Source organism: Kaistella sp. SH40-3, assembly GCF_030686865.1.
GTDB lineage: Bacteria > Bacteroidota > Bacteroidia > Flavobacteriales > Weeksellaceae > Kaistella.
In genome coordinates this window covers 1-115,343 of the sequence record NZ_JAQYUS010000004.1, presented here as the reverse complement: position 1 = coordinate 115,343, position 115,343 = coordinate 1, and the positions used below count along the sequence as shown (strand labels likewise).

Genomic DNA, 115,343 nt, shown 5'->3' with positions numbered 1-115,343 from the left:
CAGTTAAAAGCTATTTAAAAATCCTTTTGCTAAGTGAAACGCCTTTCCGCCTGTAATTTTATACAGCACTATTAATTAAACCTTTGCGTTAAAGAGAATTGCAATTAATAATCTTTTATATCTTAAACTAATTATGTTTGTCAGCGAAACTGAAGATGCTTCCTAATTTAATTTTAGAATAACCATTCGATTTTATTTTAGATGCATTGATCATTGCATGAGCAAGAACTTTTGTGGGCAAAGGTTTCTGGCTTTTTAGTAAACCTAGTTTGTTGATGAGCTTAATTATTTTTCCACCTGTGACTTCTCCGAAACGATCAGAACTTTTTCGCTCCAGCATTCCAGGTTGAAAAATGGTGACTTTATTAAAATGTAAATCTTTAATTTTTTGTTCCAATTCTCCTTTTAGTTGAGAATAAAAGATTTTCGATTTCGAATCTGCACCATAAGCAGAAACTAAAATAAAATCTTCAACTCCATTTTCTTTTGCAGATTTCGCGAATTCATATTGATAATCGACATCAATTTTACGCTGTGCTTCTTTGCTTCCAGCGGCTTTTAAAGTAGTGCCGAGACAGGAAAATGCAACATCACCTTTTACCAAATCTTTCCATTCTTCAGGTTTACTGAAATCGACGATATGAACATTTAGTTTCGAATCGTTGATGTCTAAAGGTTTTCTGACAAAAACATGAACTTCTTTAAAATCAGAATCCTGAAGTAATTGATAGACTAAATCTTTTCCTGTTGCGCCAGTTGCGCCGATGATTAATGCGATCATAATTTTTAGATAAGTAATAATTGTTGAGCAATATGTAATTCTTAAACGCTCACACAAATTTAGTAATTTTAAAGTGTCAAAAATAATCAGCGAGTAGTTATGTTACATATTACTAATTATCAAATAATGTTTACTTATCATAACAATGGATGTCAATGAAATTTTAGAGTATTGTCAACTTAAAAAAGGCGTAGAAGAAACTTTTCCTTTTAATCCAGAAACGTTGGTGTTGAAAGTGGGCGGGAAGATGTTTGCTTTAATTCCTTTAGAAAAGCAACCGATAACAATTTCAGTAAAAACAGATCCAGAATGGAGTGCTGAACTTCGAGAGCAATATCATCAAATTGAAGGAGCATATCACATGAATAAAACCCATTGGAATTCGGTGACGTGTGAAGGTTTGAAACCAGAGTTAATTTTTAAGTTGATCGATCATTCTTACGATTTAATCGTTCGATCTTTAACAAAGAAAAAAAGAGAGGAGTTGTTGAATTCCTAAAACTTGAATTCCGATGTCAATCTTTTATCTTCATCTAATCTCACCATTAATTCTTCGAGACCCTTAAATTTAATTTCTTCGTGTAGAAAATCTCTAAAATTAACGGAGATTTCTTGTCCATAAATATCTTTATTAAAATCTAAAATATAAACTTCTACCGAAATCGTTTTTCCATTAACGGTTGGATTGGTTCCAATACTGAGCATTCCTTTGTAATGTTGGTGCTTTACAAAAACATCAACGATATACGCTCCTTTTTTTGGCAGTAATTTTATGGAATCAACTTCAATATTTGCAGTAGGATAGCCAATGGTTCTCCCAATTTTTTTACCGTGAATTACCGTTCCAGAAATAGAATAGTTGTAGCCCAGCATTTCATTGGCAGAAAGAATATCGCCATTGGATAAAGCATTTCTTATTTGGGTTGAACTGATGTTAAGGTTTTTATAAGAAACCGCTTCAACTTGCTCAACTTCAAAACCGAGTTCTGGACCCATCTTCTTTAATAATGAAAAATCACCGCTTCGATTTTTTCCGAAAGTATGATCATAGCCAATAATCAAATGTTTGACTTGAAGTTTCTCTACCAAAATCTGTTTCACGAATTCTTCACCCGCTAGGTTTCTGAAATCTTCATCGAATTCTTTTAGAAATAATTGTTGTAATCCGTTTTTCCGGAGCAAATACGTTTTTTCTTCGATGGTATTCAACAACTTTAAATCATCTCTCGGGTTAAAAACCTTTCTTGGATGTGGCCAAAAAGTAAGAATTCCAGATTCTAAATTTTTTGATTCCGAAATTCTATTCAGTTTATTAATGATGCTTTGATGCCCAAGATGAACGCCATCAAACATACCAATCGAGAGTGCGAGAGGTTTTTGGGAATTTGATCCGTTGAAATTTTCTGTAATTTTCAAATGAAATTCTTAATAAAAATGGAAATAATTGCCTTGAAAATGGCGTCAAAATAACTTTGTGCAAATATGACAAAAATCTTCTTTTAAAGCAATTGCAAATATGACAATATTCATTATATTTGCACCAAGAAAAAAATTAGCAATGGCAAACCAACTTAAAGGAAAAATTTCTCAAATTATCGGACCGGTAATCGACGTACTTTTTACAGATGCGGCAGAACTCCCAAGCATTTATGATGCATTGGAAATCGTAAAATCCGACGGTAACAAAGTAATACTTGAAGTAGAACAACATATTGGTGAAGATTCTGTAAGATGTATCGCAATGGATGCTACAGACGGACTTCAAAGAGGTCAGGAAGTAGTTTCGCAAGGAAAACAAATTACAATGCCTGTTGGTGAAAAGGTATATGGTAGATTGTTTAATGTAGTTGGAGATGCAATCGATGGAATTGCACAAGTGTCTAAGGAAGACGGATTGCCAATTCACAGAGAAGCACCAAAATTTGATCAATTATCAACTTCAGCAGAAGTTCTTTTTACTGGTATTAAGGTAATTGACTTGGTAGAACCATACTCAAAAGGTGGAAAAATCGGTTTGTTCGGTGGAGCAGGTGTTGGTAAAACAGTACTAATCCAGGAATTAATTAACAATATTGCAAAAGGTCACGGTGGACTTTCTGTTTTTGCTGGTGTAGGTGAAAGAACGAGAGAAGGAAATGACCTTTTGAGAGAGATGCTTGAATCAGGTATTATTAAATATGGTGATGATTTTATGCACTCTATGGAAAATGGAGGTTGGGATTTATCTAAAATTGATTTGGAAGCGATGAAAGAGTCTAAGGCTACTTTCGTTTTCGGACAAATGAATGAGCCACCTGGGGCAAGAGCAAGAGTAGCTTTGTCTGGTTTAACAATCGCTGAAAGTTTTAGAGATGGAGACGGAACTGGTCAAGGTAGAGATATCTTGTTTTTCGTAGATAATATCTTCCGGTTTACACAAGCGGGTTCTGAAGTGTCTGCACTATTAGGAAGAATGCCATCTGCAGTAGGTTACCAACCAACTTTGGCTTCAGAAATGGGTGCGATGCAAGAAAGAATTACGTCAACCAAAAATGGTTCAATTACATCAGTACAGGCAATTTACGTTCCTGCGGATGATTTAACTGATCCAGCGCCGGCGACTACGTTTGCTCACTTAGATGCAACTACAGTATTAGATAGAAAAATTGCTTCATTAGGAATTTATCCAGCGGTAGATCCATTGGCTTCTACATCTAGAATCTTGACTCCTGAAATTTTAGGAAATGAGCATTATGACTGTGCACAGGCAGTGAAAGAAATTCTTCAAAAATACAAAGCATTACAAGATATCATCGCGATTCTAGGAATGGAAGAACTTTCAGAAGAAGATAAATTATCAGTTTACCGTGCAAGAAAAGTGCAGAGATTCTTATCTCAACCTTTCCACGTTGCAGAACAGTTTACCGGATTAAAAGGAGTATTGGTAGATATTAAAGATACGATCAAAGGATTTAACATGATCATTGATGGTGAGTTAGATCATTTACCTGAAGCCGCTTTTAACCTTAAAGGTACCATTGAAGAAGCAATCGAAGCAGGTGAAAAAATGTTAGCGGAAAACGCGTAATTAGGAATTAGGTAATTGGTTTTAGGTCATAGTTTTCTAATCCTACAACCTACAACCCAAAATCTAGAACCCAAAGAAAATGAATATTAAAATTTTAACTCCGGAATTTGTAGTTTTTGAAGGTGAAGTAAAATCAGTTTTACTTCCTGGAAAAAATGGTGAGTTTCATATCATGAAAAATCACGCCGCTATTGTTGCCTCATTGAATGGGGGGAAAATAAAAGTGTTCACCGATGAAATTAAGGAGCAGTACAGTGAGCATTTCACTAGAGAAAACGAAAAGGAAAGTGTATTTTCTTTTTCCATGAAAAGTGGAGTGATAGAATTCAGCAATAATAAAGGAATTATTCTAGCAGAATAAACTTCTTTTTATCAATATAAATCCCATCTTATTTTTAAGATGGGATTTTTTATTTTATGTCATTCGTGAACTAGCCATAATTCGTAAGATTACCAACAAAATAACAACATTTTCCAACAATTAAAATATCAATTACAAATACTTTATGAATGATAATTAAAATTTATGTTGGCAATATTATCGTTGAGTTATTTCCTTTTTATGAGCAATAATTATTAAAGTAATCATAATGAAGACCGAAACAAGTGAGGCATTTAAAGTTCCTAAATCCAAGCCTCCCTTCGCAATTGGTTTAGTTAGAAAATCGCCGAACGTAGCCCCAAATGGTCGGGTAAAAACAAAAGCAATCCAGAATAAAACAATGTGATTAATTTTGGTATAAGAATGAAGCAGAACAACGACGAGAATAACTGCCAGCGTGATCATTGCACCAACCAAATAACTCAATCCTAAACCATCATTTAGATAATCTCCAAATGCAGTTCCCAGACTATTAGAAAATAAAACGGCAACCCAGAAAAAGATTTCTTTCTGTCTTTGAAAAATAGGATAAACTTCCAGATTTTCGTATTTTTTATACCAAAGATAAAGTGTCAATATAAGAAAACTAACAAGAACTAAACTTCCCACTGCATACCCTAAATGTAAACTTCGGTCAATAAAATCGGAGATTTCAGTCCCTAAAGTTGTAGTACCAATAATGACCAACCAGAAGAAAGCAGGAGTGTATTTTTTAGAGTTGAGTTGTAAATAAAGGGTGAACAGAAAAAAGACCAGCGTAATGCCGATTCCAACAAGATATCCCAAATCGAGTGTTTGTGCAATAAAATCACCTAAGGTTTCGCCGAGCGTTGTGGCGACAATTTTCATTAGCCAAAAGAGAATGGTAATTTTTGCGATTTTGTTCAGCGATAAATCTTCTGTTGGATTCATGTACGTTTATTTAAAATTACACGCATCAATTTTGTATCCAATATTTTACTTTTTAAGCCACTGAAAAATTTTGTACTTTAAAACTCACAAACTCAAAATAACCCCATTTTCTTTCAGTAGTTGAATTGGTTTTGAAAACCAGAACAATTCGAAATCTTCAAAAAGTTCTTCAAACTGAGTTTTAAGTTGTTGCAGTGTAATTTTTTTTGGATTATCAGTCGAGTTTTCTACAAAATTTTTCATCAGCCAATTTGCTTTTTCTCTTTCCAATTCTATTTTTACAATATTCGTTTTAAGATGAAAAGTTAAGCGCGTAAATTCTAAAGAACCGGCTTTCGTTTTTTTGTTAAAGTTTTCTAAATGAGGGTTTTTATCCAAGAAAATTAACTTTGAATTTCCTTTAAAAATAAAGTTTTCTTCTTCTAAAAGACAGTCGTGAATATAATCTGGGTGAATGGTTGTTCGCGGAATTTTAAAATCAAACCAATCCTTTAATGGCAGGTCAAAATTAATTCCATGCATGAAATTGAATAAAGATTTCTTCAGACCAAAACTAAATTTGCTATGGTCAATTCCTGTTTGATCCGTGAACTGAATATCATTATGCGCAAACAAGATTTCTTCATTAATCGGTTGCACACCAAATTCTTCGGGATTTTTTCCGATTGGTGAGTGTGCAGTCAGCGAAAACTGATGCCAGAAACCACTTTGCAAAATTCCCATTTCAAAGAGCTGCCTTACCATTTCCAGAGAATCAACGGTTTCCTGTTCGGTTTGGGTAGGAAAACCAAACATCAAGTAGGAGTGAACCATGATTCCGGCTTCGGTAAAATTACGGGTTACTTTTGCAACCTGATCTACAGACACTCCTTTGTCTATTAACTTTAACAATCGGTCACTTGCAACTTCGAGTCCGCCTGAAACTGCCACTAAACCAGATATCTTTAAAAGAAAACATAAATCTTTGCTGAAACTTTTTTCAAAACGAATATTGGTCCACCAAGTCACGACTAGATTTCTGCGTAGAATTTCTAAGGCAACTTCTCGCATCAATGCTGGTGGTGCAGCTTCATCTACAAAGTGAAATCCATTTTCGCCCGTTTGAGCAATCAATTCTTCCATTCGGTCTACCAAAATTTTAGCAGAAATAGGTTCGTAGAGTTTTACGTAATCCAAAGAAATATCGCAGAAAGTACATTTGCCCCAATAGCAACCGTGCGCCATGGTGAGTTTATTCCATCTTCCGTCGCTCCATAAACTGTGCATTGGATTGGCAATTTCAATCACCGAAATATATTGATCTAAAAGCAAATCGGTATAATCCGGAGTTCCAATAAATGCCTGTTTATAATCTAATCTCTTCGTATTATTTTTGTAAGTGACTTGCTGATTTTCTAAGATGAACGTCCGTTTGAATTCTCCTTCCGAAATATCTTTAATCGAAACAGCATTTTCAAAAACGAGTTCTATTGGCAATTCCCCATCATCTAAAGTGATATAATCGAAAAATTCAAATACGCGAGGATCTTTTAATTCTCTTAATTCCGTATTCGGAAAACCACCGCCCATTACTATTTTTAATTCAGGATAATTGGCTTTTATGAATTGAGCAGATCTGAAAGCAGAATACAAATTCCCTGGAAAAGGAACAGAAAAACAAACCATTTTTGGTTGAATGGAATCTAATTTTTCCTCTAATATTTTTAACGTAAAATCATCTGTAAAAGTTAGTTCAGAATTTAATTTTGAATACAGTTCATCAAATGAATTTGCACTTTGTCCAATTCGTTCAGCGTATCGACTGAAGCCAAAATCGGCATCAATGTTTTCAATGATATAATCAGATAAATCTTCTAAATATAAAGTTGCGAGATGTTTTGCTTTATCCTGTAAACCCATATTTCCAAACGCAAATTCCATATCATCCAAGTGATTAAACCGCGATGCTTCTGGTAAAAAATTCATGCTGCAAATTTGTCTCGCCAGCGTAGGATTTTTATTTTGTAGAAAAAGAACAACCTGATCAATAGTTTTAATGTATTCTTCCCTTAAAGCAAAAATTCGCTGTGAGTTTTCAGAACTATTTTCTTTAACTTTTTCTGCAAATATTTTTTGAATTCCATTTTTTGAAAAGATTTTTAAAATCACTTCAATTCCCAAATCCATTTGATAACTCGAAATGTTTTTCGTGTTCAAAAAGCCTTTAATATAAGCCGTTGCAGGATAAGGCGTATTGAGTTGGGTAAATGGCGGCGTGATGAGGAGAAGATCTTTCAAAAGTATTCTTTTTGCAAATTTATTTTAAATCGAGGAGATTTGAACCATGATTTTTTTAAAACCACAAAAGTCACAAAGTAATCTGTGACTTTTTGTTACAAGTCCACAACAGTGAAAAAATGATCCTCATTTTCAACTTTCGTTTTCTTGCTTAAAATTTCTTGCTCGGCTCTTTTATTTTAAAAAATTATTTATAAATCAAAATCACCGGCGGATTCTGGTTGATATAGTACTTCGTCAATAACAATTTTCGTCATGCCAGAAGGAATCAGCCAGTCAATTTCGTCACCAACTCGGTAACCGATTAAGGCAGATGCAACGGAAGAAAATATAGAAATTTTCTTTTCTTTAATGTTCGCATCAATCGGATAAACCAATTGAAATTCCATGCTTGTTTTATTATTCTGAAAGTGAATTTTCACGATCGAGTTCATGGTAACAACATCGCTATCTACTTCTGACTGGTCTACAATTTTTGCAGATTTTAATTCTGCGAGGAGTTTTTCGGCTTCTTCTTTTTTAATGCTATTCTTTGCTTTAGCATCGGTAATTGATCTGTGGATTTTATTAAAATCCTGTTTGGTAATTATTACTTGGCTCATATTTGTAGTTTTTTGTATAAATAAAAACCGCTTGAATTTTTCAAGCGGTATATATCGAAAATATATCCTGAAAAATTTTACGAGTTCTTAAATTGCAGATTTTTTTCTTCTATTAATTTCTGTTCCTGTTCTTTATAGAATCCGGAAACGAGTTTTTCGTGAATTGCTTCAAAAGCCGCGAGGGTTTCATTAATTTCAGAATCGGTGTGAGAAGCGGTTGGAATTAATCTCAATAAAATCATCCCTTTTGGAATTACCGGATAAATTACTACCGAAGTAAAGATTCCAAAATTCTCTCTTAAATCTCGGGAAAGTAGCGTGGCTTCAACAGTTGAACCTTCCATCATTACAGGAGTTACACAAGTGTTCGAACCTCCCAAGTTGAATCCTCTTTCCAGTAAACCGTTTTGTAATTTACGAACGTTTTCCCAAAGTTTCGCTTTGATTTCTGGTCTTGAACGAAGTAATTCTAATCTTTTTAAACCTCCAATTACCATTGGCATTGTTAAAGATTTTGCAAATACCTGTGAACGTAAATTATATTTTAAGATTCTAATGATATCTTTATCTGCAGCGATGAATGCTCCAAAACCTGCCATTGATTTTGCAAAAGTAGAGAAGTAAACATCAATTTGATCCTGACAACCTTGCTCTTCACCAGCACCTGCGCCAGTTTTTCCTAAAGTTCCAAATCCATGAGCATCATCAACCAATAATCGGAAATTGAATTTAGATTTTAAGTCACAGATTTCTTTAATCTTTCCTTGCATTCCGCGCATTCCGAAAACACCTTCAGTGATTACTAAAATACCGCCACCTTGTTCTTCGGCAACTTTAGTCGCTCTAACTAGATTTTTTTCTAAACTATCGATATCATTATGTTTATAAGTAAAACTTTTACCCATATGAAGACGAACTCCATCAACGATACAAGCATGTGAATCGGCATCATAAACGATAACATCATGTCTGCCAACAAGAGCATCAATGGTAGAAACCATTCCCTGATAACCGAAGTTTAAAAGGTAAGCTGATTCTTTATTTACGAATTCAGCCAATTCTCTTTCTAATTGTTGGTGTTGTTCAGTTTCACCCGACATTGCTCTGGCACCCATTGGATAAAACATTCCAAATTCTGCCGCCGCTTTTGCATCTGCTTCTAAAACTTCAGGATGGTTACAAAGTCCCAAATAATCGTTAGCACTCCAAAAAATCACCTCTTTACCTTGAAAAATCATTCTAGGTCCAATTGGTCCCTCTAATTTTGGGAAGACAAAATAACCTTCTGCATAATCTGCAAATTGTCCTAATGGTCCTGGATTTTCTCTAAGGCGGGCAAAAATATCTTTCATTATTATTTTATTGTTTTAATACTCAAAGTTAATTAATTAAACTAAAAAAACCTTTCGCTTACTACAAAAAGGTTTATTCTATTTTTTTTGGAATTTTGTTATTTTATCAGTTCGGTTTTATAAATTTCGTTATAATTATGAACGCCATTATTTATAAATCCTTGTTCTGCCATCCAAGTATCACTGTATACTTTTGTAATATATCTGGAACCATGGTCTGGGAAAATTGCAACAACTACATCGTCTTTTGAGAACGGGTGGGAGTTAGCATATTGCAAAAGTCCCTGTGTAACTGCACCTGTAGTGTAACCACCCATGATGGCTTCTTTCAATGCAATTTCGCGAGTTCTGTAGGCAGACATTTCATCATTAACACGAACGAATTCATCAATTTCATCAAATAACAAAGCACCGGGAATTAAATTTTTCCCCATTCCTTCGATTTGATAAGGGTGAATGTCCTCTTTGTGAATTTCACCTGTTTCATGAAAACTTTTAAGAATAGATCCAGAAGCATCAACGCCAATGACTTTGATATTAGGATTTTGCTCTTTTAAAAATTTGGCTGAGCCAGATAAAGTACCACCAGTGCCAGTACAGGCGATTAAATGCGTAATCTTACCTTCTGTCTGTTTCCAGATTTCCGGACCAGTTGTTTGGTAGTGTGCATCAATATTTAATTCATTGAAATATTGATTGATATATATTGAATTAGGTGTTTCGGCAGCAACTCTTTTCGCTACTTCATAGTAAGATTTGGGATCATCTGCTGCAACATTTGCGGGGCAAATATAAACGGTCGCACCTAAAGCTTTTAGATAGGCAATCTTTTCTTGTTTTGTTTTATCACTTACTGCAAGAATACATTTATAACCTTTGATGATGCAAACCATCGCGATTGAAAAACCGGTATTTCCAGAAGTGGTTTCTACCACAGTAGAACCAGGCTTCAAAAGACCTTTTCTTTCTGCTGCTTCTATAATATGGATTGCAATTCTATCCTTTGTAGAATGGCCGGGGTTGTAAGATTCTAATTTAGCATATACTGTGGCAGGAATTTCTTTGGTAACTTTATTAAGTTTAACCAAAGGCGTGTTGCCAATTAAGCCTAGAATGTTATCGTGAACATTAGTCATTATTTCGTCATTTTAGTCTATTAAAACCATGTGCAAAAATACTAAAAAATAAATAATTGAACAATAATTAACGAAGGTAGTATTAAAATTGATGAGATATGTCATCCTAATAATTTATTTTTCAGCGGAATGCTACTAGACAAAAACCAAGCCATTTGTTTAAATTTTGTTAAAAGCAACAGATAATAAGTTAAAAACCTTATTTTCGCATCATTGAAAATTTTATATGAAAAATTGGGCTTTTAAACAGTGGAATACCGTATTAGGATGGGTGGTATTCGTCATTGCATTTTTTACTTATTTATCAACGATTGAACCGAATTTTAGTTTTTGGGATTGTGGAGAATATATTTCTTCCGCTGTAAAATTAGAGGTTACTCACGCTCCTGGAGCGGCTCTTTTCCAATTAATTGGTGCAGTTGCAGCGATATTCGCTTTTGGAAATGGAGAGAATTATTCAGTGGTTATCAATGGAATGTCGGCTTTATTCAGCGCATTTACAATATTGTTCCTTTTCTGGACCATTACGCATCTTGTAAGAAGATTGCTTCACAAAGATTTCACTGACATTACGAAACATCAGGAAATTTCAATTCTGTTCGCTGGAGTAATTGGTGCTTTATGTTTTACATTTTCAGATACCTTTTGGTTTTCTGCGGTGGAAGGAGAAGTTTATTCAATGGCATCAATGTTCATCGCACTTTTGTTGTGGTTGATTACCAAATGGGAAAATGAATATCTTGAGAACGATAACGAGCGATGGATTATTTTATTATTCTTTGTTACCGGGTTATCAATCGGTGTTCACATGATGGGAATGCTTGCAATTCCTGCTGTTTGCTTTATTTATTATGCGCGTAATTATGAGTTCTCGTGGAAGAGTTTCCTTTGGGCAAATGTCATTACTTTAGGAATTCTGGCGATTGTATTTAAAGGAATCTTCCCTTTAATAATGACGCTTTTTGGAAAAATGGAAGTCTTTGCCGTAAACGGAATTGGTCTCCCTTTCCACTCGGGAACGATCATCGCATTTATCATATTAATTTCAATTTGTTATTTCGCACTTAAATATGCCCGAAAAAGCAAAAAAAGTCTTAACCAAACCATCGTACTTTCTGTAGTTTATATGATGATTGGTTTTTCTTGCTGGATGGTGATTCCGATTCGTGCCACCGCAAATCCACCAATGAACTTAAACAATCCAGATAACGCAATCGGGATGTTGGATTATTATAACCGTGAACAGTACGGTGACTGGCCAACTTCTTATGGTCAAAACTATACGGCAACTCTTGATGCTAAAGGAATTCAAAAAAACGAAGACGGAAGCTATAAAACAACAAAAACCGGTGATGTATATGAAAAAGATGAAAAAACCGGGACTTATTTAAAAGTGGGAGAACGTTTTAATTACGTTTACAGTAAAGAACATGTAAGTATTTTGCCACGAATGTTTAATGACGATAAAGCGGTCATGGAAAACTATATTTCAATGTATGGTGCTCCCGATTTTACCTTTAATTATGATAACGCAGATGTTGCTGAAAGTCAGGAAGCACATCAGATTTTTGATGATCTAAGAAAAAAATACGAAGAGGGAAGCATTAAAGCCGCAGATTATTTACAGGTAAAACCTTATGACCTAATCAATGTTCAAAGACCGTCTTTAGCACAAAATTTAGATTACTTCTTCACCTTCCAGAATGGATATTATTTTGTAAGATATCTCATGTGGAACTTTGTTGGAAGACAAAATGACCTGGAAGGAAATATGGAAAACAATCGAGGAAACTGGATTTCTGGGATTTCATTTATTGATAATGCAATGTATGGCGACCAAAGTAAAATGCCTGCAAAATTCAAAAATGAAAGTACTGTTGGCTTTTTCTTCTTGCCTTTAATTTTAGGTTTAATAGGTTTCTTTTTCCAACTTAATCGCGATTTTGGTAGATTCTACGCAATTTTATCCTTATTTATTATAACGAGTGTCGGGATTATTTTTTACACCGGAGTGAAACCATTTGAAGTTCGGGAAAGAGATTACGCAATGGTTGGTTCCTTCTATGCTTTTGCAATTTGGATTGGACTAGGCGCCGGCGCAATTCTTTGGTATTTGCAGGACAAGATAAAATCGAATGCTTTAAATATTGGAGCGGGAGTTGTGCTCCTAGGTATTCCTTTAATGATGGGCTTTCAGAATTATAATGTTCACGATAGAAGTGGACGTTATGCGGCTTATGATTACGCTTATTCAACTTTAAAATCTTTACCCCAAAATGATATCCTTTTTGTTTATGGTGATAATGATACGTACCCGATTTGGGGAATGCAGGAAACTTCTGGCCTTCGGGATGATGTAAAAGTAGTGAATTTTACTTTGCTTTCAACGCCTTGGAATATCGACCAGGTGAAGAGACGAACCTATAATTCGATGCCTGTTCCTTCAACTTTTGTTCATGAAGATTACCGAGATGGGACCAATGACCAAATCTTTATCATGAGTAAAAAAGACTGGGAAAATATCTTTGCGAATCTGAAAGATCAAGGTGCTCCAGAAACAACATTTTCTGAATTTAGAAAATATTTGACTCAAGATTCTATGACGATGAAAGAAGCCGTCAACTTTATTAAAATGAAATCTGAAAATAAAGATGAAATTTTAAAAATGATTTTCGGAGAAGCGAAATTTGAGAAATTTAATTTCTTACCTGTTTCTAAATTTATTTTACCAGTTAACAAACAGAATGCTTTAAAATCAGGAACCATAGAACAAAAAGATTTGGCGCAGACTGTTGATCATATTACCATTGACTATAAGAAAAACAGCATGTTCAAAAATAATTTATTATTGATGGATATTCTTGCAAACTTCGATTGGAAGAGACCGATTAATTTCTCTTCAGGTGGAGTTTATGATCCCGAGAATCTTTTCTTTTTAGGAGATTATCTTCAGTATGATGGATTCAGTTACCGATTGGTGCCGATTGAAACCAAAGAACGTGAAGATGGAGAAATGGGTAGAGTAGATGCCAACTCTCTTTACAATATTGTTAAAAATTATAAATGGGGGAATTTCAAAGATTTGAAAGTTCATTTTGATGAAACCTGTACCCAGAATATCGTGAGTTATAGAAGTTCAGCGAGTCGTGCTGCAGAGGCATTATCATTATCTGGACAAAAAGCAAAAGCAGTTGAAGTATTGGATTTAGCATCTCGTGAAATTCCAGTTTCAAAATACAATGATCCACGCTCATTAAGTTCTATGGTTTACGGATATATTGTGGCTGGACAAGAACAGAAAGGTTTGAAACTTGCCGAAGAATTGAAGAAAGGAATCTTTGAAGAATACGATTATTACAATAGTTTATCACCAAAAGAACAGCGTTTTGTGGGCAGACAAATGCGAACCAAACCAATGGAATATTCTCTAATTGTTGGTGCCGTTTCAGATGCTTATACGAAAGTTGGGCAAAAAGCCAAAGGGTATGATTATCTTGTAAAATCACTCGAGCCAATTGACAAAAAATTCAATGGTTTCATTAAAGATTTGCAAATAATGGGTAAAGAAAAAGCATTTAACGAAGCAGAAAAAGTTCAAAAAATCACGCCATTTTATACGTATTTGTTCGAAATCATGGAACCTTATGATTCTACGTATGCCAAGGAAAAAGAGGCGCAAATAACTTCTGCGATTATGAAAGCAACACAATAGTTTTCTACCACACCAACTAAAAATATTTTCAAAATGACAGTATCAGAATATATTAAAAAAGTTCCAAAAGCAGAATTACACCTTCACATCGAAGGAAGTTTCGAACCGGAATTAATGTTTGAAATCGCGCAAAGAAATAAGATAGAAATTCCTTACGCAAGTATTGAAGATGTAAAAAAAGCATATCAGTTCGGCAACTTACAGGATTTCCTGGACATCTATTATGCCGGAGCAAATGTGCTTATCCATGAACAGGATTTTTATGATTTAACAATGGCTTATTTTAATCAATGTGCCAAGGAAAATGTTGTTCATACAGAGATCATGTTCGATCCGCAAACGCATACCAAAAGAGGCGTAGAATTTTCTACCGTTATTAATGGAATCCAGCGTGCGAGGGAAGATGCTGAAAAGCAATTCGGAATTTCTTCTTTATTAATCATGAGTTATCTTCGTCATTTATCGGAAGAAGACGCGTTCGAAACTTTGTCACAATCACTTCCATACAAACATCTTATAAAAGCAGTTGGCTTAGATTCTTCCGAAAGAGGAAATCCACCTTCAAAATTTCAGAAAGTTTTTGAAGCATCCATAAAAGAAGGCTATATTCCCGTTGCACATGCAGGTGAAGAAGGTCCGGCTGAATATATTTATGAAGCCTTGGATTTATTAAAAATTGCCAGAATTGACCACGGAAATAATTGTTTAACTGATCCTAAATTAGTTGAAAGACTGGTTGAAGAAAAAATTGGTTTAACGGTTTGTCCGCTTTCGAATACGGCACTTCGAAATGTTGATCATATCGATCATCATCCGATTAAAAAGATGTTGGATTTAGGTTTAAAAGTAACGGTGAATTCTGATGACCCTGCCTATTTCGGTGGATATGTTACCCAAAATTATCTGGCTTGCATCGAGGCTTTAGATTTATCATTAGAAGATGTAAAACAATTGGTTCGCAATTCTTTTGAGTATTCTTTCTTGTCTGATGAAATGAAAGAAAAGTTTATCGCTCAAGTTTAAATTTTTACAATTGAAATATTGCGCTTTTCTTCGCGGAGTAAATGTCAACGGAACTTCCATGAAAATGGCAGAAGTTTCTAAAGTGTTTACAAATGCTGGAATGCAAGAAGTTTCCTCCGTTTTAGTCACAGGAAATATTCTATTTTCTTCTGATAAAAATCGTTCTGAATTAAAAGTAATTTTAGAAAATGCACTTTCAGAATATTTTAATTACGAAGCGTTTCTTTTCCTTAAAACTGAAAAAGAAGTTGTTGATATTTTTAATAAAAATCCGTTTACAAAATCGGAAGATTTGCACATTTACGTTTTTGTTGGAATAGAAAATATTGAGAATTTACTTTTAGATGAATTCAATAATTCTCTAAAATCCGAAAATGAAAAAGGAGCCATTATCAATCAAACTTTTTACTGGCAAGTTGCTAAAGGAAATACTTTAGATTCAAACTTCGGAAAAGTTTTAGGAAAAAAGTCTTTGAAAGAAAAAATGACTTCGCGAAATATAAATACGATTGAAAAAACAGTAAAGAAGTTTAATTCTTAACAATTTTATTAAAACGGGCTTTCAGTCCGTTTTTTTATGGATTTTTTTAAACGCTTTGAACATAATTGAACGATTTATTCCCCAAAAAAATCCGTATTTTTGTAATTAAATCAAACATTAAAAATGATTCAATACTTAGACAACATCCACCACAAAAATTCTAAAAACTTCTTCCTCATTGCAGGTCCATGTATTATCGAAGGCGAAGAAATGGCTTTAAATATTGCCGATAAAATTGTGGAAATGACCAATAAATACGAAATTCCATACATCTTCAAAGGAAGTTTTAAAAAAGCAAATCGCAGTAGAGTAGATTCTTTTACCACTATTGGCGAAGAAAAATCTCTGAAAATTCTTAGAAAAGTAGGAGAGACTTTCAACATTCCAACTACGACAGATATTCATGAAAATGAACATGCTGCTTTGGCTGCTCAATATGTTGATGTTTTACAAATCCCGGCATTTTTAGTTCGTCAAACAGATTTATTAATTGCTGCTGCAAAAACAGGAAAATGTGTGAGTTTAAAAAAAGGACAATTTCTTTCTCCCGAATCAATGCAGTTTGCAGTTCAGAAAGTGAATGATTCCGGAAATCCAAAAACGGCAATTATCGAAAGAGGAAATTCTTTTGGATATACGGATTTGGTCGTTGATTTCCGTGGAATTCCAACGATGAGAAATTACGCTCCGGTGATTTTAGATGTTACGCATTCTTTGCAACAACCGAATCAAAGTTCCGGCGTAACTGGTGGAAGACCAGAATTAATTGAAACCATTGCCAAAGCAGGAATCGCAGTTGGCGCAGACGGACTTTTCATCGAAACACATCCCGATCCAAGTGTTGCACTTTCTGATGGTGCCAATATGCTTCGCTTGGATAAACTGGAAGAATTACTTCAGAAATTAACACGCGTACGGGAAGCGATTCTGTAATATTTTATTATCTTTAAAATCTAAATTTTTTACCTTGAAGAAAATTCTATTTCTCCTTTCTGTGATGCCGTATTTTGCGTATTCGCAAATCAATCTGAAAGTTTTGGATGAAGATGGCAAACCAGTTTCAGAAGCCACTGTTTCTTATAATAATCAAAGTTTTACCACGGATGTTAACGGTTTTGTAAAGATTCCGATTGCAGATTCTGATCAGTCTTTATTCGTTCAGAAATCCAGTTTCACAGGTTTTAATAAAAATATCAAACCGAATCCGAAAGTTCAGAACGTAAATGTTTTGTTTGTAAAATCGGAACGGGAAACGGAAATTGAAGAAGTAGTATTTCAGAAAAAAGGAAAACCAAAAGTAACCGACTTAACTTCGATGGAGATTTCTGCCAAAGAAGCACAGCAAGTCGCTTCACTTTCTGGTGGTGTAGAAGGACTTTTGAAAACTTTACCCTCTGTAAATTCAAATGCAGAACTTTCTTCGCAATACATGGTAAGAGGTGGAAACTACGATGAAAACCTTATCTACATTAATGATATTGAAATTTACCGTCCGTTTTTAATTAGAAACTCTTTGCAGGAAGGTTTGAGTATTATTAATCCGGATATGGTGCAATCCATCAATTTTTCTGCCGGTGGTTTTGAAGCGAAGTATGGCGATAAAATGTCTTCTTCTTTAAATATTTATTACCGGCAACCGACGAAATTTGAACTTTCAGGTGAAGCGAGTTTAATTGGTGGAAGACTTTCTACCGGTTTTGCTTCAAAGGATAAAAAATTATCGGCAATGATTTCTGGTCGTTACCGAAATACCAATTTGGTTTTAAATACTTTGAATGAAGACACTGATTTCAATCCGCAATACATGGATTTCCAAACCTATATCAATTATAAATTGAATGAGAAATGGGCATTTTCATTTATCGGATATTGGAGTAAAAACGATTACGAAATGGTTCCGAAAGTGAAAGAAGTTGAGTTCGGAACTTTGCAATCACCTTTGAAATTAAGCGTTTTCTACAATGGTAAAGAAGACGACAAATATAAAAATATGATGGGCACGGCTTCCATTAATTTTAAGCCAAATAAAAAATGGGCTTTCACTTTAGATAATTTTGCTTACCAAAACCGTGAGCGGGAATACTACTCAATCGCTTCTGCTTATATGTTGCAGACTTTTGATCCTGTAACCGGAGCGCCAGTTGCGTCGTACGATGTTGGTGGTCAAATCGATCACGCCAGAAATGACTTATTGGTAAAAACATACGGTGCACAATTTAAAACAAGATTCTCACCAGACGTCAATACCGATTTTGAAGTTGGCGTAAAATTCGAAAAAGAAAATTTAAGAGACTTTACGAATGAATGGCAACTGGTTGATTCATTGGGTTACAGCACTCCCCGAAATTATGTCGATCTAGGAACTTTGGATCCCTCCCAACTTCGTTTGCGTTACAGTATTTCTGGCGCGAATCATATTGAACCAACAAGAATTTCTGCATATGCGCAATATTCGAAAAAATTCTATTGGGGGGACAACCGTGTTTTTATAAATGCGGGAATTCGCGCGGCACATTGGGATTTCAATGATGAAACGATTATTTCGCCACGTGCTCAAGTTGCAATTAAACCAAACTGGGATATGGATATGTTGTTCAAAGTTTCTGGTGGAGTTTATTACCAGGCGCCTTTCTATAAAGAGATTAAGGATGTTGATGGGAACTTTAATCCAGACATCAAATCACAGCGTTCAATGCAGATTATTTTGGCGAATGATTATGAATTTAAAATGGCCGAACGACCGTTTAAGTTGACGACAGAATTGTACTATAAGAAAATGGATTATTTGATTCCTTATTATTTAGATAATGTGAGAATTCGATATTCAGGTGAAAATAATTCCGAAGGTTACGCGTATGGAATTGATACCAGATTATTTGGAGAATTTGTACCAGGAGTTGATTCGTGGATTTCTGCAAGTTATGCCCGGGTTTATGAAAATATCGACAATCAAGGTTATATTCCAAGACCTACAGATCCGCGTTTTAGATTCTCTATGTTCTATCAAGATTACATGCCGAAGTTTCCGTCAATGAGAGTAAACTTAACTTTGGTTTACGCAAACGGACTTCCATCTGGAACACCGATTTCTTTAGATGAATTTGGCAAACCAGATTTCGAAGCACCTTACAAATACCAAAGAACTTTGCCTTCTTATAAAAGAGTTGACATTGGTTTATCTAAAGTTTTCATCGATCAAAAAGACAATAAAGTAAACGGAGGTTTCTGGGGAAATTTTAGAGAATTGACATTAGGTGTTCAGATTTTCAATGCATTTAATATCAGTAATACCGTTGCGAATCAATGGGTAAATGATGTGAACACAGGTTATAATTATCCGGTTCCTGTGCGATTGACGGGGAGATTTTTTAATGTGAAACTGGAGTTTAAATTGTAAAACTTTAGAGCCAAGTTGAAGAAATTTTTAATCACTAAATCTCATTCTTTTAAAATAATTGAATCCCGAAAATATGTTTTTTTTTCGGGATTTGAATTTAAATAAATACTACCGTTTCGAAAGGATTCGTGCGGGAGTGGTGAACAAAATAAGAAACGTATTTAAATGGATGATAATTATAATATTGAACTTGATAAATCCAGTAAAAAACCTATAATTATTGTCGGATTACTATTTGGCTTAATAGTGTTTTTTATTTTTTTTTATTTGAGTTATAACTCAAATGATTTAACTGAAGAGCAATTATTGAAAATTAATAAACACACAAAGGTTATTGATATTTATGTTAATAAAAATGAGCATAATTTCATTTATGTAAAATACTCAAATGGTATTACTGAAGGTTTGGATGATCCTTATCAAATTGGGGATTCCATCTCAAAGAATAGAGGAGACTCGATTGAGTATATTTTTAGAGGAAATCATATTATACAGAACAATTTATTTGAAGTGGCGAGAAAGGAAAGTATGATGAAATGACGGACTGAGGTTATAAATTAATTAAGAAAAACTTATATATTTGTTTAAATAGAAGTCTTTTGGATTTCAATATTATCAATACAATTGAAATTTATAGATTCTACTCGTAAAAAATTAATAAATTAAAAATATGATAACCACACGAAAGGATTCGTGCGGGAAGGGTTATTTTTAATATTGAATCTAATCGAAAGAATCTCACACCATATATAAGCGATACGTTGAGTTCCAAGAAATACTTATAATTAAAAATATGAATGCATTTCATTACGCCTTTAAAGTGAAAGATATTAAATCGACCAGAAGATTTTATGTCGATATTTTGGAATTTGAGGAAGGAACATCAACAGAAAGCTGGATTGATTTCAATTTTTTGGCAATCAATTATCTGCGCATATTAGTACTAGTTTGCACTTTGAACGAATTCTGATATCGAGGACTTGTAATCTGTGCTCTACCTTTTACAAATCAAACAAGAAACCCACCGCAATTGCAGTGGGTTTATTTATTAAATTCTAAAGAAACATTCTCCCAGAGTTACTAGAAAATTTGTAAATCGCAGCAGGAGAATTTAATTATAAATCGTAATCTCGGGAATTATTTTATAATTACTTTTTTAGAAATAACGCCTTGGTCAGTTTTAATTTTTAAAAGGTACATTCCTGTTTTCCATCCTTTGGTTGAAATAACTGCAGTGGTAGAGATATCATAATTCTTGTCTAATAATAATTTACCAGAAGCATCATAAACCCCAATGGTCGCTTTTTTCTCTGACGTTTTATTGCTGATGTTGATTGTGTTATCTAGGGAATTCGTGTAAATATTGATGCCTGTAGACAATCCTATGTTCTGCGTTCCCATGCCACTTGTAACGTTTATGGTAACATCATCTAAAGCAACATTATGACTGTGCCCAGCAGTTTTTGCACTATAAAACCGAATGGAATGTGATCCGGCTGCTAAGTTTCCTAAAGAAACAGTCTTTTCTTGATATGTTGTAAAAATGTTTGTACTACTTTCTAATGCGTAAACTTCTGTTCCATCGATTTCAACTTTGAAAATATCGGTGGCATCGCGAAATGGAATTACCCAGTAGAATTTCAATTCCGCAGTACCTGCTGTCGCTACGTTGAAAGTCTGTTTTAATGTTCCAATTTCTGCTGCACTCACCCCTCCAAACCACGAGTAGTAGGATCCCGTTCTTGGGACCATCGGCCCACCGCCAGTACCACAGTCCGCAATATTACACCATGTTGTTCCAAAATTACTGGAAGTAGAGATCCAATCCCCATTATTTGCCGCACCTGATGTTTCCATCGATGTATCTGTCAAAACTTGTACTTGACAAGTAACTGTGCCCATCAATAAACAGGCGACTAAAGAAAGTAATGATTTTTTCATATTAAATTGTTTTATTAAATATAAATTTATAAATAAATTATTGATTATCTTATGTTATTCTCTTTTATTTTATAGTGAAAGTTAGAACCTGAAGTTTGTGCACCATCATCAACGATGCTTTGACCCTGCATATTCGGTAGTCCAAATGTAGTTTGCCCATCTCCTCCATAATTAGTTCCTAAAAGGGAAAAAAGTGCAGAATTCTGTGAAATAGACAATAATTGACCATCACATGCAGCCCACCATTTGGAACAAAAGTATAAGGAACAAAAGCAATTTGTCCTAGAAATGGTGTTTAAGTTTGTGCATAAATTCGAATGCTAAAAATGGAAAAAGCCACAGTAGTAATGAGTAATATTTTTTTCATGGGATAAAGTTTTAGACAAAATTATAAATTAGATATAAATTATATTTATAAAAAACTTTTTAAATGTTACATAAATAATCACATAATTTACATTATGTGATTGAAATAAAAATACTTTTAAGCTTGATTATATATAGTTTTTAACATTAGAATTAAAATATTAATTTTATTATAATTGAAAAATTCACTATTTATGGATTTAAGAACAGTTTTTTAATAAAATGATTTAGTTCCTAATAATCTGAGTTGAATATTTAAAAAAATATTTTTTTTCTGTTGAAACTGTTTTTCGTTTTTCTAATTTTCCAACTTTTTTTTAAAGAAATTTAATGCTAATTTTACCAAAATTCCGCTGAAAAATGTACTTAATCTTCGATACTGAAACTACAGGTCTTCCTAAAAACTTTAACGCTCCGATAACTGATTCCGACAACTGGCCGAGAATGGTACAGATTGCTTGGCAATTGCACGACAAAGAAGGGAACTTGCTTGAAAATCAGGATTATATCATTAAACCAGAAGGGTATGATATTCCATTTTCCTCCCAAAGAATCCATGGAATTTCTACAAAAATGGCGACTGAGGAAGGTCGTGATTTGAATGAAGTTTTATTAGAATTTAAAGAGGTTTTAAAGAAGTCAGAAGTTATTGTTGGGCATAATATTATTTTCGATTATAATATTGTTGGTGCCGAGTTTTTCCGCAAAGAAATTGAAAATAATTTGCAGACAATTCCTTCTGCAGATACCATGAAACTAGGGACGGATTTTTGTCAGTTAGGCGGTGGAAAAAGCGGAAGATATAAGTCGCCGAAACTTACTGAACTTTACGAAAAGTTGTACAACGAAAAATTTGACGAAGCTCATAATGCTGCAGCCGATGTAAATGCAACGGCACAAGTATTTTTCGAAATGGTGAGGATTGGTATTGTTCCTGCCGAAACACTTAAGCTTACTCCTGCAGAATTACAACATTATATCAACCATCATCCGGGTTCAATTGCTCCTTTTCCGATTGTAATCAGAAGACAGGTTGCAGATTCTAAAAAGAAAAAGAAAAAATCTTTTACCAATACCGATGAAATTGGTAATTATTTTAATTTCCATAATCACAGTATTTACTCGTCTCTTCAGGCATCCTCACATATTCACGAACTGATTAAAAAAGCCTTGGACAACAATTTCCCAGCCGTAGGAATCGTGGATTTGGGAAATATGATGGGTGCTTTTAAATTCGTTTCAGAAGTGGAAAAGACCAATGGAAATATTAAAAAAACCTATCAGGAATATTTAGATAAAAAACAAAAAGCCGAAGACGAGGGACTTTCATTTGATGAAACTGAACCTCGCAAAGATCCTTTGATTCCAATTATCGGATGTGAATTTTATATTTCAGACCGACCAGATCAGAAGCAATTTACCAAAGATGATCCCGACCGTAGAACAAATGTGGTTCTATTGGCGAAAAATTATAATGGTTATAAAAACCTTGTAAAACTTTCCAGTTTGGGCTTTGTGAATGGTTTTTACTTTGGAGTTCCCCGGATTTCTAAAAAGATGATTGCCGAATACAAAGAAGATTTAATCGCCGTAACTGCTGGAACCAATGGTGATATTCCGAACGCGATTCTGGAATTTGGAGAGCAAAAAGGAGAAGATGTTTTTCAATGGTGGAAAACAACTTTTAATAATGATTTTTATGTTCAACTTCAAAATCACGAAATCGAAGAAGAACATTATTTGAATGATGTTTTATTAAGTTTCGCTGAAAAATATGAAGTTAAAATTTTAGCTCAAAACGAAACCTTCTACACTGAAAAATCGGAAGCGCATATTCAAGATATTTTATATTGTATTAAAGATGGTGAGAAATTGTCTTCGCCTGTAGGAAAGGGTTTTGGTAAAAGAAGAGGTTTGCCTTCTCACGAGTTTTACATTAAAAACACTGAAGAACTTAAGCAGAGTTTCCGGGAGTTTCCAGATGCTTTTGAAGCGTACGACGAGTTTGTAGCCAAGTTCGAACCTTACACTTTAAAGCACGATGTTTTGCTGCCAGAGTTTGGTATTCCTGATGAGTTTTTGAATGATGAAGATAAATTAGATGGTGGAAAACGGGGTGAAAACGCTTACTTAAGACATCTAACTTATAAAGGTGCTGAAAAAAGATATGGAGAAATCACTGATGAAATTAGAGAACGTCTTGATTTCGAATTAGAGGTTATTGCGAAAACCGGTTATCCAGGTTACTTTTTGATTGTGCAGGATTTCTGTAATGAAGCCAGAAAAATGGGCGTTTGGGTTGGTCCGGGTCGTGGTTCAGCCGCAGGTTCTGCCGTTGCTTATTGTACCGGAATTACAAATGTTGATCCTATTAAATATGATTTGCTATTTGAGCGTTTCCTAAATCCAGAAAGGGTTTCGATGCCCGACATCGATATTGATTTTGATGATGAAGGTCGTGATAAAATCATTAAATGGGTGGTCGAGAAATATGGTAAAGCCAATGTTGCTCAAATTATTACCTACTCCGTTTTAGGCGGAAAATCTGCCATAAAAGATGCAGGAAGAGTTTTGGATCTTCCGATTTTTGATACCAATAATATTGCGAAATTAATTCCGGCCGTTCCAGGAATGAATATTGCGAAAGCATTTGCAAAATTTGATAAATTATCTCCGGAAGATAAAGCCCTGGCGCAGGAAATGAAAGATATTTTGGCGAATCCAAAAGATGATCGTTATGAAGTTCTTTCTGCTGCTCAGAAAATGGAAGGTTGTATTCGAAACACTGGAATCCATGCGTGTGGAGTAATCATCACGCCAGAAGATATTTCGAACTTAGTTCCCATTACCATTGCTTCAAAAGATGCCGATATTTTGGTGTCGCAATTTGATAATTCCGTGGCGGAAAATGCAGGTTTGCTGAAGATGGATTTCTTGGGTTTGCGAACTTTAACCATCATTAAACACGCCATTAAACTCATTAAAGAAAAACACGGAGTTGACATTAATCCAGATGAAATTCCATTGGATGATGCCAAAACATATCAGTTATTTAAAGAGGGAAGAACGGTGGGGATTTTCCAGTATGAAAGTCCAGGAATGCAGAAATACATGCGCGAACTAAAACCGACAGAATTTGCGGATTTGATTGCAATGAACGCACTTTATAGACCAGGACCGATTAAATATATTCCTCTTTTTATCAATCGAAAGAATGGAGTCGAGGAAACTGTTTATGATTTAGAAGAAACCGAAGAGTTTTTAGGGGAAACTTATGGAATCACAGTCTACCAGGAGCAAGTAATGTTGCTTTCTCAAAAACTCGCCAACTTTACAAAAGGTGAAGCCGATACTTTGCGTAAAGCGATGGGTAAAAAGCAAAGAGATGTTCTGGATAAAATGTACCCCAAATTCTTAGAAGGTGGAAAATCAAACAACCTTGATGAAACCAAATTAAACAAAATCTGGAAAGACTGGGAAGCTTTTGCGGAATATGCATTCAACAAATCTCACTCGACTTGTTATGCTTTGATTGCGTATCAAACTGCTTATTTAAAAGCAAACTATCCGGCAGAATATATGGCGAGTGTAATGTCGAATAACATTAACAATACCAAGCAAATCACTTTGTTTATGGAGGATTGTAAAAGTATTGGTGTTGATGTTTTAGGTCCGGATGTGAATGAATCTCAATATGCTTTTTCGGTGAATGAAAAAGGGCAAGTTCGTTTTGGATTAGGCGCTATTAAAGGGATTGGTGAAGGGCCAAGTGAAGCGATTGTTGCCGCCAGAAAAGACGAACGCTATAAAAACATCTACGATTTCTTTGAGAAAGTTCCGTCTTCGCAAATGAACAAAAGAGTTGCGGAAAGTTTGGTAATTGCTGGTGCTTTTGATGAAGTAGACCGTTATCATCGTGCGCAATATTTTGATATTGATGCTTCTGGGAAAACCAATATAGAAAGGTTGTTGCGTTATGGCTACAGTTTTCAGGACAGTAAAAATGAAATCGAAAATTCATTATTTGCAGATTTTGCGGATGAAGTTCAGATCGAACAACCGAAAATTAATCCTGCTCCAGAATGGCAAAATATGCACAAACTCAACAAGGAAAAAGAAATTATCGGTTTCTATCTTTCTGCGCATCCTTTAGATGAGTATAAATATCAGTTTCAGTTTATACAAGGTGCTTTGAGTAAGAAAGAAATTCTGGAAGGTAAGAAAGATGAAACTTTGGAGTTAGAAAAAGTGATATTACCGATTGAAGTTTCAGAAGTTGAAGATTTAGACGAAGATTTGGTCGATCTTCCACAAGATATTTTAGAAGATGAAGAGGATGCTTTGGTTGAAGAACCAGCGAAAATTGTTGAGCCACGAGGAACTTTTAATTTCCTTAATTTAGATGAAATTGAAGACTTTAAAAATACCGTTTTTGCAAATCAACAAACAGACTTGTTTAATAATGACAAATTAAGTTGGAAAGAAAAGCAAGCATTGAAGAATAATTCGCCAGAATATATGGTCGCGGGATTGATTACTGAGTACACGGTAAAAGATGGAATGAATAGCGGGGAAAAGGTCGCCTTTCTAATGCTAGAAGATTACAGTGGAAGTTATTCTTTCCGATTGGGTGATCGTGATTACATGAAATTACGCGATAGAATTGATGTTCAAAGGTTTGTGATTTTTAAAATTAAATTCTCACAATCTAAGGACGGTCGGGTTTTCGTCAATGTTTCTGATGTGATTGATCTGAAGGAAGCATTTGAAAAATTTGCAAAGAAAATGACCATTGTAGTCGATATTAACGATTTAAGAAAAAGTGATCTTGAGTTTTTTAGAAATCAGTTTGATGAACATAAAGGCGAGCAAAAACTTAATTTCTTTATTAAAAATCCGGAAGATGAAAGTCAAATAGAACTCATGAGCATGCAAACTATGATTAGGGTTAATGGGGAACTGTTGGAGATATTTAATGAAACACAGAAATACCAAATTTTCCTGAATTAATGTATAGGTAGAATTAGTAAATTATTACTTTTAAAATAAAGACAAACTCAAAAGGTTTGTCTTTTTATTTTAGAATAATAAATATAAGTTGCTGATTAATAGTATTATTTTAAATTCTAAATTTGTAAAATTCTCATTTTTTATCATAAAAAGTGCATAATTATTATTCATATTAACATAAGTATTAAATTAAGATACTAAAATACGCTTTAAATTATTACTTTCATAAACATTAAATGATTTGATAATAGATAACGTAATATTAAATCGTAATAGGTTATTAAAACTCATTATAATTATTAAATAAATGTTATATTATTAAAATAAGTTGTAAATTTGGTAAAACTAAAATCATGGAAACTAAAATTGTCCTTTATGATCACCAAAGATTGTATTTGGATTGTATGACGTACTTTCTAAATCACAATAGTGTAACGAAGAAATTAAAAATTGAAATTTTTAATTCCTTTGAAGATATTGAAAAATCGATACTTACCGATAATACGCTGCTCATCATTAATTCTACAGGTTTAAGTTGCATTGATGTGAACGCTCAGATTGAAAATTTTCTGAAATTAAATCCAAGTTTAAAGATTATCATTCATTCCACGAATACAGAAGTGCGAAATATTAAAAAGTTTTTCGACAAGGGAGTAAGAGGATATCTGGGAAGTAATACCGATAGTTCTGAATTTTCTGAAGCGATTAAACAGGTTATTGATGGGAAGATATTTGTTAATTATGATGTTAAAAATGAACTTCTAAATTCCATCTGTGGGGTAGAGAATGAGAGCGACAAAAAAACAGGTGCTTTCGAAGATTTAACGGTGAGAGAAAAAGATGTTTTATTATTAATTTGTGACGGTTTGCGTTCCCGTGAAATCGCAGAAAAATTATTTATTAGTTCCCATACAGTCGACTCACACCGAAGAAATATGATGTTAAAATTTAATGTTAACAGTTCCGCTAAACTGGTTAAATTCGCTATGGAAAATAAATTAATTGTTTACTGATTGCAATCAATTTTATCCTATTAAAAAAAGCAGATCCAAAAGATCTGCTTTATTGTTTATATTTGATTTGAAATTTAAAGGGTTACAAGCATAAATATTTTATTCCCAATCTGGCATTTCTGCTGTGTTGAATAATAATCTTCTTGGATAGCCAGTCCCTTCAGCCGTCAATGTTATTTTGTAGATATTTTTTTCAGAAATTCCGTCATTAGATGTATTCATGAAAATGATCTCAGCGTCATTAGGGGAAAATCTAGGATCTAAATCATTTGAACCTAAAATCTTTTCGCTTAAAGAAGAAAGATCTACTGTGGTATTAGTTGTTAAATTATATAACAAAATTCGGGAATCAAGTTGACGGTGATTTGCACTTTCGTATCCTGAAATATCTCTTGTATAAAGAAGTTGATTACCAGTAACTGAAAAGTTTAATCCACCAGCAGCGCCAGATTGACCAGTTAAAACCGTAGTCAGTATATTTCCTAAAGGATCGATTACAAATATTTTAGCATTGTATCCGTTTACATCATTTGTTTTTAAAGCTATTTTTGATCCATCATTACTCCAGTCACATTCGGTAATAAAATTTCCGTCGGTTGTGGTATAAACTAAAGTTAACCCGCTACCATCTTTATTGATTTTATATAACTTATTAAAACTGGGATATAAAAGTTCACTTCCGTTCGTGCTCCAACTGAAATCTAAATCTTCATAATTATATCCCAGTACCGCTTGCGTTGTAGTTACTTGCCTCAAATCTGAACCATCTTTTTTGGTGGTGAAAATTTGGGTGTTGCCGGAAACAGTTCTCAAGAAAGCAATTAAGCCAGCTTCGTTATTCAACTTAGGCCTCCAACTGTTTACTGAATTTGGAGTCAATTGAAAATTCTCCCCAGTTTCTGTGCTGGAAACGATATAATAATTAGAACCAGATTTTCTTACGTAATGGAATCTGTTATTGGGAGTAGCTGAAACTTTAAACTGGCGAATCTCACTGTAAACGGGAGTATTCACAGTGTCATCTGCAACAACTTGCCAGAAGTAAGTAACTCCAAAAATTAAATTATCTAAAAAATAAGATTTAGTTTTAATATTTTCTTTTTCAAAGACAATATTGTTCAAACTGTTTTTGACAATAATTTTAAATTTCAATTTCAATGAATCTCCTTTATCTGGATCGGTACAGTTCCACGTTAAATTCACAGAAGTTGGTAAATCAACTGCCTGATCCACTGGAGTTAATAATAAAGGAATAGGAGGAGGTGAGTTTAATGAATCATCATCTGATAATTCAAAAATGACACTCACTGATTGTCCTGTTTTTAAATTCACACCCTGAAAAGTTGAAAGATATCCAGTGAGTTCTGCTTTTAAAGAATAATCTCCAATTGGTATATTTTCCAGTTTAAATGTTCCGTCTGCTGAGGTGAAAATAGTTTGAGTTGTTGGAGACGTAAAGATTTTAACATTAGGAATTGGCGTATTGGTCCCTTTCTGAACAACTTTTCCTGTAATCGTTCCTGTCGTAACTTTCCCTACCAAATCCTCCCTGCAGGAAATGCAGAAGAGAAATAGGAGAGATCCGAATAAAGAATATAATAGAGTTTTCATGGTTTTGTTTTTTTTGATTGCAGTTTTTTCGCCTGATTGAAATAGTAATTGATTCCAACACCAATATGAAATGCTTGATCTTTTCTTTTACCGTTGGCAAATTCGTCCCAAGTATCATCAAATCCCATATCATATTGAGCGTTGAGTCTAAGAGCAAGATTGTTTCCCAGCAAATATTCTAAGCCACCGCCAAATTGATATTTTAAAAAATTCTTCCCATTATACATTGATCCCAGACCAGCGTAAGCATAAGGGGAAAAACTAAATTTTGGCAATAGAAGATATTCAAGATTAACATCGGTATACATAAAATTATTTTTAACGATGTCTTTGTTTTCTAATGTTTCGAAACCGACACTCACTTCGGCATTGATATGATCATTTAAAAAGTATTTGAATGCGACCCTTCCTCCTACATTCATTTTAGCATCAGTATAATCACCCTTAATTATATCACCGTTAACCATTGCCAATACAGATGCTCGGGAACGTTCTTTATCATTAAACTTATTACCGACCAATTGATAGGTGTTTTGTTCTTGCTCCGCATGATATTTCTGAAGAAGATCTTTCATTTCTTTTTCATGAACTTTTTCTATACGGAATGTTCCGTCTTCAATGCTTTCTAAAATTAAAGTGTAAACGGCTTTTTCGATTGCCTGAGTAACCGCTAAACTTACGGGTTCATTTTGGGTAAACCCCATTTCCGCTTCTAGGATTCGTTCGGTATCGATGTATCGAAAGAAACTTCCATTAACGCTAGTTGAAAGAATATTCTTGGAGGTGTAAATGGTTTTAAGAATTTCACCAGTCATGCTAGAAACTACTCGCAAGTAAACCGTAACCCGATCCTGCCGGTACTGAGTTCCACCTCCGACACCAAAGTATCTTGCACCAATTCCGCCTGTCATTACATTTGAATCGTAAGAAACGATTCCCCCTTCTAAAAGGATTCCGGCGTAGAGTAGTGGTGGCAACTGATCACTTATCACTGTTTTTCCATCACTTGCAACTTCATATTCTTTTCTGGTAGATCTAATAATTTGTCTTTCATTTAAAAGGTTTCCAATATTTTCCCTTTCAATAGGGCGAAACCATTTTGAATCTTCTAAAGCTTTTAGTAAAATAGAAGTGGTTCCTTGAGGGATTGCAGTGCTCCAGTTACTCCCATTTTCCGCCATTTTATATTGACCGGTTTGGTCTTTAAATTTATAAACTCCAATGACTATTTTTTCTTCGGGAGCAGGTAATTCTTTTAGTTGTTTGGTATAAGGAGTCATCTCTCCCAAGGTGGACTTATCTCCTTCGGCGGGTAGGTTCATCATCGTACCACAACTATTTATCATACCTAAGGAAATGAACAGGAGTAAAATTTTGATTGTTAATAAATTTTTCATGATATTAATTCTTTAGTTCGGGATTATGATCTCTGATTGTTCACCTGTGGATGTATTTAAAATTCTTACTATTAAACCTTTGTCAGACTGTGTAACTTGTACGTACATAGAACCGAAAGTGTAATTCCCCGGTTTTAAATTTCCATCTCCGAACTGGTCTCCGAAGAGTTTTTGGGAGAGTTGACTTAATAACTGTCTATTGAGGCTTTCAGTAAAACTGTCCAGAGAACTTAAAGAATCATAAAGTGAGGTATCGCCTTTAAATTGATTCTGTGAAGCAGCTGAACTTAAAAGCCATTGGTAGTTGAAAGTATCACCCCCAAAGGCTGGATTTATTGGTTTATAAACGAACTGTTGTGCGCCTATAAAACTCATTCCCAAGATTAAATATAAAATAAGTGTTTTCATAGGAATATTTTTGTGTTAATAAATAAAACCTTTATCATTTACCTGGCGATCATGATCATATGCGATAAGACCTGCAATAGTCTCTTGAACTGCACCGTCTAGATAGTCATCGTCTGGCCGGGCCATAAAGGCGAGAATATTTTCATCGTTTGCAAAAACTTGGAGCATCATATTGGTTCCTGTTGTAGGAAATTCTGCAATTCGAACTCTAAATCCAAATTTGATATCATTCAGCATTAAAACAGAATAAAGTTTTCTGTAGAATTCATCACCAATTCTTGTTTTAGAGTCATTAATGATCAAATTTGTCATCATTATATTTTCTTCATTTGTTGTTTTCTCATAAGAGACCGCATTTTTCATATTTTTGGAATTCATCTCTAAACTATCCTTAGCAATGACTTTTCCTGTTTTTTCATCTTTAATAAACAGATAAACTTTCAGTGCATCATCTTTGTTCACATTAATAGAAATTTCCGAAAGAACTTTTGTTTCTTTCGGAAGCAGGGTAAATTTATTTTCTTGTTTTGAAGAAGACATATTTTTTGATTTGTCTTTTTTGACTGCAAGAAAGATATAATTTAGTGACTGGAAAACTTCACTTTCATTCTGAGCAATTGCTTTAAGATTAAATACTCCTTCAACATCATGAGTTTCAATTTTTGCACCTACTTTATTGGAGTCCTGTGCATTAGTATTAATTCCTATGAAAAAGAGGAAAATAAGACTGATGCGTTTACTAATATTTTTCATCCTTTTAATTTTTTTTATTAATAATGTCGTACAAAAATCATTTTATCGTTCGTTTTTAAATTAATCTGCATTTCTTTAGAATTACTGTTGTTACCAGTAATGTCTATATAATTATTGTCTCCCTCAATATTTACTTTCTGTTTGTTTTCCAAGTTGGGATTGGTATTAGTCATTAAAGTCGTATTAAAATCACCAGTTTGCCGAATCATTAAATCACTTCTTTTGCTTTTGTCATAGATCAAAGCGCTGTTGTTATTTCCTAATTGAGTAACTGAACTTTTTGAAAGGAATTCAGAAAGATCTTTGTTCGATGTGCTAATTATATTTAAAGCGTTTAGACTGTTGATCTGACTGAAATCAATGCTTTGTGCATTCATCGAGAAACTGACTAGATTCGCAATGATTAAGAATATATTTTTCATGATATTATTTTTTGGATAAAAGGGAGAAACTATTGAATAGTTTCTCCCAAAGGATGAATTAATATCAGATGGTAAGGTTATTAACAACCACCTCCTGAACCTTTTGGACATCTTTCTTTTGGCATTGGAGGTGCACAGCACGAACCACCATTAGAATGACCAGATTCTTGCAAAACACTAATTGTGTTATCACATCCTATTTGAGTGTCTTTAGTATAATGTGAATTTCCGTTTTGAGTTTGGCTAATAGTGTTTCTATCTCCAGTTTGGTCAGCATAAGCTTTGTTGTAACTACCATTTTGTTTCTGAGTAATTTCGTTATCATAACCTAATTGTTCCGCTTTAGCATAATTTCTATAACCGTCCTGATTTTGAGAAATTTCATTTCTTACACCGTTTTGCCAAGCTACAGCATCATTTCTATTACCTTTTTGGGTTTGTTTAACTTTGTTATCATTACCGTATTGTTCAGATTTTGCATCGTTATCATCACCTGTTTGGGTTTGAGTCGCCACATTACGTTTACCGCATTGTAGTGCATATGCAGAGTTATCATCTCCTTTCTGTTTTTGAGTAACTTTGTTAAATTCACCATACTGTTTTGTAGTAGCATGATTTCCGTCTCCATCTTGTGAAGAATTGTTACTGTTTTTCATTCCACTTTGGTATACGGTTTCGTGATTTTTGTCACCCATACTTAGTATTGTGCTTTCGTTCTCTTTACCAAATTGGGAAACTTTAGCATCATTCTTATCGCCCCATTGCTTAATTCCATTAGAATTTTTCATTCCGTGTTGGTCAACATTGGCAACATTGGATTTACCCCATTGTGTTGTTACATCGTGATTCTCTTGTGCATTCATGAATGCTACTGCCATTAGTGCGAAAGCACCTACAAATAATTTTTTCATGGTTAAATAATTTTATTGGTTATTTTGTCTTACAAATGTAGATTCATAGTTTTAAAAAAAAATAGCTCAAAAAAGCGAAATTCTCAAAATCAGCAAATTGTATTAAACAGTCAGTAAAAACACCTTTGAAAATTGCGAAAAAACGCAATAACTGTAATTTATATTTCTTTAAAAGTTAATTCGATTAATACGAATTAGTTCATCAAAGGGACTTTTCGAAGATTTTAAATGTTTTTTGTAGAAGCTTTCAATTAGTGGAAACCAGGAAACTAATTATGTCTCATTGTTTTATTTTAAATATTCGAATTCGTTTATGGATGAAAACGCAATTCTTTTAACGAAAGTTTCGGGTTTTTTTATAAGAAAATGAATTAAAAACCTTGACTACTAATTATATTGAGAAGTCATTTGTAATATTTAAGAAGTGGCTCTGTATTAGCCAAAAAAAACCAGAACGAACTTATATTATTGAATGTTTTTTAAATCTACAATGAAAGCATTACGAAGCTGCTCCCATGGTAAAGTCCAAAACCAAAACTTCTCAGATAAATAATAATATCCTATGAAGATATTTTAAAAACCAATGAAAACAATAAAACTTTGGAAAAAAATAAAAAATATTTTGAAAATTACTTCATGATATCAAAAGAACTTATAAAGAGGAGTTGAGTTTCGTAATGTTAAAAATTTAGAATTCAGTTATGAAAGTCAGTCGTTCCTTGTAAAATCTGCAATCAGAATAAACCTAGACTTTAAACAATAATCCCTGAAGATTAATTTTCTTCAGGGATTATTATTAATATTATTACTATTTAGAAAAGAGGTGATGCGTCTATTTTTCTTTGTGAAAGTTTAAAGAATCGGATGACTAAGAACACTGCAGATATAGTTAAACCTAATCCCAATGCAATCCACATTCCCCAAGCGCCCATTTCCATTGTAACACATAAGAAATAACCCAATGGAATTGTAATAATCCAATACGCTACAAAAGTAATTAGGGAAGGAATTTTAACATCTTGTATGCCTCTTAAAACTCCTAAAGCGACAACTTGTACACCATCTGATAATTGGAATAATGCAGCGATGATCAATAGTTTTGAAGCCAGTAAAATAACATCAACATCTTCTTTTTTAGTAAAGAAAGTGGGGAGAATATCTCTGCCCAAAATAAAGAACAATCCACAAAAGGCCATGAAAATAAATACGATTTTCAAATTGTTAATCCCGACTTTTTTCAAACCTACAAAATCCCGTTCACCCGCTCTACGACCAATCATTACCGTGGAAGCAACACTGAATCCAATACTCAGATTAAAGGTGAAAGAAGCCATGGAAAGCGCGATCTGATGTGATGCGATATCATTTGCAGAAATTAATCCGCAGATAAATGCAGCACCAGCAAAAGCCGTTACTTCGAAAAACATCTGTAGCGAGGTAGGGAAACCAATCTTCAACATTTTAGAAAACATTTCCTTTGAAAATCCGGCAATCTTTAAAGAGAAATGCTTAATGTATCTTCGGGTTCCGGGTTGTTTCACCAATACATAATACAAGAATACAAACATAAAAATCCGCGCAATTAAACTTGCAAGCGCAGAACCTTTAACACCCATTGGAGGGAATCCGAACATTCCTTTAATAAAAACATAGTTCAATATAATATTAATTACATTGGCAATGATTGTTGCTTTGGTCACTCCGATGGTAAAAGATAAACCTTCGCTAAATTCCCGTAAAGTTTGAAAAGCCATAAAAGGCACAATACTCAGAGTCATAATCGTTAAAAAAGAAATCGTATCCGGAATAATTTCGACGGGCTGATCCATATGAAAGAGTAGTGGCATTGCTAGTAGCAGCAGAATCATCAATACTAATCCAATCGAGATATTGATGATGAATCCATGACGGAAAACTGAATTAATGGTATTATGATCATTTCTAGAATGTGCTTCGGAAACTAAAGGCGGAATTGCCAGAGAGAATCCTAAAGCAAAAACAAAAATTGAAAAAAAGACGGAATTGCCCAATGAAACCGACGCTAGTGCTTGCGCACCGAGAAGTTTTCCAACAATAATATTATCGAATAAATTCACAGAAACTTGTCCGACCTGCGTAAGCATTACGGGTAAGGCTAATTTCAAAAAAGGTTTGGTGTATACTTTACTTAAGAAGGCCATTATTAAAAAAAAATTTGCCTCAAATTTACTGCAAACTTTCTACATATGTTTTAAATATAACTTTTATGTTTCAAAATGTGAATAAGTGTTAGCATCTATTTGATTACAAATTATTTTAAAATCTTCCTTAAATAAAGGGCATTTTTGATTCCGGCAGTTCCATAAGTGTTATTAAATAAAACATAAGAAACTCCTTTAAATTTTTGAACCTCAGTTGCCAGTTTTTTAAGTTCATGTTCTGAATATTCAGATTTAAACATTTCTGGTTTTCCGTGTAGACGATAGTAGGAAGTTTTTTGATTGTTCATTATAAAATCATCAGGAATATCTTTCGGAATTGAAACGCCAGAGAAAATAATATTTTTCTTTTTAAATGTTTCAAGGACTTCTGGATTCCACCAAGATTGATGACGGAATTCTACAACATTAAGATAATTTTCATCAATTGTATGTAAGACCTTTTTTAAATTCTCTTCGCTAAACTGAAAAGAAGGCGGCAACTGAAAAAGAAATCCCGCTAATTTCTTTTTTAAACCTGCAGAAATATGTTCGCAAAATTCTTTAGTATCATTCTGAGTTTCATTGAGTTTTTTAAGATGTGTTATGTTTTTAGGAATTTTAATAAAAAATTGAAAATCAACTTCACTCTCATCAAACCATTTTTCTAAGGTTTTTAAAGTTGGTTTTCGGTAAAAAGTAGAGTTAATTTCAACAACGTTTAAGTGTTTTGAATAATAGTTTAGATATTCCTTACTGGGTAATTCTTCCGGATAGAAAAATCCTTTCCAACTTCGTTCGGTAAAGCCTGAACAACCGATATAAACTTTATTTTTCATATTTTAATAATCCATCTGTTAAACCTTCCCACTGAATTTTACTGCCAATTAACATTCCGCCAATAGCAACTAATTTATTGCGTATTTTTTCAGTTAACGATTTGTCTTTTGAGTTGGGAACTTCGTTTCGAGCATAAACTTCTGCTGAAATTTCTTTCCCTTTTCTTGTAATAAAAAAATTAGAAGTCGCGGTTGACTTTAGAAAATGAGTAATTTCATCAGTAGAACTTTTCGGATTTGGAGTTGGCCTAACTCTGATATAAACTGCTTCATAGTGTTCTTCTTTTTCTTCTTCAAAAACTTCAATTTTCACCCAGTCTAATCCATCATCATCTGGATTATGAAGCAAAGGAATTTTAATACTCACATAATTCCCCACTTTCGGTTGATCTAAAATGAGATTTCCTTTTTCGTCACGAAGAGAAAATTCAGCTTTATTTTCGCCAGCAAAAAGTTCCCATGAATTAATATCCAAAAAGCGCTTTTTTACTGTTTCAAAATGAGCTTTCGCTAATTCTGCATTTTCAAAAGTTATTATTGAAATTGCTTCACTTTCAGCACCAATTTTCTGCGGAGGGATTTTGTTTTTCATCGTTTTAATTTTATAAATTTCACTTTAAAACTAAAAAACAAAAAGCATCTAATATGCCAAATTGACATTGAAAACAATAAAAAACCAAAGCAAAATTTAATGCTTTGGTTATATCTTGGAGAATTCTCTTTTAATTAAGAAAAAAGAAACGTTTATTTTCTTACAAAACTTGCAACATCTTCTGCAGTAATTGTTTGCGATCCCAGAATAATTAACCGTTCTACCACGTTTCTCAGTTCCCGAATATTTCCTGTCCAACTAAAGTTTTCTAGGGCTTTAATAGCTTTATCATCAAAATCTTTCAAAGCAGTGCCATGTTCTTCGGAAATAATTTTAGCAAAGTGTTTTACTAAAAGTTTGATATCATCTTTTCTTTCGTCTAAAGAAGGAACATAAATTTCAATTACAGAAAGGCGGTGGTAAAGATCTTCTCTGAATTTCCCTGCTTTTATTTCTTCCTGCATATTTTTATTGGTTGCAGCCAAAACTCTTACATCAACCTTAATTTCTTTATCGCTTCCTACTGGGGAAACTTTACTTTCTTGTAAAGCACGAAGAACTTTAGCTTGTGCAATGAGAGACATATCTCCAATTTCATCCAGGAAAATAGTTCCATTATTGGCTAATTCAAATTTTCCCTGTTTGTCTTTTATTGCTCCGGTAAAACTTCCTTTAACGTGTCCAAATAATTCTGATTCAATTAGTTCAGATGGAATCGCTGCACAGTTTACTTCGATCATCGGTCCTTTGCTACGGTCACTTTGCGCATGAATTGCGTGTGCTACCAATTCTTTCCCCGCACCGTTTGGACCAGTTATTAAAACGCGCGCATCAGATGGCGCCACTTTTTCAATCATATCCTGAATTTTCTTTAAAGCAGGAGATTGACCAATCATCTGAAATTTTTTATTAACCTTCTTTTTTAAAGTCGTGTTTTCACTTTTTAAATGCTGATTAGATTTTTGTAAATTTCTTTTATCTAAAGCGTTTTTTACACTTGTGATCAATCGGTTGATGTCGATCGGTTTTGATATGAAATCGTAAGCACCCACTTTTAAGCAATCTACGGCAGTATCAATGTCAGCATGACCAGAAATCATGACAAAAGTGGTGTCTGGTTTAATTTGCAATGCTTGTTTAAGTAGTTCTGTGCCCGAAACTTTAGGCATTTTAATATCTGAAAGCACCAAGGCGAAATCTTCTTTTTCTATTTGTTTAAGTCCTTCTAATCCGTCATCTGCAATTATGAATTCATAATCAGGTAATTCTTCGGAAAGTATACTGTGTAGTACGCCGGAAATAGATTTTTCATCTTCAACAATTAAGATTTTTTGCATTATAAAAATTTAGGGATTTAATAAAAATATTGTCTGAAATTTGCAGATTGTGTAGCAATAATCGTTCCTAAAAGGTAATTAGGCGTAATTTTTGTGACCGAAAATTGCTGAACCTACACGGACTGAATTGGCACCACATTCAATTGCAATTGGGTAGTCATCACTCATTCCCATAGATAAAATTTCTAGTTTTTGTTGCCTCGAAAGTTGATCAAAAAGATGCTTCAGTAAAGAGAATTCTTTTTTTACCTGATTTTTATCTTCGGTAAAAGTAGCCATGCCCATTAAGCCAGTAACAATTACATTAGGAAATTTACCATTGAGGTAATCGAGGTATAATTCTTTTGCTTCGTGAATTTCTAAACCGTATTTGGTGTCTTCTTCTGCGATTTTTACCTGAAGCAAAACTTTAATTTTTCTTTCATTTTTCAACGCTTGTTTATCGATTTCAGCCAGCAGTTTTTCAGAATCAACACTCTGAATTGTATCGATGTATGGCGCAATATATTTCACTTTATTGGTTTGTAAATGACCGATAAGATGCCATTGAATGTCCTGAGGAAGTTCTAAGTGTTTGTCTTCTAATTCCTGAACTTTGTTTTCGCCGAATATTCTTTGACCCAAATCATAAAGGTGCTTTATTTGGTCTATGGGATGGGTTTTTGAAACAGCCACCAGTTGAACATTCGAGGGTATGGTTGAGATAACCTTTTTATAATTCTCTGTAATTGTAGAAAATTCTAACATTTTTATAAGATTATTATGTTGATGAAACTTTGGAAAAAATGAGAATCCGAAATTTAGGGAAATTATACTTTAATAGCAAAAAATGGCTCTTTTAAATTGATTATCTTCAATGAAATTTTGTTTAGGGTGTTTTCACTTGTTATTAACTGTAAATTAATTTTAAATTTGTTAAAAATTAAATAAAAAAAACCATGAGCGATTTACAAAAGCATTTGATTTCTAAACAGCAAAGTGACCTACTTGCTAAGGAGTATGACAAAACGAATTACGAAGCGATTAACGCCAGAAGACCTAAAGATAAAAATGATGCAAAACATTTTAATTATGATTTAGAAGTTTTGCAGGAATATATCAATTTGATTCGGGAGGGAATGGAGAAAAAGGGAATTAAAAATAAAGGAATCAGAGTAACTTTAGGTAAATATGCTGACAATAATTCCGACTCTCGCTTAAATCCAAAATATCAGGGATATCAAACCATCTTTTTTTCGCCTCATGATATGGATTCGTCATTATCAGAAAAAATAGCATTAAAAATTGCCGATGGTGAAGAAGAAGATCTTCCAAATTTAAACTACGGACAAATTTGTCCACCTTATTAAATTTCGCATAATGATAGAATGGAACAAAGAAGTTGCAAGTATTATTCAACTTTCATTAGTAGCATTATTTTTAGTATTAATGCTCCTCAAAAAAAAAGAATTAGGAATCGGGATTATATATTTTATTATTGCAACTGCGCTTGTCCTCTGCATTGATACATTTCTTTTTACAATACGGTTTAGTATTCCTAGATTCAATAGTGTTCCGCTGTATTCCGTAGGAACAAATTTATTAGTCTTCTTACTTTTCTTTTTATACTTCCGCCAGGTTTTGGAGTTGGAAAAGTCAAAAAGAATAAATCTTATTACCATTATTATATTTCTGGGATCTTATGGTCTTTTTGCAATCTTTTCGGACAATTTCTTTACGACTTTTCCTTTTAAATTTTATTTTATTGAAGTGCTTTTGTTACTTGGAAATGTTTATTTGGTTTTGCACGAAACTTTTAATTCAGATAAAGTCCTCAGAATCAAATATTACTTCCCCCTTTGGGCGTGTATTGGGTTGATGTCTATCTACTTGGGAGTAACTCCTCTTTTGATAATCAGTAATAGTGCAATGAAATTAATGAGTATTAACATTTTTTTCTTAATTTTATTGATTGTTAACGTTATTGGTTATTCTATTTTAATAATTGGAGCGATTTTAGCAAAAAATATTAATATTAAAAAGTGAACCTTACAGAAACCGACTTTCTGCTGACCATATCTACTTTTATCATTCTTATTGTAATATTAATGATGGTTTTAGTTTATGGCGTTTTTATTAAAAAAAAATCAGAACTTCTTTTGTTTCAACAAAAAAAAGAAGCCCTTTTTATACAGGAGTTGGCAATAGCGCAAGTAGAGATTAAGGAGCAAACCCTAAATTATATCGGTCAGGAACTTCATGACGATTTAGGTCAAAAATTATCTGTAGCAAGGTTGATGACCAATAAAATTGAAATGGCTGCGGAAAAGGATAAAACAAATATTGCACATGAAATCAATATGTTAATTGGTGAATGTATTCAGGATATTAGAAACCTGTCTAAAGTTTTTATAAGCAAACAGGTAACGCATTTCGGTCTTGTAGAATCTTTGGAAAGAGAGATTTCTAGAATCGAGAGATTGCAACTAATGGATGTAGATTTCCAGATTAATAATCATGATCTTGAAATAAAACCAGATCACGCACTCATTCTATTTAGGATTATTCAGGAATGCGTTAATAATGTAATCAAACATGCTAAGTCACATAAACTATCAGTAAAGATTGAAGACCAGATTGATTTTATTCAAATTAACATCAATGATTATGGAATTGGATTTAACACAAATCAGCGAGACGATGGAAGCGGTTTAACCAATATTAAAAACCGAGCAAAAATTATAAATGCCAGTTTTAATATTTCATCGACCGAAAATCTTGGGACACAAATAGAGATTACTTATAAAAAACCTACATGATGGAAAAAATAAAAATTGCAATTGTAGATGACCATAAATTGGTTTCTAAAGCGATAGAAAATATGATTTCATTTAATCCGAAATTTGAAGTGGTGATGAATTGCTTTAATGGTGAGGATTTTTTAAAACAGTTGCAAACGCAAAAGAATCTTCCTGAAGTAGTCTTAATGGACATCAATATGCCGCGAAAAAATGGGATTGAGACCACTGCAGAACTGGCGAAAAGGTATCCTGATCTTAAGGTAATTGCTCTAACAATGGAAGATAATGAATCCACAATTATCAGTATGTTGAAAGCAGGAGCAAAAGGATATTTACTAAAAGATATGTCTCCTAATATCCTTTTTGATGCGATTAATATCGTGCATGAAAAAGGTGTTTTTTATACTGACATTGTTACCCAAAGTCTACTTAAAATTAAAACAGAAGAAAGAGTAACTAGTGACATTACAAATTCACTTAAGGAACGCGAAGTAGAATTTGTAAAACTTGCATGTTCTGAACTTACGTATAAAGAAATCGCTGAACAAATGTGTGTAAGTCCCAGAACTATAGATGGATATAGAGATTCCGTATTTGCTAAACTCAATGTTAAAAGTAGAGTAGGAATCGTGATGTTTGCAATAAAACATGATATGTGTTAATTTAGGGTGATTTCACCCTTTCTTTTTGTATGTTAAAGATTTACTTTTGTAGTTCAGAGAAAAAACAACACAAATGGTGAGGAATAATAAAAAGTCAGTTTTTAAATTGACTTTTTATTTTTTTAAACTTAATTAAAAGGCTTTTAAAATAGATTATCATTTTTATTTCTAATGATTCTTCTCTAAAATAGCCGTTCTAAACAATTTCATTCCTTCAACAGCAGTAGTCTTAAAATGATTTTGGTTTTCAGAATAGGTATTTTCCAAATTCGGATCAATTAAATATACTTTGCAGTTTTCTGGGATATAATGAATTAAACCTGCGGCAGGATAAACTGACATGGAAGTTCCGACCACTAAAAACAAATCAGCATGAGAAGCAATTTCCATTGCCTTATCCATTTCCGGAACCATTTCACCAAACCAAACAATATGTGGACGCAGTTGAATTCCCTCGGAATTTAAATCTCCAACATTCAAATCATTTTCCCAAGGAATAATAGGGCTTTCAGAATTTACAGGACGCGCCTTTTTCAGTTCACCATGAAGATGGGTTACTTTAGTTGAACCTGCTCGCTCATATAAATCATCAACATTTTGGGTAATGATTTCTACGTCAAAATAGTTTTCTAATTCTGCTAAAATTAAATGTGCTTTATTTGGCTCTATTTCATTCAACTGTCTCCGTCTTGCATTGTAAAAATCCAAAACCATCTGTGAATTTCTTTCAAAACCTTCAGGGCTCGCAACATCTTCTACACGGTGATTTTCCCATAATCCATTTGAATCACGAAAAGTTTGCACGCCACTTTCGGCAGAGATTCCTGCGCCGGAAAAAACGACTAATTTCTTTTTCATTTCACTTTTTTTTAAAATTAAGAATAAAAAATGATTCATTCAATTAGTCAATAACTTAAGTAAAAATAAATCTTCTTTAAATTTGTAAAAGTAAAACAAAATCAATGTCAAAACCAGAAGAACAATTTCATTTTAGAAAAGCAAACTCAGACGATAAAGAAATAATTTGGAAAATCCTTCAACACGCCATTGAAAGAAGGAAAAAGGATGGAAGTAGACAATGGCAAGATGGCTATCCTAATCCAGAAACAGTAGAAAATGATCTTAAAAATAATTACGGATATGTTTTAACCTCAGAAGAACAAATTCTTGGTTACGCCGCAATTATATTCGACATAGAACCTGCTTACGAAAATATAGAAGGCGAATGGCTGTCTGACGGAAAATATGTTGTGGTTCATCGAGTGTCCGTTTCTAATGAATTTGCAGGAAAGGGAATTGCTACACAAATTTTTAAAGAAATTGAAAAAACAGCAATTGCAAATGAGGTTTTCAGTATAAAAGTCGATACCAATTTTGATAATATTCCCATGTTGAAAATTTTAGAAAAATTAGATTACACCTATTGTGGTGAAGTTTATTTTCGTGGCTCAGCCAGAAAAGCCTTTGAGAAACTACTGAATAATTAGGATTGATTTTTATAAGTTTATCCCAAATAAATCGCTAAACAATTGTTAAATCACTAAATTTGTATTCAATCAAAAATAAAATAGAAATGTCAAAAAAAGCCATTTTAGCCATACTCGACGGTTGGGGCTTAGGAACAGATCCAAAAGTTTCTGCAATTGCTCAGGCAAATACTCCCTTCATCGATTCTTGTTATGAAAAATTCCCACATACGACTTTAGAAGCAAGTGGAATTGCTGTAGGTTTACCGTTCGGACAGATGGGGAATTCTGAAGTTGGTCACATGAACTTAGGAGCCGGAAGAGTTGTTTACCAAAATTTGGTAAAACTCAATATGGCGGTCGAAAACGCAACTTTAGGAAAGGAAAACGCAATAACCAAAGCATTTGAATACGCTTTAACCAATAATAAAAACGTGCATTTCATCGGTTTGGTTTCAGACGGTGGAGTGCATTCACACATTAATCACCTTAAAGGTTTGCTTACGGCTGCCCATGAGTTTGGTTTAAATGATAATGTATATGTGCATGCTTTTACAGACGGCAGAGATTGTGATCCGCATTCCGGGAAAGTTTTTATTCAGGAACTCTTAGATCATATGAAAACGTCGACCGGAAAATTGGCGACAGTTGTTGGACGATATTACGCAATGGATCGTGATAAAAGATGGGAACGTGTAAAATTAGCCTACGATGCGATGGTTAACGGAATCGGTGAAGAAACTCGCGACGTGATTCAAAGTATTGAAAATCATTATGAAGCAGAAATAACCGATGAGTTTTTAAAACCCATTATCTGCTTAAAGGACAATAGTTTACCCGTTGCAAAAATTGAAAATGATGACGTAGTTTTCTGTTTTAACTTCAGAACCGATCGCGGCCGAGAGATTACAGAAGTGCTTTCACAGCAGGAATTTCCTGAATTTGGGATGCATCCGCTAAATCTTTACTATGTGACAATAACTAATTACGATAAAAATTTCAAAAATGTACATGTTGTTTTCGATGAAGAAGTTTTGCACGAAACGATAGGTGAAATTTTAGAAAGAAACGGAAGAACACAGATTCGTGTTGCTGAAACAGAAAAATATCCACACGTTACCTTTTTCTTTTCTGGTGGAAGAGAAGAAGAGTTTGTGGGAGAAAGAAGATTGTTATGTCCAAGTCCGAAAGAAGTTCCGACTTACGATTTTAAACCTGAAATGTCAGCGTACGATATTACTGAAAAAATCCTTCCGGAGATTGAAAATGAAACGGCAGATTTTATCTGTTTAAATTTTGCCAACACCGATATGGTTGGTCACACAGGTGTCTTTTCAGCAGCAGTAAAAGCAGCAGAGGTAGTTGATCAATGCATTTCCCGAGTTGCAACAGCAGCGTACGAACATAATTATGCAGTTTTCATTCTTGCAGACCACGGAAATTCAGATGTAATGATAAATTCAGATGGAAGTCCGAACACCCAGCATTCTACCAATTTGGTTCCATTGATTGTAATGGATAAAGACCGAACCTGGAATCTGAAACCTGGAAAATTAGGCGATGTTGCGCCGTCAATTTTAAAAGTCATGGGAATTGAAATTCCGGAAATAATGACGGGAGAAGTTTTGGTGAGTTAAAAAGTAGCAGAGCACAGAAGAGAAATAATTTATATTTTCGATTTTTTTCAGCCGATGCTTATTATTTTGGCTGTTTTATATTTAATTTAACGGAGGAATTATGCAATAGATAATATTTTTAAATATATTTGCGTAAACCTATAAAAAGAGTGAGCATGTACAATAAGATGATGAGAATAGAGGTTATGAGAACGTTAGGCAAAAATGTCAACGAGTTCATAGACTCCTATTTGACCCCCGCAGAAAAAATATGGCAACCTACAGATTTCTTACCAGATCCGTCTTCAGACAGTTTCAGATATGATGTAGAAGAACTTCAAACTTATGCTCAGGAAATGGGTTATGATTTATTTGTAACCTTGATTGGTGACTGTATTACCGAGGAAGCCCTGCCAAGTTATGAATCTTGGATTATGGGAATTGATGGCGTAAACCAGGAAGAAAGATCGGGTTGGTCACAATGGGTAAGAAGTTGGACTGCTGAAGAGAACCGTCATGGAGATTTATTGAACAAATATCTTTATTTATGCGGTAGAGTAAACATGCGCGAAGTAGAAATTACAACGCAATACCTTATTCAAGATGGTTTAGATATCGGAACTACCATGGATCCATACCGAAATTTCGTTTATACAAGTTTTCAGGAAACTGCAACTAATATTTCACATAGAAGAGTTGGCTCTTTGGCCAAACAAAGTGGGAACACCAAACTTTCCAGAATGTGTGGCGTAATTGCGGCTGATGAAGCGCGTCATGCAAAAGCATATAAACATTTCGTAACTAAAATTTTCGAACTCGATCCTTCAGAAATGATGTTGGCTTTCGAAGATATGATGCGTAAAAAAATTGTAATGCCTGCACATTTAATGCGTGAATCTGGTCAGAAAGCAGGTGAACTTTGGGGACATTTTTCTGATGCTGCACAAAGAGCCATGGTTTATACAGGACAAGATTACATTAATATCTTATCAGAATTATTGCAAGACTGGAAAATAGAACATATTACCGGACTTAATGAATCTGCTGAAAAAGCACAGGAATATTTAATGAAACTTCCGGGAAGATTACAAAGAGTGACCGATAGAATGGCAACTCCAGACCAAGAATATCAATTTAAATGGATTAAATCGTAATTTTTTAATCATTAAAATTATAATGCCAATTAAGTCAATAGCTTCTTTGGCATTTTTTATTCCTCAAGAGAAATCACTAATCGAGTACAACTCGTACCAACGGACAAATTTATTATCTTTGCACCATTGAAATTTTAGAATAATGAAAAACAGTAAAAAACTTGCTATTGATTTTGACGGAACTATCGTAGATGATGGATATCCCGGAATCGGAAAAACAAAAACTTTTGCTTTTGAAACCCTTAAGAAATTACAGTCCGAAGGCTACAGATTAATACTGTGGACTTACCGACATGGGAAAACATTGGAGGAAGCAGTGGAGTTTTGCAAAAAAAATGGCGTTGAGTTTTATGCAGTTAATTCTAGTTTTGAAGGCGAAGTTTTTGATAATGAAAACGCTTCCCGAAAAATCGATGCCGATCTATTTATTGATGACCGTAATTTAGGCGGTTTCCCTGGTTGGGGAGAAATCTATAATATCATTAATGAAAGAATAGAATTTCGAGTAGAAGGCAAAGAAGTTTTGGCTTATTCTAAAATGAAAAAAGACAAAAAGAAAGGTTTATTTTGGTAAATGATTACCGAAATTCACAAAATCCTTTCCCTTTAATTTAAAGACAAATTTACAAAGTGATACAGTTAAAAACAATAGAAGAACTTCGACTGATGCGTGAAAGTGCGCAATTGGTTTCTAAAACTTTGGGCATGTTGGCCAAGGAAATTAAACCTGGCGTAACTACTTTACACCTTGATAATTTGGGTGGTGAATTTATTCGCGATCATGGTGGCGAACCCGCATTTTTAGGAATGTATGGTTTTCCAAAAAACCTTTGTATTTCTCCAAATGCAGAAGTCGTACATGGAATTCCGAATGATAAACCTTTGATCGAAGGCGATATTTTATCAGTCGATTGTGGCGTTTTCATGAACGGTTTTTACGGTGACCACGCTTATTCGTTTGAAGTTGGTGAAGTAGCGCCAGAAACTAAAAAATTGTTGCGAATCACCAAAGAATCTCTGTACAAAGGAATCGAACAATGCGTTCGTGGAAAAAGAGTAGGAGATATCTCAAACGCAATTCAAACCTATTGTGAGGCTCATGGATACGGAGTTGTTCGTGAATTGGTTGGTCATGGTTTAGGCAGAAAAATGCACGAAGATCCGCAAGTTCCGAATTATGGTAAAAAAGGAAGTGGTAAAGTTTTAAAAGACGGGATTGCACTAGCCATTGAACCAATGGTGAATCTGGGAACTGAAAAAGTAAAATTTCATGATGACGGCTGGACGGTGACTTCTCTTGATATGTCTCCTTCAGCACACTTCGAACATGATGTATGTATCATCGGTGGAAAACCAGTTTTGTTGTCAACTTATAAATATATTTACGAAGCACTAGGAATTGTAAGCGACGAAGAAAAACCATTTACCTTGGATTTTTAATGAAAAAAATTGCCAAATTTCTTTTAAATACAATCCCAAGACCTTTGCTTATTAATTTGAGCATTTTCTTACGACCACTAATTTATCTTTTCTTTAAAGGAACAAAATTTACCGATCCAATCGACGGGAAATCTTACCGGAAATTTCTTCCCTACGGTTATGGGAAACAACGAGAGAATGCACTTTCACCAGGAACTTTAAGTTTGGAACGTCACCGACAAATGTGGTTGTATCTTCAAAATGAAACTGATTTTTTTACTAAAAATTATAAAGTTCTCCATATTGCGCCGGAACAGGAATTCCTGAGAAGGTTCAAAAAAATGGATAATCTGGATTATACTTCTGCAGATTTATATTCACCAATTGTTGATATTAAAGCCGACATTCTCGACTTGCCTTTTGAAAACGAAAGTTTCGATATCATCTTTTGCAATCATGTTTTAGAACATATTGAAGACGATCAGAAGGCGATGAGCGAATTGTATCGTGTGATGAGAAAAGATGGCTGGGGAATTTTCCAGGTTCCGATGAAAAACTCTTTGGAGAAATCGTACGAAGATTTTTCCATTAAAAATCCGAAAGAAAGACAAAAACATTTCGGGCAATACGACCACGTTCGCTGGTACGGAATGGATTATTTCGAGCGTTTAAAAAATGCAGGTTTCGAAGTTGATATCAATTTCTACTCAAAGAAATTTAGCAAAGAAGAAATTACGCGTTTCGGTTTAATGATAAACGAAATTCTACCAATCGTTTCAAAGAAATAAAAGAATCAGCAGAATGAGAAAGAATTATTTCATGCATCTTTTGAAGTCGATTCCTTTGTTGCCGATTATTTATTTTCAGGGAAAGAAAATCAAAAAAGAAATTCAGTTTTTACCGGAAGCAAAAGAGCCGGAAGGTTCTGTCAATATCAATTCTGATCAAACGTTGAAAGTTCTTTTTATTGGTGAAAGTTCTTTTGCCGGAGTTGGATCTGATTTCCACAAAAACAGTTTTGCCGGTCATTTCTCTAATGAATTAAGTGCAGCATTTCACTCCAATATTGATTGGAAAGTTTACGCAAAAACGGGCTATAATGTGGAGAAAATTCATCAAAGAATAGTTCCTAAAATTCAAGAAACTAAGTGTGATTTATTGGTGATTGGGATTGGTGCGAATGATTCTTTTGAATTTACGCAGCCAAAAAAATGGCTTCAAAACATTCAGTTATTAATTGATTCTTTGAGGAAGAAATTTCCAGAAACTCCGATTTCATTTGCGCAGTTACCAACGATTGAAGCATTTCCTGCATTGACGAAAGAAATGCAATTTGTTTTGGGAAATCATAAAGATCTGCTTGCACAATATCTTTACAGCCAGACTTTAAAAAATAAAAACATCTACTTTCCGACCAACAAAGTTGATATTCAAAAATGGATGAAATTATTAAACGACAATCAAACGGTCGATGATTTTTTCAGCGATGGAATTCATCCGTCAGAATTGACTTATAAAATGTGGGCGAAAGAAAGTGTCCAATTTTTAATAGACTCGAAATTAAAATTCTCTTAATCTTTAGACAGATTTCCCAGGGCTTTCAACATATCAATTCCTTTTCCTAAAACGGGTTTAAACAAATCTCCATTCTTTTTAATGCGTTGCAAAGCATTATGAATATTGAAATCAGTTGGCTTAAAACCAAACTTTAATTCTTCCCATAAAATCGGCATTGAAACTGGAGCCAATGGTTTTGGACGAATACTATAAACACTCGCTAAAGTCTGTCCCGTGCGGTTTTGAAGATAATCCAAATAAATTTTTGTCGTATCGCGCTTTTTTAAACTTCGTTCCAAAGTCGTTAAGTCCGGTAATTTTTGCTGAACTTTCTGCATTAAAAGATGGGCGAAATTCTTCACTTGTTCCACTTCATAATCTGCACCCATCGGAATAAAAATATGAATTCCTGAACTTCCGGACGTTTTGCAAAAACCTTTGATTTTGGCTTTATCTAAAATCTCTTTTACACAAAGACTTGTTTCAATAACATCATCAAAAGTGTTTTTTTCCGAAGGATCCAAATCCAAAGCCAACCAAGTTGGTTTATTTAAATCGTTAACGGTTGAATTCCAGGGATTCAAATCGATACAACCCAGATTATTCAAATACGCCAGATCATCGGCCGTATTGCAGATTAAGTACTGAATATCTTTTTCATTAGATTCTGAATAGACAGAAACTTTGTCAATCCAGTCAGGTGAATCGTTTCCCGCATCTTTATGATAAAAACTCAAACCTTCAATTCCATTCGGAAATCGATTTAAGGACTGTGGACGATTTTTCAGATGTGGTAAAATATATTTAGAAACTGATTGATAATAATCGACCACTTGACCTTTAGTAATTCCACTTTCGGGAAAATAAATTTTATCTTGATTGGTTAATTTCACCGTTTTGGTAACCTTTTTATTTCGAAGTTTTAATGGTTCCTTTTCACTTTTATTATCTTCATCTTTAATTTTAAAAGTAGAAGAATTCTCTACTTCTTCATGATCTTCTTCCAACAAATCCTCTTTTTCTTTATCCCTCCGAATTCCCATAAAAACAGGATGACGGAAAATTCCATCACTCGTTTTTTCGGTATATTTTATTTCACAAACCAATTCAGGTTGAAGCCATGTTGCAGGAGCATTCGTTTTTGGGACTTTTTCAAACGGACAATTTTTTATAATTAATGGTTTGAATAAATCATATAAAGAATCTAATGTTTTATCCGAAAAACCGCTGCCCGCATGTCCACAATATTGCAGTTTTCCATTAATATAAGTTCCTAAGATTATTGCACCGAAATTTTTACGACCGCCATTCGGTTCTGTAAAACCACAGATTAAAACATCTTCTGTATTTTGAAATTTAATTTTCAGCCAGTCGGAAGACCGAACTCCTTCTGAATAAGTGCTGTCGGCCTTTTTTGCAATCATTCCTTCTAAGTCCATTTTTTTAATTTGGTCAAAGAAATCAATTCCTTTTTCTGGAATGTGTTCACAATATTTGATGACTTCATTTTCAACCAAAGCCTCTTTCAGTAATTCTTTTCGTTGAAGTAAACTTAGATTTTCTGTGGAATGTCCATTCAGCCAAAGCAAATCAAAAACCTGATAGGTCATCGCTAAATTCGGATTTTCACCGATTTTCTGTAAAGTTTGAAAGTCAGGTTTTCCTTCACTATTAAATGCGACGATTTCACCATCTAGAACCATTTGATGATTTTGATCGTCTAAGGCTTTTACAATTTTAGAAAATTTATCAGAACAGGAGAGTCCGTTTCGGGAATACAACTGAATTTCTTTTTTCCGTAAATCAGCAACAGCGCGATAGCCGTCCCATTTAATTTCGAAAACCCAGTCTTTATGGTCAAATGCTTTTTCCTCGGTTTGTGCCAGCATGGGTTTAATAAAATCTTTTAATTTTTTCTCACCAATCAGAGCAGGCGTATAATTTCTAAATGTTTTGGATTCTTTAGCCGGAGTTTTTATTTTTTTTTTACTGGGCCGATTTTCTTCTCGTAAGGTTACTTTCGATTTTTTAGGAACATGTTCTTCAGAATCGTACTCGTCAAGGGCGAATTTATCTTTATGTTTGATGAGCAACCAGGCATTTCCATCTTTGGGATTTTTAATTTTCACTAAGGCAAATTCACCTTTTAACTTTTTTCCGTGAAGAACAAACTTGAGCGATTCTTTGTGAAGTTCATGACGCATGACCAAATCATCTGATTTCCCTTCTACTTTTTCTAAAGGTTCGTACGTGCCCGAATCCCAGATTTCAACTTCGCCGCCGCCGTAATTTCCTTCAGGAATTGTTCCTTCGAAATCTTTATAAGAATACGGATGATCCTCGGTCATCATTGCCAAACGTTTGTCTTGAGGATTAAGTGAAGGACCTTTCGGAACCGCCCAACTTTTCAAGACTCCATCCATTTCCAACCGGAAATCATAATGAAGTCTTGAAGCAGAATGACGCTGAATGACAAAGATTAATTTTCCGTCATTTTTTTGAACTGCACCTTCTGGTTCAGGCGTATCGACAAACTTTCGTTTTTTATTGTATTCTTCTAAAGGCATAATTAAGAAACTTTTTTAGCCTTTTTAGAACCTTCTAAACTTGCTTTCAATTGTGCCATTAAATCAACAACTTTTCCACTGTCTTCTGGAGCGTCTTCGACTTTCTTCACTTTTTTACCTTTCGCTTTTTTCTTGATTATTTTTAATAAATCCTCGGAATAAGTATCGGTAAAGGCGGCCGGATTAAATTTCTCTGAAGTTTGCTCAATTAAAGAAACAGCCATTTTCATTTCTCCAGGTTTTGGATTTTTTTGAGTTGGAATTTTCAAATCTCCATATTCCCGAATTTGTTTTGCAAATCTCAATCGATTAACAATTAAAACATTATCATCATACGGACGAATCATTCCGAAGATTTCTTTGTCGCGCATCACAAATGTTCCGATGCCGGCCATTTTGGTTTTAATCAAAGATTTCAATAAAAGATTATAGGCGCTTTCAGCATTTTTTTGAGGTTCCAGAAAGTAGGGGACTTCAAAATAAACAGAATCAATTTCGGCTTCTTTTACAAAATGTTCGATTGAGAAAACTTTGGTTTTTTCCGGACTCGCTGCTGCATAATCATCATCGCCCAGCACAACATATTTGTCGTCCATTAAATAACCTTTTACAATATTTTCCCACTTTACTTCTTTTCCGGTTTTTTCATTAACTCGTTTAAATTTGATATTTGAGAAATCGCTTTTATCCAGCATATCCAGATCGAGTTTACTGTCCTCAACTGCAGAATACATTTTCACCGGAATATTAACCAATCCAAATCCTATTGCTCCGTTCCAAATTGACTTCATAATAATTAATTTTAAAGGTTTTGATTAATGAAATAATTATGCCTTTTGAAAATTGATAAATCTGGACGATTAATCAGCGTAATTTTAAATTAAAGAATAAAATTTAGACCAATGAAAATTCCTTAACTTTGCGCTACTTTAAAATTATTACACATTGAGCACGCATAAAGCAGGATTCGTAAATATAGTTGGAAAACCCAACGCAGGGAAATCGACCCTTTTGAACCAATTAATGGGAGAGAAGTTGGCGATTGTTACCCAAAAAGCACAGACGACCAGACATCGAATTTTCGGGATTTACAATGAAGAGGATTTACAGATCGTCTTTTCTGACACGCCCGGAGTTCTGGATCCGAAATACGGACTTCAAGAGAAGATGATGGATTTTGTAAAGGATTCTTTACAAGATGCCGACGTTTTCTTATTCATCATCGATCTTACCGATAAATCAGAACACAGCGAATTTTTAGTTGATAAATTAAATAAAATTCCGGTTCCTGTTTTAATTTTGGTGAATAAAATTGATGCATCAAATCAAACAGACCTTGAAAAAGTAATGGAGTTCTGGCACGAACAGATTCCTAAAGCCGAGATTTTACCTATTTCTGCTTTAACAGGTTTTAATACCGAAGTGATTTTACCAAAACTAAAATCAATGCTTCCTGAAAACCCGCCGTATTACGACAAAGATCAATATACCGATAAACCGGAAAGATTCTTTGTAAATGAAACCGTACGCGAAAAAATCCTTTTGAATTACGACAAAGAAATTCCATATTCAGTAGAAGTTGTGACTGAACAATTTAAAGAAACGGACGGAATGCTTTTTATTGATTCCGTGATTTATGTAGAACGTGATACCCAGAAAGGGATTATTATCGGTCATAAAGGTGATGCCATCAAAAAGGTGGGAACTGAGGCAAGAATCGATTTAGAGAAATTCTTTTCTAAAAAAATACATTTAAAACTCTTTGTTAAAGTAAAAAAAGACTGGCGTAAAAATGATCGGGATTTAAAAAATTTCGGTTACAGATAGACATTTAGATGAAAATTTTGTATTTTAGATGTTTTTATTAATTTCTTGATTTAAATATATTAAATGAATTACTTTTCTTCAACAAAAGACATTCCTGCAATCAATAATATTGTAATGTTATTAGTACGAATTTTCGTTGCAGTTGCAATGATAATTTTACACGGACTTCCTAAATTAGAGAAATTGATGGCGGGTGGTGAAATTCAGTTTTATAACTTTATGGGTGTTGGCGCCAAGACAACATTAATTCTGGCCATTTTACTGGAACTTATTTGTGCCTTTTTAGTAATGATCGGGCTATTTACCAGAGCAGCCAGTTTAGCGCTTATAGTCGTAATGTCGGTCGCAGCATTTGGTGTTCATTACGCTGATCCTTTTAGTGTGAAAGAAAGCAGTTTGTTATTCCTATCTCTGTTTGCGTTAATCTTCGCTTTCGGCCCTCGCCAGTTTTCAATAGATAGCATGATTTCCAAAAGGAGAGAATCCCGTTGGTAAATTATTATAAAAAATTAGAAACCACCAATTAACACGCAATGTTTTGGTGGTTTTTTTATTTTATGTCTTGCTAAAAACATTAATTTTTGATACTTTTGAAAAAAGAGTATATATGAAAAAAAGACTGACTGCTATTGCATTGCTATTCGTAGTTTTTGCAACAGCCCAAGAAAGTATTAACTATCAAAAACCGTCTGCAGAGATTATGCAACTGACAGATTTCGAAAGAGCGCCATCGGTTTTTATGGACAGTAAGAGAGAGCAGATGATTTTCTCTTATCGAGACACTTACAAGTCTCTTGATGACCTTAATCAGGATGAAATGAAACTGGCAGGATTGCGGGTAAATCCTGTGACCAATATTTCAAGTACGATTACTTATGTTAATAATCTAAAAACAAGAAAGTTAAAAGATAAAACAGAAGCACAGGTCAAAGGTTTGCCAGCCAATCCACGAATTTCTTATCTTTCTTTTTCACCGGATGAAAAGAAATTGGCTTTTACCAATACCACTAAAAATGCGGTTGAATTATGGATTTTAGATCTTGCGAGCAATACGGCAAAAAAGATATCAAATCAGCCACTGAACGCGAATTTGGGAAGTCCTTATGTTTGGATGTCGGATTCTCAAAGTTTATTGATCAAGCAGATTCCTTCGGATAGAAAACCTTTAATTGACGAGAAACAAAATTTACCAACTGGACCAACTGTTTCTAATTCCGACGGAAAAGTTTCACAAAACAGAACTTATCAGGATTTATTAAAGAATCCACAAGATGAAGCCAACTTTGAAACATTGGCAAAATCTGATTTGGTGAAAATTTCCATTAATGGAGATCAGCAGAAATTTAAAAGTGAAGGAATTTATACTGGTATGAATTATTCACCAGATGGTAAATATTTAATGTTGACAACGATTCAAAGACCTTATTCTTATATTGTTCCGTTGAACAGATTTCCGATGACTTCTACGGTTTATGATCAAAATGGAAATTTAGTAAAAGTGGTGAATGAAACTCCGCTGAATGAAATTATGCCAAAAGGTTTTTCGTCGGTTAGAGAAGGAAAAAGAAATATTAGTTGGAGAGATGATCAACCCGCAACTTTGGTTTATGCTGAAGCATTGGATGGGGGAGATCAGGCTAAAAAAGTAGAGTATCGTGATGAAGTTTTCGTTTGGGAAGCACCATTTAACAATGCTCCAAAATCTTTATTTAAAACCCAGCAAAGATTTAGCGGAATCGATTGGTCGAATGGAAATTTCGCCATCGTTTCAGACAGTTGGTATGACACCAGAAATTCAAAATCGTATTTGATTAATCTAAAAGATAATTCTTCAAAAATTATTGATGATCGTAATTACCAAGACGTTTACAGCGATCCTGGAAAGTTTGCGGAGAATAAAAATGAGTTTGGCAGAAATGTAATTGACATTAAAAATGGTAAAGCGCATTTGATCGGTGCAGGATTTACGAAAGATGGACAGTTTCCGTTTATCGATGAATTGGATTTGGGAACCCTGAAAAAGAATCGATTATATACTTCAAAACTGAAGAATTCTAAAGAAAGTATTGTTGATATTTTAGATGCAAAAGCGGGACAGGTTTTAGTGGTTGAACAATCGCCAAGTCAATATCCCAATTACTTTGTAAGAAATATTAAAAACGGAAAAGCAAGTGCAGTAACCCATTTTGCCAATCCTTTTGAAAGCATTAAAAATGTGTATAAAGAAGTAATTACCTACAAAAGAAATGATGGAGTAGAATTAACAGGAACTCTTTATTTACCAGCCAATTACGATAGAAAAAACCGTAAGGAAAAATTACCGCTTTTGATCTGGGCTTACCCAAGAGAGTATGTGAGCAAAGATACGGCGGGACAAAGTACGCAGAATCCAAATGATTTCACTTTCCCTAGTTATGGTTCGTTTATTTACTGGGTTACAAAAGGTTACGCAGTTTTAGATGACGCGTCTTTCCCGATTATCGGTGAAGGAAACGCTCAGCCAAACGACACCTTTATCACGCAATTGGTTGCCGACGGTAGAGCAGCGATTGATGCTGTTGACAAATTAGGTTATATCGACAGAACAAAGGTTGCAGTTGGCGGACACTCTTACGGAGCATTTATGACCGCGAACCTTTTGACGCATTCCAAAGATTATGCTTGTGGAATTGCAAGAAGTGGCGCTTATAACAGAACATTAACGCCGTTTGGTTTCCAGAGTGAACAGAGAAACTACTGGGACGTTCCGGAAATCTACAACACGATGTCACCATTTATGAATGCTGATAAAATGAAAACTCCGTTATTGTTAATTCATGGTGAAGCGGATAATAATCCGGGAACATTTACTTTGCAAACGGAAAGATATTTCCAGGCATTGAAAAATTTAGGAGCGCAGGTGAGAATGGTTCTTTTACCAAAAGAATCTCATGGTTATGCAGCCAAGGAAAGTATTTTACATACTTTGTGGGAACAAGATCAGTTCTTAGAAAAGTGTTTGAAAAATAAATAATTTTTAAAAGAGTCTTCCAAATTGGGAGACTTTTTTTTTATAAACTTCTTTTTTAAAGATAAGAAATTGACCGATTAGATTTAAAATATTAAGATTGATTAAGGAAAATAGAAAGATGTTATTGAGTAGTACATCGTAAATAACTTTAATGAAAATGTAGATAAATTGAAAGTCTTGGTAAGAGAAGATTTTTTTAGACGGCATGATAATCACCTTTCGGCAGAAATAAATCCAATTTAACATAATATAAATTATAGGACTTTTTGTAATTTGGATATTTAACGGAAATAGTTGGAAAATTTGTACTTTTTAAGATTATGACTGAACATCATTTCAATCCTTGCCAATAGGACTTTTAAATATCGTGAATCACATTCCATTTAAAATCACACAGCCGATTCTCAACGATTAGGTTTTCAGGAACTTAATCACTAAAATTTCTAATCAACATATTTAATCGGATTGTCGGGAAACGAATTTTTTAAAGAAATAACCTGTTCGTTTTTAGAAAGTTCACATTCGGCAGGTTTATTTTTAAATAATTTAAATGTAATTGTTATTGGCTGTGTTCCTTTAATTTTATCTAATTTGCGAAAAGCATTTAGAATTTCATTTGCATTAAAATAAAAGTCGATTCCATATTTGTTTACATTCCCAAATCTCACGTAAAATGTTTTCGGAATATTTCTATATTCATTTAAACTTTCTTCTTCTAAATCATAAACTTTCTGCTCAGCAAATGAATAAGCATTAGCGTTTTTTAAATAATCTCTGGCTTCTAAATCTGTCTCCAAAACCCATTGATACTTATTTTGAAGCAAATCTGAAAAATCGCTAATATTTTCAATTCCTTCATAATCATTGTATTTTTCGCCCAGACTTTTTTTATAAATCAACTGATCCAGATTTCCTAAAGTTTCTTTTGCTTGATATGAAATAATATTGATAGAAGGAAAATCTTCCTGATCAATCTTCAAAACTATCTTTCCTTTCGGAAAAATCTCACAAGATAACTTGGTAAGATTCGCAATTTTGCTTTCTGCGTTTCTGATCAAATCATATGGGATTTTTGTTTGTAATTCATAGAACTTTCTTTCATCGACAGAGAAATATTTCAAACTTAATGAATCTGGTAATAGTTCAGTATAATTTGGAAAATAAATGGATTCCCTACTTTCAGAACTTGTTAAATCCTTAGAATCTGAATCTATTGTTCTGGTTGAATGATTGAAATTATTATAAAAAACACCATCGATTACTTTAATAATATTTGGATTTGAAGACGTTGAATTTTCGCAGAAACTTCTAATTTCTGCAGTCCACAATACTTTTTCATTTTCCTTGTTCTTCACTTTAGCCATAAAATAAAGCATGATAAATAATGCTAAAATGCCTAGCAAAATAATATTTACAATATTTAAAATTTTACTTTTCATATCGATTTTAATGTTGATAGGCTTTTGCTAAAGCTCCTAAAAATGAAAGCACTGAAAACCCAATGATAGAAGCAATAACCAAAAAGATGGTAAAATATTTAAAACTTCTTTTGTAAGGTTCCTCAACTAAAAAAATTCTCATTAAAATTGCAATTACAGGAATAGTGAAAAATGAAATTATCAGTACTAAATCTTCACTGTCAGCAGAAAAAATGTTGAGATAATCGATATAAATGTATAAGACTACTTCTATGAAAAAAAGTAGAAAAATTGTTATAAATGGATTGTTTTTTATCATTATTTATTAAAAATAGACAAAAATAGGTGTTCATCAAAATTAAATGAATTAATTCTAGGAAACTAAAACTGATGCTGAATTCCTGCAGTTTTCTTATTTAACATAATACAGAATTTTCAAAATAATTTCCGTAACTTGAATTTTCAAATATTTAGTAATTATATTATGAAAAAAATTATTCTTTCTGCGTTTATTATTTCAATGGCAATAAGTTGTGAAAAAAAATCAACGGAAACTTTAGATACTGATTTTGCAACTGACTCTCTTGTCGTAATCCCAGAAACCAGTGATCCTGTAGAGTCCTCTACCCTACAAACATGTTATATGGAAGCCACAGGAAAGGATTCTGTCTTTGTTTCTTTAGAAGATAACTTGGGTACGATCATTGGGAAAATGCGCTATAAAAATTTCGAAAAAGACAGTTCAATGGGTGATGTTGTTGGAAGTCAGAACGGCGATACTTTGAAACTGGTTTACACTTTTGAAGCAGAAGGAAAGACTTCTGAAAGGGAAATTTATTTCTTAAAAAAAGGAGAAAATATCATCGAGGGAATTGGCGAACAAAAATTGGAAGGCAACAAATCTAATTACGCAAATCCTGCAAAACTGAAATACGAAGGAAATACTTTAAAGCAAGTTGATTGTACGGATTTTGATAAGAAGTTTAAAGGAAAATAGTAGATTATTTAATTTCAAAAATATAAAAAGAGCAACCAATTTGGTTGCTCTTTTCGCTGAATATGAAAAAATTAATTATAATAAAATTGTTTGTATCGAATGTGCTGGAGAGAAAAGTTTAGTTGCTTTTCCTTCAATCCACAAATAGACATCGGTATCGTTATCGCCTTCGTTCATAATCACATTGACCATTTTACCGTCTTCATTCATAAAAGTTGTAGATAATAAATAATCGCGATTACTGGAAGTTGCTATTCTTTGGGCTTGCGGTTTCACGTATTTTGAAAGATGTCCTATATAATAATACTCGTAAGTATAATGAACTTCGCCGGTTCTGGTATCTGCAATAATTGGTGCAAAACAGAAATTCCCAACGTGATTCGGTCCTCCATTTTCATCGAGCAAAACATTCCAGTCTGTCCAGGCAGATGTTCCTTTGTTGAAATCATTGATCATATTTCTACCGTACAATTCTCCTAAACTCACATCGTAGATTTTGCTGAAATCGAATTGTTCTTTGCAACCTTCCGTAAAGATTAAGAATTTATCTGGGAATGCTCTTGCAGTTTCTGTTACATTATCAAAAAGTGGCTTGCTTTTCGTCCAGGTTTCGTACCAGTGGTAACCGATTCCGTGGGCATATTTTGCAGTTTCTGGATCTTGTAAAGTGGTCGTTGCTCTTTGGAACATCAAGTCTCTATTGTGATCCCAAATAATCACTTTTTTGTCTTTATAACCGTTTTTCCATAAAGTTGGGCCCAAGTTTTCTCTTAAGAATTGCCCTTCTTCATCAGCGGTATAAATACAAGATTCCCACGTTTGTGTTGCCATTGGTTCATTTTGAATGGTTAATCCCCAAACTGGCATTCCACGTTTTTCGTACTCTTGAATGAATTTAATGTAATATTCAGCCCAAGGTTGGTAATATTCATTTTCTAAACGACCGCCTTTCAGCATGCTTTTGTTAGATTTCATCCAAGCTGGTGGACTCCACGGTGAAAAATAAAACAGGAAATTTTCTTTACCAATCAATTTCTGTGCTTCTTTAATCATCGGGATTTTATACTTTTCATCATGTTTGATGTCGAAAGATTTAAGCGAAGTATCGCCATCTTTCACATAAGTATAAGAATCGCTGGAGAAATCACAAGAGTTCATATTGGTACGAACCAAAGTATAACCAATTCCTGTTTTTCCGTAATACGCTTCTAGGATTTCTTTCTGTTTAGCTTTCGGTAATTTGTAAAGTGTTTCGGCAGATGAATCGGTGATTGCCCCACCAATACCAATAAGTTTTTGATATTTATAATCTGGATCTACAAAAACGCAAACATCGGTTTCTTTGGGTTGAGCAAATGGTAAAAATTTAGCACTGCCCTTTTCTGCGAATTTCTCTCCGGTTTTTGCGTTTGTTAAAATAATTTTAGCCTCAATTCCATTATTATTCTTCCAATAATTTTGAGCATTAATAGAAGCAATGCTGCCCAAAATAAATAGAGTTACTAAAGTCCTTTTCATAATATTTTTATTTGATTTAAAATTTTGCAGTTTATAAATTATTTGAACCTGCTAAAATACATAAGTCGCAACCGATTTTCCTGGGATGCTTGTTGTTGCCTGTTTTTCTTTTAATTTAATGTTAAAGTTTTCTGGTTCTGAATGATCATTTTGAATAATCAGAACGGTTTTTCCCTGTGGTGTTAAAAATGCTGCGGTAGAAATCGTAGGCGTTTCGGTAGAAGCAATCCTTACAGAATTTGCGGGAACAAATTTAGAAGCATGAGCGATGATATAATACGCCACATTTCTAGTAATTTGATCGCCAGGATTAATGGTAATTGCACCTTTACATTCGGTACATCCACCAGGAGTATGTGGACCAAAATTTCCATCATTTGCAAGATTCCATTCCAGAGCAATTTTACTCCAGTTTCTCATCGAACCGATAATTACGTTTTTGGTATGCCAGTTTATATCATCATGGAAATTTCCTTTTGAACCTGTCCATTGTTCTGTGAAATAAAGGTTTTTATTAGGATGAGCATTGTGAACCGTAGTTAATGCAGAAATATTTCCTTCATACAAATGAAAAGCAGAACCATCAATAAATGCTTTTGCTGCCGGATCATTTAAAATATTTATAGGATATTCCGGTTTATTGCAGTTATGATCGTACAATACAATTTTGGTTGAAATCCCTTCTTTCTTAAAAGTCGGGCCTAAATTATTTTTAATAAAATCTCGCTGCATGTCAGAAGTCATATACAAACTCGGATTATTTCCAGGATGAAGTGGCTCATTTTGAGGCGTGATGGCATCAATAGTAATTCCTTCTTTTTTCATTCCCTTAATATACTTCACAAAATAATCAGCATAAGTTTGATAGAATTCGGGCTTCAAACTTCCACCGATTGTACTTTCGTTATCTTTCATCCAAACAGGCGGTGACCATGGCGCCGCAATAATTTTAATGGAAGGATTAATCGCCAAAATTTCCTTTAATATCGAAATTAATTGAGCATCTCTCGCCAAACTAAACTTAGTTAAATTCACATCGGTTTGCCCTTTCGGTAAATCGTTATAAGAAAAAACTTCGGAATCCAAATCAGATGCACCGACGCTTAATCTTAAATAACTCACCGAAATTGAGTTCGCCGAATTGCCGAAAAGTTCTTCTAAAAGTTCTTTTCTTTTTGGAGCAGAAAGTTGATTAATTACTTCTACACTTCCGCCAGTCAACGTATATCCGAAACCATCTACGGTTTGAAATTTCTGCGAATCATCAATAACAATCAATTGAAACTGATTTGCAACTGAAGTAAAATTTAAACTGTTTTGCTGCTGCAATTTTACGGATTCATCACCTTTAGTCAACCAAACCTCTACTTTATTTTCAATTGGTTTTGTGGTGATTTCGCCGACTCTGTTACCACAAGATAACAGAGAAAAAAGTGCTACACCGCACAGTGCAGCACCTTTATAAAAGAAACTGTATGAGGTTTTAAACTCCATCATTAATACCCAGCATTTTGTGTAAGGTTAGGATTATTATCAATTTGACTCTGAGGAATCGGCCATAATAATCTTTGTTCGGTAAGATTCGCACAATATGGAAGTACTACTCCATTTTGATCTTTTCTGTTTTTAAGAATTTCTAATGCTTTACCAGTACGTTTTAAATCGAACCAACGTTGTCCTTCGAAGGCTAATTCTAATTTACGTTCTTGCAAAACTTTATTAATTCCGTCTGCTTCGCTGGTAATTGGAGTTACTGCACCAAGTCCCGCTCTGCTTCTCACCTGATTAATCAATGCAGCAGTTTCTCCAAAAGCACCTGTTTTTACTTTGGCTTCTGCTTTCAATAAAATGATATCTGCTAATCTCAAAATATAAATATTTTGATTACCGCTGGTATCTCTCTGTTTCCATGCGAACGGATAATTGGCGCTCGTCCAGTAATTATCTGCCCAGCCTACTGGTTCAAATTTTACAGTAGATGCTTTTCTTACGACATCACCTTCAGCATCAAAAGATCTTACCAAATCGTTGGATGGATTATTGAATTTTTTCCAATCATTGCCAATAAACATAGAGGATCCCCACCACCAAATACTACCACCATTTCCATTAATTTCAAAAATAGATTCGGCATTGGCATTATGCGCATTATCAAAAAGGTTTTCGTAGTTCGGAAGTAAACTATACCCCTGACCAATTACTTGATCAGCGTAAGAAATCACTTTTGCATAATCTGGGTTTGGTTTGGTCGCATTTACTTTAGCCAATAAAGATAACGCGACGGCTTTAGAAACCGTGTATTTATCTGCAGAAGAAGGTAAAACTGCTGCTGCGCCTTCAAGATCTGAAAGAATTAAGGAATAAACTTCACTTACTGGTTTTCTTTCGGGATACACCTGAGCATATACCTCCTCGAAATTTTGTGAATTTACTCCAATTACTGCTTTAGTCACAATAGGAATGTCTCCCCAAAGTTGTACGGCATGAAAATAATACATTGCTCGCATGGTTGCCGCTTCTGCTTTCATCTGGGCTTTTCTGGCAGGTGTAAGTGCAGGATCAGTAATGTTATCTACATAATTTAAAACTTTGTTACAGTTATTAATTAAGCCATAAAGATAATTCCAGTCACGGCTCACATTACTGTTGGTTGCTAAAATTCTGTATTCCGCCTGTTGCTGATTTTGAGGATTATCTCCACCCATATAAGCAATATCGGTTTGTGCATCGCCATTGAAAAAATAATCCAACTGCCAGTATTCACTTCCTAGTCCGCTGTAAATTGTTGCCATTAAATTATCTGCCTGTGCTAAAGTGGTATAAGGAGTATCGCTTAAAGGTACGGCCTGATCTGTAATTGGTTCCGTATCAAGATAGTCGGAGCAAGAAGTTGTGCCTAAAGCCAAACTTGTTCCTAAAAATAAATAAAATATGGTTTTGTTAAGTTTCATAATTCAAATTTTAGAAGATTAAAAATTAGCTTTAAGACCGAAGATTATGGTTCTAACTTGTGGGTATGTTCCGTAGTCAATTCCTGTAACACCGTTGGTATTGGCGAAAGCATTTACTTCTGGATCAAATCCTGTGTAATCAGTCCATGTATATAAATTCTGACCAGTTACGTAAAGGTTTAGTTTGTTTACTCCTTTGAATGGTTTGGCGAAGTTATATCCTAAGGTTACACTTTTTAGTTTTACATAAGAACCATCTTCAATAAAGCGATCTGAAATGACCATCGCTGATGAAGAGTTTGCTCTTGGTACATTGGTAATTTGTCCTGGCGTGGTCCAACGATCCAGTACTGCGGTCGATTGATTTTTAAAGTCATTCATTAACTCTAATTCAAAACGGGAAGCATTATAAATATCATTTCCCTGAGAAGCAGTTACCAACACGTCCATATACCAGTTTTTGTAAGAAAGGTTATTGCTAAATCCGAAAGTATAATCAGGATTTGGATCACCGATGAACGTTCTGTCTGCAGTGTTGAAAGTTCCGCTGTTATCTAAGTCTTTGTAAATAATATCTCCTGTCTGTGCATCTACACCTTGCATTTGATAACCGTAGAATGATCCAATTGGAGTTCCGGCTGTAAATCTTACCAGATTGCCCATTCCTTCGATTCCTGCCCGGTCAATATTTGGCATCCAGGCGATTTCATTAATGTTACTTTTATTAAATGAAATGTTGAAATTGGTATTCCAAGTGAAGTTTTCATTTTTAAAGTTGATGGTATTCAATGTGAATTCCATTCCTTTATTTTCCATGGAACCTACATTACGCAGAATGTTTCCTATTTGTCCCATTGCGATTGGCATGATCAAATCGTCAGTCTCTCTTTTGTAGAAATCAGCAGTTAATTTAATTCTGTTGTGTGCAAAAGCGACATCCACACCAAAGTTTGTATCGGTGGTAACTTCCCAACCAATATCACTTGCCCACTGATAAGTAGAGTAAGAACCATTTGGTCCTTCCTGATTTAATCTTTCTAAATTAAAATGAGAATATGGTGGAATTCCAGAAGCGTTACCGGTTTTACCCCAACCTCCTCTTAATTTAAGATCAGAAATAACATTGCTGTCTGCTAAGAAATTTTCATTTTTAATGTTCCAAGAAGCAGAAACCCCTGGGAAGAATCCCCATTTTTTTCCTGGATCTAAAGCAGAACTTCCATTATAACGGAATACACCCATTAAGGTATATTTATTATCCAAAGTATAAATTGCTCTACCGAAATAAGATAATTCTCTTAAAATTTCTTTACGGAAAACTTGATTCGGATTTTCAGATAAACTGTAAACGAATTCTCTTAAATCTTCCGGGAATCTATTTCCCCAATAATATTGACCTTGAGTATTACGCTCGTGTAACTGAAATCCTCCTAATAAACCTAAATCATGAACTCCAGTTTTTAAAGTATAATTTAAAGTGTTTTCAAAATTGAAGTCTTGGTAAAGATTAAAGTTCTGTGAACCAGTTCCTTTTTCCTGACGACCGTAAACAGAACGGTAACCATCAATAAATTTATCATTTACACTATCGATCACATCTAATGATACGGTAGGTTTCCAAACCAGAGTTGGTAGAATATTAACTTCTAAACCTAAGTTTGATAAGAATCTTTGAGTAGTCGTATTATCTAAACCTCTGAACTGAAACGCAACTGGGTTTTCCCAACCTGCAGTAAAAGGGTTCATTGCGAACTGTCCATCTTTATAACCATCCAGATAATTTCCGGCAGCATCAGTATTTCTTACTTTTAATTGATCTGCATAAGCAGGCATAAAAGTAGGAGTCGTCAATGTGCTTAAAATTACACCTGCTCTTGCTCCCGCTTGATTGTCATTGGTATTTTTAAGTTTTGTATTAATATAGTTTAAAGACGCATTCACTTTTAGCCAATTGGTAACTTTAGAATCTAAATTTACTTTAGCAGAAACTCTATCAAATTTTGAAGGAGCTACGATACCTTCAACACCTTGGTAACCTAAAGAGGTATATGCTCTCATTTTATCATCACCGAAAGTATAATTCACATTATAATTCTGATCAAAGCCAGTACGGAAAACTTCGTCTCTCCAATCTGTTTGAATCCCGGCGTATCTAGGGTTATCAATCGTCACAATATACGCAGGATTAATTTCACCCATCAATTTACGATACTGCTCTGGATCTAAAACATCAACATTATTCACCTGTTTAGAAACTCCCCAATACGAATTGAAGTTTAACTCAGATTTGTTTACTTTTGCTCTTTTGGTTGTAATGATTACCACCCCAGAAGAACCGTTGATTCCATAAATTGCAGTTGAAGTTGCATCTTTCAGAATGGTAATATCAACAATGTCATCGGTATTAATTCCACTCACATCATTGGTCTGAATCCCATCAACAACATATAGCGGATTAACTCCAGATGAAATCGAGTTATTCCCTCTAATTTTAACATTTAACGATTGACCCGGCTTACCCGAATTTTGTACCACGCTTACTCCGGCAGCATTTCCCTGTAGTGCTTGTCCAACATTGTAAATAGGTCGGTCTTCGAAGACGTCGGCCTTAATGTTTTCAATAGCACTGGTCACATTTTTCTTTTTTACCGAACCATACCCAATTACCACAACTTCTTCAATCGTTTTCTCTTTAATAGAATCGTTGGTTTGAGCATTCATTCCGGCTGCAAAATAAAGTACTGCGATTAATCCCAGACTTTTTGAATACTTTAAGTTCATATTATTTAAGTTTTTGTTATCTCAATTTGAGACAATAAAGTTAATTATAATTTTAACATAACAAACTTTTATTTTGTATTTATAATATTTCAAGTATTTTTGGGAACTCTAACGAAAATTCACCTGAATTTGACCTTGTTAAGTGTTAATTTTAACTCCCAAATATTAACGTTAGAATCATAAAAAAACTAATTTTTAATAATGTTTGTTAAAATTTTTTCGGCACAAACGCTTCCGCTCAAAATGAGTTTTTTGATTTTCTCTATGGTTTTAAACTGTATGGGAATTCTAATTCTGCAATTATCTGGAAATCAGATTTCTTATAATAAATTGGGGCTACTAGAAGCATTCAAAGATTTACCAATTGCTTTCGTTTCCTTGTTTGCGGTAAATTTCATCCATCGTTTAGGAAACAAAAACTCTTTATTAATCTCTCTTTTCATCGTCGGTATATGTTGCACCCTTCTACCCTTTGTTGAAGAGTTTTGGTTTTATAAAATTTGGTTTGGTTTAATAGGGATTTGTTTTGCCATGGCAAAAATTGCAGTTTATGGACTGATTAGAAATAATATTTCCACCGAAAATCAATTGGCAAAAGTAATGAGCAGCGTAGAAGCTTCTTTTATGTTGGGAATATTTTTAGTCAATATTGGTTTTGGTTGGTTGCTCGCGAGCGAATATTCTGCAGACTGGAAATTTGGTTTTTGGTTCATCGCTTTATTGGCATTTCTCAATTTTTTAATGCTCCTTAAAACCGAATTTATAGATGGTGGACAAACGACTGAAGTGTTTTCTAAAAAGATTTTCGCCCAGTTTTTATCCCGAAAAAGTGTTTTGTTTTTTAGCATCATTTTCGGAATCGTATTTATCGAACAGAATTTTAATTCGTGGTTGCCTTCGTTTTATAAAAAATATTTAAATGTCAGTACATTTTCTGCGTTACAGGCCTCGGCATTTTTAGCATTATTTTCCTATATCGGAAGAGTTATTACCTCTCAGATTATTCATAAGTTTTCTTTGGCTAAATATTTTCTAGCGTGTGTTGTGTTGATTTTCACTATGTTAATGATATCGTATCTTCTATTGACTGTTAATGATTCGCAAATTATCCTTTTTATATTTCCTTTGATCGGTTTGTTTTTAGCACCATTATATCCCGTCGTAAGTTCAAAAATGATTTCTGGAATCAAAAAAGAGGACATCAATATTTTTACTTCATTAATGGTTATTTTTTCCTCCCTCGGAAGTTCAGTTGGATCGATTTCTATTTCGTTTTTATTTCAATATAGTTTAGGATCTTATTACGCAATTTTTATTTCGATTGCCGTGCTAATCGTTTTTATCATTGGGTTCTTTTATTTTAAAACCTTTGTCTCTAAATAAGAAAATAAGTATTAGTTTTGTTTTATTATGAAAATAGACGATACCAAAATTAAACAGTCTCTTCAGGAACTTATCGATACCAAAGACTTTGTACAGAATTTGTCGGTAGATTGTGTCATCTTTGGTTTTCACGATGATATTTTAAAAATTCTACTTTTAAAATACCATGATTTAGATTTATGGTCGCTTCCCGGTGGATTTGTTTTTAATGATGAGCATTTAGATGATGCCGCTTTTCGGGTTTTGTATGAAAGAACACATCTTGAAAATATTTTTCTGCAACAGTTTCATACTTTTGGCAGAATAGACCGAACTGAAAATAATGTTCACGAAATTCTCCTGAAAAATAAAAATATTGATGTCTCTAAAGATCACTGGATCTTACAACGATTCATCACTGTAGGATATTGCAGTTTAATTGATTTTTCTTTAGTAGATACCTTTCCCGATGCTTTTAATGAATCTTGTGCATGGTTTGAAGTTAGTGATTTGCCGAAAATGGCATTTGATCATAATGAAATCATTGCAAAGGGTTTAGAACATATCCGGAAAAATATAGATACACAAATGGTTGCAAGCAATCTTCTGCCAGAAAAATTCACGATGAAAGAATTGCAAACGGTTTATGAAACAGTGCTTGGGGAAAAATTTAGAAGAAACAATTTCCAAAGGAAAATCTTAGCCGAAAATTCTTTAGAACGTTTAGAGAAATTCTTCGATGGTTCACCAAATAAAGCACCCTATTTATACCGGTTTATTACAGAAGAAGAATAACTAATTTTTCATCATTATTAATGATGGTGTAAATTTTCCGTAAATATTTTCTTAAAATCTTTAATTATCCTAAATTAGGGCAAACAAAATTAATATGTCTTATTACCCTTTAAATTCCATTCCAGATTATTACGGAATTGATAGTTTACTTACTGAGGAACACTTACTTATACGCCAATCTGTTCGCGATTGGGTCGAAAGTTTTGTGATGCCTAAAATTGATGAAGCCGCACAAAATCATACCGATATTCCTAACCTCATGAAAGAACTGGGGAAAATTGGCGCACTCGGCCCTTATATTCCCGAAGAATATGGTGGTTCTGGCTTAGATCAAATCTCTTACGGAATCATTATGCAGGAATTAGAAAGAGGTGATTCTGCCGTTCGTTCTGCTGCTTCTGTACAAAGTTCTTTGGTCATGTTCCCAATTAATGAATATGGTTCTGAAGAGCAAAAAAAGAAATTCCTTCCGCAATTAGCAAGTGGTGATATGATTGGTGCTTTCGGATTAACCGAGCCTAATCACGGATCTGATCCAAGTTCAATGGAAACTTATTTCGTAGACAAAGGAGACCACTATTTATTGAACGGAGCGAAAATGTGGATCACCAACGCACCAGTTTGTGATATCGCTGTAGTTTGGGGAAAAAACGAAGAAGGTAAAGTTCAGGGTTTAATTGTTGAAAGAAGTTTCGAAGGATTTACAACACCGACAACAGATAATAAGTGGTCACTTCGTGCTTCGAAAACCGGAGAATTGGTTTTTGATAATGTGAAAGTTCCTAAAGAAAATTTATTACCGAAAGTGACTGGTTTAAAAGGTCCATTATCTTGTTTAAATTCTGCACGTTACGGAATTTCCTGGGGCGTAATCGGCGCTGCGATTGACTGTTATTGTACCGCTGTTCAATATGCAAAAGAAAGAACCCAGTTCGGAAAACCAATTGCATCTTTCCAGTTGCAACAGAAAAAATTGGCCGAGTTTTTAACTGAAATCACCAAAGCACAATTACTTTGTCTTCAGTTAGGAAACTTAAAAAATGCACATACTGCGACGCCTGCTCAAATTTCAATGGCGAAAAGAAACAATGTGAAAATGGCGATTGACGTTGCCAGAGAATCACGTCAAATCTTAGGAGGTATGGGAATTATGGGAGATTTCCCAATGATGCGCCACGCTGCGAATCTAGAATCCGTAATCACTTACGAAGGAACGCACGATATTCATTTGCTCATTACTGGTATGGATATTACCGGAATTAATGCTTTCGGATAAGAAAAAGTAAACCTTCAAGATTTTAAAACTTGAAGGTTTTTTTTATTTGTAATGTGAAACTTCAATGATAATCTTTGTGGTTAAAAATCCTTTACCAAGATTGTTTCACTTCTTCCACAAAATCACTCGACGGATTTAAAATCTCTACAATCACATTTTTAATCCATTTCATCGGACTTACCAATGATTGATTGGTGATTTCATCTTCACCATAAATCTGTAAATTCTGAACTCCTTTGTTGGCTTCAGCAAAACTCCAGATTCCACATTCTACAAAATTGTCGGGATATTTCTTTTCATTTAAAACCGCATAAGCGTAAACACACAGTTGCATCGCCTGTTTGTAATCGTCTCTGAAAAATAACTGTTCCAGTTTCTCTGCTTCCTCTTCTTTTTTGGCTTCTTTAATTAAAAGATTTTTGGTTTTCGCTGTTTTATAATCAATGATTCTCAACTTTCCATTCAATCGGTCGATTCGGTCAATAAATCCATAGAATGAAACTTTGTCGGTTTTTTCCTCATTCAGAAAATAATCGATGTTTTCAAAATTCCCTTCAACGCTTAAAATTTCTAAAGTATTTCCGTCTGCAATTAATTTTTTATCCACCTCCAAAATTGTTCGCACTACTCTTTCGGCAATCGATTTATGAATATAATTCATTCCTTTTTCATAGAAATCGGTTTGGTGATTCAATTTAATTATTGCTTCATTCATCACCTCGACTAATTGTTGATTTGAAAACTCTAAATCATTAACAGATAGTTTTTTACCAAGTATTTTTTCATAGATCACTTGAAGTGCGTAATGCACTAAATTTCCATAACTTCTTTGTGAAAGTTCCTCTTCCATTTCACTCGTTTCCCGTGTTCCCAAAATTTTGGTCAGATAAAAATCAACCGGATTATAAATAAAAGAAGTAAGATGAGAAGGCGAAACTCTCTTTTTCCATTCTTCTAATTTTTGCAGAACTGATGGTGTTTTTTCAATTTGAATCAATTGCTTATTAATCGGCTCCGAAGAATTTTCGATGATAATATGTTCTATGTTATGATGTTTGTCCTCGATTTCAATTTGCGTAATAAATCTGCTTTTTTCACCGGTATTTACTCCAGAACTCAACGCATTAAAAAGCAAGTGAACATTCTGTGAATCCTGCAAAAGTCGGTAAAAATGGTAGGCATAAATACTGTCATTTTCTAAGAAAGTATGCAGATGGAAATGCTGACGAACATCAAAAGGTAAATAAGTGTTTTGGGAATTCCCCAACGGAAGTTTTCCTTCATTCGCAGAAAGTAAAATGATATTTTCAAAGTTTAATAATCGCGTTTCTAAAAGTCCCATTACCTGTAAACCTTGCAGCGGTTCCCCTTGAAAATCAATCGTTTCTGAATTGACCAGTTGATTAATCAAAACTTCCAGCGTTTCCATTTTTATTTCAAATGAATAAGGCGAAAGTTGATTTTTAATAATTTTAAAACTCTTCTCAAAATGAGAAATGTTTTCATACAAAATATCATCTAATTCTCTGAATTTTAATTGATAACAATATGCAATCAATTCATCAATAAATGTTTTTACCGAAGTCGGTTTTTCAAACAAATTGAAATAAGAGAGGTCTGATAAAAATTCCTTAAACTGTTTTTTTGAAATATAAACAATATTTCTTTGTTCAATTTTCGCTTTAAAATCTAAGATAATCTGCTGATCAATTTCCTCATTCGGCAGTTCTTCTAAAACCGATAAAACATCATTGTAATAATAAGAAGAATCTTTTTTCTCCAATTGTTTTTGAAGATAAAAAAGTTGCTTCATTGCGTTACTGAAACCAAGATTTTTCAATGGAAATCCCATCGTAATATTCAGATGTTCTACGCTGCTCATCGCATCTAAACATGTCGGGAGAAGGTTTTCGTCCAATAAAACTACCGCAGTATTTGATAGATTTTCATCTTTAATTTCTTCAAAGATTTCAGGCAAAACTTTCGCTTGGGTTATATTTCCCGAAACCTCATAAACTTTGATATTTTTTGATTGTGCAAAATCATTTTCAATCCAGTTAAAATTTCGGGTTTCAGTAAACTCTTTCCAGGTTTTAATGATTCGCAAAAACTTTCCGGCTTCTTGTCTTTGATCTTTAATATAATATTCATCCGCTTGAAAAAAACATTGCGCTTTGTCCCATTGCATCAGGTTTCGTACTAATTTTTCTTCGACTGGCGTAAAAGCATTGAAACCACAAAACACAAATTTACTTTCCGTTTTTTGGGCATAATTTTCAATCTTATTCTTTGCGGCTTCGTGAATCATTCCAGAGGTTGCCCAGTTTTTTTCGTTCAGTTTCAACTTCAATAAAGGTAAAAACAGATTCATTTTTTGCCAGAAATTGAGGAATTTCTTAAGTGGCCGATCTTCTGAACGACCTAAATTCTCAGACCAGTTTTTAATTCTTTCTTCATCAAACATGTATTCTAAAACGGCTTTGTCAGAATCAGAAAATTTCAAAATATCATCCCAATCTTTTAGGATCGTAGGAAACCATTTCAAAAAGTTGGCAAAATCTTCAGAAGGTTGAATTTCCCGATACACTTCAAAAGCAAAAAGCCACAAAGCAATTCCCTGAACGGGCTGTTTATCGGATACTTCTTTAATTAAATCTTCTACCGTAAAAAAGTTCGGCAGCATACCGGAATACTGTTTTTCTTTCAATATTTTCTTGATGAAAACTACGGGTCTTTTACCTGGAAGAATAATATTAAAAGTCGATAAATCAGAATTTTGCGCTAAAATTTCGGTAATGATTTTATTTAAAAATTTCATGAATACTTTTCTTAATGGATAACTTTAATCTAAATCGAATTTAGAAAAGGAAAAATAAGGAAAATTCAACAAAAAAGCATCAAGAAAAATTAATTTCTTGATGCTTGTATTTTAAATAACTTTCTTAAGTTTATTTTACTTTAATGGTCTTCTCAATCCAGATGTTTTGTCCGGCAGCATCTTTTCCGTTCCAAAATTTGAAAGTATAAATTCCCGGAACCTGCGGCTGAAAATTAATTTGGGAAGCACGCGCAAACTCTTCACCACATTCCGATGAAGTTTTGAATTTAAATGCACTCACCGAACGGGTAAGTTGATCGGTATGCACATAATCATAACCGTAAAAACCCTCGCAGTTGTTCGAGAAATTAGAATATGTTTTGATGGTTTGAACGGTAAAAACTGCCATAGAATCTTGTGCTACTTTTACACTGTCTATTTTTACCCGATCAACACTTTGAACAAGGTTTTCGTCATTACGGTCATTACAATTCATGAAGGTAACAACCATGAATACTGATAAACTGAATTTTATAATATTTTTCATAGCGGCAGAATTTTAAATATTAATGATAAGTAAAATTAGGAATTGAAATTTCCCTTAGATAAATATACTACTTTTTTAGTATCGAAAAACTCGCCTTCAAAATGATCTTTTAATTGAAATAATTCTGCTTTTAAACCCGCAAGTTCTTCGCCTAAATCGCCACCCTTTAAATAAAGAACGCCATTGTGTTTTGGATTAATTTGCTCTTTTAAGAATTTGCCTCGAAGCCAACGCAGAAAAACCGGCATTTGCGTGACTGCTCTGCTCACTACAAAATGATATTGATCTTTTACATCTTCGGCTCTGCCATGGATTGCTGTAATATTTTTCAACCCAATTCCTTCAGAAACTTCTTTTACAACGGTAATTTTTTTACCGATAGAATCAATCAAAGTAAACTGAACTTCCGGAAATAAAATTGCGAGTGGAATTCCGGGAAAACCACCGCCTGTTCCAATGTCCAGGACTTTTGTATTGGGTGCAAATTCCATTACTTTTGCAATTCCAAGGGAATGCAGAATATGTTTTTCATAAAGGGAATCCATATCTTTTCGAGAGATCACATTGATTTTCTCATTCCATTCCCGATACAATCCGTCAAGGTCAGCGAACTGTTTTTTTTGGATTTCAGAAAGATTAGGAAAGTATTTTTCGATTAACTCTAAAGACATTTTATTGCAATTTTTTTACAAAAATAAACAAAGGATTTCACAATAATTTGGTTTGTGCTTTCAAACTAAAAAATTATCTTTGATTCTTTTAAAAATAACTATGGAAAAATTCTCTGACCGCTTGAATCGGATGAGTTTTTCGCAAACGTTTGTGATGAGCAACAAAGTGCGGGAAATGAAATCTCAAGGAATCGATGTCATCAGTTTAACGCTGGGCGAACCCGATTTCGATGTTCCGGATAATATTAAGGAAGCGGCTTTTGCAGCAATAAATAATAATTTCAGCCACTACTCGCCTGTTCCCGGATTTCTGGATTTACGAGAAGCAATTTGTGGTAAACTAAAAAGAGATAATAATTTAGAATATAGTGCGTCGCAGATCTGCGTTTCTAATGGTGCCAAACAGTCCATTCTCAACGTACTTGCATCAATTATAAACGATGGCGACGAAGTAATTCTTCCTGCACCGTATTGGGTGAGTTATGATGAAATGGTGAAAATGATGGGTGGAAAATCGGTGTTCGTAGAAACTTCGATTGACACTGAATTTAAGATGACTGCAGAACAACTTGAAAAAGCGATTACGCCGAAAACAAAAGCGGTGCTTTATAGTTCTCCCTGCAATCCATCCGGAAGTTATTATACGTATGAGGAATTAGAAAGTATAGCCAATGTGATTGCGAAATATCCTCAGATTACCATTATTTCTGATGAGATTTATGAGTTTATTAACTACGAAGGCAAACATACTTCGATTGCAGAGTTTCCGCAGGTTTATGAACAGACTGCGGTGATTAATGGAATGTCGAAAGCATTTGCGATGACCGGCTGGAGGATTGGCTATTCGGCTTGTCCGACCTGGTTGGCAAAAGCATGTGAAAAAATTCAGGGACAAATGACAAGCGGTGCGAATTCGATGGCGCAGAAAGCCTCGATTACGGCTTTGCAAACAGATCCAAGTGAATATCGTTTTATGATTGATGAATTTAAAAAACGACGTGATTTGGTTTTTTCTTTAATAAAAGAAATTCCTGGCTTCAAAGTAAACTATCCGAAAGCGGCGTTCTACTTTTTTCCTGATATTTCGTTTTATACTGGTAAAACTTTAAATGGGACTTACATTAAAGATGCTGATGATTTTGCTATGTTTCTTTTAGAAAATGCTCATGTAGGAACTGTTGGCGGCGTTTCTTTTGGAAATGCAAATTGCATACGGTTTTCTTATGCGGCCTCTGAAAAAGACCTGACAGAAGCCATGAAACGAATTCATGAATTTTTAGATCAAGTAGAAATCAAATAATAGAAAAATCCTTAGAAATATAATTTTAAGGATTTTTTTTGATATGCTATTTTAAAATCTTTTGCTTTGACGGACTTAGTTCAAAAAATAAGTTGATAGAAAATTCACAAAACGATTCATATCCTGTCGCATCGAAAATGCTAACAGATATTTTAACTGTAAGAGAAGTGGCTCAAAACCGTTTGCCAGTTTTAGAAATTCACGTTCAGGAATAATTCCATAACATTTACCATTGTGCATGATATTGAGTGCGCGATCTCCCAAAGACACAGTCATACTTCCTAGTTTTTTGTAAAAAGTATACTCGCTTACTTTCACAAAACCGTCTTCCAACATTTCGGAAATCAGTTTGTTAAAGAGTTTTTGTCCTTCTGGTGATAAATTCATGATGATTAAATAACGATTGTAAAATTAATAAAAGTAAGTATTAAAACAATCAAAAAAACATTGATTTTATTTGAAATTCTTTAAAGTATCATATTAATGAGATTTAATTTTTCTTTCCATTATAATAGATAAAAGCATTTATTAACAATCTACTTTATTTAAAATATTCATCAAAATTAAAGTTTCAAAAAAGAAATCCGTTTTAAAACTGAATTACCTTTGATTATCAAATTAAATGAAAAATGTTGGAACACTCACGACAGGTATTTAAACAAGCAGTTCAAAACGGTACAGCCTCACCAAGTGGTTTTTCCGTACCGTTGGTTTTATTTTACTTTTCGTACTTATCGTTGTCGGACTTGCAGTGGTTCGAGGGAAAAATCCGTCGATGCCACAAATGAATTCTATTCGAGCATCTTTTGAATCTAAAGTAAATCCAGATAATAAATTCACCTTAGCAACACCGCTGAACAAAAAATTTAAGGGTTTCAAAGATTTTCTTCAAAAGAAAATTCTGGCAGAAAAAAGCAATACCAACGTCGTAAATGCAAAACTGATTCGCGGTGCTTTTTACGTTCCGTGGTCTCCCCTTTCGCTTTCTGATCTTCGTGCCAATGGAAGTAAGTTGAACACCATTTACCCAGAATGGTTTTTTATTAATCCAAAAACATTTCAACTCGATTCCCGGATTGACAAAGAAGCGCTTTCGGTGATGAAATACCATCAATTAAGTGTGCAGCCGATTCTTAATAATTTTATTTCTGTTCCTGGAAAACAAGGGGATTTCAGCGGGGATTTATTGCATACCGTTTTGCATAATCCGCAGATTCAGAATTAACTAATTGGTCAAATTATTAAGACTTTAAAAGCAAATAATCTTCAGGGAATCAATATCGATTTTGAGGAAATGAAAGAAAATTCAGATGAATATTTGAATGCTTTTATGAAAAACCTCTACACTCAATTCAAGCAAAACGGGCTGATTGTTTCCATTGATATTATGGCAGATAATACCGATTACAATCATAATTATTTAAAAGATTACACGGATTATTTTATCGTCATGGCGTATGATCAGTTTAATGATAACTCGCAAGCCGGACCAGTCAGCGACCAGAAATGGATTGAAAAACAACTGGATCAAATCGCAAAAGATATTCCCTCAGAAAAACTAATTCTCGGTATGGGAGCGTACGGACGACAATGGATTACAGATGAAAATGGCACCCGAACAGAAGATCTGACTTACAGCCAGGTGATTGATCGTGCCAAGATTTCTAAATCGAATATTGATTTTGATGAAAATTCCTACAATCTTCATTATGCTTATAATTTTTCGGGAAGTGATGATGAACCTGCTTCTAAAAATAGTGTTTGGTTTACCGATGCAGCAACGGTTTATAATATCATAAGATTTTCTGATGATTACCGAAATGCCGGAACTGCAATCTGGAGACTGGGAAGTGAAGATCCTAGAATCTGGTCTTTTTATGCTCGAGATTTAAGTGCTGAAAGTTTGGCGAAAACACCTTTCAATTATACTATTTTGGAAATGATGCCTCCAAATTTTAACAGCAAACCAACCGCAATTGGAAGTGGTGAAATTATTAATATCCTCTATTCGCCATAGCAAGGACGTACAAAAATATTGACAGATAAAAATGAAAACTTAATTGCTTCTGAGCATTATTCCCAATTACCATCGGGATTTCTGTATGAGAAATTTGCAGAAGACAGTACACGAATCGGTCCTGGACATAAGATTATTTTAACTTTTGATGATGGGCCAAGTGCGAAATACACTCCGCAAATTCTCGATATTTTAGAAAGAGAAAAAGTTCCTGCTACTTTCTTTCTCATTGGCGAAAATGCCGAAGCCAATATTCCATGGGTTCAAAGAATAAACCGAAATGGTTTCGAAATCGGAAATCACACTTTCACCCATGGAAATTTGGCGAAAATGTCTCCGGAAAGAGCGGCTTTGGAATTGAAAACAACCCGTTCTTTAATCGAATGTATCACTGGGAAATCAACCGTTCTTTTCCGTGCGCCTTATAATGCCGATTCCGAACCGCAGACGTATGAGGAACTGGAGCCTTTAGTCCAAAGCAAAAGGGATAATTATATTGCAATTGGGGAAAGTATCGATCCAAATGATTGGGATCCGAAAATGAATGCAGATTCTATCGTCAACCGAACCATCCGTTTTGCGACTCAGAATAATGCGAGTATTATTTTGCTTCACGATTCTGGTGGTGATACCAGACAACCGACTGTTGATGCGCTCCCAAGAATCATTAAATATTTTAAAGACAAAGGTTGCAAATTTACAACCGTCGCAGATTTAATGAAAGTCCCCGAATCTGAATTAATGCCACCTGTAAAGAGAAGTTGGAAAAATGACCTTAATTTCTTTTTCGCTTCAGCAAGTTACTGGATCGGACAAGTCATTTACGCGCTATTTTTAATGGGGATTATTCTCTCAATAAGCAGGATGATTTTCATGGGAGTTTTGGCCTATGTTCAAACCAAAAAGGAAAAAAAGTTATGGTCAGAATTTAAAGGAATTCCTGATGGTTTGGAAGTAAGCATTATTGTTCCGGCATATAATGAAGAAGTGAATTCAATAAGAACCGTGGAATCTTTATTGAGTCAGGACTGTCCAAATATTGATATTGTTTTTGTAGATGATGGCAGTAAGGACGAAACTTTTGAAAACGTAAAAAAAGCCTTTGAAGGAAATCCTAAAGTAAAAGTTTATACCAAATCAAACGGTGGAAAAGCATCGGCTTTGAATTTCGGAATCTCAAAAACCAATTCAGAATTCATTGTTTGTATTGATGCTGATACTCAACTTAAAACCGATGCCGTTTCTCAATTGATGAACAGCTTTTATTTGGCGGGAAAACCAACTGAAGTCGGCGCTGTTGCAGGAAATGTGAAAGTCGGAAATGAAATCAATATGATTACAAAATGGCAAAGCATTGAATATATTACTTCTCAGAATTTCGACCGTCGTGCTTTTTCATTGTTAAATTGTATTACGGTAATTCCAGGTGCTTTGGGTGCTTTTCGAAGACAGGCAGTTATCGATGCTGGTGGATTCACGACCGATACTTTGGCCGAAGATTGCGACTTAACCATGCGACTTCATAAATTAGGATACATTATTGAACATTGTAATAATGCTATTTCTTATACCGAAGCGCCTGAAACGATTGGTCAGTTTTTGAAACAGCGTTTCCGCTGGAGTTTTGGTATTCTGCAGAGTTTCTGGAAACACCGTGATGCGATTTTCAGAAAGAAATATAAAAACTTCGGAAAAGTGGCTTTACCTAATATTTTGCTTTATCAAATTTTGTTGCCGTTTTTGGCTCCACTGGCCGATTTGCTTTTGGTGGTAAGTTTAATTCTCTCGGGTTTGGGCTTAATTGTCGCCGATCCTTATCACATCATTTTATATTATTTGATTTTTTCATTGGTTGATATTGCGGGCGCTGCGTTGGCGTTTGCCTTCGAAAAAGAAAAATTCAGCAAACTGGTTTGGATGATTCCGCAACGTTTGGTTTATCGGCAGTTGATGTATTATATTTTATTTAAATCCATTAGAAAAGCCATGAAAAGTGAAATTCAAAATTGGGGTGTTTTAAAAAGAACAGGAAATGTAAAAACGGCTTAATTTGTTTTTTCTTAAACCACAGAGAGGTAAAATACCAATGTAAAACGTAGCAAATTACAAGAGTGCAAAAAAATAAAATCTGATTTTTATAAACTCATTTTGTAAAATATTTATTGACTAATTTAGAGAAACGCTTTTGGAAACTTTTGCGGTTAAAAAAAATAGAAAATCTCTAGTAGTAAATACATAACCTTGATTAAATTATTTCTTCAATTGAGGTTAATATTAAGTTAAAATTTAGAGTATTCAATTGTTTGGTTTAATATTTCCTAACATTAAAAACAGGAGTTCAAAATAGAAATTATGAAAACAAAAATAGTATTTCTAATCATTCTGAATGCTTTTTATCTAAATGCTTTCTCGCAAAATAATAAGTATCCAGATCAATGGACTCTTGGTAAATGTATTGATTACGCAAAAGTCAATAATTTCAGTATTACTTCTTTGCGGCTTTCAAAAAACGCTACAGATCAAGATCTTTTGCAGGCAAAAGCAGCAAAGTATCCCAATCTTAACGGAAGTGTTTCCCAAGGGATTTTCGCTGTTAATGGCAGTAATGGTCTTCATGTTAATGGTTTAAACTCCCAAAGTATTGGCGCAAATTCCTCGATGATTCTTTACCATGACAATAATATTAATAATACAGTTTTGTCAAAAGGGCAATTGGTTCAAATGGCTGACTTGTCTGTAAAAGAGGCTGAAAATAATATAACGCTGAGCGTAACTCAGGCATTTTTGAATATTGTGATGTCTCAGGAAAATATTGTAGCACTTCAAAATTTATTAATCACCACTCAAACTCAAATAAAACAAGGCAATCAACTCTATGATGCCGGAAGTATTTCTAAATTAAATTTCCTGCAATTGCAAGCACAGCAAGCGCAAGATGAATACAATTTGATTGCTGCACAGAATGCTTTGAGAACGGATTTATTGAATTTGAAACAGTTACTGCAATTACCTTCAACGTACGACTTTCAGATTTCTGCACCTTCAACTATTTTGGTTAGTGATGATCTTAAAAGTCTTCAGGAAGTTCAGGATTTAGCCCAAAACGAATGACCCGAAATTAAGTACGGACAATTAAATATCGAGAATTCTGAAACCAATTTGAAAATAGCGCAGTCCTCCATTAAACCAACTTTAAGTTTAGCGGGAAATATTTCAACAGGTTATTCTCAAGGAAATGGTAGTTATTTTAGTCAGTTGGGAAATCAGTTTTATTTGCCAGTAGGTTTAAGTTTGGGGATTCCCATTTACAATAACCGTATTTATAAAACTGCCGTAGAAAAATCAAAAATAGAAATCGTCCAGGCTAATTTAAGTTTAGAAAATGCAAGAACTGTTTTGAACCAGCAAATCGAACAAGCATTTATTAATCTACAGAATTCAATTTCACAATATGAATCGGCGGATAAACAGATGAAGATCAATGAAGAAACTTACGCAATTGTAAATGCTCAAATGAAATTAGGTGCGATAGATTATGTTCAATTGCAGCAACAGAAACTGATTTACATTCAGGCGCTTCAAAATTATTTGCAGGCAAAATATTCTGCAGTTCTGAATAAAAAAATCTATGAATTCTATGCTGGGCAAGAAATCAATTTATAAAAACATTAAAAATGAAAAATAAAAAATGGCTGATTTGGGCAGTTGTGGCTTTGGTTTTAGGAATTGGACTTTGGTACTATTTCAAAAAAAGTGAAGCAATTAAAATAGAACTCACAACGGTAAAACCCGAAATGGGAGATATCACAGAGTCGATTACCGCAACTGGTACGATTCAGCCCGTTGATACCGTTGCAGTCGGAACACAGGTTTCTGGAACAATAAGCAGAATTTTTGTAGATTTCAACACTCAGGTTAAAAAAGGTCAATTGCTTGCAACACTGGATCCCGCCCTCCTCAAGGATCAAAGTTTACAAATTGCAGGAAATCTTTCCAATGCCAAAAGTAATTTATCATATAATCAAAACAACTACAATCGCCAAGCGCAACTTTATAAAGTTGGTGCAATTAGCAAAGCCGATTTGCAGGTAGCACAAAACCAATACAATGCGGCTAAGGCTCAGATTATGTCGATTAATGCACAACTTTCTGCTGCTAATAAAAATTTATCTTTTACCAATATTTATTCACCGATTGATGGTACCGTTTTATCCAGAAATGTAAGCGAAGGTCAAACCGTAGCTGCAAGTTTTAGTACACCGACTTTATTTAGTATTGCGAGGGATTTAACCAAAATGCAAGTGCGTGCATCCATCGATGAAGCTGATATCGGAAATGTAAAAAATGGACAAAAAGTAACTTTCACGGTAGATGCTTTTCCTGATCTTAATTTCAATGGTGAAGTCACTGAAATTCGTTTACATCCAACCGTATCCGCAAATGTAGTGAACTACATAACCATCATTAATGCAGATAATCCTGGCTTAAAATTGAAACCAGGAATGACGGCCAATATTTCAGTCATCACGAGTGATATTTCTAAAGTTATGAAAATTCCAGCACAGGCAATTAGTTTTAAACCAGATTCTTTGGTAGCAAGTAATTACACCATTAAATCTCAATATACCGCAAGTCAGAAAAAACAATGGAACGGTAAAGAATCCAATGCTAATATGCCTAAAGATGAAGCGGCAGTTTGGGTTTTGGCAGCCGATCAGTCTGTTTCAATGAAAAAAATAAAAACAGGAACCAGCAATGATACCGATTTACAAGTTACTTCAGGATTAAGTTTAAATGATAACGTTATTACAGGTTACAAAACACTGACTAAAAAATCAGGTGGTGCTGCGAAAAGTCCGTTTCTACCACAAAGAGGCGGCGGTAACAAAGGTGGCGGTGGACCAAGATAAATTAAATAAGATGGCAAAAATATTAGAAATCATCGATGTTAAAAGAGATTTTGTAATGGGTACGGAAGTCGTTCACGCTCTGCGTGGCGTAAGTTTCAGTGTAGAGGAAGGTGAATTTGTGACCATCATGGGACATAGCGGATCCGGAAAAACGACCATGCTCAATATTTTAGGTTGCCTCGATAAACCTACCACCGGAGAATATTTGCTGGATGGGGTTAACGTGAAAGATTTAGACAAAGACCAACTCGCTGGATTAAGAAATCAAAAAATAGGTTTTGTTTTTCAGTCCTATAATTTACTCGCCAGAACGACTGCTTTGGAAAACGTGGAACTTCCACTTTTATACAATTCAAAAATATCGGGAAAGGAACGATATGAACGTTCATTAAAATCTTTAGAAACCGTAAAATTAAGTGATCGTGTAGATTATCTCCCAAACCAGATGTCGGGTGGTCAACAACAAAGAGTTGCTATTGCTCGGGCTTTGGTCAACGAACCAGTAATGATTCTGGCTGATGAAGCGACAGGGAATTTAGATACCAGAACCTCTTATGAAATAATGACTTTAATGCAGGATTTGAATAAGCAGGGTAAAACAATAGTCTTCGTAACCCACGAACCAGATATCGCCGTGTTCAGCGGCAGAACCATCACCTTGAAAGACGGAAAAGTAATTAAGGATGTTAAGAATGAAAATGTTAAAAGTGCAAAAGAAGCATTGGATAGTCTGCCCATAGATGTTGATTATAAAATCTAAAAAAATGAAATTCTCCAATTTATTCAAAATTGCCTGGAAAGCCATTGTCCGAAATAGATTGCGGGCTTTTCTTACCATGCTCGGAATCATCATTGGCGTGGCTTCGGTTATCGCAATGACTGCAATTGGAGAAGGCTCCAAAAAAAGCATCAGTGATCAACTTTCTTCCATGGGATCGAATATGATTAACATACGGCCTACCAGTAATGTGAATGATTCTGGTGGTGCAAGAATCGGCGCATCGGGATTGCAAAGTTTAAAAACGGACGATGTTGATGCGATTCTGAAAGGTGCTCCTGATGTTTCCTACGTCTCGCCTGCAGTGCAAACCAACGGGCAATCCATTAACGGTTCGAATAACTGGCCTACTCAACTTCAAGGTGTGAATGCAGACTATTTTAAAATTCGCGACTGGAATGTTTCTGACGGTTCTCTTTTCACTGCCAAAGATGTTACCACGTCCAATAAAGTCTGCTTAATCGGACAAACAGTTTTAACCAATTTATTTCCAAACGGTGATGATCCAATCGGAAAGGTCATTCGATTTAATAAAATCCCAATGACCATCATAGGAGTTTTAGAGGCAAAAGGAACCAATACTTTTGGGCAAGATCAGGATGATATTATCATTGCTCCTTTCAATACGGTACAGCGAAGATTTTTAGGTATTGATTATGTTCAGTCAATTTATGCATCTTCTACCAACGAAAATACTTCATCGAAAGCATCTGATGAGATTTCACAAATTCTTCGGAAACAGCACCATCTTTCACCGGACGGAAACAACGATGATTTTTCGGTAAGAACACAGGCAGAATTAATTTCAACCATGAGTTCGACCAGTCAACTCTTAACCGTTCTTTTAGCGGCAATTGCAGGAATTTCACTTTTGGTCGGCGGCATCGGGATTATGAATATCATGTATGTTTCGGTGACTGAAAGAACAAAAGAAATCGGTTTGCGAATGTCCATCGGTGCACGGGGAAAAGATATTTTGTATCAGTTTCTAATAGAAGCCGTTCTCATCAGCGTTACAGGTGGAATCATCGGTGTTATTCTGGGAATTTCAGTTACAAAAATGGTGACTGAATTTCTTTCTTGGCCAACGTATATTACAGAATATTCAATTATTCTTTCCTTTGTTGTTTGTGCGATTACAGGCGTTTTCTTCGGCTATTATCCTGCATTGAAAGCTTCAAAACTCGATCCAATTGAGGCATTGAGATATGAATGAAAATCCCGTAAATCATTTTAAACAGATTTTAATTTCATTAATAAATAATGAGTTCGATTCTCTTTTGTAATTTATTTTACTTTTTTTAATGAAAAAATATTTCCGTGATGAAATCAGAAAGACTATTTTCACCAGTAGAAAAAATTGGTATATCAGTTAAAGTTTCCTTTTATGATTTATTTGAGTAAAGTTTATGATTGAAAAAATATATTTATTTCTAAAAAAAGCCATTTTAAAAATTAGATGGCAAGAAATTCTTGCGGTACTCATTCTTTTTCTTGCCTTTGTTTTTTTTAGAAGTGAAAGAAAAGAAATGTCCTCCATTCTCCCGCAGCTTCATCAGGCAAAACCGATCTGGATTTTTGCCGGGATTCTCGTCACCTTCTTTTATGTTTTTTTACAGGGACTCATGTATGTTGCAAGTTTTCGTGCGGTTGGCGTAAAACTGAAACTTTCTGATTCGATAGAATTATTTCTGAAAAGAAATTTCCTGAGTGTTTTTCTGCCTGCTGGTGGAATAAGTTCGCTTGCTTTTACGCCTGTTCAACTTCAACGCAGAAATTTCGATAAAAACAGTATTCATAAAGCGAGTGCCATTTATGGTTTTGTCGGAATTGTCACCGTTTTTTTAGTTGGGATTCCGGTCGTTGCGTACGCTGCTATGGTCAATAAAAATTTCGGGAATTCATGGATGTGGTTATTGGGAGTTGGGGTTTTTATTGTTGCCGTTTTTTGGACGGTTAATTCACTTCGTCAAAAAGGATTTATTTATCAATTTATGATCAAACATTTCCCGTCGAAATCGAACAGTATTGATGAGTTTTTTGGCGGTAAAATCGATCGAAAATATTTTTATATCACCGTACTTATCTCTACGGTAATTGAGTTTTGCGGAATCTTTCATCTGTTGATTGCCATGTTTGCTTTTGGTGCAACCGGTTCATTTTCAGCCGCAGCAGTAGGTTATACGATTTCTGTTTTGCTGATGTTGGTTTCACCATTTTTAAGAGGTTTGGGCGCAGTAGAATTTACACTGATCTATATCCTGGCAAACTTTGGGTTCTCTCACAGTCAGGGTTTAGGAATCACTTTGCTGTACCGGGTTTTCGAATTTTGGCTGCCTTTACTTTTGGGGATTTTTGCGTTTATGTGGAACGGCAGAAAAATCATTGCCCGAATTCTTCCGGCACTCGCCATCTTTATTTTAGGACTCATCAATATTATCTCGGTTATTACTCCTCCACTTGCGAACCGACTGAAAATCGGCAAGATTTATCTTTCGGAGGACACGATGCATTTTTCAAAAATCCTGACTTTAATTGCCGGAATTCTTTTGATTGTGACTTCGGCATATCTTTTACGAGGTTTAAAGCGAGGTTGGTATTTCGCCTTGATTCTTGCCATTATTTCTTTTTTCGGGAATTTAATTAAAGCGCTCGATTATGAAGAAGCGATTGTCTCTCTGATTATTATCTTTTTCTTAGTCGTATGTAGAAAAGAATATGTACTTAAGACGAATAGGAAATATCTGCAGCGTGGTTTCTCTTGGTTATTAGGACTTTTTGCGGCGGTCCTGCTTTTTAATTTTCTGAGTTTTTACTTCATTGATAAACGTCATTTCGGTATTGATTTTACCTGGACCGAATCCTTGTATTACACGATTCACAGTTTTCTTCTTTTTCAAGATAATGGTCTGAATCCGAAAACTGGTTTTGCGCGAGATTTTGAATATCTTAATTATTTCCTTGGAATTGTTTCCTGGCTATTGCTTATTTTTTCTGTGTTTAATGTGAAGAAATTGATTAATGAGAAAAGTTCTAGCGATTTTGAGGAAGCACAAAATTTAGTAGAAACGTACGGAACTTCTTCGCTTGATTTCTTTAAATTATCAAAAGAGAAACAGTTGTTTTTTTCTGAAAATGAAGAAGGCTTTGTTTCTTACCGTGTTACAAATTCTTTTGCTTTTGTTTTGGAAGAACCAGTTTGTGAGGAAAGTAATAAAGAAACCATCATTCAGGAATTTGAAAATTTCTGCAAAGAAAATGGTTTAAAATCGGTGTATTATCGAATTGATGAGCAGAGTTTATTTCTCTTTGAACCTTTAAAAAAACAGCAATTATTTATTGGTCAGGAAGCCATAATGAATACGGAAAACTTTAAATTAGAAGGTAAAGATCGGAAATCATTGAGGAATGGTTTGAATACTTTATCAAAAAAAGGATATACTTCAGAAATTATTTACAGCCCGCAAAGTCAAGAAACTTTAAATGAAATTGAAAGCATTTCAGATGAATGGTTAAAGGAATTTGATAAACAGGAAATGGTGTTTTCGCAGGGAATGTTTGATCGGGTTGAAATTGAAGAACAGGATTTAATTGTTTTAAAAAACCAAGACGGAAAAATCGAGGCGTTCATTAATATTATCCCAGATTTTGCACCGGAAGAATGTACCTATGATTTGATTCGAAAAACTTTAACAGCACCAAACGGAAGCATGGACGCTCTCATTGTAAAGTTGGTGGAATATACTAAACTGAAGAATTTACAATACATCAATTTCGGTCTGACTCCTTTGGGCGGAATGAAACAGCCCGATAATACGGCAGAAGAAATTATGAAATTTGCCTACAACCGCGTGGGGAGTTTTAAACACTATCAAAGTCTGCGGGATTTTAAAGAAAAATATGCAGATCAGTGGGAAAATAAATATCTTATTTACGGATCTGATTTTGATTTGTTGCAAATCCCAGCCGCTTTAAATAAAATTTCAAAACCAGAATGAAAAAGTTAATTCAATTATTAAATATCTCTTCTTTTGTATTCTTAATTTCCTGTCAAGGTAATAATGCGTTCCCAATCACCGAATGGAATAGCAAGAGCGATAAACCCGTTATCTTTTATATTAGTGGTGATGGTGGTTTTAATACTTTTTCTAAAACCTTTTCGCAGGAACTTCACCAATATGGTTATGATGTTTTTACTCTGAATACGAAAAAATATTTCTGGAAAAAAAAGACTCCTTTTCAAGCCTCTCAGGATACTGAAAATTACCTGAAACAAGTAACTAAAAATAGGAAAAACAAAAAGATCATCATCATTGGATATTCTTACGGAGCCGATGTTGCACCATTTATTTACAATCGTTTTGATGCTGATTTTCAGAAAAATATTCAGGATTTAATCATTATCGGGCCTTCCAAAGTGAACGATTTTGAGATTCATGTTGAAGAATATATTATGGGTGAACAGGAATACGGATACAGTGTAGTTCATGAAATTAACCAAATCAAAAATGTTCCTTTTACTTTGGTAGTCAGTGATTTGGAATACAAGTATTTTCCGCTAAAAGAAATAACTTTAAAAGATTACCAGTTTCTGCATCTTAAAGGGAATCATCATTTTGATGGCAAGACAAAAACGCTGGCGGACTCTATTGTAAAATACTTTTAAAATAATTAAAGTTAATAAAGAGCAATAAAAAAATCCGGTTTGAAAATTTCAAACCGGATTTTATTTATTTCAGAAAAGAATTAAAATTTAATAATACTTTTCATTTTTTCGTTTTCTTCGTTTACCAAATCGTCATCAACCAAGATTTTACCTGAATGTTCATCGATAATGATTTTTTTACGTTGAGCGATTTCCATTTGTTTTTGTGGAGGAAGTGTAAAGAATGAACCTTTTGGCGCACCTCTTTCTAAACCTACAACTGCTAAACCATTTGGTGAATTGGTACGAATTCTTTGGTAAGAAGCCAACAATCTTTCATCGATATTTTTAGCAAATTCTTGTGATTTTTCGATCAAGAAATCCTCTTCTTTTTGAGTTTCTGAAACCAAATTTTCAAGTTCCTCTTTTTTGAATTTCAAGTGATTTTTTAAATCAGCAATTTTAGAATTAAGTTCTTCTAAGGTTTCGTTTTTGTGACCGATTTTCGCCCCAAACTCATTGATTCTTTTTTCCGCAAGTTGCATCTCCAATTCTTGGTATTCGATTTCTTTATCTAAAGATTCGAATTCTTTATTGTTTCTTACGTTTTCTTGCTGAGTTTTATATTTCTCAATCAAAGTTTTCGCGTGATTAATCACTTCGTTCTTCGTATTGATTTCATCATTTTGAAGTTTAATTTCAGCTTCAAATTTCTCTGCTCTTTTTTCCAGACCTTCGATTTCGATTTCTAAATCTTCAACTTCAATAGGCAATTCACCTCTTGTACTGCGGATTTCATCTAATCTTGAATCAATAATTTGTAGGTCGTAAAGTGCTCTTAGTTTGTCTTCAACGGCGATTTCTACTGTTTTTTTAGCCATATTTTATAAAAAATAGTTTACAGGGTTGGTTTTCTCGGTAGATTTTGAGACTGCAAAGGTAGTGAATTTTTGTGATAATATATCAACTAAATGCTCAGTAACAAATTGTTCAGATTCAAAATGACCAATATCGCAAATCAACATTTTGCCTTCTGCCTGAAAATAATCATGATATTTTAGATCACCTGTTAAATAAGCATCACAGTGTTGGGAAATCGCAGCGCCTATTCCACTGGCTCCACTTCCTCCCAACACACCAACACGCTTAATTTTTTTGTTCGTAAAATTAGAATGTCGAATCGCCTTTAAATTAAATTGCCTTTTTACAAAAGTCAGAAAATCTTCTTCCGTCATTTCATTTTCAAATTCACCAAATCTGCCCAATCCTGAATATTGATTTTCATTTTCTAACTGAATTATTTGATAGGCAACTTCCTCGTAAGGATGTGCAGATTTCATTGCATTTAGAATTTGATTTCTTTTGTATTTTTCAAAAATCACAGAAATCAAAACTTCATTTGCATTTTCCCGAACATCTTTCGTGCCCGAGAATGGATTTGATCCTTCAATTGGTCTGAAAGTCCCAGTCCCAGAAAGTGAAAAACTACATTCATCATAAAAACCAATATTTCCTGCACCTGCTTTAAATAAAGCGTCTTTTACTATTTCAGAAAAATCTTGCGGTACAAAAACTTCTAACTTTTGAAGGTTTTGCATTTTTGGCATTAGAATTTTTTGATTTTTAAGTCCGAGTTCTTCACAAATTCTGTAGTTCACCCCCAAATAATCATTGTCGAAAGCAGTGTGAATGGCGTAAATGGCTATTTTGTTTTCAATGGCTTTTAGCACTGCTTTTTCTACGTAATTTTTTCCGGTGATTGATTTTAAGCCAGAAAATATAATCGGATGAAAGGAAACAATTAAATTTAGGTTCTTCGCAATTGCTTCATCTACCACTTTTTCCAATGCATCATGACAAACCAAGATCCCTGTAACTTCCCTTTCCAGATTTCCACAAAGCAAACCTACGTTATCATAATCTTCTGCTTGGGCTAAAGGGATAGTGTTTTTTAGGTCGGAAATTACTTGGTTTAAAGTCATTTTGTTATGTTTGCAACGAATTTAAGAATTAAATTTGTAATTATATAGCCAATTTCAATGGAAAGAGAACATAATTTTTTGCCGGAAAAAACCCGCTGGAAAAAGAAAATATTCCGGATTATTTTTAAAGCGGATACTAAACTGGGTAAACTTTTCGATATCTTTTTATTGGTCTTAATTCTACTCAGCACTTTCATTGTCATGATGGAGAGTGTAAGGGTTTTCGATGTAAAACTACACAAAATTTTTGTGATTTTTGAAGTGGTAATTACCATCTTTTTCACCATCGAATATGCGCTCAGAATCATCACCACTAAAAATAAGAAAGACTATATTTTTAGTTTTTTCGGAATAATAGATTTCTTGGCCATTTTACCTTTTTACCTCAGTTTATTTATACCAATTACCAAGTATTTTCTGATTATTCGAATGCTTCGAATGTTAAGGATTTTCAGAATCCTTAATTTAATGGATTTTATGAACGATGGTTATTTTATTGTTACGGCTTTAAAAAACAGTTCCCGAAAAATCTATATTTTCCTTCTGTTTTTAATGATATTTTCAGTAATCGTTGGTTCGATGATGTTTATGGTTGAGGGGCACAGAGAGGGTTTTGAAAGTATTCCTCAAAGTATTTACTGGGCAGTTGTTACGGTAACTACTGTTGGTTATGGTGATGTATCACCAGGTACTCCACTTGGTAAATTTCTTTCTGTTTTATTGATGCTTGCAGGTTATTCAATCATTGCTGTTCCGACTGGAATTGTGACTGCGGAAATGAGAAATAAACGTCAGGAAATTGGTAAAACATGTGACCGTTGTGGTAATGGCGATAATGATGATAATGCTAGGTTTTGTAAAATTTGCGGTGAAAAATTAGCAGAATAAAAGGTGCATCGCAATGATGCACCTTCTTTTCTTTTTTCAAGAAATGTGTTTTCGATTCGTGAGTTATAACTAAAACTTTAATTACTTTGATCTAATAAAAATTCATCATTTGTGTTGGTTGACGGTTCATAGTTTTTACCTCATGATTCTAATACAAATATAAAGGGTTGTTGTGTTAATATTTGCAGTTAAAACACCCTTTTTTCAAGTAGATTTTATAATCATTATAGTTGATTTATTTTATTTTTCTAATGTCTTTAAATGATAATTTCCCTTTATTAAGAAGAAGGTTAATGTTCCTATTCAAAAAAAGCACCTCAATTTCTTGAAGTGCTTTGTTTTTGAATATGAAAAGGAAATTTAACATTCTCTTTTTAAAATTTTATTTTGTTAAAATAGAGTTAACTTTTACCAATTGTACATCGAAAATTAACCATGCGTTTGGTGGAATAACTCCTCCTGCTCCATTTGCTCCGTAACCTAATTCAGATGGAATTAAAAATGTTGCAGATTCTCCTTCTTTTAACAAAAGAACTCCTTCATCCCAACCTTTAATTACCTGACCAACTCCTATGGTAATATCAATCGGTTCGTTTCTTTTAAATGAAGAATCGAATTCTGATCCATCTACCAATTTACCTGCATAATGTACAGAAACATTGTCTCCTACATTTGGTTTTTTACCGTCAGTTGTTGCTGTAATTTTGTAGTATAATCCAGATGGAGTTGACTGCATTCCTGCTTTCAAATCGTCTACTAATTTTTGTTGGTTGGTCGCAAATTCTTCTTCTTTCTTCTTTTTATCCGCTTCTATTTTAGCCTGAATCGCTTTATTGTTCTCGGCGATTTTACTTTTTCCTTCAGTGAAAATTTTCGCTGCATCATAAGTTTTATACTCATCACCCTTTGAGAAAATAGCAACTTTTTCTAAAACAACATCAGTTTTAGGTTTGTCCTGTGCTCCTTTTTCAACTGCCGCGATAGTGTCAATCACTTCAATTCCGTCAACGACTTTACCAAAAATAGTATGTCTTCCGTCTAACCAAGGTGTTGCAACTTCCGTAATGAAAAATTGAGAACCATTAGTGTTTGGTCCTGAATTCGCCATTGAAAGAATTCCTTTTCCTGTGTGTTGAAGGTCGTTTTTTTCGTCATCGAATTTGTATCCTGGATCACCCATTCCGGTTCCTTTAGGATCTCCTCCCTGAATCATAAAATCTTTGATTACCCGGTGAAAAATTGTTCCATCATAAAAAGGAACTCCTTTCGCTTTCGATTTATTTTCAATTTTACCTTCAGCTAATCCAACAAAATTAGCAACCGTTACAGGTGCTTTTTTGTCTTCAAGTTTCACGATCATATTTCCTTTTGAAGTTTGGAAATTTGCATACAGTCCATCATTCAGACCTGCGTAAGTTTCTTTGTCTACGTTCATTTTTTTATAAATTGGGGTACAACTTGTTATCGAAATCGCTGCTAACGCGATTAATAAATTCTTTTTTAGCATAAATAGCAATATTTTTAAAGTAGTTTTAATTTAATTATCAAAGGCATATCATTTGAAATCTGGTCATTATCACCATAAGTTCCAAAACCCAAGGCAGAAGGAATAAGCAGTGTTATTTCCTCATCTTTTTCCATATATCTTAAGGCATCTTCCACTGGTTTTAATTCTTCGAAGCGACCAAAAACTACGTTTCTATTCTGTTTTGGTTTTTCATATAATTTCACCCAATCAAAATCATAAATATCATATTGGTAAGAAATCATTTCACCATTGCTTTTCCGAGCATGATTTGGGAGTTCTTTATCATTCACCCAATAATTCAGTTTCATTGGAAAAAAAGTTTCATCTTGATCTTTAATCCAATCTTCGATCTGGTTCCTTTCGATAAGATTAAGATTTCTAGATCTGTTTTTCGAAATATCTAGATCTTTTTCACTTAAAATCCCACCTACTGGCGGGTGAGTTGGCGCATGTTGTACACAGCCAATCAAAATAAAAGAACCAAATAAGATTATTTTTTTCATAAAAACTTTTGCGAAAATAAGCAATTCGAATTACATTTAAAAACGAAAAAACCGAGAAGAATTTATTCCCGGCTTTTATTGTTTATTTATATCGAAACTTAAACTGTTTCTAAAATATTTTTTTCTACTAAAACTCTCCATCCGAATGGATCTTCGGCAACATTTGTTTGAAGATCAACCAAATCTTTTTGAAGCGTTAAGGCAAAACTATCTTCAATGGTTAATTGTGGTAATTCTAATTTCTCATCTTTATACCCTATTGCTTTGAAAACGGTGGTTACTACAGCAGTACCAACTCCCCAAACTTCTTTAAGAGAACCATTTTTGTGCGCTTCAACTACTGATTTTACAGCTATCGGTTCTACCTTCAAATCGATTCCTCTTCTCTTTGCTAGTTGAATGAAACTGTCTCTTGTAACACCATCTAATATTTTTTCTGAAGTTGGTGGGGTATAAATGGTATCATTAATTCTCACAAAAACATTCATCGTTCCACTTTCTTCGAAATATTCGTGAGTAGCATCATCTGTCCAAATGATTTGCTCATAACCTTCTTCATTTGCCAGTTTGGTTGGATAAAAAGAAGCGGCATAATTACCCGCTGCTTTTGCAGAACCTACGCCACCGCTTGCAGCTCTTGAATAATAATCAGATATTTTCACTGAAACAGGTGCTGAGTAATAACTTTTTGCTGGTGTCGCAACAATTGCAAACATATATTTATTGGCGATTCTTGCCTTCAGTGCTTCTTCTGTAGCGAAAATTAGTGGACGGATATATAACGAATTTCCTTCACCGTAAGGAACCCAGTCTCTGTCTAAATCAATCAACGCTTTTAAGCCATCTAAAAATACTTCTGCAGGAATTTCCGGCATTGCAAGTCGAGAGGCAGATTTATTAATTCTTGCAAAATTCTTTTCGGGTCTGAAAAGAAAAACCTGACCTTCTTTGTCTTTATAGGCTTTCATTCCTTCAAAGCAAGCTTGACCGTAATTAACGCCCATCATTGCCGGAGAAAAAGGAAGTGGTCCATACGGCATAATTTTAACGTCACCCCATTTACCATCTTCATATTCGCAAATAACCATATGATCACTAAACATATTTCCGAAAGAAAAATTCTCTGGATCAAATTCTGAGATTCTCGGATTATTAGATTTTTGAATTATCATATTATAATTTTTTATTGATGTTCTACAAATTTATAATAATTTTTTAAATATCAAAATTTTAAATTAATTTTGAAAAAAATTATCATGCAAAGAGAAATTCGAACGACTTCTGATGGTAGCAAAACATTATATATCAGTGATTTAAATGAAAACTATCATTCCCATCATGGAGCGCTACAAGAAGCGCAACATGTATTTATAGATAATGGATTAAATTTAGTAAATGATTACGAAATTAACATTTTAGAACTCGGTTTTGGAACAGGTCTCAATGTTTTGGTGACAATTGATGAATTATTGAAAACTGACAAAAATCATATTGTTCACTATTTCACTTTAGAAAAATATCCCATAACTGAAGAGGAATTTAAAAATCTGGAGTATGGTTCTTTTTTTTCTAAACAGAAGGTCAAAGAAAGTTACCAGAAAATACACGAGTGTAAATGGAATGAAACTACTGAAATCTTACCCAACTTCTTTTTTACCAAATACCACTGTGATTTCTTTGAATTAAAGAATTTGAATTTGCCGAAAATTGATCTGGTATATTATGATTGTTTTGGCGCCAGAGTTCAGCCAGACTTATGGGAAAAGCCACTTTTTGAATTGGTTGCAAATACCATGAAACCAGGAGGATTGCTGACGACCTACTCTTCTAAAGGAAGTGTCCGCCGTGTTTTATTAGATCTTAACTTTAACGTAGAGAAGAAAGCCGGTCCTCCCGGAAAACGCGAAATGATTAATGCTATAAAACAATAGTGCCGAGTGAAAAATTCCTAACTTTGTTTCCTTTATAAAAAATCTAAACTTTAATTATGATTGATAAAATAAATGTCAGAGTCTATGCAGCAATTTTAAAAGAGGGAAAAATTCTTGCGCTCCATGAAGAATATGTAGGCGAAAATCTTATAAAATTCCCTGGTGGTGGGCTTGAATTCGGTGAGAGTGTTTTAGAATGTGTTCAGCGGGAATTAGAGGAAGAACTGAATATTAAAGTGAAGAATATCGAACATTTGTATACGCAGGAAGATTTCTTAGTTTCTAAATTTCGGAATAATGAGCAACTTTTAACCATTTATTATGTTGCCGAAATGATTGATGAAAATGAACTCCTTATAATGGATCCGTGTATAGAGAAAATAGAATGGGTTTCCCTCGATGCCGAAGAAAACCCATTCTTATTACCAATTGACAAAATTGTTTTTGATCTTTTGAAAAAGAAGTTTCTATAAAACTTCGTTCAGTATTTTTGCTAAACGCAATCCTCCATATAAAAGTTGACGCTCTACTAAAGGCTGAAATTTATAGTTGTAATCAAACGAGTAATTAGCATCTGCTTTAGAATTCGCATAAATTCTGGTCGCAGCTTTTTGGCTGTCATACAACCAATCTTCTAAAGTACCTAACTGAATTGTCTTTACTTCTTCTTTTGATTTTACATCTAAAACTCTGGCATATTCAGTATAACTGTATTTTTCAAAATCGACCATTTTAGAATCCCAAAGAGAATGTAAATTGGTTGGTGCACCAAAATAATTTACTTTGATTCTGTTTCCACCTAAGTCTTCTAATCTGCCAACGTGAAGTGGTTGTGCGGCATCACCCACTAAATGAACCAGAAATCTTAAAGCGATTTCCCGATCTTGTGCTGATGTTTTCTTATCTTTAATTTGATCCGAAAGAACTTTTATCTGAGTGTAGAGATTTGGTCCTTGCTGTGATTTTAAACTATCTGTAAACTGTTTGATGTTGGATTGTGGATTCACATTTACGTAATGCCAACGCTCGGTCGGTTTCCAAACCCCAGTCGTATCTGATTTAATATTATCGGGCCAGTTTGCCCAATAAGCCAATTTCTGATCGCCAATTATTTTCTTCAAATGTCTTTTTGATTTGCCAGAAAGATGATTTTGTGCAATTTCTGCAATAACTCTGTGACCGGTAGTTCCCCATGAATAACCGAAATTAAAACTCAACAATGCCAATAACAGCACGGAGTTTTGTACAATTTTTCTCATATTATTTTTTGACTTTAAAAGTAAGATAACCAGGATAAGGTTGCAAATATCCGTTATTCCAATTACTTTGCAGCAAAGATTCTAAAAATTCATCACTTCGATCGACATGAGGATTGTAAGGTTGCTTGATGCGGACGTCGGCAATATTGCCTTTCACGTTCCACCAAAAAGCACTCCATCCACCTCGTAGTTCTTTGATGATTTCATATACGGTTTTACCGGTTGCGCGGTTCATTAACTTGGCAAATATTCTTCCTTCAGTCGTCGTTAAATCCCGCAACTGTAATTCATATTCATCTGCAAGTTTTTGTTGTCGCTCGTTAACATATTTTCTTTGTGAACTTTTGTCAAGAGTGTGCATTTCTTGCTGAATATCTTCATATTGTTCAAGTGCAGTTAGAAAAAGCGGATAAACTCTGGAAAGTTTTTTATTGAGAAAATAATAGTAATTTTGGTCAAGTTGGTTATTGAATTTGGGTTTATTCATTAACCTTAATTCATCCATTACGACAACATTTTCCCCATTTATTTCATAAATCCTCGCCTTTTGGCTTTCGTCGTAGTAATATTTATTACCTAATTCATCAGTTTTAAGAAGTTCTGGTGGGTATTGACTGATTGGTTTAAGTGTAGTTAATTCCCGCTGTGCATTTGCATGAAGTCCGAAAAACAGAAGAAATAGTAAGAGCAGTTTATTAAAATTCATTATTTTTACCTTCTATAAAATCAAAATTTAACTCAACAAAATTCATTCCTTTCTCATGAAATTTGAAAACAAATCATTGCTATTTTTAGAAAAATATCTAAACACCGCATCGCCAACTGGTTATGAACATAATGGCCAAAAAATCTGGATGGACTATTTGAAACCTTATGTTGATAAAATTGAAGTCGATCATTATGGGACTTGCTACGGAATCATTAATCCCGAGGCAGAATTCCGCGTAGTAATCGAAGCGCATGCCGACGAAATTTCTTGGTACGTGAATTATATCACGGATGATGGCCTTATTTATGTCATCAGAAATGGCGGTTCTGACCAAATGATTGCACCTTCGAAAGTTGTTCATCTGCACGGTGAAAAAGGAATTGTAAAAGGAGTATTCGGTTGGCCTGCAATTCATACCAGAGGAATTAATTCTGATGAACCGATTCCTAAATTAGATAATATCTTCATCGATTGTGGTGCATCAACAAAGCAAGAAGTCGAGAATTTAGGAATTTTTGTCGGAACGATGATTACTTATCCTGATGAATTTTTTCAATTAAATGATAAATATTTCGTGTCTCGTGCTTTAGATAATAGAGTTGGCGGATTTATGATTGCTGAAGTTGCCAGATTGTTAAAGGAGAACAAAAAGAAACTTCCTTTTGGTTTATACATTACGAATTCTGTACAGGAAGAAGTTGGTTTGTATGGAGCCAATATGATTGCAGATACCATTAAACCGAATATCGCAATTGTTACAGATGTTACCCATGATACTTCCACGCCGATGATCGAAAAGAAAAAAGAAGGAGATTTGAAATGTGGAAACGGTCCTGTGATTTATTTTGCACCAAGTGTTCATCACAATATTCGAGAACTGATTGTTGATACCGCCAAAACTAAGAAGATTCCTTTCCAACGAGCTGCGGCGAGCAGAGCGACTGGGACAGACACTGATGCTTTTGCGCATTCGAATGGCGGCGTTCCTTCGGCATTAATTTCTCTTCCGTTGCGTTACATGCATACGACTGTAGAAATGGTTTCGCAAGATGATGTTGCCAACGTGATTCAATTAATTTATGAAACTTTATTGAAGATTAAACCAACTATGAATCTAAAGTATCATTAATTTAAAAGTAAAAGTAAATAGAAAATAAAGTAAAAATGAAAACAAAATTAATCTCACCCTCACTTCTATCTGCAGATTTTGGAAATTTGCAAAGAGATATTGAAATGTTGAATCAGTCGCAAGCAGATTGGTTGCACGTAGATGTTATGGACGGAAGATTCGTTCCCAATATTTCTTTCGGGTTTCCCGTAATGAAAACGGTACAACAACACGCTAAAAAATTTGTTGATGTGCATTTAATGATTGTTGAACCGGAAAAGTATGTCGAAGAATTCATCAGTCATGGCGCAGATTTAGTTTCTGTGCATTATGAGGCCTGTGTTCATTTGCACAGAGTGATTAATTTAATTCAGGAAAAAGGAGCAAAAGCTGGAGTGGTTTTAAATCCAGCAACCCCAGTTTTAATGTTGGAAGATATTATTGCTGATGTAGATTTGGTTTTATTAATGAGTGTAAATCCAGGATTTGGCGGACAAAAATTTATTGAAAATACCTACAAAAAAATCGCTGAAACCAAAGATTTAATTTTATCGAATAATTCAACGGCTTTAATTCAGATTGATGGTGGCGTAAATTTAGACAATGCTTCAAAACTGTTCGACGCGGGAGCAGATGTTTTAGTAGCTGGAAATGCAGTTTTCTCCGCAGAAGATCCAGCGAAAATGATTGAATTACTAAAAATTTAAAATGGTCTTTGTTTAGAGACAATAACTTTAATTATTTGAACTATCATGAAAAAGGAATCGATTGCGATTCCTTTTTTAATCTGAATTTAATAATCGGGAAGCAGCAGATGAATCTAAAAACCATTCTACTTTCCTGGCGGGCGATTTTATTAACCGTGCAGGATATTCATTTATAGTACCGGATTTATCTTTCAAAATATGATATACTGCGTCGGCTTTTTCTTCGCCAAAAACCAAGAACGCAATTTCTTTTGCCTGATTAATTAAAGGAGCAGTCATCGTAATTCGATACTGATCAACTTCTTTTACAAAAACTGATTTAATGGTAACTTCTGTTTCTTCCAACACTTTAGTATTTGGAAAAAGTGAGGCGGTATGCGAATTAGGGCCAAGACCTAGAAGAATAAAATCAAATTCAATGGGCTTGTCCTTAAAATGTTTTTGAATCGATTCTGAATATTTTAATGCAGCTTCTTTAGGAGAAACCGATGTATCTACTTTGAAAATATGGGATTCTTTAATTTTTAAAGGATCAAACAAAACTTCTTTCGCCATTAATGAGTTTCTCTGCGAATCATTTTCTGGAACAAACCGTTCATCACCAAAGAAAAAATAGGTTTTGGTCCAGTCAATTTTATTTCTATATTTTTCAGAGGCCAATAATCCATACAATTTTCGTGGAGAACTTCCGCCCGACAAAACAAAATTAAATTGGCTATTTCTTTTAATCGCCAATTCTGATGCCTTGCAAATTGTGGTTGCTAAAATAGTCATCAAATCATTAATATTGTCGTAAATATTTAAATTCATTTTAATCTTTTTTATTATTATCGGGTAGGTTAATCCAGTGATAACCATCTTTAGCAATAAGCGCTTCCGCATTTTCCGGCCCCCAGGAATCAGCAGCATAATTCGGAAAATTAGTGTCGGCGTTTTTCTCCCAGTAATTTAGAATCGGCATAATGAGTTCCCACGCCGCTTCTACCTGATCAGCACGCATAAATAAAGTTTGATCGCCAGTAATTGCATCCAGAAGAAGGGTTTCATATGCCTCTGGTGAATCTGTTTTTTGACTGCCGAAATAATCAAAAATAACATCTACGGTATTTAAATTCATTTCGAGCCCGGGAACTTTGCTCTGTAATTGAAATCGAATTGCCATATCGGGCTGAATGCTAATTACCAAACGATTTTGCTTAGGAACGCCGGATTCCTCAGAAGAGAAAATATTATGCGGGATTTCTTTAAACTGAATAATAATTGTTGATGCAGTTTTATAAAGTCTTTTACCCGTTCGCAAATAAAAAGGAACTCCCTGCCAGCGCCAGTTGTCTACATGCAATTTCATGGCGGCGTAAGTTTCGGTGTTTGAATTGGGATCCACATTTTCTTCTTCACGATATCCAAGAACTTCTTCCCCTTTGATCCAACCTGCACTGTATTGTCCTCTGGCAGACATTTCTTCAACTCTGCCGGGAACTATTTTTCGCATTGCTTTTAGTACATCTACTTTTCGGTCTCGAACCTCATCAGCATCAAAATTAATGGGCGGTTCCATGGCAATGATACAGAGCAACTGCAATAAGTGATTTTGAATCATGTCGCGCAATACGCCAGCATTTTCAAAATATTTACCTCGGCTCCCAACGCCAATTTGTTCGGTGACAGAAATCTGAACGTGCTCAATATGATTGCGATTCCAGAGCGGTTCCATGATTGCGTTTGCGAATCGCAAGGCCATAATGTTTTGGACGACTTCTTTACCCAGATAATGATCAATACGGTAAATCTGAGTTTCTTTAAAAATGCTTAATAACTTTTCATTTAATTCTTTCGCAGATTCTAGGTCGGTTCCAAAAGGTTTTTCGATAATAATCCGCGTTGTTTTACAATTGTTTTCGAGTTTGGCTTTAGAGATGTTCTCTGCAATAATACTGAAGAAACGGGGAGCGACAGCGCAGTAATAAATGACAGAAGGCATTTCTTTCCATTCTTTTTTATATTTGTCTATTATTTTTCCAAAGGGTTTAAATTCTGATTCCACGGTTATATCTGCAGCTTGAAAAGTAATGTTGGCAGAGAATTTAAGCCAGTCTTCATTCTTGGTTTTACCATTTCTGGAAAATTCATTTACCGCTGATTGTAATTCTTTAATATACGCTTCATCGCTCATTTTGGTTGAAGAAGATCCTACAATCGCAAAATTATCTGGCAACCAATTATCTAAAAAAAGATTGTAAAGAGCCGGCATTATTTTTCTTTTGGTTAAATCTCCGGTTCCGCCGAATATTAGAAAAATAGTAGGACTCGTTTTTATATTTGATGTTTTTGTCATGGTTTTCTTTTTAATTGAAACTTTAATTAAATAATCATCTTACGGTTTAGTTTCTTCCCATTCAGTATGAAAAACGCCTTCTTTTCCTTTTAGTTCATACGTGTGCGAACCGAAAAAATCTCGTTGTGCCTGAATCAAATTTGCCGGCATTTCTTCAGTTCTAAAATTATCAAAATAACTTAATGAAGTAGAAAAAGCTGGAACAGCAATACCTTGAAGGACAGCATCTGTGACCATTTTCCGAATGCCAGGAATACTTTTTAGAATTTGCTGGTGAATATCTTCATCTAAAAAAAGATGTTTCAATTCTGGTTTTTTTTGATAGGCTGAATAGATGTCTTCTAAAAATTCGGAGCGGATAATACAGCCACCACGCCAAATTTTTGCAATTAAGTCGAGATTCAATTTGTAGTCAAACTCTTTATTAGCCACGTACAACAAATGCATTCCTTGTGCGTAAGCAGAAACCATGGCGAAATAAAATGCTTCTTCTAAATGAACAATATTTTCATCTTTGTTAATGTTATCATTTGAATTATTTTTCTGAGGATAAATTTTTGCTGCTTGGGTTCGCAAATCTTTATATTTAGAAAGATCACGCATAGAGACAGCAATGTCAATTATCGGAATTGGAACAACCAAATCCATTGCGGCTAGTGAGGTCCATTTGCCTGTGCCTTTTGCTTTTGCTTCATCTTTAATATCATTGAGCAAGAGATGATCTTCACCCGGTTTTTTAAAGTCAAAAATATCTCGTGTAATTTCGATTAAGTAGGATTGCAGTCTTCCTTCATTCCACTTTTTAAATACGTCATGAATTTGTTGATCATTGAGTTGTAGATTTTTTTTCAAAACTTCATAGGCTTCTGAAATCAATTGCATTAAAGCATATTCAATTCCATTGTGAACCATTTTCACAAAATGCCCGGCGGAACGTTCTCCCATATAAGCCACAGTAGGTTCACCGTTGACCTGTGCTGCAATTTGTTTAAGGATTGGTGCTACGGTTTCATAAGCGTCTTTATCACCACCCGGCATCATGCTCGGACCCCGCCTTGCGCCTTCTTCCCCACCGGAAACTCCCATTCCTATAAAATGAAAACCTTTACTTTCTAAATCTAAACTTCGACGATCAGTATCGATAAAGTGCGAATTTCCTCCATCGATGATGATGTCTCCTTGATCCATAACCTCCAGTAATTCACTGATGACGATGTCTACAACTTTGCCAGCAGGTACGAGCATCATGACTGTTCTCGGACTTTTTAAACTAGTTACAAATTCTTTTAAATCAGAAAATCCCTGAATATTTTCTCGGTTCAAATTATTGAGGGCATCGACTTTTTTAGAATCGTTATCATATCCAGCGCAGTTATATCCGTGGTCTGCAATGTTTTGTAAAAGGTTGGAGCCCATTGTTCCCAAGCCAATCATTCCAATAGCGTTTTGTTTATTTATTTCCATTGTGTTATTTTCTGATTAAATTTAGTAGAATTTATTTAGTTATTTTAAAATATTCGGGCAATGATTAAAAATTGCGTTTTTTGGTATCAATGCTTTTCAGAAGTTTTTCATAAGCATTGTTAAATTTTTCAATTCCTTCATTTTCTAATTTCTGGGTAATTTCATCAATATTTATTCCTAAGTCTTTTAAATCTTCCATGGTTTTATTTGCACCCTCACTATCTTGGGTTAAAGTATCTGCAACTTTCCCATGATCTCGAAAAGCATCGATGGTCTCCATTGGTAAAGTATTAATGGTATCTTTTCCAATTAAAGTCTCTACATATAAAACATCACTGAAGGAAGGATCTTTCGTACCAGTACTTGCCCAGAGAACTCTTTGGGTTCGGGCACCATTTTCGGCTAATTTTTTAAAACGGTCGCTCGCAATCATTTCAAGATAAATTTGGTAGGCTTTTTTAGCAGAAGCAATTGCGATTTTTCCTCTTAAGTTCTTTCCTCCTTTTTCATCCAGCAGCGGATCAACCATCACATCAATTCTACTCAAGAAAAAACTCGCAACAGAGGAAACGTCTTTTATAGAGTTCCCTTCATTGAGTCGATCTTCAAGGCCTCCCATAAACGCTTCTGTTATTTCCCGATAGCGAGGAAGTCCGAAAAGTAAGGTCACATTAATATTAATTCCTTCCCGCAGACATTCTCGAATTGCAACCAATCCTTCTTTTGTTCCGGGGATTTTAATCATTACATTTTTTCGATCAACCCTTTTCCAAAGTTCACGCGCCTGTTCGATGGTTGCATCGGTATCGTTTGCTAAAAAAGGAGAAACCTCTAAACTTACAAAACCGTCTGCACCATTCGTTTTATCGAATACAGGTTTGAATAAATCGGCAGCTCTCTGAATATCAGAAATTGCCAAATCGAAAAAGATAGCCGCATTACTGTCTTCGGTTTTTGAAAACCTGGTAATATCATCATCATAATCAGAACTGCCGGTAATTGCCTTTTCAAAAATCGATGGATTGGAAGTTAATCCCCGCAGATCATCATTATCTATAAGGTTTTTTAGAGTTCCTGAATTCATGATTTCGCGATCGAGTAAATCAAGCCAAATGCTTTGACCGTGATTTTGTATTTGATTTAAGGTGTTCATTTTGTTTGTTTTTAAATTTATATTTCAAAAAAATTTTGGTCTTTTCAATTAATTCTTTTCTAAATTCTTAATTTTCCGCAGTCTCCGCAGATGTCTTTCAGCGCCTATGAATTCTGCATTTAAAAAGGAAAGTACCAATTCTTCTGCACTTGCGTAACCGGTCACTCTTCCACCTAAACAAATTAAATTCATGTCATCATCTTCTACACCTTGATGTGCAGAGAAATAATCTCCAATCAAAGCCGCTCTTACGCCCGAAACTTTATTAGCAGCGATACACGCGCCTACTCCGCTTCCACAAATGGCAATTCCACGAAAGACTTCTCCTGCGGAAACCGCTTGTGCAAGAGGTATAACATAATCTGGAAAATCATCATTATTATTCAATTCCTTTGCGCCAAAATCAACAAGTTGAAATTCATTTTTCAACAAAAAAGAAATGATTTTTTCTTTCAGTTCAAAACCGCCGTGATCTGCACAGATTCCTATTTTATTATTGGTGAATTTTTCCATTTTCGATTTATTTAAACAGCAAAAGCAGCAAAAATTTATTTAATTAAACTATTCAAAAGTTTGCAAGAACCTTGTTGAAAAATAATTTCATCCTATTTTTTAGAAAGCATAACTTTGGCTTTGTTCACCACATTTTCGACAGTGAAACCATATTCTTTCATTACTTCTTCTCCTGGAGCAGATTCACCGAACTTGTCGATTCCAAGAATAGTTCCATCATCGGTTACATATCTTAACCAGCCGATAGATGAGCCTGCTTCTACTGCCAGACGTTTTCTGATCGTATTTGGAAACACTTTTTCTTTATAGTCATCACTCTGTTTTTCAAATAAATTCCAGGAAGGCATACTGACCACTCTTGCTTTAACGTTTTCTTTTTTCAAAATTTCTTGTGCTTCCAAAATGAGATTTACTTCGGAACCTGTTGCAATAAGGATTACATCTGGTTCATCATCTGAATCAGAAAGAACATAAGCTCCTTTCTCCAGATTTTCTGCTTTGGCAAATTTTTTCTGATCGATTACGGGAATTCCTTGTCGAGTCAGAACAATACAAACTGGTCCATCTTTATGTTCAATCGCAACACGCCATGCTTGCGCAGTTTCATTGGCATCTGCAGGACGAATTACGGTCATATTGGGAATAGAACGCAAACCAATTAATTGTTCGACTGGTTGGTGCGTGGTGCCGTCTTCGCCGAGCGCTATGCTGTCGTGCGTAAAAACCATGATGGGTCTTAGTTTCATAATGGCTGCCAATCGAAGTGGCGGACGCATATAATCTGAAAATATTAGAAAAGTCGCACCATAAGGAATTATAAATTTGCTGAGTGCCATTCCATTAAGAATCGAACCCATTGCATGTTCCCGAATCCCAAAGTGGAAATTTCGACCCTCGCGATGTTTCGCTGAAAAAGATTCATAAGCATCAAGATGGGTATCTGTAGAAGGAGAAAGATCGGCTGAGCCACCAATCAGTTGAGGCAAATATTCTGCAATTGCATTTAGTGTTTTACCGGAAGCTTTTCGCGTCGCAATATCTTGACCCGGTTCAAAAACCGGTAATTTTTTTTCCCAATCGGCTGGTAGTTTACCATCTCTAATCATTTCATATTCTTTGGCAAGATCTGGATGTCTTTCTTTGTAATTTTTGTAAAGTTCATTCCAGTCTGCTTCTTTATGAATTCCTTGTTCGCCAACATTCCGGTAAAAATCTAAAACATCATTTGGAACGTTGAAATTTTTATCAGGGTCAAATCCAAAATTTTCTTTAACCAGTCTTACTTCCTCTTCACCTAAAGCAGAACCATGTGCCGCTGCGGAATCATGTTTATTGGGACTTCCGTAACCAATATGAGTTCGCACTTTAATTAATGATGGACGAGTAGTTTCATTTTGTGCATTTTTAATTGCAGCTGAAAGGGATTCCAAATCATTGCCATCAGGAATACTTTGTACATGCCAACCGTAGGCTTCAAACCTTTTAACGACATCTTCATTAAATGTTAAATCGGTATCGCCTTCAATGGTGATATGGTTATCATCATAAAGATAGATCATGTTTCCTAACCCAAGATGTCCAGCGAGAGAAGCGGCTTCAGCGGAAACGCCTTCCATTAAATCACCATCACTACAGAGGGCATAAATTTTATAATCAAAAATATTGAAATCTGGTTTATTGTAGCGCGCTGCCATATATTGTTGAGCAATGGCCATTCCTACTCCATTTGCAAAACCTTGACCCAAGGGCCCGGTTGTGACTTCGATTCCCGGCATTAATCCATATTCGGGATGTCCGGCGGCAATGCTGTGTAACTGTCGGAAATTTTTAAGATCCTCCATAGTGACTTGATATCCTGTGAGATACAAAAAACCATATTGCAACATGCATGCGTGTCCGCACGATAAGATAAACCGATCCCTATTTGCCCATTCTGGATTTTTCGGATTATAATTCATAAACGCTGTCCACAAAACGTGACCAACAGGTGCTAATGCCATGGGTGTTCCGGGATGTCCGGAATCAGCTTTCTGAACAGCGTCTGCGGCTAAAATTCTTACGGTATCAATACTTTTCTGAATTAAATTTTTAGTTTCCATTTTTTATGATTTTTCCCTTATTTTTTTAAATTGAACGGAGTTTAAAAGAAGCAGAAATAAGTTCATAAAAAAGAAGGTTTTCTTAAACTATTTTCTTGAATTAAAATGAGACTGACTCCGTTTGTAGAGCGATAATATGATGTAATGAACTCCTTAGTTTATTGAAAATGATTAAATGGTATTGTAATTATCATCTGCCCGAAATTGCTATTACGTTGAATTATAAAAGGTAAGTTACAATGAAAAATAAAAAAAACAATTTATTTTAACGATAAATAACATTTTTTAATCTTGAGTTTACAGGTGATTTTTACCCATTTCAAAAATTTCCAAATGCTATTTCTTTTAAAAAAAAATTTTAGAAATATTTTAATTTAATGATATAGGATATCAATTCTATCTTTTTTTTAGATTTAAAATGACTATTTTTAGTTGGTTAAATAATTATTATATTTTAAGGGTACTTAAGCAACATGTTTTTTAATTAGATTTTCTGACTCTCACTCGCACCTGAAAAATATGATAAACTTGAGGCAATTGAACAATTTGGAAATTAGAAAAAATTATTCAACAGAAATGAAGAAGTACTTTAATGGTCGTTTTTAAACGATTTTTGCAAAAGAACAATTTGTAGAATTTTACGTATCCTAAACCTGATAATAGAGTCCCTTTTTTTAGATAAGGTTGGATAATAATATTTTTATAATAACAAGTAATTCATGAAAACAGAAAATAATAGGAAAACAGTCTTGATTACAGGAGTAAGCAAAGGAATTGGAAAATCTTTAACGAAGAAGATGCTGGCAGAAAACTACTTTGTCATTGGAACAAACAGAGAAGGAAAACTTAAAGAATTTGAAGATGAAAATTTTTATCCTTTAGCCTTAGATCTTACCAATCCTGAAAATATTGAAAAGGCTCAGAAAACAATTGCTGAGAACTTTCAGCACATTGAAATTCTCATTAATAATGCGGGAGTTGGACCTGATTTAGGAAGTCAGGAGCCGGAAAGAAAATCGTTTGCCCAAACTTTTGAAGTCAATGTTTCCGGTACGGTTTTCTTTACAGAATGTTTAATTAAACTTATTCCTGAAAATGGAAAGATTATCAATATATCTTCCAGAATGGGTTCGATGGATGAGTGCGAAACTTCAGACTCGATTGCTTATCGTATGTCTAAAAGTGCGCTAAATATGTATACAAAAATATTAACCAATCGTTTAAAAGGTAAAGTAAAAGTGGCCTCCGTTCATCCCGGTTGGGTAAAAACAACTATTAGGGAAAGCAATCTGATCAACGCGACCTTAACGCCGGAAGAATCTGCAGCAAGGATTTTCAGTTTTATCAAAAGTGATTTTGAAAGTGGTATATTTTGGAATGCTGAAAAGGAAGAGAAGATATTGTGGTAGTTGATTTGGGAGATTTTATTCTTATCACATACATATTAAATTGCCCAAAAACCTTCACTCAACCCCACAAAAAAAGAGAACCATTAAAATGATTCTCTTTACTTAGTAGCGGAGACACGACTCGAACGTGCGACCTCCGGGTTATGAGCCCGACGAGCTACCTACTGCTCTACCCCGCGTTATTATGGTGCAAATATACAAATATTATTTTAAATCTCTTTATAAAATAGTATTGTAATCGTATAATTTAAAAATGTGAGTGCTGGTAATTCTTTATAGCCTGAATCTAAACCACTTACCTGAACCTCAAGATTTGTCTTGATTCGTAATTTAAGTAATTTAATACTATTGATTATTTAGCAAAGTGATAAATTCATCATTCGCTACTAAGTTTTGTGACTCATTCTAAATCCCCAAAAACTTCACTAAGAAGCAGAAAAAAAGAGAAGCATTTAAAATGATTCTCTTTACTTAGTAGCGGAGACACGACTCTATATACTCCCTGTTAGGTAGCTTCAATAAAGGGTTTTAAATGGTTTTATTTTTTGGGTATGCCGAATAGTATGCCTTTTTATTTAAAACCACTTTGCAGATATAGTTAGTCTATATTTTACAATCATGCAGAATTCTGACTTGATGCGATTTACTATGATAAGATCTTTTACAAATTAAAGTTTACAGGAAGTTGATTTTTTCATTATCTTAAAGTTAAAATAACCTATAATCAAAATTGTTCATCAACTGTATTGTTTTTTAGTAATTCATTAAAGGTTGCAATGTGAGTTTCGGTACGATGCAAACTTACAAATGCATTGTTAAATTTTTTAAACTGAGGATCTTCTTTTCCTTTAACCATTCCGTAAAACTCAATCCAACCTTTTACTGTCGAGATAAAATTCTTTTTGGGGTATTTTTCCTTAAATTTTTTTTCTGCTACAGAATAGCCATATTTTTTCCAATTATATAGCAGTGCTTTAAGATCATAGCGAAATTCACGCTTTAAGTTAACTTTTTCATTGACAACAAGTCCTGTAACTTCTTGCCTGTAAGATTTATTGTAAACTTTTGTTTTCTCTGTATTAATTTCAAAATAATATTTTTTAGTAATATCAGTTATCAGTTTCACAATTTTTTTCTTATTTATTTTTTCATTTGTTGAAAAGGTAAGATCATCAGCGTATCTCGTGTAAGTCAGCTTATATTCTTTTGAGAATTTTAATAGCTCTAAATCCATATCATAACAATAAATATTAGATAACACTGGAGATGAGGGTGCTCCAGTGGGAAGATATCCATGCAATGTCACTATTTCTAAAAATTTCCAGGGAACATCATCAATGTTAAAAGTCCTTTTCAAGGATTCTCCAATCATTTTTTTATTAATAGATTTAAAGAAATCTTTAATATCTAAATTAAGAACAATTTCTTTATTCGTATGTTGCATTGCTCCTGCAACCATGTTTGTGTTTAATTCAAAACCAAAAGAAACATTCAAGTTCTGTTTTTTATTAAAAATTAAATAATCAGCAATTTTCCTTTGCACTTCTTTAAGTTCAAATGTGGGAGCAAATATTTCACGTAAACCTCCTCTCTTCTTCAGTACCTTGAAAGAGTAATAATAATGATCTAATAATTTTGAATCAGTAAGTGTACTTACGAACATTGATTTTAAATCATGTTGTACAAGATCTAATATTTCAATTTCTTTATTGTACCAGTTTTCGAAGGGTAATTTGAATAGTTCTATGTCAAGTTCTTTAATGTCCATAAAAAGTGTGTTTCATGTTTTTATTCTGGGGATTGTGTTGCCTGTACGATACTGTTATTCCCTTTGTGTTACACAAAAGATAGGAGCAATATTTTCACTAAACACACTAATGGACATATCTAAAATTGTTAATATTACCTATCTCTAAATACTTTTAAAACCTCTGTATAAATCTAAACCTTGTTTAGTTGTCATATATGGCAATAGGTTAAACAAATATAAACAAGACTTTTGACTTGTCAATAAAGTCAAGTGGAAAAGTCGGTTTTTTTAGAAATCATAGGTAAAAGAATAAGAGAAGTAAGATTGTCTAAAAATCTTACTCAGCTTGATCTTGTTTCCAGAATTGATGGAGAAGTTGACCCTACTAACATTTCTAGAATAGAGAGTGGGAGAACAAATCCAACAATATTTACGTTACACAAATTAGCTGATGCCATGGAAATATCTCTTGTTCAATTACTTGACGAAGAATATTCCCTAGAGAGCTAAGTTAAGGATTAGTTCAGCATTTTCAATTTTACCTAATATAATTTATTTCAAACCTGTTTTAGGTAGATTTATAGATATATACCAATGACTTTAAATCAACAAATACAAGTAAAATTGGATCTTAATAAATAATCCTAAACTTTAGTAAAAAGGCTATAATTATACTATTATGCTAAATTCTAAATAGTCAAAAACAGTAAAAAAACAGCCTTATTATTAATCCACGCTTAAACCTGATTCTTCAATACTAAAATAATCCACTTCAGTAATAATCAGATGATCCAAAAGTTTTATCTTAAGTATTTCCCCTGCAGAAGCAATTTGTGAGGTTATTCTTAGATCTTCTCTGCTTGGCTTTAAGTTTCCACTTGGGTGATTGTGAACTACAATTATAGCACTTGCATTTACCTTTAAGGCTATAGAATAAATATGTCTAATATCTACTGTACACTGGTTTATTCCCCCTTTTGACAAACTGTATATTCCTAAGACTTTATTAGCCTGATTGAGAAACATCACTTTAAATTCTTCAAGAAATTCGATATTATCCATATTCCAGGAATTCACAAATAATTTAAAGGCGGTGTGAGAATTATCAATCATAGGTTTTTCAATAATTTCAGTTCTATAACTTACCTGTATTTCGTTTAAAATGTTCATATTAATTTTTTTTAAGATTAGAGTCGAGTTTTTTCCTAGACTAAATATATGTTTAGGCAAAATGTCGGGTTATAAAAATTAAAAAATCCCCAATGAAGGGGATTAGTGTTACTTGGAAGACAAAGCTTCTTCAAATTCTTCAATAGGTGAAGTTTCTGTGGAGTCTACATCCACAACTTTAAGATTACCTACGAAATCTGAGGCTTGTAATAGTTCAATTGCTCCAAGTGGATAGGATAATTTCATGAATGTAAAATTCCTTCCATATTCAGGATCATAATCCTGCTCTTTTGCAGTGAATAAGTATACTGCCCCAATGTCTAAAGACATATTCTCAGCAATTGTTCCGCTGATAACATTCTTACTGGGCATTTCTCCTGCAATTCCTAATAGGATTACAGGCATGTGTCCATTCTTGTCTTCAGTTGCATGTTTTGATTTAAGCAAATCTACCTTTGCTACAAATCCTTTGAAATGTTTTTTCATAATGAGTAAAATTTTTGAGTTACTCAAAATGAGTTAGAGGTAGAAAAGGGGCTTGTGTTGTTTATATTTAGCGCAGGGTTTTAAGTTGCTTTCTTATTGGGGTTGGGGGAGTTTTTCTTTTTGGAGTTAGGTGGGGGGGAGTTTCTGTAACAATCTACACGCACATTTTCATAGAGTGCCTAAAAAATTTTAAAAAAAAATTAATTCTGCTTTCTTACTTTATCTTCTATTTTTAAGACCTCATCGTGGGTAAAATTAAACTCATCTTCTCCTGCTTTCCTCACTATGACATATTCTTTGGTAACATTATGGTAAATATCTGCAATCTGATCATTTAAGGGAACAATCACAATATTAAGAACTCCATTTATTAGTCCACATTTATCACCTTTAAAAACTTTTATATACAGATCATCTCGGTTCTTTCCATACAAGACTTGGCATCTATCATATTCTAACCTAAAAGGAATTAAGGGATTCATAAACGGATCAAATAAGCCCCACTTCCCTGCTCTTTTAGCCCAAATGTAGTCCTTATGATCTCCAAATGGGTTGAAATGTTCCATGGTATCTTCTAAGTCATTCATCAATAATTCTCCTTTCATATTATAAATTGTTACCCCATTTTCGTGTTTTGAATACAAACAGTTCTCATTCAATTTATCAACCCAATTATATTCAACACGTAGTAACTCCTCTGTTGAAGTTACTAAGCCAAATTTATCTTCGATCCTAACAAGATATAAATCTGTTCCAAGACAGATTATTTCATCGTACATTTTTACAGGTTTTTTATTCTCTAAGAACACCTTATCTTTCCATTGTATGACTTTCACTTCATAATAATCATTATATCCATCATAATGATCCTCAGTGAGCTCTCTGGCTTTTTTACATAATATTTCTAACTTCTCTAGCAAGACCAAGTTGGTTCTAGAATCAGTTTTATAGATATTGTATTCGTATGCTAAATGCTGTGCCAGTTCACTAAAAAGAGGATGCTCAGTATTAAAATTTCCAGTAACATTTACTTTCGGAGCGTCAACTGGTTCTACTCCTTCTTCTATTTCTATATTTAGACTTATTTTCTTGTTATTCATAATGTTATATTAATTTTTTTGTATGCTTAATATTTCATCTTTTTCTTATGATTTTAAAAGGCAGAATTTTATTATCTTACATTTTCTTCTGTACATCGCCTATTTTAGTCGAACACTTCCAATAAGAATTGAGAACTGTACAATTTAATAGATTATTGTTCTTTAATTTCACAATACAGCTTTTTCCAAATATAGGTAAATAAAGAAGTTCTAGCTAGAATTTAGAAGATCAAATAATTATAAAAATCTTTAATTATAAATATTTATAATGACTCGAATTTTGCTACAAATTATAGCAATATACTTTTGAAATTTGATACAATTCTTATCTACTTTTGACCAATGAAACTACAAGCTAGAATTAAAGAAACTGTTGATATGAAGAATGGCACTGCACCACAATCTGTAATAGTTGAATTTGTTGGAGATAAGGAAAAGCAACTTTTTGAAGTGCTATTCTATGACTTAGATCCTTATAGGGAAGGAATAAGAAAATGGGATATATGGGAACTCGCAATTAAATGGAAAAGTGAAGTCTTTACAGATGAGAAAACTGGAAAGAAGTCTTATTTCACTTATTTAATCTGTTCAAAAGCAAAGCCTGTAGTACAGATGCAAAAATAATTTTTATTCATTATTATCTAGCAGATATACTTCTTATAAGAACTAAAAAAGTGTTGTTGGATTACCCGCATCTAAATTCAAAGCAACTAATTGGGGATTGTAGTGTGGAAAAGCAAAGTCATCTACTGGTCTATCAGATAGCCAGGCTTCTTCTGCTTCCTTTGATAGAATTAAGGGCATTCTATCCTTTGTATTGTGGATCTCAGACATCAGTTCATTGGCATTTGAAGTTACAATAGAAAAACTGGTAAGAGTTTCATTGGTGGCTTTATCAGTCCAGATATTATAGATTCCTCCTAGTGCAAAAGGTTCATTACCATTATCTAATTGAATGAAGTATTTCTCCTTATTTTTTCCCCTCGAGTCTAACCACTTCCATTCATAAAATCCGTTGACTAAAACTAGACACCTATTAGACACTGAATTTTTAAAACTTGGTTTTTCTGTGAGAGTATCAATCCTCGCATTCAAAGTCATCTTCTGAATATCTCTGTCCTTTGCCCAAAAAGGAATCAATCCCCAATCTCCTAGTATTGCTTCATCAGGACTTTCATCCATTATAATGGGTGTTTTAGGATGTGAGAATCCATTTAGAAAACCAGATGCTTTAAAGTCTGGAGCATTATACTCAACTCCAAAGGAATCTTTAATTTCTTTTTTAGTTAGGTTATTTGAAATGTAGTAGCACATAAATAGCAATTATAGATAAGTCAAATTTAGTAATTAGAAATTTAAACTATGATAACTATTGCCAATAAATTCAAAGTTTTAAATAATTTATAAAATTAATAACAAATCCATTTTTAACTAATTTAATTAGGTATTTTTGTTAAAACTCAATTGTTGTATGGCTTTGTTTCAGAAAACTGTAATCACCAAATACCTTCAAACTCAAAATAAAGAAAATCTCATTGAAAAATGGGATTTATTTCGTGCTCACTTCCATAATCCTATTATACAAAAAAATATTAGAAACTCTAAAGAAGAGCAATATCAAGAAGGATTTCTGCGAGATTTGTTTGTGTCTATTTTTGGATATCAATTGAACCCTGCACACAACTTTAACCTCACTACCGAATACAAGAACGTAAAGGACAGTAAAAAAGCAGATGGAGCTATTATTATTGATGAGGTAGTTACTGCCATCATTGAGTTAAAGAGAATGAATATCACTGATTTATCTAAAGTTGAAGATCAGGCTTTTGGATATAAAAACAATCAGGAAAACTGTAAATATGTTATTACTTCTAACTTTGAAAAACTAAGGTTTTATGTAGATAATGCTATTGAACATATTGAGTTTAATCTTTTTGAATTGACTCAGGAACAATTCAATCTCATGTATCTTATTCTGGCTTTTGAAAATATTAAGAAAAATATCCCAAAGAAACTTAAAGATGAATCTCTCAATCAGGAGGATATAGTTACCAAAAAGCTTTACAAGGACTACTCTGTATTTAAAAGAGAATTATTTCAGAATTTAATTCTTCTTAATCCTGATTATGATCCATTATTACTTTTTCAAAAATCTCAAAAACTATTAGACAGACTGCTTTTCCTTTTCTTTGGTGAAGACAGAGGATTATTACCACCCAACTCTGTAAGACAGATTTTAGCACAGTGGAATAAGCTACAGGACTTAGATGAATATGTGCCACTCTACAACAGATACAAAAAATACTTTGGCTATCTGAACACAGGCTTTAAGGGAAAAAACCATGATGTTTTTGCCTACAATGGTGGATTATTTAAAGAAGATGAGGTTTTAGACAATATTACAATTGATGATCAATTATTATATGATCATACGTTCAGATTATCCCAATATGACTTTGCCAGTGAGGTTGATGTGAATATTTTAGGTCATATTTTTGAAAATTCTCTGAATGAAATTGATGAAATAAAAGCACAATTAGAAGGACAGGAAATTGACAAATCTAAATCTAAAAGAAAAAAAGATGGTGTTTTTTACACCCCAAAATACATTACCAAATACATTGTTGAGAATACAGTGGGTAAATTATGTGAAGAAAAGAAAGGTGAACTGGGAATTATAGAAGAGGAATATTTTACAGATAAAAAAAGACAGCAAAAAACCAGTAAAAATCTACTCGATAAGTTAGACCATTACAGAGATTGGTTATTGCAGTTAACCATTGTAGATCCTGCGTGTGGTTCTGGAGCATTTTTAAATGAAGCTTTGAATTTTTTAATTAAAGAACACCAATACATTGATGAACTCGAAGCTAAACTGAGAAATGTGCCCATTATCTTTTCTTATCACAGTGAAAGCATCTTAGAACACAATCTTTTTGGAGTTGATTTGAATGAGGAATCTGTAGAGATTGCAAAACTTTCTCTTTGGTTAAGAACAGCAGAACCTAACAGAAAGCTGAATAGTTTAAATGATAATATCAAATGTGGAAATTCCTTAATTGATGATCCAGAAGTTGCAGGAGAAAAAGCATTTAAATGGGAAGAAGAATTCCCACAGGTTTTTGCTAAAGGTGGTTTTGATGTGGTGATTGGGAATCCCCCTTATGGTATATTCATGAGTGATATTGAAAAAGCTTACTACATTAATCATTTTCCACTCACAAGCTATAAAATTAATCTCTATATTTTATTCATAGAAAGAATGCTTCAGATTCTTGATAAAGGAATAATTCATTTTATTATTCCTAAATCATTATTATTCAATACTTTTTATAAAACTATAAGAGAAGAGCTTTTACATTACGTACAGATAAATGAAATACATACTATAACAGAAGAGGTTTTTGAAGATGCTGATGTGGGTAGTAGTTTACTTTTAAACTTTGAAATAAAACAAGAAATTGATTTAAACAAAGCATTTAGATTAGCTGAATCTGAAAAGATTTCTAATTTTATTACTAATTCCAAAATAACAGAAAGTTATCAATCTCAACAATTCTTTTTAACAATACCTAATTTCGAAATATCTATAATAAATCAGGATAAAGAAGTCATTCTATTGAAACTATTAAAGTTAGATGTAATTAAAGATTTTTATAAACTCAAAAATGGTTTGAATCCTGGAAATATTAAACATATACTAATTTCAGATGCTAAGGATACATTAAATCATAAGCAGATTATATGGGGAAAGGATATTAATAAATACACAATTAATTGGAGTGGAGATTTTATTAATTATGATGAAAATCTAATTGATACTATAAAAGTGGAAGATATTAAATCTAAGCAGGGAATGAAAAGTCAAACTAAAATTGATTTTGCATTGAGAAATCCAGAATTGTTTGAAAGTGAAAAAATAGTAGTACGAAAGACTGGAGATAAATTGATTGCATCATTAGATTTAAAAAAATACTATTTTGACACATTAGTGCATGGCATTTACAAACTAGATCATGGACCTAGTCTTAAAAGTTTATTAGCAATATTAAATTCAAAACCTGCTACGTTATTTTATAGATTGTTGCACGATATAAAAGGGAAGGTTTTTGCTAAAATAAGTCTTGACAATTTAGCATGTTTCCCATTGCCAATAATTTCTAATGAACAAGATCTAGTATTATCGGAGAAAGCAGATTTAATGCTTTCACAAATCAAAGACTTACAGGAAATTTCAGCAAAATTCCTAAGAACCTGCGAAAGGAAATTTGATAATTTAAACCTTAACAAAAAACTGCAAGACTGGTACAATCTCTCTTATGCAGATTTCATTGAAGAATTATCCAAACAAAAAATAAAACTCACCCTTTCCGAAGAAGCAGAATGGGCAGATTATTTTGACCAAGAGAAAAGTAAGGCGTTAGAAATACAATCTCAAATTACTGCTA

Annotated in this window: 101 protein-coding genes and 1 tRNA gene; 50 read left to right on the top strand and 52 right to left on the bottom strand. The window is 34.0% G+C overall.

Annotation, left to right across the window (positions count from 1 at the left end; all coding sequences use genetic code 11):
* Positions 1 to 127: 127 nt before the first annotated feature.
* Positions 128 to 781, bottom strand: a complete 654-nt coding sequence (locus tag PUH65_RS08125) for an NAD(P)H-binding protein (RefSeq protein WP_305519434.1) — start codon at positions 779 to 781, stop codon at positions 128 to 130.
* Positions 782 to 926: 145 nt separating this feature from the next.
* On the opposite strand from PUH65_RS08125, the gene PUH65_RS08120 reads away from it, so the two are divergent.
* Positions 927 to 1,280: an MmcQ/YjbR family DNA-binding protein gene (locus PUH65_RS08120; protein ID WP_305519432.1), complete on the top strand. Its 354-nt coding sequence runs from the start codon at positions 927 to 929 to the stop codon at positions 1,278 to 1,280.
* On the opposite strand, the gene PUH65_RS08115 is transcribed toward PUH65_RS08120, so the two are convergent.
* Complete coding sequence (locus PUH65_RS08115; protein ID WP_305519431.1) at positions 1,277 to 2,197, bottom strand: bifunctional riboflavin kinase/FAD synthetase; 921 nt, start codon at positions 2,195 to 2,197, stop codon at positions 1,277 to 1,279. The genes PUH65_RS08120 and PUH65_RS08115 overlap by 4 nt on opposite strands.
* A gap of 142 nt (positions 2,198 to 2,339) precedes the next feature.
* Between PUH65_RS08115 and atpD the strand changes: the two genes are divergently transcribed.
* The gene (gene atpD / locus PUH65_RS08110) at positions 2,340 to 3,848 is read left to right on the top strand and encodes a F0F1 ATP synthase subunit beta (protein WP_305519430.1); all 1,509 of its coding nucleotides are present in this window, start codon (positions 2,340 to 2,342) and stop codon (positions 3,846 to 3,848) included.
* Positions 3,849 to 3,927: 79 nt separating this feature from the next.
* Positions 3,928 to 4,209, top strand: a complete 282-nt coding sequence (locus PUH65_RS08105; RefSeq protein WP_305519429.1) for a F0F1 ATP synthase subunit epsilon — start codon at positions 3,928 to 3,930, stop codon at positions 4,207 to 4,209.
* Between the two features lie 177 nt (positions 4,210 to 4,386).
* On the opposite strand, the gene PUH65_RS08100 is transcribed toward PUH65_RS08105, so the two are convergent.
* From PUH65_RS08100 to PUH65_RS08080, 5 genes are all read right to left on the bottom strand, one after another.
* A complete protein-coding gene (locus tag PUH65_RS08100; RefSeq protein WP_305519428.1) occupies positions 4,387 to 5,142 on the bottom strand; it encodes a hypothetical protein in 756 nt (251 codons plus the stop codon).
* A gap of 84 nt (positions 5,143 to 5,226) precedes the next feature.
* Positions 5,227 to 7,419 carry a radical SAM protein gene (locus PUH65_RS08095; protein WP_305519427.1) on the bottom strand — a complete coding sequence of 731 codons (2,193 nt, stop codon included), beginning with the start codon at positions 7,417 to 7,419 and terminating at the stop codon, positions 5,227 to 5,229.
* A gap of 191 nt (positions 7,420 to 7,610) precedes the next feature.
* Positions 7,611 to 8,021, bottom strand: a complete 411-nt coding sequence (gene rnk / locus PUH65_RS08090) for a nucleoside diphosphate kinase regulator (protein WP_305519426.1) — start codon at positions 8,019 to 8,021, stop codon at positions 7,611 to 7,613.
* Positions 8,022 to 8,098: 77 nt separating this feature from the next.
* Positions 8,099 to 9,373 carry an aminotransferase class I/II-fold pyridoxal phosphate-dependent enzyme gene (locus PUH65_RS08085; protein ID WP_305519425.1) on the bottom strand — a complete coding sequence of 425 codons (1,275 nt, stop codon included), beginning with the start codon at positions 9,371 to 9,373 and terminating at the stop codon, positions 8,099 to 8,101.
* Positions 9,374 to 9,471: 98 nt separating this feature from the next.
* Positions 9,472 to 10,509 carry a PLP-dependent cysteine synthase family protein gene (locus tag PUH65_RS08080; protein WP_305519424.1) on the bottom strand — a complete coding sequence of 346 codons (1,038 nt, stop codon included), beginning with the start codon at positions 10,507 to 10,509 and terminating at the stop codon, positions 9,472 to 9,474.
* Positions 10,510 to 10,735: 226 nt separating this feature from the next.
* Here PUH65_RS08080 and PUH65_RS08075 point away from each other — a divergent pair, with 226 nt between their 5' ends.
* The 7 genes from PUH65_RS08075 (at position 10,736) to PUH65_RS08045 (ending at position 20,152) form a co-directional block, all read left to right on the top strand.
* Positions 10,736 to 14,221, top strand: coding sequence for a DUF2723 domain-containing protein (locus PUH65_RS08075; RefSeq protein WP_305519423.1), 3,486 nt, complete (start codon positions 10,736 to 10,738; stop codon positions 14,219 to 14,221).
* 33 nt (positions 14,222 to 14,254) lie between these two features.
* The gene (locus PUH65_RS08070; RefSeq protein ID WP_305519422.1) at positions 14,255 to 15,244 is read left to right on the top strand and encodes an adenosine deaminase; all 990 of its coding nucleotides are present in this window, start codon (positions 14,255 to 14,257) and stop codon (positions 15,242 to 15,244) included.
* 10 nt (positions 15,245 to 15,254) lie between these two features.
* A complete protein-coding gene (locus PUH65_RS08065; RefSeq protein WP_305519421.1) occupies positions 15,255 to 15,785 on the top strand; it encodes a DUF1697 domain-containing protein in 531 nt (176 codons plus the stop codon).
* A gap of 123 nt (positions 15,786 to 15,908) precedes the next feature.
* Positions 15,909 to 16,718 (top strand): 3-deoxy-8-phosphooctulonate synthase, encoded by an 810-nt coding sequence (gene kdsA / locus PUH65_RS08060; RefSeq protein ID WP_305519419.1) that lies wholly within the window; start codon positions 15,909 to 15,911, stop codon positions 16,716 to 16,718.
* A gap of 34 nt (positions 16,719 to 16,752) precedes the next feature.
* Entirely contained in the window at positions 16,753 to 19,182 is a 2,430-nt protein-coding gene (locus PUH65_RS08055; protein ID WP_305519417.1) for a TonB-dependent siderophore receptor, read from the top strand.
* Between the two features lie 165 nt (positions 19,183 to 19,347).
* Positions 19,348 to 19,722 carry a hypothetical protein gene (locus tag PUH65_RS08050; RefSeq protein WP_305519416.1) on the top strand — a complete coding sequence of 125 codons (375 nt, stop codon included), beginning with the start codon at positions 19,348 to 19,350 and terminating at the stop codon, positions 19,720 to 19,722.
* 253 nt (positions 19,723 to 19,975) lie between these two features.
* A complete protein-coding gene (locus PUH65_RS08045) occupies positions 19,976 to 20,152 on the top strand; it encodes a hypothetical protein (RefSeq protein WP_305519415.1) in 177 nt (58 codons plus the stop codon).
* Between the two features lie 167 nt (positions 20,153 to 20,319).
* On the opposite strand, the gene PUH65_RS08040 is transcribed toward PUH65_RS08045, so the two are convergent.
* Positions 20,320 to 21,123: a T9SS type A sorting domain-containing protein gene (locus PUH65_RS08040; protein ID WP_305519414.1), complete on the bottom strand. Its 804-nt coding sequence runs from the start codon at positions 21,121 to 21,123 to the stop codon at positions 20,320 to 20,322.
* Positions 21,124 to 21,167: 44 nt separating this feature from the next.
* The gene (locus tag PUH65_RS14920; RefSeq protein WP_370692028.1) at positions 21,168 to 21,341 is read right to left on the bottom strand and encodes a phage tail protein; all 174 of its coding nucleotides are present in this window, start codon (positions 21,339 to 21,341) and stop codon (positions 21,168 to 21,170) included.
* 508 nt (positions 21,342 to 21,849) lie between these two features.
* On the opposite strand from PUH65_RS14920, the gene dnaE reads away from it, so the two are divergent.
* Together dnaE and PUH65_RS08025 are read left to right on the top strand one after the other, a co-directional pair.
* The gene (gene dnaE, locus PUH65_RS08030) at positions 21,850 to 26,499 is read left to right on the top strand and encodes a DNA polymerase III subunit alpha (protein WP_305519413.1); all 4,650 of its coding nucleotides are present in this window, start codon (positions 21,850 to 21,852) and stop codon (positions 26,497 to 26,499) included.
* A 353-nt stretch (positions 26,500 to 26,852) separates the two neighbouring features.
* Positions 26,853 to 27,512, top strand: coding sequence for a response regulator transcription factor (locus PUH65_RS08025; protein WP_305519412.1), 660 nt, complete (start codon positions 26,853 to 26,855; stop codon positions 27,510 to 27,512).
* 99 nt (positions 27,513 to 27,611) lie between these two features.
* Here PUH65_RS08025 and PUH65_RS08020 read toward each other — a convergent pair whose 3' ends face one another.
* The 11 genes from PUH65_RS08020 to PUH65_RS07970 all read right to left on the bottom strand — a co-directional run bounded on the left by PUH65_RS08020 (position 27,612) and on the right by PUH65_RS07970 (position 38,706).
* Positions 27,612 to 29,123 (bottom strand): carboxypeptidase-like regulatory domain-containing protein, encoded by a 1,512-nt coding sequence (locus tag PUH65_RS08020; RefSeq protein ID WP_305519411.1) that lies wholly within the window; start codon positions 29,121 to 29,123, stop codon positions 27,612 to 27,614.
* The gene (locus PUH65_RS08015; RefSeq protein ID WP_305519410.1) at positions 29,120 to 30,520 is read right to left on the bottom strand and encodes a CsgG/HfaB family protein; all 1,401 of its coding nucleotides are present in this window, start codon (positions 30,518 to 30,520) and stop codon (positions 29,120 to 29,122) included. Before PUH65_RS08015 ends, PUH65_RS08020 begins: the two co-directional genes overlap by 4 nt.
* Before the next feature lie 12 nt (positions 30,521 to 30,532).
* On the bottom strand, positions 30,533 to 30,928 hold the full coding sequence (locus PUH65_RS08010) for a curli production assembly/transport component CsgF (RefSeq protein WP_305519409.1): 396 nt from the start codon (positions 30,926 to 30,928) through the stop codon (positions 30,533 to 30,535).
* Positions 30,929 to 30,943: 15 nt separating this feature from the next.
* Complete coding sequence (locus PUH65_RS08005) at positions 30,944 to 31,681, bottom strand: CsgE family curli-type amyloid fiber assembly protein (RefSeq protein WP_305519408.1); 738 nt, start codon at positions 31,679 to 31,681, stop codon at positions 30,944 to 30,946.
* A gap of 17 nt (positions 31,682 to 31,698) precedes the next feature.
* A complete protein-coding gene (locus PUH65_RS08000) occupies positions 31,699 to 32,103 on the bottom strand; it encodes a hypothetical protein (RefSeq protein ID WP_305519407.1) in 405 nt (134 codons plus the stop codon).
* A gap of 80 nt (positions 32,104 to 32,183) precedes the next feature.
* On the bottom strand, positions 32,184 to 32,981 hold the full coding sequence (locus PUH65_RS07995) for a hypothetical protein (protein WP_305519406.1): 798 nt from the start codon (positions 32,979 to 32,981) through the stop codon (positions 32,184 to 32,186).
* Positions 32,982 to 33,826: 845 nt separating this feature from the next.
* Complete coding sequence (locus tag PUH65_RS07990; RefSeq protein ID WP_305519405.1) at positions 33,827 to 35,194, bottom strand: MATE family efflux transporter; 1,368 nt, start codon at positions 35,192 to 35,194, stop codon at positions 33,827 to 33,829.
* 110 nt (positions 35,195 to 35,304) lie between these two features.
* The gene (locus PUH65_RS07985; protein ID WP_305519404.1) at positions 35,305 to 36,030 is read right to left on the bottom strand and encodes a DUF72 domain-containing protein; all 726 of its coding nucleotides are present in this window, start codon (positions 36,028 to 36,030) and stop codon (positions 35,305 to 35,307) included.
* Positions 36,020 to 36,622, bottom strand: a complete 603-nt coding sequence (locus PUH65_RS07980; protein ID WP_305519403.1) for a hypothetical protein — start codon at positions 36,620 to 36,622, stop codon at positions 36,020 to 36,022. The genes PUH65_RS07985 and PUH65_RS07980 overlap by 11 nt, the downstream gene beginning before the upstream one ends.
* Positions 36,623 to 36,774: 152 nt before the next feature.
* Complete coding sequence (locus tag PUH65_RS07975) at positions 36,775 to 37,959, bottom strand: sigma-54 dependent transcriptional regulator (RefSeq protein WP_305519402.1); 1,185 nt, start codon at positions 37,957 to 37,959, stop codon at positions 36,775 to 36,777.
* Positions 37,960 to 38,037: 78 nt separating this feature from the next.
* On the bottom strand, positions 38,038 to 38,706 hold the full coding sequence (locus PUH65_RS07970) for a YggS family pyridoxal phosphate-dependent enzyme (protein WP_305519401.1): 669 nt from the start codon (positions 38,704 to 38,706) through the stop codon (positions 38,038 to 38,040).
* A 191-nt stretch (positions 38,707 to 38,897) separates the two neighbouring features.
* Between PUH65_RS07970 and PUH65_RS07965 the strand changes: the two genes are divergently transcribed.
* Genes PUH65_RS07965 through PUH65_RS07950 form a run of 4 tightly spaced genes read left to right on the top strand, consistent with a single transcriptional unit; the run spans position 38,898 to position 41,401 of the window.
* Positions 38,898 to 39,308: a hypothetical protein gene (locus PUH65_RS07965; protein WP_305519400.1), complete on the top strand. Its 411-nt coding sequence runs from the start codon at positions 38,898 to 38,900 to the stop codon at positions 39,306 to 39,308.
* Positions 39,309 to 39,318: 10 nt separating this feature from the next.
* Positions 39,319 to 39,984: a hypothetical protein gene (locus tag PUH65_RS07960; protein WP_305519397.1), complete on the top strand. Its 666-nt coding sequence runs from the start codon at positions 39,319 to 39,321 to the stop codon at positions 39,982 to 39,984.
* Positions 39,981 to 40,757: a sensor histidine kinase gene (locus PUH65_RS07955; RefSeq protein ID WP_305519395.1), complete on the top strand. Its 777-nt coding sequence runs from the start codon at positions 39,981 to 39,983 to the stop codon at positions 40,755 to 40,757. The genes PUH65_RS07960 and PUH65_RS07955 overlap by 4 nt, the downstream gene beginning before the upstream one ends.
* A complete protein-coding gene (locus PUH65_RS07950) occupies positions 40,754 to 41,401 on the top strand; it encodes a response regulator transcription factor (protein WP_305519394.1) in 648 nt (215 codons plus the stop codon). The genes PUH65_RS07955 and PUH65_RS07950 overlap by 4 nt, the downstream gene beginning before the upstream one ends.
* 168 nt (positions 41,402 to 41,569) lie before the next feature.
* Here the strand turns inward: PUH65_RS07950 and PUH65_RS07945 are convergent, their stop codons facing one another.
* Complete coding sequence (locus PUH65_RS07945) at positions 41,570 to 42,259, bottom strand: Sir2 family NAD-dependent protein deacetylase (protein ID WP_305519392.1); 690 nt, start codon at positions 42,257 to 42,259, stop codon at positions 41,570 to 41,572.
* A 104-nt stretch (positions 42,260 to 42,363) separates the two neighbouring features.
* Here PUH65_RS07945 and PUH65_RS07940 point away from each other — a divergent pair, with 104 nt between their 5' ends.
* The 7 genes from PUH65_RS07940 (at position 42,364) to PUH65_RS07910 (ending at position 48,631) form a co-directional block, all read left to right on the top strand.
* A complete protein-coding gene (locus tag PUH65_RS07940) occupies positions 42,364 to 42,888 on the top strand; it encodes a GNAT family N-acetyltransferase (protein WP_305519391.1) in 525 nt (174 codons plus the stop codon).
* An 86-nt stretch (positions 42,889 to 42,974) separates the two neighbouring features.
* A complete protein-coding gene (gene gpmI, locus PUH65_RS07935; RefSeq protein ID WP_305519390.1) occupies positions 42,975 to 44,504 on the top strand; it encodes a 2,3-bisphosphoglycerate-independent phosphoglycerate mutase in 1,530 nt (509 codons plus the stop codon).
* Between the two features lie 155 nt (positions 44,505 to 44,659).
* Positions 44,660 to 45,637 carry an acyl-ACP desaturase gene (locus tag PUH65_RS07930; RefSeq protein WP_305519388.1) on the top strand — a complete coding sequence of 326 codons (978 nt, stop codon included), beginning with the start codon at positions 44,660 to 44,662 and terminating at the stop codon, positions 45,635 to 45,637.
* Positions 45,638 to 45,779: 142 nt separating this feature from the next.
* Entirely contained in the window at positions 45,780 to 46,211 is a 432-nt protein-coding gene (locus tag PUH65_RS07925; protein ID WP_305519387.1) for a BT0820 family HAD-type phosphatase, read from the top strand.
* Positions 46,212 to 46,267: 56 nt separating this feature from the next.
* Positions 46,268 to 47,077 carry a type I methionyl aminopeptidase gene (map, locus tag PUH65_RS07920; protein WP_305519386.1) on the top strand — a complete coding sequence of 270 codons (810 nt, stop codon included), beginning with the start codon at positions 46,268 to 46,270 and terminating at the stop codon, positions 47,075 to 47,077.
* On the top strand, positions 47,077 to 47,844 hold the full coding sequence (locus PUH65_RS07915; RefSeq protein ID WP_305519385.1) for a class I SAM-dependent methyltransferase: 768 nt from the start codon (positions 47,077 to 47,079) through the stop codon (positions 47,842 to 47,844). The genes map and PUH65_RS07915 overlap by 1 nt, the downstream gene beginning before the upstream one ends.
* Positions 47,845 to 47,857: 13 nt before the next feature.
* On the top strand, positions 47,858 to 48,631 hold the full coding sequence (locus tag PUH65_RS07910; protein WP_305519383.1) for an SGNH/GDSL hydrolase family protein: 774 nt from the start codon (positions 47,858 to 47,860) through the stop codon (positions 48,629 to 48,631).
* On the opposite strand, the gene ligD is transcribed toward PUH65_RS07910, so the two are convergent.
* Together ligD and PUH65_RS07900 are read right to left on the bottom strand one after the other, a co-directional pair.
* Complete coding sequence (ligD, locus tag PUH65_RS07905) at positions 48,628 to 51,180, bottom strand: DNA ligase D (protein ID WP_305519382.1); 2,553 nt, start codon at positions 51,178 to 51,180, stop codon at positions 48,628 to 48,630. The two genes, PUH65_RS07910 and ligD, sit on opposite strands and share 4 nt — an antisense overlap.
* 2 nt (positions 51,181 to 51,182) lie before the next feature.
* Positions 51,183 to 51,971 carry a Ku protein gene (locus tag PUH65_RS07900; protein WP_305519381.1) on the bottom strand — a complete coding sequence of 263 codons (789 nt, stop codon included), beginning with the start codon at positions 51,969 to 51,971 and terminating at the stop codon, positions 51,183 to 51,185.
* 154 nt (positions 51,972 to 52,125) lie between these two features.
* Here PUH65_RS07900 and era point away from each other — a divergent pair, with 154 nt between their 5' ends.
* From era to PUH65_RS07885, 3 genes are all read left to right on the top strand, one after another.
* On the top strand, positions 52,126 to 53,007 hold the full coding sequence (gene era, locus PUH65_RS07895; RefSeq protein ID WP_305519380.1) for a GTPase Era: 882 nt from the start codon (positions 52,126 to 52,128) through the stop codon (positions 53,005 to 53,007).
* Positions 53,008 to 53,070: 63 nt separating this feature from the next.
* Entirely contained in the window at positions 53,071 to 53,502 is a 432-nt protein-coding gene (locus PUH65_RS07890; protein WP_305519379.1) for a DoxX family protein, read from the top strand.
* A 112-nt stretch (positions 53,503 to 53,614) separates the two neighbouring features.
* Positions 53,615 to 56,020: a S9 family peptidase gene (locus PUH65_RS07885; RefSeq protein WP_305519378.1), complete on the top strand. Its 2,406-nt coding sequence runs from the start codon at positions 53,615 to 53,617 to the stop codon at positions 56,018 to 56,020.
* Positions 56,021 to 56,460: 440 nt separating this feature from the next.
* On the opposite strand, the gene PUH65_RS07880 is transcribed toward PUH65_RS07885, so the two are convergent.
* Both PUH65_RS07880 and PUH65_RS07875 read right to left on the bottom strand, forming a co-directional pair.
* A complete protein-coding gene (locus PUH65_RS07880) occupies positions 56,461 to 57,456 on the bottom strand; it encodes a hypothetical protein (RefSeq protein WP_305519377.1) in 996 nt (331 codons plus the stop codon).
* A 7-nt stretch (positions 57,457 to 57,463) separates the two neighbouring features.
* Complete coding sequence (locus PUH65_RS07875) at positions 57,464 to 57,598, bottom strand: hypothetical protein (protein WP_305519376.1); 135 nt, start codon at positions 57,596 to 57,598, stop codon at positions 57,464 to 57,466.
* A 321-nt stretch (positions 57,599 to 57,919) separates the two neighbouring features.
* Between PUH65_RS07875 and PUH65_RS07870 the strand changes: the two genes are divergently transcribed.
* A complete protein-coding gene (locus PUH65_RS07870; protein WP_305519375.1) occupies positions 57,920 to 58,432 on the top strand; it encodes a hypothetical protein in 513 nt (170 codons plus the stop codon).
* Positions 58,433 to 58,507: 75 nt separating this feature from the next.
* Here PUH65_RS07870 and PUH65_RS07865 read toward each other — a convergent pair whose 3' ends face one another.
* From PUH65_RS07865 to PUH65_RS07850, 4 genes are read right to left on the bottom strand one after another with little or no spacing between them, the layout of a single operon-like run.
* Complete coding sequence (locus PUH65_RS07865; protein ID WP_305519374.1) at positions 58,508 to 59,950, bottom strand: glycoside hydrolase family 30 protein; 1,443 nt, start codon at positions 59,948 to 59,950, stop codon at positions 58,508 to 58,510.
* 51 nt (positions 59,951 to 60,001) lie between these two features.
* The gene (locus PUH65_RS07860) at positions 60,002 to 61,447 is read right to left on the bottom strand and encodes a glycoside hydrolase family 30 beta sandwich domain-containing protein (RefSeq protein WP_370692027.1); all 1,446 of its coding nucleotides are present in this window, start codon (positions 61,445 to 61,447) and stop codon (positions 60,002 to 60,004) included.
* Positions 61,447 to 62,901: a RagB/SusD family nutrient uptake outer membrane protein gene (locus tag PUH65_RS07855; protein WP_305519372.1), complete on the bottom strand. Its 1,455-nt coding sequence runs from the start codon at positions 62,899 to 62,901 to the stop codon at positions 61,447 to 61,449. Before PUH65_RS07855 ends, PUH65_RS07860 begins: the two co-directional genes overlap by 1 nt.
* Positions 62,902 to 62,919: 18 nt before the next feature.
* On the bottom strand, positions 62,920 to 65,682 hold the full coding sequence (locus PUH65_RS07850; protein ID WP_305519371.1) for a SusC/RagA family TonB-linked outer membrane protein: 2,763 nt from the start codon (positions 65,680 to 65,682) through the stop codon (positions 62,920 to 62,922).
* 201 nt (positions 65,683 to 65,883) lie between these two features.
* Between PUH65_RS07850 and PUH65_RS07845 the strand changes: the two genes are divergently transcribed.
* From PUH65_RS07845 to PUH65_RS07835, 3 genes are all read left to right on the top strand, one after another.
* Complete coding sequence (locus PUH65_RS07845; RefSeq protein ID WP_305519370.1) at positions 65,884 to 67,065, top strand: sugar MFS transporter; 1,182 nt, start codon at positions 65,884 to 65,886, stop codon at positions 67,063 to 67,065.
* Positions 67,066 to 67,092: 27 nt separating this feature from the next.
* Complete coding sequence (locus tag PUH65_RS07840; protein WP_305519369.1) at positions 67,093 to 67,839, top strand: NUDIX domain-containing protein; 747 nt, start codon at positions 67,093 to 67,095, stop codon at positions 67,837 to 67,839.
* 94 nt (positions 67,840 to 67,933) lie between these two features.
* Positions 67,934 to 69,115 (top strand): acyl-CoA dehydrogenase family protein, encoded by a 1,182-nt coding sequence (locus tag PUH65_RS07835; protein ID WP_305519368.1) that lies wholly within the window; start codon positions 67,934 to 67,936, stop codon positions 69,113 to 69,115.
* A 91-nt stretch (positions 69,116 to 69,206) separates the two neighbouring features.
* Here PUH65_RS07835 and PUH65_RS07830 read toward each other — a convergent pair whose 3' ends face one another.
* From PUH65_RS07830 to rsmG, 3 genes are all read right to left on the bottom strand, one after another.
* A complete protein-coding gene (locus tag PUH65_RS07830) occupies positions 69,207 to 71,933 on the bottom strand; it encodes a PD-(D/E)XK nuclease family protein (protein ID WP_305519367.1) in 2,727 nt (908 codons plus the stop codon).
* A 130-nt stretch (positions 71,934 to 72,063) separates the two neighbouring features.
* Positions 72,064 to 72,480: a hypothetical protein gene (locus PUH65_RS07825; RefSeq protein ID WP_305519366.1), complete on the bottom strand. Its 417-nt coding sequence runs from the start codon at positions 72,478 to 72,480 to the stop codon at positions 72,064 to 72,066.
* Positions 72,481 to 72,515: 35 nt separating this feature from the next.
* Positions 72,516 to 73,151 (bottom strand): 16S rRNA (guanine(527)-N(7))-methyltransferase RsmG, encoded by a 636-nt coding sequence (rsmG, locus tag PUH65_RS07820; protein ID WP_305519365.1) that lies wholly within the window; start codon positions 73,149 to 73,151, stop codon positions 72,516 to 72,518.
* A 100-nt stretch (positions 73,152 to 73,251) separates the two neighbouring features.
* Here rsmG and PUH65_RS07815 point away from each other — a divergent pair, with 100 nt between their 5' ends.
* The gene (locus PUH65_RS07815) at positions 73,252 to 74,451 is read left to right on the top strand and encodes a pyridoxal phosphate-dependent aminotransferase (protein ID WP_305519364.1); all 1,200 of its coding nucleotides are present in this window, start codon (positions 73,252 to 73,254) and stop codon (positions 74,449 to 74,451) included.
* 75 nt (positions 74,452 to 74,526) lie between these two features.
* On the opposite strand, the gene PUH65_RS07810 is transcribed toward PUH65_RS07815, so the two are convergent.
* Positions 74,527 to 74,838 carry a hypothetical protein gene (locus tag PUH65_RS07810; protein ID WP_305519363.1) on the bottom strand — a complete coding sequence of 104 codons (312 nt, stop codon included), beginning with the start codon at positions 74,836 to 74,838 and terminating at the stop codon, positions 74,527 to 74,529.
* 397 nt (positions 74,839 to 75,235) lie between these two features.
* Between PUH65_RS07810 and PUH65_RS07805 the strand changes: the two genes are divergently transcribed.
* The 10 genes from PUH65_RS07805 (at position 75,236) to PUH65_RS07760 (ending at position 86,822) form a co-directional block, all read left to right on the top strand.
* Positions 75,236 to 75,676 (top strand): hypothetical protein, encoded by a 441-nt coding sequence (locus PUH65_RS07805; protein WP_305519362.1) that lies wholly within the window; start codon positions 75,236 to 75,238, stop codon positions 75,674 to 75,676.
* A gap of 3 nt (positions 75,677 to 75,679) precedes the next feature.
* A complete protein-coding gene (locus PUH65_RS07800) occupies positions 75,680 to 76,468 on the top strand; it encodes a glycosyl hydrolase family 18 protein (protein ID WP_370692030.1) in 789 nt (262 codons plus the stop codon).
* 18 nt (positions 76,469 to 76,486) lie between these two features.
* Complete coding sequence (locus PUH65_RS07795) at positions 76,487 to 78,517, top strand: bifunctional polysaccharide deacetylase/glycosyltransferase family 2 protein (protein ID WP_305519361.1); 2,031 nt, start codon at positions 76,487 to 76,489, stop codon at positions 78,515 to 78,517.
* Positions 78,518 to 78,820: 303 nt separating this feature from the next.
* Complete coding sequence (locus tag PUH65_RS07790) at positions 78,821 to 79,579, top strand: TolC family protein (protein WP_305519360.1); 759 nt, start codon at positions 78,821 to 78,823, stop codon at positions 79,577 to 79,579.
* Positions 79,580 to 79,585: 6 nt separating this feature from the next.
* Positions 79,586 to 80,131 (top strand): TolC family protein, encoded by a 546-nt coding sequence (locus PUH65_RS07785; RefSeq protein ID WP_305519710.1) that lies wholly within the window; start codon positions 79,586 to 79,588, stop codon positions 80,129 to 80,131.
* An 11-nt stretch (positions 80,132 to 80,142) separates the two neighbouring features.
* Positions 80,143 to 81,378, top strand: a complete 1,236-nt coding sequence (locus PUH65_RS07780) for an efflux RND transporter periplasmic adaptor subunit (protein WP_305519359.1) — start codon at positions 80,143 to 80,145, stop codon at positions 81,376 to 81,378.
* A 10-nt stretch (positions 81,379 to 81,388) separates the two neighbouring features.
* Entirely contained in the window at positions 81,389 to 82,138 is a 750-nt protein-coding gene (locus PUH65_RS07775; RefSeq protein ID WP_305519358.1) for an ABC transporter ATP-binding protein, read from the top strand.
* Between the two features lie 4 nt (positions 82,139 to 82,142).
* Positions 82,143 to 83,372 carry an ABC transporter permease gene (locus tag PUH65_RS07770; RefSeq protein WP_305519357.1) on the top strand — a complete coding sequence of 410 codons (1,230 nt, stop codon included), beginning with the start codon at positions 82,143 to 82,145 and terminating at the stop codon, positions 83,370 to 83,372.
* 193 nt (positions 83,373 to 83,565) lie between these two features.
* The gene (locus PUH65_RS07765; protein WP_305519356.1) at positions 83,566 to 86,154 is read left to right on the top strand and encodes a phosphatidylglycerol lysyltransferase domain-containing protein; all 2,589 of its coding nucleotides are present in this window, start codon (positions 83,566 to 83,568) and stop codon (positions 86,152 to 86,154) included.
* Complete coding sequence (locus PUH65_RS07760) at positions 86,151 to 86,822, top strand: AcvB/VirJ family lysyl-phosphatidylglycerol hydrolase (RefSeq protein ID WP_305519355.1); 672 nt, start codon at positions 86,151 to 86,153, stop codon at positions 86,820 to 86,822. The genes PUH65_RS07765 and PUH65_RS07760 overlap by 4 nt, the downstream gene beginning before the upstream one ends.
* 80 nt (positions 86,823 to 86,902) lie before the next feature.
* Here the strand turns inward: PUH65_RS07760 and PUH65_RS07755 are convergent, their stop codons facing one another.
* Both PUH65_RS07755 and PUH65_RS07750 read right to left on the bottom strand, forming a co-directional pair.
* Positions 86,903 to 87,682, bottom strand: coding sequence for a zinc ribbon domain-containing protein (locus tag PUH65_RS07755; RefSeq protein WP_305519353.1), 780 nt, complete (start codon positions 87,680 to 87,682; stop codon positions 86,903 to 86,905).
* Positions 87,683 to 87,685: 3 nt separating this feature from the next.
* Positions 87,686 to 88,783, bottom strand: coding sequence for a Nif3-like dinuclear metal center hexameric protein (locus PUH65_RS07750; RefSeq protein ID WP_305519351.1), 1,098 nt, complete (start codon positions 88,781 to 88,783; stop codon positions 87,686 to 87,688).
* A 57-nt stretch (positions 88,784 to 88,840) separates the two neighbouring features.
* Between PUH65_RS07750 and PUH65_RS07745 the strand changes: the two genes are divergently transcribed.
* Positions 88,841 to 89,671 carry an ion transporter gene (locus PUH65_RS07745; RefSeq protein ID WP_305519350.1) on the top strand — a complete coding sequence of 277 codons (831 nt, stop codon included), beginning with the start codon at positions 88,841 to 88,843 and terminating at the stop codon, positions 89,669 to 89,671.
* Between the two features lie 382 nt (positions 89,672 to 90,053).
* Here PUH65_RS07745 and PUH65_RS07740 read toward each other — a convergent pair whose 3' ends face one another.
* From PUH65_RS07740 to PUH65_RS07730, 3 genes are all read right to left on the bottom strand, one after another.
* The gene (locus tag PUH65_RS07740) at positions 90,054 to 91,106 is read right to left on the bottom strand and encodes a peptidylprolyl isomerase (protein WP_305519349.1); all 1,053 of its coding nucleotides are present in this window, start codon (positions 91,104 to 91,106) and stop codon (positions 90,054 to 90,056) included.
* Between the two features lie 86 nt (positions 91,107 to 91,192).
* Positions 91,193 to 91,702, bottom strand: a complete 510-nt coding sequence (locus PUH65_RS07735; protein ID WP_305519347.1) for an FKBP-type peptidyl-prolyl cis-trans isomerase — start codon at positions 91,700 to 91,702, stop codon at positions 91,193 to 91,195.
* 98 nt (positions 91,703 to 91,800) lie between these two features.
* Positions 91,801 to 92,874, bottom strand: a complete 1,074-nt coding sequence (locus tag PUH65_RS07730; protein WP_305519346.1) for a branched-chain amino acid aminotransferase — start codon at positions 92,872 to 92,874, stop codon at positions 91,801 to 91,803.
* Between the two features lie 84 nt (positions 92,875 to 92,958).
* Between PUH65_RS07730 and mnmD the strand changes: the two genes are divergently transcribed.
* Complete coding sequence (mnmD, locus tag PUH65_RS07725; protein ID WP_305519345.1) at positions 92,959 to 93,633, top strand: tRNA (5-methylaminomethyl-2-thiouridine)(34)-methyltransferase MnmD; 675 nt, start codon at positions 92,959 to 92,961, stop codon at positions 93,631 to 93,633.
* 56 nt (positions 93,634 to 93,689) lie between these two features.
* On the top strand, positions 93,690 to 94,106 hold the full coding sequence (locus PUH65_RS07720; protein WP_305519344.1) for an NUDIX hydrolase: 417 nt from the start codon (positions 93,690 to 93,692) through the stop codon (positions 94,104 to 94,106).
* Here the strand turns inward: PUH65_RS07720 and PUH65_RS07715 are convergent.
* Both PUH65_RS07715 and PUH65_RS07710 read right to left on the bottom strand, forming a co-directional pair.
* Entirely contained in the window at positions 94,101 to 94,892 is a 792-nt protein-coding gene (locus tag PUH65_RS07715; RefSeq protein ID WP_305519343.1) for a S1/P1 nuclease, read from the bottom strand. The two genes, PUH65_RS07720 and PUH65_RS07715, sit on opposite strands and share 6 nt — an antisense overlap.
* A gap of 1 nt (position 94,893) precedes the next feature.
* A complete protein-coding gene (locus PUH65_RS07710; RefSeq protein ID WP_305519342.1) occupies positions 94,894 to 95,598 on the bottom strand; it encodes a DUF4294 domain-containing protein in 705 nt (234 codons plus the stop codon).
* 55 nt (positions 95,599 to 95,653) lie between these two features.
* On the opposite strand from PUH65_RS07710, the gene PUH65_RS07705 reads away from it, so the two are divergent.
* Both PUH65_RS07705 and rpe read left to right on the top strand, forming a co-directional pair.
* Positions 95,654 to 96,730, top strand: a complete 1,077-nt coding sequence (locus PUH65_RS07705) for a M42 family metallopeptidase (RefSeq protein WP_305519341.1) — start codon at positions 95,654 to 95,656, stop codon at positions 96,728 to 96,730.
* 35 nt (positions 96,731 to 96,765) lie between these two features.
* Positions 96,766 to 97,416 carry a ribulose-phosphate 3-epimerase gene (gene rpe, locus PUH65_RS07700; RefSeq protein WP_305519340.1) on the top strand — a complete coding sequence of 217 codons (651 nt, stop codon included), beginning with the start codon at positions 96,766 to 96,768 and terminating at the stop codon, positions 97,414 to 97,416.
* A gap of 75 nt (positions 97,417 to 97,491) precedes the next feature.
* On the opposite strand, the gene pgl is transcribed toward rpe, so the two are convergent.
* The 6 genes from pgl to tkt form a co-directional block, all read right to left on the bottom strand.
* Complete coding sequence (gene pgl, locus PUH65_RS07695; protein WP_305519339.1) at positions 97,492 to 98,226, bottom strand: 6-phosphogluconolactonase; 735 nt, start codon at positions 98,224 to 98,226, stop codon at positions 97,492 to 97,494.
* A 1-nt stretch (position 98,227) separates the two neighbouring features.
* Entirely contained in the window at positions 98,228 to 99,751 is a 1,524-nt protein-coding gene (gene zwf, locus PUH65_RS07690; protein WP_305519338.1) for a glucose-6-phosphate dehydrogenase, read from the bottom strand.
* Positions 99,752 to 99,790: 39 nt separating this feature from the next.
* Positions 99,791 to 101,215, bottom strand: coding sequence for an NADP-dependent phosphogluconate dehydrogenase (gene gndA, locus PUH65_RS07685; RefSeq protein WP_305519337.1), 1,425 nt, complete (start codon positions 101,213 to 101,215; stop codon positions 99,791 to 99,793).
* A gap of 64 nt (positions 101,216 to 101,279) precedes the next feature.
* Positions 101,280 to 102,368: a transaldolase gene (gene tal, locus PUH65_RS07680; protein WP_305519335.1), complete on the bottom strand. Its 1,089-nt coding sequence runs from the start codon at positions 102,366 to 102,368 to the stop codon at positions 101,280 to 101,282.
* A gap of 48 nt (positions 102,369 to 102,416) precedes the next feature.
* On the bottom strand, positions 102,417 to 102,881 hold the full coding sequence (locus PUH65_RS07675) for an RpiB/LacA/LacB family sugar-phosphate isomerase (RefSeq protein WP_305519332.1): 465 nt from the start codon (positions 102,879 to 102,881) through the stop codon (positions 102,417 to 102,419).
* A gap of 92 nt (positions 102,882 to 102,973) precedes the next feature.
* Positions 102,974 to 104,980, bottom strand: coding sequence for a transketolase (gene tkt / locus PUH65_RS07670; protein ID WP_305519331.1), 2,007 nt, complete (start codon positions 104,978 to 104,980; stop codon positions 102,974 to 102,976).
* Between the two features lie 719 nt (positions 104,981 to 105,699).
* Here tkt and PUH65_RS07665 point away from each other — a divergent pair.
* A complete protein-coding gene (locus PUH65_RS07665; protein ID WP_305519330.1) occupies positions 105,700 to 106,389 on the top strand; it encodes an SDR family NAD(P)-dependent oxidoreductase in 690 nt (229 codons plus the stop codon).
* A gap of 106 nt (positions 106,390 to 106,495) precedes the next feature.
* Here the strand turns inward: PUH65_RS07665 and PUH65_RS07660 are convergent.
* Both PUH65_RS07660 and PUH65_RS07655 read right to left on the bottom strand, forming a co-directional pair.
* A tRNA-Met gene (locus PUH65_RS07660) sits at positions 106,496 to 106,568 on the bottom strand.
* A 545-nt stretch (positions 106,569 to 107,113) separates the two neighbouring features.
* Positions 107,114 to 108,157, bottom strand: coding sequence for a reverse transcriptase family protein (locus tag PUH65_RS07655; RefSeq protein WP_305519328.1), 1,044 nt, complete (start codon positions 108,155 to 108,157; stop codon positions 107,114 to 107,116).
* A 252-nt stretch (positions 108,158 to 108,409) separates the two neighbouring features.
* On the opposite strand from PUH65_RS07655, the gene PUH65_RS07650 reads away from it, so the two are divergent.
* Entirely contained in the window at positions 108,410 to 108,649 is a 240-nt protein-coding gene (locus tag PUH65_RS07650; RefSeq protein ID WP_305519327.1) for a helix-turn-helix domain-containing protein, read from the top strand.
* Between the two features lie 216 nt (positions 108,650 to 108,865).
* Here PUH65_RS07650 and PUH65_RS07645 read toward each other — a convergent pair whose 3' ends face one another.
* From PUH65_RS07645 to PUH65_RS07635, 3 genes are all read right to left on the bottom strand, one after another.
* Entirely contained in the window at positions 108,866 to 109,309 is a 444-nt protein-coding gene (locus tag PUH65_RS07645) for a RadC family protein (protein ID WP_305519326.1), read from the bottom strand.
* Positions 109,310 to 109,417: 108 nt separating this feature from the next.
* Positions 109,418 to 109,795: a hypothetical protein gene (locus PUH65_RS07640; protein WP_305519325.1), complete on the bottom strand. Its 378-nt coding sequence runs from the start codon at positions 109,793 to 109,795 to the stop codon at positions 109,418 to 109,420.
* A 200-nt stretch (positions 109,796 to 109,995) separates the two neighbouring features.
* Positions 109,996 to 110,895 carry a hypothetical protein gene (locus PUH65_RS07635; protein ID WP_305519324.1) on the bottom strand — a complete coding sequence of 300 codons (900 nt, stop codon included), beginning with the start codon at positions 110,893 to 110,895 and terminating at the stop codon, positions 109,996 to 109,998.
* A gap of 342 nt (positions 110,896 to 111,237) precedes the next feature.
* On the opposite strand from PUH65_RS07635, the gene PUH65_RS07630 reads away from it, so the two are divergent.
* The gene (locus PUH65_RS07630) at positions 111,238 to 111,519 is read left to right on the top strand and encodes a hypothetical protein (protein ID WP_305519323.1); all 282 of its coding nucleotides are present in this window, start codon (positions 111,238 to 111,240) and stop codon (positions 111,517 to 111,519) included.
* A 42-nt stretch (positions 111,520 to 111,561) separates the two neighbouring features.
* On the opposite strand, the gene PUH65_RS07625 is transcribed toward PUH65_RS07630, so the two are convergent.
* Positions 111,562 to 112,209, bottom strand: coding sequence for an SOS response-associated peptidase (locus tag PUH65_RS07625; protein WP_305519322.1), 648 nt, complete (start codon positions 112,207 to 112,209; stop codon positions 111,562 to 111,564).
* A 157-nt stretch (positions 112,210 to 112,366) separates the two neighbouring features.
* Between PUH65_RS07625 and PUH65_RS07620 the strand changes: the two genes are divergently transcribed.
* Positions 112,367 to 115,343: TaqI-like C-terminal specificity domain-containing protein (locus PUH65_RS07620; RefSeq protein ID WP_305519320.1), on the top strand; the 2,977-nt coding region annotated here is incomplete at its 3' end.

Excerpts from the sequence above, each read along its gene's own strand:
- PUH65_RS08125 (WP_305519434.1), bottom strand. The coding sequence starts at position 781 with ATGATCGCATTAATCATCGGCGCAACTGGCGCAACAGGAAAAGATTTA.
- PUH65_RS08120 (WP_305519432.1), top strand. The coding sequence starts at position 927 with ATGGATGTCAATGAAATTTTAGAGTATTGTCAACTTAAAAAAGGCGTA.
- atpD (WP_305519430.1), top strand. The coding sequence starts at position 2,340 with ATGGCAAACCAACTTAAAGGAAAAATTTCTCAAATTATCGGACCGGTA.
- PUH65_RS08105 (WP_305519429.1), top strand. The coding sequence starts at position 3,928 with ATGAATATTAAAATTTTAACTCCGGAATTTGTAGTTTTTGAAGGTGAA.
- PUH65_RS08100 (WP_305519428.1), bottom strand. The coding sequence starts at position 5,142 with ATGAATCCAACAGAAGATTTATCGCTGAACAAAATCGCAAAAATTACC.
- rnk (WP_305519426.1), bottom strand. The coding sequence starts at position 8,021 with ATGAGCCAAGTAATAATTACCAAACAGGATTTTAATAAAATCCACAGA.
- PUH65_RS08085 (WP_305519425.1), bottom strand. The coding sequence starts at position 9,373 with ATGAAAGATATTTTTGCCCGCCTTAGAGAAAATCCAGGACCATTAGGA.
- PUH65_RS08080 (WP_305519424.1), bottom strand. The coding sequence starts at position 10,509 with ATGACTAATGTTCACGATAACATTCTAGGCTTAATTGGCAACACGCCT.
- PUH65_RS08075 (WP_305519423.1), top strand. The coding sequence starts at position 10,736 with ATGAAAAATTGGGCTTTTAAACAGTGGAATACCGTATTAGGATGGGTG.
- PUH65_RS08070 (WP_305519422.1), top strand. The coding sequence starts at position 14,255 with ATGACAGTATCAGAATATATTAAAAAAGTTCCAAAAGCAGAATTACAC.
- kdsA (WP_305519419.1), top strand. The coding sequence starts at position 15,909 with ATGATTCAATACTTAGACAACATCCACCACAAAAATTCTAAAAACTTC.
- PUH65_RS08050 (WP_305519416.1), top strand. The coding sequence starts at position 19,348 with ATGGATGATAATTATAATATTGAACTTGATAAATCCAGTAAAAAACCT.
- PUH65_RS08045 (WP_305519415.1), top strand. The coding sequence starts at position 19,976 with ATGAATGCATTTCATTACGCCTTTAAAGTGAAAGATATTAAATCGACC.
- PUH65_RS08040 (WP_305519414.1), bottom strand. The coding sequence starts at position 21,123 with ATGAAAAAATCATTACTTTCTTTAGTCGCCTGTTTATTGATGGGCACA.
- dnaE (WP_305519413.1), top strand. The coding sequence starts at position 21,850 with ATGTACTTAATCTTCGATACTGAAACTACAGGTCTTCCTAAAAACTTT.
- PUH65_RS08025 (WP_305519412.1), top strand. The coding sequence starts at position 26,853 with ATGGAAACTAAAATTGTCCTTTATGATCACCAAAGATTGTATTTGGAT.
- PUH65_RS08020 (WP_305519411.1), bottom strand. The coding sequence starts at position 29,123 with ATGAAAACTCTATTATATTCTTTATTCGGATCTCTCCTATTTCTCTTC.
- PUH65_RS08015 (WP_305519410.1), bottom strand. The coding sequence starts at position 30,520 with ATGAAAAATTTATTAACAATCAAAATTTTACTCCTGTTCATTTCCTTA.
- PUH65_RS08010 (WP_305519409.1), bottom strand. The coding sequence starts at position 30,928 with ATGAAAACACTTATTTTATATTTAATCTTGGGAATGAGTTTTATAGGC.
- PUH65_RS08005 (WP_305519408.1), bottom strand. The coding sequence starts at position 31,681 with ATGAAAAATATTAGTAAACGCATCAGTCTTATTTTCCTCTTTTTCATA.
- PUH65_RS08000 (WP_305519407.1), bottom strand. The coding sequence starts at position 32,103 with ATGAAAAATATATTCTTAATCATTGCGAATCTAGTCAGTTTCTCGATG.
- PUH65_RS07995 (WP_305519406.1), bottom strand. The coding sequence starts at position 32,981 with ATGGCAGTAGCATTCATGAATGCACAAGAGAATCACGATGTAACAACA.
- PUH65_RS07990 (WP_305519405.1), bottom strand. The coding sequence starts at position 35,194 with ATGGCCTTCTTAAGTAAAGTATACACCAAACCTTTTTTGAAATTAGCC.
- PUH65_RS07985 (WP_305519404.1), bottom strand. The coding sequence starts at position 36,030 with ATGAAAAATAAAGTTTATATCGGTTGTTCAGGCTTTACCGAACGAAGT.
- PUH65_RS07980 (WP_305519403.1), bottom strand. The coding sequence starts at position 36,622 with ATGAAAAACAAAATCCCTCCGCAGAAAATTGGTGCTGAAAGTGAAGCA.
- PUH65_RS07975 (WP_305519402.1), bottom strand. The coding sequence starts at position 37,959 with ATGCAAAAAATCTTAATTGTTGAAGATGAAAAATCTATTTCCGGCGTA.
- PUH65_RS07970 (WP_305519401.1), bottom strand. The coding sequence starts at position 38,706 with ATGTTAGAATTTTCTACAATTACAGAGAATTATAAAAAGGTTATCTCA.
- PUH65_RS07965 (WP_305519400.1), top strand. The coding sequence starts at position 38,898 with ATGAGCGATTTACAAAAGCATTTGATTTCTAAACAGCAAAGTGACCTA.
- PUH65_RS07960 (WP_305519397.1), top strand. The coding sequence starts at position 39,319 with ATGATAGAATGGAACAAAGAAGTTGCAAGTATTATTCAACTTTCATTA.
- PUH65_RS07950 (WP_305519394.1), top strand. The coding sequence starts at position 40,754 with ATGATGGAAAAAATAAAAATTGCAATTGTAGATGACCATAAATTGGTT.
- PUH65_RS07945 (WP_305519392.1), bottom strand. The coding sequence starts at position 42,259 with ATGAAAAAGAAATTAGTCGTTTTTTCCGGCGCAGGAATCTCTGCCGAA.
- PUH65_RS07940 (WP_305519391.1), top strand. The coding sequence starts at position 42,364 with ATGTCAAAACCAGAAGAACAATTTCATTTTAGAAAAGCAAACTCAGAC.
- gpmI (WP_305519390.1), top strand. The coding sequence starts at position 42,975 with ATGTCAAAAAAAGCCATTTTAGCCATACTCGACGGTTGGGGCTTAGGA.
- PUH65_RS07930 (WP_305519388.1), top strand. The coding sequence starts at position 44,660 with ATGTACAATAAGATGATGAGAATAGAGGTTATGAGAACGTTAGGCAAA.
- PUH65_RS07925 (WP_305519387.1), top strand. The coding sequence starts at position 45,780 with ATGAAAAACAGTAAAAAACTTGCTATTGATTTTGACGGAACTATCGTA.
- PUH65_RS07915 (WP_305519385.1), top strand. The coding sequence starts at position 47,077 with ATGAAAAAAATTGCCAAATTTCTTTTAAATACAATCCCAAGACCTTTG.
- PUH65_RS07910 (WP_305519383.1), top strand. The coding sequence starts at position 47,858 with ATGAGAAAGAATTATTTCATGCATCTTTTGAAGTCGATTCCTTTGTTG.
- ligD (WP_305519382.1), bottom strand. The coding sequence starts at position 51,180 with ATGCCTTTAGAAGAATACAATAAAAAACGAAAGTTTGTCGATACGCCT.
- PUH65_RS07900 (WP_305519381.1), bottom strand. The coding sequence starts at position 51,971 with ATGAAGTCAATTTGGAACGGAGCAATAGGATTTGGATTGGTTAATATT.
- PUH65_RS07890 (WP_305519379.1), top strand. The coding sequence starts at position 53,071 with ATGAATTACTTTTCTTCAACAAAAGACATTCCTGCAATCAATAATATT.
- PUH65_RS07885 (WP_305519378.1), top strand. The coding sequence starts at position 53,615 with ATGAAAAAAAGACTGACTGCTATTGCATTGCTATTCGTAGTTTTTGCA.
- PUH65_RS07880 (WP_305519377.1), bottom strand. The coding sequence starts at position 57,456 with ATGAAAAGTAAAATTTTAAATATTGTAAATATTATTTTGCTAGGCATT.
- PUH65_RS07875 (WP_305519376.1), bottom strand. The coding sequence starts at position 57,598 with ATGAGAATTTTTTTAGTTGAGGAACCTTACAAAAGAAGTTTTAAATAT.
- PUH65_RS07870 (WP_305519375.1), top strand. The coding sequence starts at position 57,920 with ATGAAAAAAATTATTCTTTCTGCGTTTATTATTTCAATGGCAATAAGT.
- PUH65_RS07865 (WP_305519374.1), bottom strand. The coding sequence starts at position 59,950 with ATGAAAAGGACTTTAGTAACTCTATTTATTTTGGGCAGCATTGCTTCT.
- PUH65_RS07860 (WP_370692027.1), bottom strand. The coding sequence starts at position 61,447 with ATGATGGAGTTTAAAACCTCATACAGTTTCTTTTATAAAGGTGCTGCA.
- PUH65_RS07855 (WP_305519372.1), bottom strand. The coding sequence starts at position 62,901 with ATGAAACTTAACAAAACCATATTTTATTTATTTTTAGGAACAAGTTTG.
- PUH65_RS07850 (WP_305519371.1), bottom strand. The coding sequence starts at position 65,682 with ATGAACTTAAAGTATTCAAAAAGTCTGGGATTAATCGCAGTACTTTAT.
- PUH65_RS07845 (WP_305519370.1), top strand. The coding sequence starts at position 65,884 with ATGTTTGTTAAAATTTTTTCGGCACAAACGCTTCCGCTCAAAATGAGT.
- PUH65_RS07840 (WP_305519369.1), top strand. The coding sequence starts at position 67,093 with ATGAAAATAGACGATACCAAAATTAAACAGTCTCTTCAGGAACTTATC.
- PUH65_RS07835 (WP_305519368.1), top strand. The coding sequence starts at position 67,934 with ATGTCTTATTACCCTTTAAATTCCATTCCAGATTATTACGGAATTGAT.
- PUH65_RS07830 (WP_305519367.1), bottom strand. The coding sequence starts at position 71,933 with ATGAAATTTTTAAATAAAATCATTACCGAAATTTTAGCGCAAAATTCT.
- PUH65_RS07825 (WP_305519366.1), bottom strand. The coding sequence starts at position 72,480 with ATGAAAAATATTATAAAATTCAGTTTATCAGTATTCATGGTTGTTACC.
- rsmG (WP_305519365.1), bottom strand. The coding sequence starts at position 73,151 with ATGTCTTTAGAGTTAATCGAAAAATACTTTCCTAATCTTTCTGAAATC.
- PUH65_RS07815 (WP_305519364.1), top strand. The coding sequence starts at position 73,252 with ATGGAAAAATTCTCTGACCGCTTGAATCGGATGAGTTTTTCGCAAACG.
- PUH65_RS07810 (WP_305519363.1), bottom strand. The coding sequence starts at position 74,838 with ATGAATTTATCACCAGAAGGACAAAAACTCTTTAACAAACTGATTTCC.
- PUH65_RS07805 (WP_305519362.1), top strand. The coding sequence starts at position 75,236 with ATGAATTCTATTCGAGCATCTTTTGAATCTAAAGTAAATCCAGATAAT.
- PUH65_RS07790 (WP_305519360.1), top strand. The coding sequence starts at position 78,821 with ATGAAAACAAAAATAGTATTTCTAATCATTCTGAATGCTTTTTATCTA.
- PUH65_RS07780 (WP_305519359.1), top strand. The coding sequence starts at position 80,143 with ATGAAAAATAAAAAATGGCTGATTTGGGCAGTTGTGGCTTTGGTTTTA.
- PUH65_RS07775 (WP_305519358.1), top strand. The coding sequence starts at position 81,389 with ATGGCAAAAATATTAGAAATCATCGATGTTAAAAGAGATTTTGTAATG.
- PUH65_RS07770 (WP_305519357.1), top strand. The coding sequence starts at position 82,143 with ATGAAATTCTCCAATTTATTCAAAATTGCCTGGAAAGCCATTGTCCGA.
- PUH65_RS07765 (WP_305519356.1), top strand. The coding sequence starts at position 83,566 with ATGATTGAAAAAATATATTTATTTCTAAAAAAAGCCATTTTAAAAATT.
- PUH65_RS07760 (WP_305519355.1), top strand. The coding sequence starts at position 86,151 with ATGAAAAAGTTAATTCAATTATTAAATATCTCTTCTTTTGTATTCTTA.
- PUH65_RS07755 (WP_305519353.1), bottom strand. The coding sequence starts at position 87,682 with ATGGCTAAAAAAACAGTAGAAATCGCCGTTGAAGACAAACTAAGAGCA.
- PUH65_RS07750 (WP_305519351.1), bottom strand. The coding sequence starts at position 88,783 with ATGACTTTAAACCAAGTAATTTCCGACCTAAAAAACACTATCCCTTTA.
- PUH65_RS07745 (WP_305519350.1), top strand. The coding sequence starts at position 88,841 with ATGGAAAGAGAACATAATTTTTTGCCGGAAAAAACCCGCTGGAAAAAG.
- PUH65_RS07740 (WP_305519349.1), bottom strand. The coding sequence starts at position 91,106 with ATGAACGTAGACAAAGAAACTTACGCAGGTCTGAATGATGGACTGTAT.
- PUH65_RS07735 (WP_305519347.1), bottom strand. The coding sequence starts at position 91,702 with ATGAAAAAAATAATCTTATTTGGTTCTTTTATTTTGATTGGCTGTGTA.
- PUH65_RS07730 (WP_305519346.1), bottom strand. The coding sequence starts at position 92,874 with ATGATAATTCAAAAATCTAATAATCCGAGAATCTCAGAATTTGATCCA.
- mnmD (WP_305519345.1), top strand. The coding sequence starts at position 92,959 with ATGCAAAGAGAAATTCGAACGACTTCTGATGGTAGCAAAACATTATAT.
- PUH65_RS07720 (WP_305519344.1), top strand. The coding sequence starts at position 93,690 with ATGATTGATAAAATAAATGTCAGAGTCTATGCAGCAATTTTAAAAGAG.
- PUH65_RS07715 (WP_305519343.1), bottom strand. The coding sequence starts at position 94,892 with ATGAGAAAAATTGTACAAAACTCCGTGCTGTTATTGGCATTGTTGAGT.
- PUH65_RS07710 (WP_305519342.1), bottom strand. The coding sequence starts at position 95,598 with ATGAATTTTAATAAACTGCTCTTACTATTTCTTCTGTTTTTCGGACTT.
- PUH65_RS07705 (WP_305519341.1), top strand. The coding sequence starts at position 95,654 with ATGAAATTTGAAAACAAATCATTGCTATTTTTAGAAAAATATCTAAAC.
- rpe (WP_305519340.1), top strand. The coding sequence starts at position 96,766 with ATGAAAACAAAATTAATCTCACCCTCACTTCTATCTGCAGATTTTGGA.
- pgl (WP_305519339.1), bottom strand. The coding sequence starts at position 98,226 with ATGAATTTAAATATTTACGACAATATTAATGATTTGATGACTATTTTA.
- zwf (WP_305519338.1), bottom strand. The coding sequence starts at position 99,751 with ATGACAAAAACATCAAATATAAAAACGAGTCCTACTATTTTTCTAATA.
- gndA (WP_305519337.1), bottom strand. The coding sequence starts at position 101,215 with ATGGAAATAAATAAACAAAACGCTATTGGAATGATTGGCTTGGGAACA.
- tal (WP_305519335.1), bottom strand. The coding sequence starts at position 102,368 with ATGAACACCTTAAATCAAATACAAAATCACGGTCAAAGCATTTGGCTT.
- PUH65_RS07675 (WP_305519332.1), bottom strand. The coding sequence starts at position 102,881 with ATGGAAAAATTCACCAATAATAAAATAGGAATCTGTGCAGATCACGGC.
- tkt (WP_305519331.1), bottom strand. The coding sequence starts at position 104,980 with ATGGAAACTAAAAATTTAATTCAGAAAAGTATTGATACCGTAAGAATT.
- PUH65_RS07665 (WP_305519330.1), top strand. The coding sequence starts at position 105,700 with ATGAAAACAGAAAATAATAGGAAAACAGTCTTGATTACAGGAGTAAGC.
- PUH65_RS07655 (WP_305519328.1), bottom strand. The coding sequence starts at position 108,157 with ATGGACATTAAAGAACTTGACATAGAACTATTCAAATTACCCTTCGAA.
- PUH65_RS07645 (WP_305519326.1), bottom strand. The coding sequence starts at position 109,309 with ATGAACATTTTAAACGAAATACAGGTAAGTTATAGAACTGAAATTATT.
- PUH65_RS07640 (WP_305519325.1), bottom strand. The coding sequence starts at position 109,795 with ATGAAAAAACATTTCAAAGGATTTGTAGCAAAGGTAGATTTGCTTAAA.
- PUH65_RS07635 (WP_305519324.1), bottom strand. The coding sequence starts at position 110,895 with ATGAATAACAAGAAAATAAGTCTAAATATAGAAATAGAAGAAGGAGTA.
- PUH65_RS07630 (WP_305519323.1), top strand. The coding sequence starts at position 111,238 with ATGAAACTACAAGCTAGAATTAAAGAAACTGTTGATATGAAGAATGGC.
- PUH65_RS07625 (WP_305519322.1), bottom strand. The coding sequence starts at position 112,209 with ATGTGCTACTACATTTCAAATAACCTAACTAAAAAAGAAATTAAAGAT.